Consider the following 115,343-nt stretch of genomic DNA (forward strand, 5'->3'; position numbering starts at 1 on the left):
AGCACCAATTACGAATGCAATAGCAATACTCCAGTGGGAATGTTCATTCCTGCTTGCCATATATCCTAAAAGGATACCAACAATAACAACAAAATAACCCAGAATTTTCCACTCCGCTTTCAGGAAAGCCATGGCACCTTCTGCGATGTATTGACTGATTTCTTTCATCCGGTCTGTACCGGCATCTTGTTTGGAAACCCAGGCAAATTTAATAAAGGTGTACAGCAAGCCGATAACACCAAACGCCGGGACCAGGTAAAACAATTTGTCCATAATGAAATGCTTGTTAACAAAATTTTTAGAGTGGGCAAAAATAGGGTAGAAAAGCCATAAAAGCCACCTGTAATTGTCTACAGGTGGCTTTTATGCTTAACCTTTTCGATGGATTATTGATTTTTCAGGGTACTGTCGGCTGGATTTTTCTTTTTTCGAAGGATATTGTTAAGTAATCCTTTGGCAGCTTCTTCGGCTTTTTTAGGGGTTGAAAGGCCGTTTACTCCTGTCCGGGAACTGTCTTTTTTACCGGAAATCTGTTCCTTTATAAGTTGTTCTGCATCTATCAGGGCTTGTTTTTTTACCATTTCAAGGGAATCACTGGCTGCTTTGCGGGTTTCAGCGACCAGGCTGTCGGCTTTTACTTTTTGCTCCGCTGCAAGGTTTTTCACTTTTTGTTCCATTTCATTAGCAAGGCTGGCAGAAGCTTGTTGTAAATTATAAGTGATGGTTGGTTTTGAAATACTCCCACCCATATTTACTTTAAGGCTAATAGTTTCCCCGAGTTGAACCGGTATTCCTTTTTTTGTAAGGTCAGCAGCAAGTGAATTAACCAGCTGGTTGACCTGGTTACCCAGTTTTGCCCGCGGTATTTTAAGGTTAATTACATAGTCCAGGGATTGGTCAAAACCATGCATTCCCCCGATCTCCATATCAATATCATCAACTTTTAGTTTAAACGGTTTCACCAATACTTTACCATTTACAAATTCAATGTATTGCTTTACATCTTTCACACTTATCTGTTTCAACTCTGGAATATTTAGTTTTACTGCCAATTCTTCCAGGGGTTTGAACTTACTAAGAAATCCTTCCACCAACAGTAACATCCCCTTGCCTTCCAGGGAGGAAAGGTCGGGTATCATAGATTCTCCCAACCTGCCATTTAGCTGTAAGGTAGAATTCAGCTTTCCCGCTATAAATTCCCCAACAGGCATCAGGTATTTTACTGTATTATAGGCTTTGAATGTTTGCTCTACATCAAGGTTCCTAAGGTCGTAATTCAGGCTGATGGCGGGTTTTGTTTTACTAACCTTAGTTGAATAAGACCCATTTAATAATATTGATCCGCCCAGAGCCTGCATAGTAAGGTTCTGGAGGGTAACCGTTTCATTATTAATATTCAGGGCACCCTCTACATTTTCATAATTTACATTATCATAAGTTACGAGGTCGGCAACACCATTTAGGTTAAAGTGGATATTAGCCGGAACTGCAAATGGCAGGGACTTTGAAGTGTCGGCTGTTTTCGGGGTTTCGGTTGTGCCCATCCATTTATTCAGGTTTATTTTATCTGATTTAACCTGGAGCGATCCGGTAAGCGGTTCGTCTTTTAGCACATACCCGATTGCGTTAGTAATCTTTCCGGTTGCAGAAAAAAGCGTTTGCTGGAAGCTCCCATCTGCTGCGGTAATATTGATTTCTTTTGGGTTAAAATCAAGGGTGGCTGATTTTAATTGAAAGCCTTGCGGGTAGGATTTGGTTATATAGTTTAGGTCAGCAATATTTAGCTTGCCTGATGTTTGCACTGATTCGTATTTTTTCTGGTCAACCATTGATTTTTTTCCCTTGATGTGCAGGTCTGCATTGATGTGACCGTTTATGCTTGTGCCAGGCTCAAAGCTGTACCATTGTTTAATCCTGTCGAGTCCTAAACTTCCGTTTACTGATCCGTCAAAATTTGGATCAGTGGCAGGGTGGGTAAGCAGCAGGTTAAAGTCAATTTTATCTGTTCCGAATTCTGTATGGCCATTAGTAATATTGATCTGTGTATTGTCTGCCAGCCCGTCTGGATTGGAAAATTGAATGGTGGCATTTGTATTATGTATCGGCTGTGGGAATTCTTCAGATGCATAAGAAAGGTTCAATACCTGTAAAAGTCCATTTGCCTGGAACAGCCCCGGCTTTTGTTGTAGCACTGCAACAAGGTTGCCCCTCGCCTGTAGGTCTGCATTTATTTGCCCGCTTAATTTTGTTCCTTCCGCCAATTTGATGAACTGCCCGACTGTACCCAGATCCAGTTTGCCTTTTACAGTTACATCAATATACCGTATCGTTTCAGGGTTTTTATATAGGATGCTCAGGTTAAAAGGTTCAGTTCCGAATTTAAGGCTGGCTTTATGAAGATCGATTACAGTATTATCCGGTTGTCCGTCTGCGTTAGATATTTTAAGGTCTAAGTTGATATTTTGCACTGGTTGCGGGAGGTCAGGATATTTAAAGTACCCATCGTTTATTGTAAGGTTTACAACATAAGCGGGCAGTTGCCGCGGGGAATAATTGCCTTTCACAAAACCATTGAAAGCTGCACTTCCTTTTGTAGCTAAAGATTTGAATTCGTTCTGGTAAACTGCCGGTACCAGCGAAAGTATATTCCTGAATTCATTGGAAGGCGTGTTAAACTGTATATCCATTCCATAAGTAGAATCATTCACCAACCGGATAAAACCACCTGCATTTATTTCTATATCATTTAAACGGGCAGTTGCTTTATTGAAAGTGTATTTGCTTTCCCGGGTGTTTATATCGATAATAGCAGCCAGGTCAATATTGGTATTCAATAAATAGGGTAAGCCATTGTATTTAAATGTACATCCCTTGCTGGTAGTACTGGTTGATAAGCTGAATTGTCCAGCACTGAAATTCCCGCTTCCTTCATGATTAAGTTGATTAACCCTGAGGTGCATATTGGATTCATCATCATCATAGGCCAGGAAAGCATCATTGATGGAATATTTATCAAGTTTTACCTTAAATCCGGAACTTTTCCCGGCATCCGTACTGTCATCAATACCAGGCTTTACAATATCCCAGTTTGGTTTGCCGGATTTATCAATTATTGCGTGGATGCGGGGAGAATTGAAGGTAACTGCTGATACCTCAATCGGGCCTTTCCCAAATAGACTGAATAAATTTATGGCCAAATCAATGCGGTCGGCAGATAGCAGTGTGTCACCTTTGAATTGGTCTGCCCCAACAATGGATAGCTGGTCAATTGTGAAGGAAACCCTGGGGAAATGCCTGAAAAAGGATAGGGATGCATCCCGGAATCCTGCTTTGGCATTTACGTGGCGGTTGAGTTCCTCTTTGGCCATGGATTTCAACTGATCACTGAAAATGAATGGGATGGCTATTGCAAAAACACCTAAAATAGCCAGTAAAAGGCCTATTGTAACAACGATTTTTTTCTTCATCAGATACTGGATTTTTATAACTCCTGAAATACAATGCCATTTTACGGTATGGGCTGGGAATAGAAACGTAAAACCTTTGGTACTGTTGCTTAAACTGCTGGTTTATCCTTTTCTTTTGATGGCGCAGCCTATGATCCTGCTTTCCTTTACTGTAATTTCCTTTCCTGCCAGCATTTCATTAATGGCTTCCTTTAAGTGTTGCCGTTTAATTTTTGTTTCGTCAGCCGGATTATCATCAATCGCACCATGGTAAACTAAAATACTTTTCCCATCAAACAGGAAGCATTCCGGGGCGCGTGTTGCGCCGAATGCATCAGCCAATTCACTATCACTATCCATTGCATAAGGCCATTTGTAAGATTGTGCAACAGCATATTTTTGCATTGCAGCATAAGAATCTTCACTATGCCGGTAACCTTCATTTGCGTTCAGGACAACTATGCCAATGCTTTTCTGTTGTGCATATTGTGCAATATCACTTGTCCTTGCCTGGTTTTTCAAGACATAGGGACAAGTATTTGCATTAAAAATAACCAGCAGTCCATTACTTGTTTTTACATCTTGTAATGACATCAGTTTTCCTGAAACATCTTTCATTTTTATACCACCCTTTGGCAATGCGGATCCGATTGGTAAGGGATTGACCTGCATCCAGAAACTCAGGCTGTAGCTGGTTGTTAGTAATAGGGCTAATATTAGTTTCATGTATTGAATTTCGATGATTTAATTAGATATAGCCGACCCTAAACTTTCTTTCCTTGCACGTTCAGCAGCCATCATCTTAAGCGAATGTATACTTACATTGAGTTCATATCCAATCAGTAACACCAGTGAACTAAAATAAATCAGCAGCATTAATATCAGAATTGTTCCAATTGATCCATATACTTTATTGAAATTATTGAACCTGTTTACCCAGGCTGAAAAAATCAGAACGGTCAAAATAATTAAACCTGTAGCCAAAATTGTACCCGGGGATGATAATTGCCACCGCTCATGGATCGCAGGTACATATTTATAAATAATAGCAATACTGTAGTAAACAAGGGCAACAATAAATAACCATCGCAGGTTTTTGACCATCCAGTTAACGATTGGTGTATTGATATGTAATTTATCAAGTGCCCAGTTCAGTGCCGATCCCTGTGCCAGCATCAAAATGATTGCACTAAGGATCAGTAATATTAATACAGTTGTTATCCTTACTGCAAGCCACCTGCTTTGTAAAAAATTCCTGTCGGTTGAAAACATCAGCGATTTATTAAAAGTCCTCATTATACCCAGAACAGCATTTGAAGCGTAATATATTGCAGCAAGGAATCCAAAGGAAAGTAATCCCGACCTTGGTGTTTCAATAAAGTCTTCCAGGAATTTTTTTACTAATAAATAAGTATTCAGGTTTGGTGTTACATCCCGGGTTAACAGTAAAAGCTCAGAAGTGATTTGCCTCGAAAATGGCATATAGGGGATTAGGGTACATAAGAAAATCGTTGAGGCCGGAATCGCCATCAGCAGGTTGAATGAAATAGCCGCGGCACGATCATTCAGGCCAACTTTGCGGACCTGTGAGATAAAAAACATCACAACGTCATATATTGGTAGTCCTTCGAAACCAGGCAGAATTATTTTCTTGCTTTTACTGATTACAAATCGAACGGGTAAAGTATTTAATATAATACGTTCAAGTTTGATCATGTTAGTTGCCTGTATCTTCCGGTGTATTTTTTGTTTTCATATAGTTATCAAGTGCCTGTTGGTAAGCTTTTGCATTTTCAAGGTGTTGCTGGTAAGTTTCTGCAAATACATGATACCCTGAAAAATCGGCTTTTGCAACAAAAAACAGGTAATTCGTTTGCGGTGCATCAAGTACAGCGTCTATGGTTACCCGTTGTGGTGTGCAGATGGGCCCTGGTGGCAATCCGGAATACCTGTATGTATTATAAGGTGATTCTACCGCAAGGTGTTTATTGTAGATTCTTTTCAATCCGAAATCGCGAAGTGCAAATTTAACGGTGGGGTCAGCAGCCAGCCGCATGCCTTTATTCAGGCGGTTCAAATACACGCTGGCAATATTTCCCTTATCCTCATTTTTATTGGTTTCTTCTTCTACAATTGAGGCAAGTACAATTACCTGTTGGGGCGTTAATCCTTTTAACCTGGCTTTTCGTATGCGTTCATCTGTCCAGAATTCCTTGTATGTTTTAATGATTTTCTCCAGCACCTTTGAAGGCGCCGTATTCCAAAAATATGTATAAGTGTCTGGCATGACACCACCCATTATTGTGTTTGAATCAAGTCCGTATTTGGCTAAGGAATCGTTATTGACCAGGTATTGGAGGAAAATGGCTGAGTCCGATTCGAATTTCTTCCCGGCAAGGCCTGCGAATTCTTCTTTTGTGCGAAGTTTTGTGATTATAAGGTTTACAGGATCTTGCTGACCGTTCCTTAGTTTCCTGATTATTGATACCAGGCTGCTTCCGTTGTGAAGGGTATACCGGCCTGCTTTCACTTTTTCCGGGTAGTTTAGTTGCTTTGCCAGCAGGTTAAACATTGCCGGGTGGTATACCAGGTTTTTATTCCTGATTTCCAGAATTACGTTTTCATAGGTGCTCCCCGTGTGTATTTCAAGCTGGAAAGTTTTTCCTTTGAAAGCTGTTGCTGGTCCAAGGAAAATCCACGCAACAGTACCAGCCAGAATTGCGCCAATTATGGCTAAAAGAAGAAGGATTCTTTTCATGGATCGTTGATTACTGCGTAAATTAAAACAAAAAACCCTGCTATAGGTGCAGGGTTTTAATAAAGGATCTTGCGTAAATTATTTTGCAGGACTAACCGGCTGGTTATTGGCTGGTGCGGGTGCAGGTGCCAGCGGTTGTGTTCCCTGGTTTGCAGGGGTTTGAGCCGGGGCCGTAGCAGCAGGTTTTGTATTTAACTGCTCCAGCAGGTTATTATTCTTGGATGTTACTTTTGGAATAAACATTGCAGAGAAAATGCAAAGCAAGGCAACTACGGTTGAAAAAATCCAGGTGCCTCTTTCCAATACGTCAGTGGTTTGCTTAACCCCCATGAACTGATTGCTCAATCCGCCAACATTTCCTGCCAATCCACCACCTTTTGGATTTTGAACCAGGATGATAAATCCCAGGATAGCACTGGACACTAATACTAATATCAAGAACAGGATGATCATCTTATCTATGTTTTAATTGTTCAATTCGTGCCGCAAAATAAACGGATTTGTCGGGATGGGCCAAACTTAATTTGTGGTACAAATCAATGGCTTTTCCAAAATTCCCCTGTTTTACCAGCACTTCAGCCATTGTTTCGGTTAAAATTTCGCTGTGTTGAACGGAACCAGCGGCCATGGCAACAATTTTTTCTCCCAGTCCCGCTTCGGCAATTTGCTGTTCCAGGTCTGTCTGGGGCAGCCTTTTCATGGTTTTGATCCAATCGGTAAAACTCCTTAGTTGCCGGCCAAGCTTATCATTAACAGGCAATTCATGACTTAGTTTAATGCCCTGGGAGGCAAAATAGTCGATGGTATGGTAGGGTTCAAAAATGGGTAATTCGTCGGTCTGTGGACTTATATCCTTCAGGGAAGGGATCGGAATTGGTGATTCTTTCATCAACAGGTCTGTACGAAGCGCCGGTTCGGGTCCGGATTCTACTTCCTGGGCCGGCGATTCATCCTCTTCGGCCTGAATTTCAGGTACCAGCAATTCAGGTGTTTCTGGAACAGGCTGCTCTGCAGGGGTAATTATTTCCGGAACAGGTGGTATATCGAAATGTTTGCTGGCGGCAGGCTCCTTCAATAAAGTATGTAACCGGTAATAATTGGGAAAATACAGGTAGGCCTTATCAAGCTGTTTACCAAAACCAGGGTCATTCTCCTGGAATTGCTTTTTTAATAAGAGGTATTGGAGTGAAGCGCAATATGGAAATTTTTCAACGGCCTTTTCCAATTCAGGAATACTCACGCTATCCAGTGAAGGCTGGCGGAAATAAAATTGTATGGTTTTGTTGAGCTCCATTTTATGCGGAAGGGCAATATACTGGCTTATTACCAGTTTGAAAAAATCCTGTTGAAAATTTCGTCGCTCAGGTTTTTAATAATGGCATCATTTAATTGGGTTTCTGCCTGCTGCAGGCTCAATGAAGCATTAAAATCGAAATTCCTGGTAATGTCGGCCTCGAAATTCTTTTTCTCATCCAGCCTGTTTTTAAAGACGATGTGCACGGAAACATTCAACCGGTTACTGGCTGCCTGCTTATTAGATATGCCTGTTGTACTTAAGGAATAATCGCTGATATATCCGCTGATATCATAATCAGCGTTATCGCCTTGTATTTGCGTCCGGCCAGTCTGACTGATCACTTTTTGCCGGAGTCTATCTGTAAGCTGTGGACTCAGCTGTGGATTAACATACCTTGCCTTATTCTCAATATAGGTTACACGGATGGTTTTCACTTCCGGAGGAATCGATACATCCTTAAAAGAGTAACAGCCACTAAAGGTAAGGATACATGCCAGCAGGGGAATGATTAAATACTTAGTCATTAATATCGTATTCTTTAAGTTTTCTGTATAGTGTTCTTTCACTGATGCCCAGGTCGGAGGCCGCATCTTTTCTTTTGCCTTTGTGCTTTTTCAGTGCCTTCACAATCAGTTCTTTTTCCTTGTCCATTATATTTAAAGACTCTTCCACTTCTTCATGTTCGTGAATATCATCATGAGGTAAAAGCACTGCTGGTTGCTGTACACCCTGGCTTTGCATATAGGATGCAGGTAATACCTGTGTGGCTTGCTGGAATTCTACTGCTGCAGGATATTCACGCATCAGGCTTTCTTTGGTATATGCTGCAGCAGCTGCAGCTTCACCTGGATTTTGTAAAATTTCAACAAACATTTTCTTCAGTTCGGTTACGTCTTTTTTCATATCGAAAAAGAGCTTGTAAAGCAGTTCCCGTTCATTACTGAATTCATGTGCCCCCGCACCGCCGCTGGCAACTACCATGGGCAAACGGTTATTGGCATGTACCGGAAGGAACTTCACTAATTCTGCAGCACCAATGGTTTTATCTGTGCTGAGTACAGAAACCTGTTCTGCAATATTTTTCAATTCCCGCACATTTCCGGGGAACGGATATTGGACCAGCAACTGCCTTGCTTCATCATCAAGTTGAACAGGGGAAGTTTTATACCTTTCTGCAAAATCAACAGCAAATTTGCGGAATAACAAGGGTATGTCTTCTTTTCGGTCACGAAGTGAAGGAACCCTTATTGGAACAGTGCTCAGCCGGTAATACAGGTCTTCCCGGAATTTCCCGTTTTGTGTAAATTCAAGCAGGTCCTTATTGGTTGCAGCGATAACCCTTACATCAGTTTTTTGCACTTTTGACGATCCGACACGTATAAATTCACCTGCTTCCAAAACCCTAAGCAAACGTGCCTGCGTTCCCAGTGGCATTTCACCGATTTCATCCAGGAATATTGTTCCCCCATTTACAGTTTCAAAATAACCTTTCCTGCTGTCTACAGCCCCCGTAAATGCACCTTTCTCATGCCCGAACAACTCTGAATCAATGGTGCCTTCGGGAATTGCACCGCAGTTTACAGCTATGAAGGGATTGTGTTTACGTGCTGAAAGTGCGTGGATAATTTGGGAAAATGCTTCTTTACCGACACCGCTTTCACCAACTATCAATACACTTAAATCGGTATTGGCCACCTGGGCCGCTACGTTTAGGGAATGGATCAGGGAAGGGGAGTTGCCAATTATGCCGAATCGGTTTTTTATGCTTTGGATGTCCATGGTTTAGTGGGAATAGTGATAAGTTCATTTGGTGATTGAGTGAACAGCAGGTTGAATTCATTCATCCTGGATAATCTCCCCAACCAGGGTAGTTCTGGTGCAATCTGTAACTTTTACAGTTATGTAATCACCTTTTTGTAAGGTATAATGCTGCTTGGGAAACACAATCACTTTATTCTGGCTGTTTCTTCCCATCCAGTCTGCTTTGCTTTTACGGCTATCTCCTTCAATAAGTACCTTGAAAGTCTTGCCCAGGTCGCGTTCATTGCTGGCATGGCTCAAGATACCCTGCAGGTTAACTATCTCCTGCAACCTTCTTTTCTTGGTTTCTTCCGGAATATCATCCGTATACCTTTTTGCCGCAAGTGTTCCGGGCCTTTCGCTATAAAAGAACATATAACTCATGTCATAACGGCTGTATTCCATTATACTCAGTGTATCCTGGTGCTCGGCTTCTGTTTCGGTACAAAATCCGGCAATTACATCGGCAGAGATGCCACATTCCGGCAATATTTGCCTGATGCGGTCAACTTTGGCCATGTACCATTCCCGGGTATATGTTCTGTTCATGAGTTGCAAAATCCGGCTATTGCCACTTTGGACCGGAAGATGGATATACTTGCAGATATTATCATACTTCGCCATTGTATACAAAACCTCATCGGTGATGTCTTTGGGATGGGAAGTGGAAAAACGGATTCTCAGGTCCGGAGAAATATTGGCCACTTTTTCAAGCAGCATGGCAAAGGTTATTGGCGATTTGTCATTATTTCCCTGGTAATAGTAGCTATCAACATTCTGCCCCAACAGGGTCACTTCTTTATACCCCTGCCGGAACAAATCGGTACACTCTGCTATGATACTTTCTGCATCGCGACTTCTTTCCCTTCCCCGGGTAAAAGGAACCACACAAAATGAACACATGTTATTACAGCCCCGCATAATGCTTACAAAGGCTGAAATGCCATTGGAATCAAGCCTGACCGGGGAAATGTCAGCATAAGTTTCATCGCGGCTCAACAATACGTTTACCGCTTTTTGCCCACTTTCTGCTTCTTCAATTAAATAGGGAAGGGTCCTGTATGCATCCGGACCAACAACGAGATCAACCAGTTTTTCTTCTTCCAGCAATTTTGCTTTAAGCCGCTCTGCCATGCAGCCCAGTACGCCAACCAGCATACCGGGTTTTGCTCTTTTTGCTTTTTTAAATTCTGTAAGCCGCTTACGTACCGTTTGTTCTGCTTTTTCGCGGATAGAACAGGTATTCAATAAAACCAGGTCGGCCATTTCTACATCCCTTGTTGCACCAAACCCACTGTCCTGCAAAATTGAAGCCACCACTTCGCTATCGGAAAAATTCATGGCGCAGCCATAACTTTCGATGTAAAAGAATTTTTTAAAAGGAGCATCCACCGGCACCGCAGGGGCAAATGCCTCACCCTGCCTCGCTTCATCATGTACTTTTTGGATAGACAAATCCAGCATCTCTTAGAAATTAAGAGTGCAAAAATAGCTAAAAATGGCTATTGGTGTCAAATTGGCAGGAGTTAAATCTTCCTAATGATTACCAAAGTGGCTTTCCCTGGTAATAATCAAGTATACGTGTCCTGAAAACGTATTCATATTTAGCCATTATCAGGTTGGTATTTGCCCTGTCGAGGTTGTTTTTAGCTACCAGGTAATCTACTGAATTGAGGACGCCTTCATTGAACCTTGCTTCTGTTGCGCGGAAGGATTCCTGGAAAGCATCTACCTGGTCCAGCAAGGCTTTATACCTGCTATAGGTGGCTGTCATATTCAGGTAAGCCTGTTCTACAGCCTGCTGGAGGCGGATTCGGGTACTTTGCTCTACATAGCTCGCATTCTGGAGTGCCAGGCGGGCCTTGCTGACCTGGTTCCGGGTTTGGAAACTGTTTAGGATCGGGATGCGGATGGCAAAATTTACATTGGTGCTATAGTTGTTTTTGAACTGGTCTGTATACGGGATTTTGACCTGTTCGTAATTATTTACAGTCGTGTAAACCGGTACTTTCCCGCCATTCACGAGTACATAATCACCCGAAGGAGCGTCGCTGGAACTTAGGAGGGACGCGGTGGCAGCAGCGCTGGAATAGTTACTGTAGATTCCGGCATTGAGCGAAAACGTGGGCCAGAGCTGCCCTTTCCAGGCTTTCACTCCCGATTCGGCACTTTGCCTGCGCAAAGTTGCCGCTTTTACGAGGGCTAATTGCTGCATGGCTGTCTGGTATATAGCTTCAGCAGTACCTTCATAGCCATTCAGGAATTGATCAGCGCTGATTCGCTCCAGCCTGATACCGGTCTTGTATGGCAGGTTCATCAATTGGGCCAGGGAAAGTTTTGCAGCCTCTAACTGGTTTTTTGTATTTATAAGGCTTATTTCATCGTTGGCCAATTGTCCTTTCAGGTCATATAATTGTGATGGGGTGATGGCTCCTTCCTGGTTAAGGATGCTCAACCTGTCAACCTGTTTTTTACTGAGGTCTGCCTGGTTCCTGATCTGCACGAGTAAGTCTTCGGCGCTGAGTACCTGCAGGTAGGCTACAATTATTTGAAGCGTTAGGTTGTCTTTATTCTGCTGCACATCCATGTTTGCAGCCTGGTAGGCCAGGTTTTGCTCTTTAACCGCATACTGGTAAGACAATCCCTTAAATAATACGAGGCCGGTATTCATGCCCCAGTTGGCGTAATTGATATTCTGGTTCAGGTACCTGTTCGTGAATGGATCTATACTACGGCCCTGGTTAAGGCCATGTTCTACCGAACCATTGAGGCCTGGTAACAGGTTGTCCTTTGCCTGTTTATAATCAATTTTATTACGCTCAGACTGAAGTTCCGATTGTTTAAGTTCAAGGTTATTCTTAAAGGCGATCTCCACGCATTGTTGCAGGGTAAGGATGCCGGTACTGTCTGATTGCGCTTTTGATTCTCCCGTACAGGCAACTGCCAGTATTATTATTGCGGATATCCGTAACAGGTGGTAAACTGAAATTTTCATGATTGTATTACTTTATCTGGGCTGTTCAATTCTTCCGTCTAACAGGTGAATTATCCGGTTTCCGTAACCGGCGTTTTTTTCAGAATGGGTTACCTGGATGATAGTTACCCCATCTTCTTCATTCAGCTTCCTGAAGAGGTCCATGATCTCTTCGCCCTGTTTTGAATTCAGGTTACCGGTTGGTTCGTCTGCCAGGATCAATTTCGGGCTGGAAATTAAAGCCCTGGCAATACCGACCAGTTGCTGTTGTCCGCCGGATAGCTGAGATGGGAAAAGGTCTTTCTTGCCCACAATATTAAATCGATCCAGTATATCCGCAACCATGGCCTTTCTTTCGGCAGACTTTGTATCCTGGTAAAGGAGCGGCGTTTCAATGTTTTCGTAAACGGTTAGTTCGTCTATCAGGTGATAGGCCTGGAACACAAAACCGATATATTGTTTATATAACTGTGAGCGCTGTTTTTCTTTGAGTGTATGGATTGGTTGACCGAGAAAGTTATATTCACCTTCATTGGCATCGTCCAGCATTCCAATTACATTCAATAAGGTCGATTTGCCGGAACCTGATGGCCCCATGATGGATAAAAACTCACCTTCATTGATGGTAAGGTTTATGTCTTTTAGCAGGAATGTCCTTAGTCCTGCAGTTGTCACCCATTTTGAAATATGCTCTAGTTTTATCATAACTTTTTCCCTTTATTCAAATCCTGCATTGGTTCCTATAATTGTGTGCCAACATTATTAAACATTGATATGCAGTGTATTGTGAAATGGTTTTAAATGTTGATTGTCCGGTATTGATACAATTATTGTCCTTTTTTGATGCATGGGTAAAATTGCTTTTTCCTTATTCTGACCGTAAACTATGGATTGGGTTTTCAGCAGCTGAATGAATAGTCCGGATACTTAGGGTTATTATCGCGATAAGCATCATAATAGCACCACTTGCTGCAAATATCCAACAGTTCATTTCAGTCCGGTAGGCAAAGTTTTGTAACCAGTTTTTCATTACCAGTCCTGCTATTGGCGTAACTATTATAAATGCCAGCAATACCAGTGAAATGAAGTCTTTTGATAAAAGGAAAACGATTTGTGTAATGGATGCCCCCAGAACTTTCCGCACGCCAATTTCCTTAGTGCGCGCATTGGTGGTAAAAATGACCAATCCTAATAAACCAAGGGAACTGATCAGCAGGCAAAGGCCTGATGCCCATTTGAGTAAGCCGGAAATTTTCTCCTCTGTTTTATAAAATGCAGCAATACTTTCGTCGAAAAAAGTATATTCAAAGTCTTTGTCGGGATATAATTCCTTAAAAGTCTGTTCTATTTTGGCAATACCTTTTTTCCAATGGTCGGCATTATTAATACCGTTTTTTAATGCAACATGAAAGACATAGCTATTTTTTGCTGCTGAAGAATAGGCCAGTGGTTTAATAGCTTCATGGGTGGATTTGGTGTGGAAATCCGCCAGTACTCCTGTGATCGGTATTTTGAAATTCCGATCAATAAAATGGCCAAGGGCCTGTTCAGGCCGGGTGAATCCCATCATTTTTGCATAGGTCTCATTAATCACAAATTCTTTGGTAGTATCACTTTGCTGCAGGTTTCGCCCCGCCAGTAATTTCATACCATATAAGCTGAAATAATTAGTGTCTGCATATTTCACTTCCACCATCGTTTCCAATTTTTTCTTTCCTTCATTAAATACCATGGTGGTTGTATTGGTACCTGATGATGCAGGCGGCGCCCCTCCCAAACTTGTTTTTTCAATTTCGGGTATGGATTGCAGTTTCTGGAGCAATACAAATTTTTTCTGGTCCTGTTTTTCCGGACTCCAATTCCAGGGTGTATTAAAAAATATGATTGCGTCTCTTTTATACCCCAGGTCTTTATTGAGCGAATAATGTATTTGTTTACTCACCACAAGGGTGGCCAGCAATAAAAACTGGGCGATCATGAATTGGGAAACAGTCAGAGTTTTTCTGATCCATGCTTTTTGGTTATTTGCTTTCCCGGAAACCACCTGGTTTTTCAGTATCGAGACAGGTTGCAACCTGCTTAGTATGATGCCTGGATAATACCCCGAGAAAACCGTAACTACCAGTATAAGGACAATTATGAATAACCATACATGCCATTGATTTATGGCGCCCTGGGTTATGGCTGGTGGTATGAAATTCCCAAACACGGCTATTATCCATGGCATAATCAGGATGGAAAGGATTGTCGCTAAAACAGTGAACAGGAATGTTTCCCCCATAAATTGCATCATCAACTGCTTTTTACTGGCACCAAGAGTCTTCCGGATACCAACTTCTTTTGACCTTGTAGTCGCCTGGGCGGTGGACAGGTTTATAAAATTGATACAACCCAGCAGCAGTAAAAAGAATGCAACGGCCAGCAATCCATACAAGGTGGATTTATTGGCCTGTCTTTCCTGGAAAGCACCGTAGTCTGTATTAAAATGAATGTCTGCCAGCGGTTGCAGGAAATGCCGGGTATCATCTTTGCCACTGGCCTCCCCATGATCTTTTTGCCGGAATTTATTACGCAGGTTGGCCAATTGTTTTTCTACCCGGCCGGGATTTATTCCCGTTGCCAATACAACCAGCATTTGCGAATTATCATTTATACTTCCCCATTGATCCCAGTTCCAGAATTGCTTTAACCCGGTTTGCTCTATGGTTGAGCGTGAAATGAATTCTTTGAATTGAAAATCTGTATTCCCGGGTAAGTCCTCTACTATGCCGGTTACAGTAGTTTTAATACTGTCGTTGTAGGTAATTGTATGGCCTAAAACCTGGTTATAATCAAGCCCGGGAAAATATTGGGTACACCTGCTTTTGGTCAAAACAACCTGGAATGGCTGCTGAAGTGATTGACTGGCTGTTCCTTTCAGCCAGGTATAGCCGATGATGTCGAAATAATAGGGATCAGTGTAAATGATATTCTTCTGGTTCCGGAAGTCTTTGGGATTTGCTGATTGAGGCTGCACAAGGGAAACCTTGGTTTCATTGGCAATGATATAATGGGTGACTGCTTTTAGCCCTGGAATTTCCTGTCGTGCTGCTGCAGCAGTAGGGACCGGGACGCCTGAATTATAGATTCTCAGGTCGGGAAAGTCTATTTGAGAAACAACCCGGTAAATATTTTCCTTGTTTTTATGGAAGGTATCAAAACTGAATTCGTATGATACCATCAGGTATATTACTAATGATGCACTGATTCCAATGGCTAATCCGCCAATATTGATAGCAGACAAAAACTTGTGCTTCCAGAAATTCCTAAGGGCCGGTACCCAAAAACTCCTTTGCATGCGCTGCGGTTTTTGCTTTTATTCTGTTTTTAAACTGTTCACCGGATTGGCCATGGCGGCCCTGATGGCCTGGTAACTGATGGTCAGCAGGGCAATGCCGGTTGCCAGTAAAATAGTAAGTCCAAATACCCACCAGGTGATCTGTATCCTGTAGGGATAATTGTCCAGCCATTTATTCATCACCCACCATGCCACCGGTGAAGCGATGAGGGTAGAGAGCAGCACCAGCTTCAGGAAATCGGTGGACAAGGTCCTTACAATTACGGGTATCGATGCGCCTAATACTTTCCTGATACCGATCTCCTTGGTCCTTTTTTCTGCTGCGAATGTGGCGAGCCCAAATAACCCGATACAGGAGATGAAAATGGTCAGGATGGCACTGAATGTGATCATCTGTTTCCATTTCAATTCACTTTCATACTGACTTGCAGTGTCCAGTTCTTTTGAATTAAACTGGTAGGGTTGCACCGGGAAGAAATTTTTGAATGTTGCAGCAATATAAGGTTGCACTGAAGCTATTGAGGCGGGTTTAAACTTAATGAAAACATCACCGTATTTGTATGCAGGATTGGTAATGAATAACTGAGGCTGAATCTTTTCAGCCAGGGATTGATAATGGTAATCTCTGATGACGCCAATGACCGTATATTTTTTTTTGTTGTAGAAGAAGTCCACCTTTTCTCCAATCGGATTTTTCCATCCGGCCTTTTCAACAAATGATTGGTTAACAATTGCACCTTCCGCAGTATCAGAAGCCAGGTCTGGTGAAAAATTCCTGCCCTGCACAATTGGGATTTCAAAAAGCGGGAAATAATTGTGGTCAATGATCTTGAAATCAAAACTGATATCAGTACCATTATTTACCTGTGCAATCGTTCCCCAACGACCACCCTGGTTGGCGGTTACTTTTTCAATAGCCGGATTTTTCATAAGTTCATTACCAAACAGGGCCAGTTTTTCTTTATCAATGTTCCCAACATTTACCCGCCCTACATTTTTAACATTATACCCAAGGTCAAATTTCATCAGGTAATTGAATTGTGAATAAATCACAATCGTTGCAATGATCAGGAGGCAGGCCAGGGAAAACTGGAAAACGACCATGCCTTTGCTGAGGTAATTCTTTCCGGTAAACCGTTGCCGGCCATACAGTGTTTGCACGGGGTTGAAACCAGATAATACCATGGCAGGGTAGAAGCCCGCCAGTAAACCTGTTATTAAAAAGAGCGCAATATATCCGATGATAAGGGGCGCATCTGCCAGGTAAGAAAAAGCCAGTGATTTGTTGGCCAGTGAATTGAATACCGGCAAGATGAGAAAGACCAGAACCAGTGCCAGTACAAATGAGATCAGGCTCAAAATCATCGACTCTCCCAGGAATTGCATCACCAGCTGTTTCCGCTGTCCACCTACCACTTTCCGGATCCCTATCTCCTTCGCCCTTTTCAGGGACCTCGATACTGTGAGGTTTATGAAATTAATACATGCGATCAGCAGGATAAAAATGGCGATACCGCTAAGTATATAGGAATAGACAGGGTTACTGGCTTTATCGAGCCCGTTCTGCGCAGTATATTCCGTACTGAGGTGGATATCCAGCAAGGGCTGCAATCCAAAACTTATTTTCTCCTTGAAATTATATTTCTCTGCCGCCTGTTTTATCTGGTCAGCTGCCTTCACCTCGAATACTTTGTCAAATTTTGCGGCTACTTTCTGCCAGTCAGTGCCAGGTTTCAAAACCACAAAAGTGTTCAGGAAAAAATTGATCCATTCTGTATCATTATTCTGCGATTGCACAAACTTCATGGGTACCAGCATCTCAAACTGGATCGATGAATTCTGCGGAATATTTTTAGCAACCGCTGATACAACAAAGGGCTCAAATTTATCGCCGTTCTTCAGGTTCAATACCTGGCCTACTGCTTTTTTATTACCGAAATATTTTTTAGCTGTTGCCTCTGTCAGCACTACATTATGCATATCACTGAATGCATTGGCTGCCGATCCTTCCACTAAAGGAAAACTAAATACTGAAAAGAAATTGTCATCCACAACCAGCACCGGCTGGTCGTAGATTTCACTATTATGTTTGATGGTATAACCATTGCCCTGCAGCCGCACAAAGGATTCTATTTCGGGGATGGAGGCCTTGAATTCCGGACCCGGCATCATGCCCGTAATCCCGTTCTTGTTGACTTTCCCATCCGGTGAACTAATTTGGGATATTATCCTGTAGATCTGCGCCTGGTTTTTATGGAACCTGTCGAAACTGACCTCATCTTTCAAATATAATAGGATGAGCATACAACAGGCCAGGCCTACACTTAAGCCTGCTATATTGATCCCCGAAAAGATTTTGTTCCGCCAGAGGTTTCTTAAAGCAACCCGGAAATAATTTTTTATCATGGTTGGGTATTATTCTGTTCTTAATGATTTTACCGGGTTGGTAATGGCAGCTTTAACAGCCTGGAAACATACCGTTAAAAAGGCAATCAGCAATACGGCTGCTGCTGCACCTATAAAGAGGCCTGCGTTGATGGAGATCCTGTAGGCAAATGCATTCAGCCATTCGTTACCTGCATACCACGCAAAGGGTATCGCGATGAGAATGGATATGCCTACCAGCACAAGGAAATTCTTTGAGATCAGCATGGCGATACTGCTGATATCTGCACCCAATATCCGCCTGATCCCAATTTCTTTTTTGCGCTGTACCGTGGTGAAAGTGGCCAGTCCAAACAGTCCCAGGCAGGCCAGCAAAATTGCCAGGCTTCCCGAAATAGTAAACAATGCCGAGCTTCTCTGCTCTGCGATATATAGCTTATTATAATCTTCATCCAGGAAATGATATTCAAAAGGCCGGTGCGGTACCCGCTCTTTCCAGACAGCTCCCACTCTTGCGATTACAGCCGAAATATTTGTCCCACTCAATCTTACCATAAATGTCCGGGCCAAATCCCTGTCCAGGAACATCACCAGGGGCTTTACCGGTTGGTGCAGGCTTTCAAAATGGAAATCTTTTACGACACCAACAACTGGTCCCGGAAAATTCTTCTCAATAGTTTTGCCAATGGCCTGCTCCGGGGTCCAGCCGATTTTTTTGGCCAGTGTTTCATTGATGATAAAGGGCTGCCTGAAATTCGCATACGCATTACTGGTATCCATGAGGGGGAAATCATTTTCCTGGAAATCCCTTCCGGCGATCATGGCCATGCCCAGCGTTTTTGTAAAGTCCAGGTCTACCGGCATGGCATTCAGCGATACATCATGTACGCCTTTCTCATCTGTGGCCCTGATCCCATCACCCCATTCTACGAACTCGGGCGTCTCATAAGCGGCTGTGATGCCCTCCACACCCGGAACCGCAGCAATGGCTGCTTTGATGGCCAGGTAATTGCTGCTCATTTTATTATCCACCGGCAATACCAGAACATGGTCTTTATCATAACCCAGTTTTTTATGCTGCATAAAATTCATCTGCTGTAAAATGATCAGCGTATAGATGATGAGGAATACCGAGATTCCGAATTGCAATACGATAAGTGATTTGCGCAATTTGGTATTGGTACCGGTAAAATTGAATCCTTTTTTCATCACGCCAATCACCGCATTCCCGGATAAAACCATAGCCGGATAAGCGCCTGCAAGGAAACTAACGATTATGGCCAGTACACTGATGATCAGCACTGGTTTAGGCTGCAGCAGGTCTTCTGCTGTAAATGATTTACCACTGATGGTATTGAAATAGGGCAGGAGCCAGATGCTTAATCCAAATGCCAGGATCGCGGCTATTGTAGTAATGGCGGCGGACTCTCCAATGAACTGGAAAAACAATTGTTTCCTTGATGCACCCATCACTTTCCTTATACCTATCTCGCCACTCCGGCCTACGGATTGTGCTGTGGCCAGGTTGGTATAGTTGGCACAGGCGATCAGTACGATCAAAAATGCAATGACACCGAAGATATAGATGTACTTAATATTCCCATTCGGCTCAAATCCTGCCAGCGGCGAATAGAGGTGCACGCGGGTCAGTGGTTCCAGTTTATACCGAAGGAAATCAGAACCTTCAAGGCGTGCTTCTGTGCGTACACCAGGTGTGTTCATAAAGTCTTCCACCTGCTTTTCCAATTGCGGTATGGCCACTGCATCTTTTACCTGCAGGTAAGTGATCCAGTTTGCAGTCCACCAGTTTTCTTCCGCCACGTCTTTGCCCAGGTTCAGGAACTGTGTTACAAAATCAAATTTGAGCTGCGAGTTTTGCGGTACATCTTTACTTATCCCCGAAATAGTATAATCCGCAGTACCAATGGTAAGTGTTTTATTGATCGCTGGCTCCTGGCCAAAATATTTCCTGGCCATCGATTGGGAGATCACTATTTTATCGGGTGCATCTAATGCTGTTGCAGGGTCGCCTTCCACTAAGGGAAAACTGAACATGGTAAAAAAGGGATCATCTGCATAGAGGAAACGATTTTCTTCAAATATCTTTTCCTCTTTTTTTACCACACGGCTGCGTATGAATGTGCGCACATAGGTTTCTACCGCCGGAAAAGTTCTTTTCAGCTGCGGGCCTACTTTAGTACCTGTTGTTGCTACCGTATTGATATTTCCGCTGCGGCCGTATTCCATAGTTACTCTTACAATACGGTCCTTATGGGTATGGAACTGGTCATAGCTGAGTTCATGGGTAATATACAGTCCAATCAGCAGGCAGGCTGACAATCCGGTCATCAATCCAGTAATATTGATGATGGAATACAACTTGTATTTGCGCAGGTTGCGCAGGGCGATCTTAATATAATTACCAAACATGTTAATCAGTTTATTCTGTTCTTAATGATGTTATCGGGTTGGCCAGTGCCGCCCTGATGGTTTGCAGGCTCACGGTTAAAAAGGCAACGATTAATATCAGCACTAGTGGCATTAAAAATAATAATGGAGACAGGTTGATGCGGAAGGCATAGCCCTGCAACCAGAGATGATTAGCATACCAGCCAATTGGTACAGCTAACAAAAAAGCAATGCCGATCAATACCACAAATTCTTTATACAACAAGTTCAGGATGGATACGACGGATGCTCCCAAGACTTTCCTGATCCCGATTTCCTTGGTACGCTGCAGGGTTGTAAAGGAAGCCAGGCCAAACAAGCCCAGGCAGGCTACAAAAATGGCCAGCCAGGTAAAGATGCCGAAAACAGTCCCGAACCTTTGGTCTGCTTTGTATTGCTCATTGAAATGCTCGTCGAGGAAAAAATATTCAAATGTGTTTCCCGGAAAGAAACTATTCCAGGATTGCTGGATGGTTTTTATGGCTGGCTCAATATTCCCCGCAGCCACTTTTACAGAGAAATATCCGCGCACATCTGGTGCTGAACGCAGGATAAGGGGTTCGAATGCATCCCTTAAAGATTGCTGGTGGAAATTGCTGACCACCCCGGCAATGGAAAGGGTATCACCCCAGAAAAAGATCTGCTTGCCAATGGCTTCTGCCGGTTTTTGGAAACCTAACTGTTGTATGCCCGACTGGTTAAAGATCACAGCCTTGCGGTCTGTTCCAAATTCTTTTGAGAAATTCCTGCCGGCGATCAGTTTCAGTCCATATAATGGCACATAATCATAATCAATGGCGATCACACGGTATTGTTTGGCTGCTTTATCATCCTGGCTCAATAACCTGATGCCGCCTGCATTCCACATTACGGGTTCACCGGGGATACTCGAGGAGGCAGTTATTGCACTGATACCCGGCTGGCTCACCAGCGATTGTTTGAAGGCTGTCATCTGGTTCATGAAAGTGGAATCCCTGGCCACGATCGGTGGTTTGATCACCAGCACCTGGTCTACCTGCATCCCCAGTTCCTGCTTTTTCATATAACTCACCTGCTTCGACACTGTAAGCGTTCCGATGAGTAAAAACAGTGAGGCTGCAAACTGGAATACGACCAGCGACTTGCGTAATATAATGCCCTGTGTTGTATTCACCAGCTTCCCTTTTAATACCGTGATGGGCTTGAACCCGCTTAATACCAGGGCCGGGTAAATACCCGACAGGAATGTGCCGGCCAGGAACAATAATAATAAGGAGCCCCAGAATGCGGGTTTTTGCAGGATGGAAAAATCCAGGTGATGCCCGGTTATCCTGTTAAATGAAGGAATACTTACTGCAATTATTAGCGCGGCCAATATAATGGCCATCGCATTCAATAGTCCCGATTCAAACAAAAACTGGCCGATGAGCTGCTTTCTTTGTGAGCCGATCACTTTCCTGATACCAACTTCTTTCGCCCTTGAAATGGCTTTCGCAGTAGCCAGGTTGATATAGTTGATCCAGGCAATCACAACAATGAACAGGGCAATCCCTAACATCAGGTAAGTGGTCTTCCCATCACCGTTGGCACGGGCTTCCATCATACGGTTACTGTACAGGTGGATATCTGTCAGGGGCTGGAGGTGATACGTTACACCAGCATTGAATCTTTTTAATTCCTCACCTGACTTGGCCTGAACCAGGGCCGGAAACTTTTTCTCCAGCTTCACCGGGTCTGTTCCTTTTTTCAATAAAAGGTAAGTAAGGCACCCATCCCATGACCAGGCGGTTTCAGGTGTATTATTAGGACCAACAAGATCCAGGAAACTGCTATAGGAGAATAACATCTCGGTTGAAAAATGGGTATTTTCGGGCATATCGGCCATGACCCCCGAAATCGTATAGAGCTTATCATTATTCACAAGCATGGTCTTTCCCAAAACCTGGTCTGTGCCAAAGATCTTTTTTGCCATCGTTGCAGAGATCACACTATGATAAGGCTCTTTTAATGCCGTGGCTGCGTCGCCATGCAGCAGGGGATAGGAGAATACCGTAAAGAAAGATGGCGTGGCAAAATAGGTTTGCTCAATTTTAAATAGGTTATTGTTCTCTTTCACCACAACACTGCCCGCCTGGGTCATTTTTACATAATCAGCTATTTCCGGAAAGGCATCCTTAAAGGAATTGCCCACAGCATACGCACCAGCTGCCCACTGGGTACTTAATACGCCATTATCATAACGATCCTGCGTTACCCGGTATATCCGGTCCTTCTGCACATGGAACTGGTCATAACTTAATTCATGGTTCACATATTGCAGTATCAGCAGGCAGGCTGCCATGCCGATCGCCAATCCAACAATATTGATGGCGGCATAAGCTTTATGCATGAAGATATTCCGGAAGGCAATTTTAAAATAGTTCTTAAGCATTATACTTTTTTATTCTGTCCGTAGATTTTTAACGGGATTTGACATGGCGGCTTTGATGGCTTGTATAGAAATGGTAGCAAAAGCAATGAGCATCGCAGCTGCGCCGGCTATTATAAATACCCACCATTCAATACTGACCCGATAGGCAAAATCCTGCAACCAGGATTGAATGCCGAACCAGGCCAGTGGAAATGCGATAACCGCGGCAATGATGACCAGTTTCAGGAAATCGCCTGATAAGAGTCTGGTGATATCCGTAATACTGGCGCCCAGCACTTTCCTGATCCCGATTTCCTTGGTGCGTGATTCTACTGAAAAAGTGGTTAGTCCAAATAAACCCAGGCAGGCAATAAAAATGGCCCATACAGCTGCGGCCGTAAATAGTTGCCCGTATTGCTGCTCTGTGGCATACTGCTTATTGAAATTCTCATCCATAAAAAAATATTCGAATGGATTCCCGCTAAAACTTAGCTTATACAAAGTTTCTAACCGGTCAATATCCTGTTTCATGTGCTGTGTTCCCAACCGCACAGCCATGTATGTACTATTATTCTGCGGATAAAAGATCATCGGATCAATAGCCCTTTGCAGGCTGGTATGGTGATAATCTTTTACCACACCTACAACTTCCAATGCCCGTTCATCCCATTTAATTTTTTTATTGACGGCTTCCTCTGCTGACATAAATCCCAATTCTGCAGCAGCTCTTTCATTAAGCATCACTTTGCTGTTGTCATTCCATTCTACTGCGCATTCTGCTTCCGTGAAATTTCTACCGGCCTTTAGTTTTATCTGGTAGGCATCCAGGTAACGGTTATCTATGATGGCAAATGCATAGGACTTTAATTCATCCCCGGATTTTGATCCGGGTTGCGTGAAGCCACTGGTATTGAAATTATACCAGCCACCAGGGTAGGTGCCACTGGCCGTAAAATCCTGCACAAAACTTTCCGACTGCACCTGGTTGAGAAAAGATGATTTGCGTTGCTTGTAAGTGCTGTCGCGACCGATCTCCGGCCCCCTGATGACCAGCATCTGGTTGGCATTCATGCCCAGGTTTTTGTTCTGCATATATTGCAGCTGCTGGTAGATTAGTATGGTGGCCAGTACAAGTGCTATGGAAATGGCAAATTGCGATACCACCAGTGTCTTCCTCAGGTAACCACCCTTTGTCGTTTTCGTAAGTTTATTTTTCAATGTCTCAACCGGATTGAAATTACTTAGCGTGTATGCTGTGTAAATACCTGATAACAGCGACCCGACAACCAATAAAGCAAATCCCCGGATCCAGTCCGATGTCCTGGTCAGTGTGGCCAGGGTAATCTCTTTTTTCATGACCTGGTTGAATACCGGCTGGATCAATGTCACCAACACGAGGGCTAATGAAAATCCAAGGATATTCACCAATATCGATTCGCCCAGGAACTGCATGACCAGTGATCCCTGTGTGGCGCCTACAATTTTTCTTACCCCTACTTCATTGGCGCGTTTTAATGAATTGGCTGTACTCAGGTTGATATAATTGAACCAGGCGATCAGCAAAATCAGGAAGGCGATTGTTGTTAAGATGTACACATACTTCAGGTTGCCGGTCGTCTGGTAAGTATCACTGAGCGATGCCGGTAAATGCACATTAGCAAAGGGTTGCAGGCGAAATACCACACCATCCTTATCTTGTTTTAATTGGTTCCTGAGATTAGTCAGTTTCTTTTCAAGAATTTTATAATCTGTATTTGGACTTAACTGGAAATAGGTATTGATATATTGCGAGCCCAGGTTATCCAGGGCTGCCCAATTATTGCCATTCAGGTTGGCCGGATTTTTCAAGGTCTCCAGCGAAAAGACCATCTCATACCTGATGTCTGAATTTTCCGGAATATTAAAAATGCCCTTCACACTGTATTTGGCTTCCCCGAACTGGTTGCTGAGGGTCATTACCTTATCAATGGGATCTGTGTTCCCAAAATACTTGGTGGCTGTTTTCTGCGAAATGAAAACGGTATTCGGTGCCTTCAATGCGGCTGCCTGTCCTTTCAGCAGGTTGAAATCAAAAAACTCAAAGAAGTTCCCTTCGGCATATCCGATATCTGATTCCCTGAAGGGCTCGGTATTTTCACCATCTGCCCTTACAATGCCTTTTGCCGTGCCTTCTTCAAACCGGCAATAGCTCGTGATCTCCGGCAGGCTCTCCTTGGCCTTCATCGCCCAGCCGGGCTCTACCTGCGGCCAGGTGACACCTTTTACATCTTCATTGATCAACCGGTAAATATTGCGCAGGTTCTTATGGAAATTGTTATAGCTTTTTTCAAAACTAACATATTCCAGTATCAGCAAAAAGGCTGTGATGCCTAATGCCAGCCCGGCTACATTGATCACGGAATAGATTTTATTCCGGACCAGGTTCCGCCACGCAATTTTGGTGTACAATCTGAACATGTTTGTTTTTTTAATGTCGGTTTATTCCGACCGCAAACTGTTTACAGGGTTTGAAATTGCTGCTTTAATTGCCTGGAAGCTAACCGTTACAAGTGCGATAAATAAAGCAAGTACACCCGTAATTAAAAACAGGTACCATTCAATAGCCGTCCTGTATGGATAGTTTTTTAACCAGCTGTCCATGGCCCACCAGGATATCGGACTGGCTATAACGAAAGCAATTAATACCAGCTTTATAAAATCTTTGGATAATAATCCGGTTATTGAACCAACTGAAGCGCCCAATACTTTCCTGACGCCAATTTCTTTAACGCGGGTAGCAGTCATATAGGTAGCCAGGCCAAATAATCCCAGGCAGGAGATAAATATGGTTAAGGCTGCAAATAAGCCAGAAAGCTTTGCGATTTTCTGTTCATTCTGGAACTTATGGGCATATTCCTCATCAATGAATTTGTATTCAAAAGGATAATTCGGATTATATTTTTTAAAGATCGATTCTGCCTTTTTAAGGTTAGCTGCTGTGTTGTTTTGGCCATTTAATTTAAAATGGATCACATTGAACCAGGCTTTTGCTCCTTCTACTACCATCGGTTTGGTAGGGTAAAAGGGTGACTGCAGTATAAAATCCTTGAATACTCCAACCACATGCCATTGCTCACCATTGTCGCCGATTTGCGCACCAATCGGGTCTTTTAGTCCCATTGCCTTAACGGCAGATTCATTTAATAAGATACCCAATGAATCCGTTGGGAATTTTTCCAGGTCAAAATCGCGACCCTGTACCAATTGCAATCCGGCGGTTGTTACCAGGTCTTCGTCTGCACAAAACCGGTCAAAAATGGTTTTATCGTCGGCTGGTTTGCCCGCCCATTGAAAACCCCAACTGTTACTCCAGCCCTGGGTAAGTGGGGCACTGGTCTTTGTGACAGATTTTGCAACACCGGATGACAGCAATTCCTGCTTAATGAGTTGATAATTTTTTTCGATGTCGCCGGTTGTAAAATGGTAAACCAGGTTGTCTTTTGCATAGCCGGAATGGCGGTCCTGTGCATATTTCAGTTGTTTACTCACAACAATAGTGCTTAGGATCAGCATTATTGCAAAACTGAATTGCACTACTACCAGCATTTTCCGGGGAGTAACAACTGCGTTTACTTTTTTGAAAGTCCCTTTTAATACACTGGTTGGTTTAAATGAAGAAAGATAAAATGCCGGGTAACTGCCTGCAATAATGCCTGTTACAAGAATGAAGCCTAAAAACATAGCCCAGAATACCGGATCTGTAAATTGAATGGCTAATGTTTTATTAGTTAGATTATTAAATGCCGGTAAGGAAAGTTGAACCAGGAAAAGGGCCAGGATTCCAGCAAGGAAAGAGATTAAAATGGATTCGCCTAAAAATTGTCCGATCAGGTTCGCTTTCATAGCGCCAATCACTTTCCTGATGCCGACTTCCTTTGCTCTTTTTTCGCTTCTTGCTGTACTGAGGTTCATGAAATTGATACATGCAATAAGCAGGATGAAAACCGCAATCAGGCTGAATATTTTTACGTATTCAATTAAGCCACCGGATTCTTTGCCATTTTCAAAATTGGAATACAGGCGCCACCGTTTTATCGGATAAAGGAAAAATTCCCCTTTTGGTTCATCCTTATCATATTTTTTGCGCAAGCCTTTCATCTTGGTTTGAACAGCTTCGAGGTTAGTATTGGGCTTTAATAAGGCATATGTTTGGGTTGAATTATTTCCCCAGTATTCATCATCTCCTCCCGTCTTGCGCAGGTAACTCCAGGGCACCAGGAATTCGAAATTGAATCTGGAGTTTGTTGGTAAATCTTTTAATATTGCCGAAACCGTGAAATTGTCCCTGGTATCTATTTTAATATTTTTACCGATAGCGTCTTCTGTTCCGAATAATTTCAGGGCCAGTTTCCGTGTAATTACAATGGAGGAATTATCATATAAAGCTGTAGCAGCATCACCTTTAAGTACCGGAAAACTAAATACCTGTAAGAAACCTGAATCAACAATATTGCCTGAAATCATTACACTTTTTTCACCCACTGTCATTAAAAAATTGCTTGGCCAGTTAACCCGTACTGTTTTTTCCAATTCCGGAAAATCCTGTTGCATGGTTTTAGCAAGCACCTTCGGTGTAGTATTCCAGGCCGATAGCTGGCCATCATAAGTGTTCCGGTTCCAGGCTTCATATATCCGGTCTTTCTTTTCATGGAACTGGTCATAGCTCACTTCATCATTAATCCAGAGCATGATCAATATGGCACTTGCCATTCCGATTGACAACCCGATAATATTGATCAATGAAAACCCTTTGCTTTTTAGCAGGTTCCTAAATGCTATTTTGAAATAATTCAGTAACATATTTTTCTATTATTCTGATCGTAAACTTTTTACCGGGTTGGTCAGGGCGGATTTTATAGCCTGGAAACTTATTGTGAATAGGGCAATGAGTATGGCCATAATACTGGCTACTGCAAAAAACCACCAGCTTAAATTTATCCTGTAGGCAAAATCCTGTAGCCAGAAATGCATGAGCCATGCGGCCAGGGGAATCGCAAAAACTGCTGCGATACCTACCAGCTTCATAAAGTCTTTCGACATCATGGTTACAATATTGCTTACTGTTGCACCCAGTACTTTCCTAACTCCGATTTCCTTAGTCCTTTGTTCTGCCATATATGATGCAAGTCCAAAGAGCCCAAGGCTGGCTATTACAATGGCCAGGATAGAAAAACTCAGCACAACCTTTCCTGCTCTCTGTTCTGCATTGTACATATTAGAAAATGCTTCATCGAGGAAATCGTACCGGAACGGCATGGCGGGTGCCATCGCCGTCCATTTTTTTTCTACTTCCCTGATAGTGGCAGGAATGTTATGGCTGTCTACCTTGAATGCAGTAACCCAATTGGCATTACCCAGTGTTAAGCAGAGTGGGGCAATCCTTTGTTTCATCGATTCGAAATTGAAATTTTTCACCACGCCAATAATGGTCTTTGGCACTGGTGCCTGCCCCTGATTGTCCCCGGAATAAATGATTTGCCCAACCGGGTTTTTATACCCCAATAACTGTACAGTACTCTCATTGATGATGATGGCATTTGAATCTGATCCAAAGGCTTTCGAGAAATTCCTTCCGGCCACAATCTCCATGCCCATGAGCGGAATATAATTTTCATCAACCCGCCAGTGCTGCATGTTGAACCCGCCTTTTACATCCATCACCGCTTCCTTGAAAAAAGTATTATCACTTCTTGAACTCGAACCCACCGGCAGGTAACCGGCCTGTGTACTGCCGCTTACGCCGGGAATCTTTTCGATCTCATTCCTGAAAGCCTGGTATTTATTACCCAATGTCCAGGTCCCTTCTACGGTCAACACCTGCTCTTTATTAAATCCGATTTTTTTGTTCTGGATATAATTGAGTTGTTTATACACCACAATAGTACCTGCCATTAAAATAATAGAGGTCGCAAACTGGAATACGACCAGGGCACTACGTAGCCTGCTTTTTTTCGCCCCTGCATTTAGTTTTCCTTTTAATACAGTAATGGGGTTGAAGGATGACAGGTAAAAAGCGGGATAGGTTCCTGCTAATAACCCAATAACAAATGGTAAACAAACCAGGAATACTAAAAAGCCGGGACTACCGATTTTCGATATGGATATCGTTTTGCCGGAAATACCATTGAAATAGGGGAGTGACAGGATTGTAATGCCCACTGCAAATAAAATGGCGATAAATGAAACCAGGGTCGATTCTGCCAGGAACTGCCTTACCAGGGTATTTTTTTCTGAACCCAATACTTTCCTTATGCCAACTTCCCTGGAACGGTTCGCGGAACGGGCTGTTGACAGGTTCATGAAGTTTACACAGGCTATTAACAGGATGAATATGGCCACCGCGGAAAAGATGTACACGTATTGTATATTCCCATTTACACTTAATTCAGCAGATCGGTCCGAACGCAGGTGTATATCTGTCAAAGGAATCAGGTGGTAGGCAAGTTTATTGCCCTGTTTTTCAAATTCTTCCATGCTCTTTATCTGCATCATGCCCTGCGCCTGTGGTAAAATATATTTGTTGACATACGCTGGGAATTTCTTCTCAAATGCTTTTATGTCAGTGCCTTTTTTAAACAGCAGGAAGGTGACAAAATTGTGGCTCAGGTAATTGCCGAAACCATAATCCACATTGTCCATGGAGAAAAGGAAATCATACCTGAAATGGGAATTTAACGGCATGTCTTTGATCACTGCCGTTACTTTGTATAAAGTATGTTTATCGTCATTTAATTCTACAAATTTGCCCATAGCATGGGTGGTGCCAAAATATTTATCAGCTGCTGATGCAGATATAACTACAGTATTGGGTTCATTTAATGCAGTATGTGTATCGCCTTCTACTGCTGGAAATGTAAATACATCAAAAAAAGTGGAGTCGGCATAAGCTACATTTTGTTCCTGGATGAAGGCATTGCTTTTCTTTATCATTTTTGAACCTTCTGAGGCGTAGATGCGCGCAAATTCTTCTACCTCAGGATAATCTTTCTTCAATGCTGCTCCCATGGGATCAGAAGCTACCGCCAGCTTTAATTCAGTTCCGCCGAAGATGATGTCTGAATTGATCCTGTAGATCCTGTCGGCTTTTTCATGGTAGCGGTCATAACTGAGTTCATCGGTTACATACAGGCAGATCAGCAGGAAACAGGCTACACCAACGGCAAGGCCGGCAATATTCAGCAATGTAAAGAACCTGTTTTTGACCAGGTTTCTCCAGGCGATTTTCAGGTAATTCAATTGCATATAATGTTTTTTATTCTGAACGCAGGGATTTGACCGGGTTGCTCAAAGCTGTTTTTGCTGCATTTAAACTCACAGTAATAATCGTTATGACCAGTGTAAGGATGCCCACCAGGATGAAGACGCCCAGGTTGATATTGGTGCGATAGCTGAAATTTTCCAGCCATTTATTCATGGCCATCCAGGAAATCGGGATTGCCACCAGGAAGGCAATTGCAACCAGCACAAGGAATTCTTTTGACATTATTATTAACAGGTGCCTTACAGATGCCCCCAAAACTTTCCGGATGCCAATTTCCTTGGTCCTTTTTTCAATGGAAAAAGAAACTAACCCGAAGAGGCCCAGGCAACATACAAAAATGGCCAGGCCTGAGAAGACAATAGATAAACTGCCAATCATTTTTTCATTGGAAAATTTCAGGTCGAATTCCTTATCCGAAAACTTCATTTCAAACGGATAGGCGGCACTGTATTTTTTATAGATGTCTTCAATACCTGAAATGGCTTTTTTTATTTCTGTACCCTTATTTAACCTGATCATAGTACTGCCTGACCAATCTTTTGTATAGCTTACCATAATTGGTGAGGCTGCTTCATAGGGTGAAGTGAAAATCATATTATCAATGACTCCGACAATAGTCCTTTCCTGTCCGGCCCATGTTATGGTTTTACCAACCGGAGATTCAATACCCATCAGTTTAATGGCTTCCTTATTAAATATAACTGCTGCACTGTCTCCATTCCTGAAATCACGGCCTTCAACCATCATGGCTTTCAGTGTTTTTGAAAAATCTTCATCAGCGAAAAGGAATCCAATCACCAGGTTGCCATTTTCCGGTGCTCCTTTCCATTGAATGCCGGATGTGTATCCAAGCAAAGTGGTAATGGGACTGGATGTTCGCGATACTGCAGCAACTGCCCCGGATTGCAGGAGTTCATTCTTAAAGGCGGAAAAATGCTTGTCTGTATCGGGCGAGGAATTGACCATCACCAGGTTATCCCGGTCGTAGCCAATCTCGCGATTCATAACATATTTTAACTGCTGATAAATAATCAGTGTCGCTGTGATGAGAATAATGGATGCGATGAACTGAAGGGTAACCAGCATTTTTCTTGGTAGTAATGCCTGCTTTCCTGGCTGTGCATTTCCCTTTAAAACCTTAATTGGGTTAAATCCTGATAAGTACATCGCTGGATAACTACCAGCCATCAAACCTGTTACCAGGACCAGGCTGGTAATTCCCAGCCACATAAATGGTTTTTGGTAAGGGATTAAGATGGTTTCATGCAGTACAGTACTGAAATAGGGAACAATCAGTATTACTAACAGCCCGGCAAATAAAAAAGCTATAATTGAGAGTAATAGGGATTCCACCAGGAATTGGGAAAGCAATTGTTTTCTTTCAGAGCCAAGGGTTTTCCTGATGCCAATTTCTTTGGCCCTTTTTTCAGACCTGGCAGTTGACAGGTTCATGAAATTTACGCAAGCTATTACAAGGATAATTATGGCAATCCAGGTGAATAGTTTAACATATTGAATCCTGCCACCGGTATTCCTGCCATCCCGGAACTCCTCATACAACCTCCATTTTTTCATTGGATGCAGGATGATACTTCCTTTTGTTGTCGGGTTGTCGCTTTTGCTCCTCGCCCTGACCAGCGCAAGAATGGAAGACTCCAGCTTGGGAATATCCGCACCTTTCCTTATGCTGAAGAAAACCCGGTTGCCGCAGTTTGTCCAATCGTTTTCAGATTCTTTAATTTGTGGGGAGGAAGTATTAAAGGGTATGATCGCTTCAAACTGGAGTGTGGAGTTTTGGGGTACATCTTTGATTACACCTTTTATAAAAGCGGTTCTTCCATTATTGATCAATATGGGCTGGTTATAAATATTTGTTTTGCCATACAGTGCTTTTGCCGTGCTTTCTGTAAGGATTATTGCACCAGGATCCTTAACCGCAGCAGCATTCCCTTCAATAAATTCATAATTGAAAATATCCAGGAATTCTGGTGATACAGTAATGGTGTTTTTGTTTAATCTTTTATCATCATGACTGAGTAAGGTTGTTTCGCCGAAACTGGCAATGGCTGCATGTTCAATTTCCGGAATGGCAGATTTAGCTGCTTCCGGAAGGGGATACATCATGTCCGGGCCAGTGGTCGTTTGGCCATTGAAATTCCGGTTGCACATTACGTGGTAAACCTGGTCATATTTTGCATATGACTTATCCCATGAATATTCATTGTATACCCACAGCAGGATTAGCATTGTAGCAGTCATGCCTATGGATAGTCCGGCTATATTTATTATAGAAAAACTTTTGTTTTTTGTAAGATTTCTAAATGATATGATAAGGTAATTCTTCCACATAGAAATTTAAATTGAAGATTTATCAGGCCATCAGGTTTTCCATAACTGTTTGCCCGTCGAGCATCCTGATCACACGATGACTGTACCTGGCGTCGTGTTCACTGTGTGTAACCATCACAATGGTAGTGCCCTGTTCATTCAGGTCAGTAAGGAGTTGCATTACTTCGTTGCCATTGCTTGAGTCGAGGTTTCCGGTAGGCTCATCAGCAAGGATCAATTTAGGGTTGTTTACCACTGCCCTGGCAACAGCCACCCGTTGTTGCTGGCCCCCTGAAAGCTGCTGTGGGTAGTGGTTGCGGCGATGCATTATTTGCATTTTATCGAGTGCTTCTTCCACAATCCTTTTGCGTTCCGCAGTTTTTACCCCGGTATAAATTAAGGGCAATTCAACATTTTCAAATACGGTCAGTTCATCAATCAGGTTGAAACTCTGGAACACAAAACCAATATTGTGTTTACGCAGGTCGGCCCTTTTCCTTTCATTGAATTTGGCTACTTCAATACCATTAAACAAAAAACTACCCGCATCAGGATCATCAAGAAGTCCGAGGATATTCAGCAAAGTTGATTTGCCGCAACCTGAGGGCCCCATTACTGCAACAAACTCACCTTCTTTAACTTCGAATGATAATTTGTTAAGTGCGACTGTTTCCACTTCTTCAGTGCGATAAATTTTTTCCAGGTTGGTGATCTTGATCATATTGTTTGATTTGTTAGATTATATAGATAATAAAAAAGTTAGTGCAGATTCAGGCGTTACCCGGACAGCCGGGTTTTCTTCAGCTGATATGACCGCTGATTTGGTCTGCAGGTATCCTGGCCCCGTTAAGGTGCAGAATTCTTTGCTTTGGCAGGAAGTTGAATATATAGCCAGCATGCAAAGCAGCATTGAAAATCTTAATAATTGTTGCTTCATAAAAAAAGGTTTAATGGTTAATGGCTATTGTTTTTTCAGGACCAACTCCTGCATGTTTCCATAATTTTCATAGCTGCTTGTCACAACTTTATCGCCAGGCTGCAACCCGCTTAAGACTTCATAATTATCCGGACTTTGCATTCCCAGCTGGATGTCTACTTTATAGGCCATGGTTCCTGCATCATTCAGTTTGAAGATCCAGTTACCACCGGTTTGCTGGTAAAATCCACCTTTGGCGAGCAATATTGCCTGCTTCTCATCACTTAATGCCAGCCTGATCTGCAGGGTCTGGCCCCGTCGTATACCTTTGGGTACTTCACCGGCAAATTCCATATCTACCTGGAAACGGCCATTTGTTACCTGGGTGTACACTTTTTTAATCGTAAGCAGGTAATCTTTGCCGGCATAATTAAAAGTACCCTTCAGTCCGGTGAAAATCCTTGAAATATAATGTTCATCTACATCTACGCGAACTTTATAACCACTTAGTACATCTATCTGCCCAAGGCGTTCCCCTTTGTTTTTTGACTGCCCGATTTCAGCATCCAATGAAGTCAGCTGGCCATCAACAGGCGCCCGGACAACCAGGTCGCCGACTTTCTTGCGCATCAGTTGCAATGCATTTTGCATTCTTTCATAAGACTGCTGCATCTGTGACAATTGCTGGCGATTGGAAATTGAATCCTTCCTAAGGATATCAACCGTTAATTTCTTGCGGGTAGCCTGGTATTCCATCAGGTTCTGGGAAGATTTGTATTCCTGCAAGCCAATAGCTTTCTGGTCGTATAATTTCTTGTTCACTGTATACACCCGTTCAGCTTCTTTAGCAGCGTTATCAACTTCAGCCATCTGGTTTAACCGGGTGATGGTATTCTGGTCAGCATTATTTTTGGAAATCTGCATCTGGGTTAAAACATTGAATACCTGGGTTTCCTGGTTGGAAAGGCTGAGTTCCAGGTCGGTATTGCTTAGGCGAAGGATCGGCTGGTCTTTTTTCATGATAGCACCGTCCTCCACAAATTTCTCTTCCACCCGGCCACCTTCGGTAGCATCCAGGTATATTGTCGATACAGGAAGGACAATGCCATTTACGGGGATGTTTTCCTGGAAAATGCCTTTTTTGATTTCAGTAATCGTAATCCTTTCGGTATCCACATTCAGCCGGCTGTTGCCAGAGGTGGCAAAGTAGCTCCCGCCGATCAATGCCACAAGCCCGGTAATTCCTGCAATGGTCAGAATTCTCTTGGCCGACCACTTCTTTTTTTCGATAACTCTATCCACGGTAATCTAATTTTTCGTTTCCTGCTTTTTTTATTCTGATTCTATTAAGATAAACCCCGTGCCATATTTTAAATTATTAAAAATCAATAAGTTGTAATCTTTTGAAAAAAACCACTGTACGATTTTGATACAATTACTGTCCGCTTTTGGTATCCCATATTAATCTTGCTGAAATGAAATAAAAAATGCTGTTCGGTTTTGTAATAATATTATCATTGTGCTGAAATATTATGACGTTAAAAAATGCCTCAATACTTGTTGTGGATGATGACACAGATGTGTTAACAGCCGTTCGCCTTCTGTTGAAAACAGAAGTTAAAGATGTTGTGACGGAAAAGAACCCACAATTGTTACAGCAATTGCTGAGCAGCCGGAAATTTGATGTTATCCTGCTGGATATGAATTTTACCAGTTCCATTAATACAGGTAATGAAGGGTTGTTCTGGTTACGAAAAGTAAAAGAACTGAAATCTGACGCTTCCGTTATTATGATCACTGCTTATGGGGATGTGGATCTTGCCGTAAGATCGCTTAAGGACGGAGCTTCAGACTTTGTGGTAAAACCCTGGCATAATGACCGGTTGATTGCCACTATTAAGGAAGTACTTAAAAAGCGGGACGGTGAACATTCTGGCGAAAGGAGTTCTGCGGCAGGTACCCTGATCGGGAATGAATTGCTGGGTAATTCAGAACAGATGCAGGCTATCTTTTATAAAATTGAAAAGATCGCCCCAACTGATGCTAATATTCTTGTCCTGGGAGAAAATGGCACAGGTAAAGACCTTATCGCAAAAGCCATTCACCAGCATTCCCTTAGGGCCGACAAACCTTTTGTAAAAGTGGATGTGGGGGCACTGACTGATTCGCTGTTTGAATCTGAATTATTCGGCCACCGTAAGGGTGCGTTTACGGATGCCCGTGAAGACAGGGCCGGCAGGTTTGAAGCAGCAAATGGGGGAACCGTCTTCCTGGATGAAATTGGTAATATCAGTTTACAGCAACAAGCCAAATTACTTTCCGTTTTACAGAATCGCCAGGTGACCAGGTTGGGGACGAATACACCCATTCCTATTGACGTTCGCCTGATATGCGCAACAAACCTTCCTATTTCTGAACTGGCCAATGAAAACCGGTTCCGGAAAGACCTTATTTACCGCATCAATACAGTGGAGATTATTATGCCGCCGCTGCGGAAAAGGGGTAAGGATATACTGTTACTGGCAAATTATTTTAATGCGATGTACAGTAAAAAGTATATGAAGCCGCAATTGAAATTCGACGAAACTGCTAATGATAAATTATTATCCTACGCATTCCCGGGTAATGTCAGGGAACTTCAGTATACCATCGAACGGGCTGTTATCATGGCTGAAGGCGATGAGCTGAAAGCCAGTGACCTTTTATTTTCTCCCATAGAATTTGCTACTGACCAGAATGAGGAACCTTCTGAATTGAAGCTTAGTGCTATCGAGAAAAATACTATTCTTAAAGTTATAGAAAAACATAATGGAAATATTACCAAAGCTGCTAAAGAGCTTGGTTTAACGCGTACTGCCTTGTACAGAAGACTCAGTAAATATGATATTTAAGAAAGGTGAAAACAGGTTGTTCCTGAAAGTGATGCTGATGTTTGCAGTGCTTTGTGTAGCTGCCTGGTTACTGGTTAACCAGCAATATAAATTCCTGTTAATTGTGGTGCCGGTTTTGATTTACCAATTATCTGACCTGTACCGTTACCAGCAAAAGGCCCAGGTTGAACTTGACCAGTTTGTAGAATCGGTCCATTACCGTGACTTCTCGCGTTATTTTGATGTAAAGCACGCCCCGGCTGAATTGCAGCCATTGCGGCATGGATTTAATGAGATCAACTCCACGTTTAAAGTAATCAGTAAGGAAAAGGAAACCCAATACCAATACCTGCAAAAAATACTGGAGTTGGTCGATACGGGAATTCTTTCATATGAAACAGAAGATGGACAGGTCGTTTGGATGAATGAATCCTTAAAGCGGATGTTGCACTTGCCTTATTTAAAAACAGTGCATTCCCTGGAAAAGCGCGATGCCGGCTTATATAAAGTGGTTACCAGCATCAGGCCGGGTGAAGCTAAGGTTGCAGCTGCCCAGCTGGATAAGGGTAGCTTTAAAGTACTTGTTTCCTGTACTGCATTCCAGACTGACGACAAGCAATATAAGCTGATTGCATTCCAGAATGTGAATGAAGCCCTCGATGAAACTGAATCAAAAGCCTGGCAGAAACTGCTGAACGTTATGACCCACGAAATCATGAATTCAGTAGCACCGATTTCATCCCTGGCCGACACCTTAAAGAACAGGCTGCATGCCGCTGCAAGGGAAGTTGAAGATAAGAACAGCACACTGGAAGACCTCGAACTGGGCATTGAAACAATTAAGCGCCGCAGTGAAGGCCTTTTGAGATTTGCTGAAACATACCGGAACCTTAATAAAATAAGTGAACTGCACCTCGAAAAAATTTATGTGCTGGAATTGTTCCGTAACCTCCAGCAGCTCATGCAGCCTACGTTTGAACAGAAAAACTTTGAACTGGAGATTATCCTTAAAGAGCCTGAATTATTTCTTGAAGCTGATATTAACCTTCTTGAGCAAGTGCTTATTAATTTAATGGTGAATGCCATGGATGCTGTGAGGGAAAGTGAACATCCGAAAATTATCCTTTCTGCTGCAACAGGACCCAACCGGAAAACCATAATTAAAGTCGCCGACAACGGGGCCGGTATGTCGCAGGAAGTGATGGAGAAAATTTTCATTCCGTTCTTCAGTACAAAGAAAACAGGCAGCGGTATCGGGCTTAGCCTTTGCAAACAAATTATGATGCTGCATAAGGGTAATATACAGGTTCAGTCTGTAATAGGCGAGGGGACCGTTTTCTCCCTCCAATTCGGGACCTGAAATATTAACCCGCCTTACTACCGGTTAGGTTTAACCGGTTTTTCAACCAGCTTTTGGATAAAGGGATAATCCAGTTTTCTTCAAGTTCTTTTTTGTTGGCTACCATATTATTAAAGTAAAGACTGTCCACGGGTAAAATCCCGCTTTCAACAGCTGGTTTCAATTGTGCCAATGGAATCAACTGGACTTTGTCTTTTACAACAAATGCAAGTAATTGCCTGTCGAAAAGGGTTACTTTAAATTGTTGCTCAATTTGCTTTATCACGCGGACACTGCTGTCCGTGCTGCAGCCACTGACACCTTCCCCGGTTTCGTCGGCCATTATAATAATGAACTGACCGAAAAATACAGTGGCGAATCCTTTTACCGGTGTTCCATGGGTTTGCCATTGTTTCACAAAAGATTGAAGGATATTGTCAACTTCGATTACTTCGCCCATACCAAAAAGCCGGTTGCACTGGTATATCCATACTCTTGATGAAGGGGCGAAATCCTGGGGTAATAATTCCTGGTATGCAAGGTTCATAGGGCAAAGTTACTATTTACAGGTGAATCAGGGTTTTTCGTATACGCATTGCCAGGATAACCAGGAATAAACCATAGATGAATGCATAAATACCCAGCAGTAATGTTAAGGTAATGGCTCCCTGGATTGGGTTTGCAAGTAATAATACCCCGAAAATTATTGACAAAACCCCTCCTGCGATCAGCCAGCCTTCCCCTTTAATTTCTTTCCTGATCCTGATAGCAAATACAATTTCTGCAATGCCCACAATTAATGACCAGATAGCCAGGTAAACGATAATAATGGCACCGGTTACAGTAGGGTTCATGAAGGTATAAATTCCTAAAAGCAGGCTTACAATTCCGGCCAACATCGCTATCCACCAGTTTTTGTCCTCCGCTTTATCCTGGAAAGAGCCAACCATCATCAATACCCCGTTAATGGCGAGCCAGGCGCCAAGCCATAAAATAATGGTGGAAAATGTAATTGCTGGTAAAAATACAGCCAGCAGCCCGAACAGGAGGGCCAGGATACCGCGTAATAACAGCAGTTTCCAGACTGAACTTCCAATGGATTTCATATTTGTAGTTGTTGATACCCTTTTCTGGCTCCAGCACTGCCATCATTCTAAATATCCTGAAGCACTGTGTTGTATAAAGTTAATGAAATGTGTATGAATTGATATTCTATTCAAACACTCCTTGGGCAGTAACCCGGAAAACAAAAATCAAACCAGAACCACTATTTCCCTTCATTTATGTGATGGTCTATATTCATTCCTGTGACGGTTTGTACTCATTCCTGTGATGAATGTCCATTTTACCTCGAAAACACCTCTTTGGGTCCTCTTTGGGTCCTCTTTGGGTCCTCTTTGGGTCCTCGGAAAGACCTCCGGGGCCGAGGAGCCAAAGAGGACCCAAAGAGGTAGTATCGGGGAGGCAAAGAGGACCGTTTCCGGAAAAACAGCTAACTTCTTCCGCATAACCGGACCCTCCCGGAAAAAACACTTAATAAAATAATCAGGTATCAGATGAACAGGTATTTAATGATTAAAAACCTTGCATTTTTATGTTTTGCCATAAATGCGTTAACAACCTTTGGACAAAATGCGGCTGTTGTCCAGGTTGGTAATAGAAGGGAAATATTTGTTGATAATTATTTAGTGGATAAACTGATCAATGCAAATATTAAACTTCAAATACCGCGCAATGAAGGCCCGGTGTTACAATTTGATAAACCCTGGGAAGGACGGTTCAGTGCTTATTGCACTATCATTAAAGATAGCAACATCTACCGGGCTTATTACAGGGGTATCCCTGTCTCTGGTAATGATGGAAACGATGCTGAAGTGACTTGTTATGCTGAATCCGTGGATGGTATCCATTGGGTTAAACCGGGCTTGAAAATCCATTCAATTAATGGCTCTTTGGAAAACAACATAATACTTGCCAATGACGCTCCGGTAACACATAATTTCAGCCCTTTCCTTGATTTAAATCCAAATGCAAAGCCGGAAGAAAAATATAAAGCGCTGGGTGGAATTGAAAAATCCGGCCTGGTTGCTTATGTTTCCGCGGATGGTATCCATTGGAAACGATTAAAGCAGGATGCTGTTTTTAAGAAAGGGGCATTTGACTCGCAAAACGTATCGTTCTGGTCAGAAACTGAAGGGCAATATGTCTGTTATTTCCGTACCTGGTCTGGTGGAGGTTACAGCGGGTTCAGGTCAGTCAGCAGGACAACATCCAAAGATTTTATTAACTGGACGGAGCCGGTCGCTATGACATTTGGTGATACACCCTTTGAGCATCTTTATACCCAGCAGACAAGTCCCTATTTCAGGGCTCAGCAAATTTATCTTGCAATAGGGGCGCGATTTATGCCCGGTCGCCAGGTTATATCTGATGCCGAAGCAAAGGCTTTGAATGTTGATCCCCAATATTATAAGGATTGTTCAGATGTTATTCTTATGTCAAGTCGCGGTGGCAGCCGGTACGACAGGTTATTTATGGAGTCTTTCATCCGTCCCGGGATCGGGTTGGCAAATTGGGTATCGCGATCAAATTATCCCGCATTGAATGTTGTACAAACAAGTCCTACTGAAATGTCTGTATATGTTAATGAAGACTATGCCCAGAATACAGCACACATTAAACGGTATTCCTTAAGGCTGGATGGATTTACAGCTGTTTCAGCGCCTTATAAGGGCGGAGAACTTATTACCAAACCTTTTGTATTTTCCGGGAAGGAGTTAGAGATCAATTACGCAACATCCGCTGCTGGTGAAATCCGTATTGAAATCCAGGACCAAAACGGTAAAGCAATTCCAGGGTTTACAATGGATGATTCCCGGGAAATAATTGGCAATGAAATAAAAAGGGTTGTTTCCTGGAAAGGAGGCCAGAGCCTGGAATCACTCGCTTCAAAACCTGTACGGTTACATTTTTTAATGAAGGATGCAGATTTGTATTCTTTCAAGTTTAATTAATCCTCATTGTACTTACATTTTTAATTAAAAGGCATGGTCAGTTTAGGGCAAATAATTAAGTCTGCCACAGTTTGTTGTATCGGGCTTTTGACTGCATTTGTACCGGCACCAGGTAGTATTCCTGGTGTCCGCAAATTGAAAGATGTTGTAATCTACAAGGATACTGCATTCTATGCGTCTTTTCCATCAGTTGTAAAACGACCCGACGGAGAATTGCTGGTAGCTTTTCGCAGGGCGCCGGACAGGAAAATTTTTGGTGAGAAGGGTACAAGCCATACAGATCCAAACAGCTACCTGGTAATGGTTCGTTCCAGGGATGCCCAAACCTGGACCAAAGAACCTGAACTGATCTATGCCCACCCTTATGGTGGTTCTCAGGATCCCTGTTTATTGCAATTACGTGACGGCACCTTGCTTTGTGCCAGCTATGGCTGGGCTTTTGTCCGCCCCGATGGAATACCTAATTTAAAGAAGCCCTATTTTCCGGCTGGTGAAGCCGTTTTTCTCGGTGGATACCTCATTCGGTCAAAGGATGGTGGAAATAGCTGGAAGGGCCCTGTTTATCCGCCTAATATTGCACCGGAAAAGATGTTAACTGCTTTAGGTAATCCGGTTCCGGCTTATAACAGGGGGGCGCTTTATGAAGCAAAGGATGGTCGCATATTGTGGGTGGTAGCGGCTATGGATACTGCCGGAAGGACTTCCAATCATCTCCTGGTATCAACCGATAAAGGATCTACCTGGAAATACTCAGGTATAGTTGCAGAAGATGCTACTGTAATGTTTAATGAAACTTCCGTTTATGAAACGCCCAAAGGTGATATCGTTGCTTTTTTACGGACTGCCAATTACGATGACAAAGCTTGCATTGCCCGTTCAAAGGATGGCGGAAAAACATTCAAGTGGGAATCCATGGGCTTCCAGGGGCATCCGCTGAACGCTTTGCGCCTTCCGGATAACAGGGTCCTGCTTACCTATGGATACAGGCATCAGCCATTTGGTATCCGTGCCCGCATCCTGAATGCAGAATGCACAGATTTTGCGACTTCCCTGGAAATTGTACTTCGCGACGATGGCGGTAATGGTGATATCGGTTATACCTGGCCGGTACAATTAGACAGGAACCGTGTTTTGGTGGTATATTATTTCAATAAGGACAACGGACCGCGGTATATTGCCGGTACTATCCTGGAGATAAAACTATAAGCTCGCGGCAATCATCTCGGCAATGTCCAGCACCTGGACACTTTCTTCCTTCTCTTTGGTCTTGATACCATCGGTCATCATCGTATTACAGAAAGGGCATGCTGAAGCAATAACAACTGCGCCCGTTTCAAGGGCATCATTAGTACGTTCCCAGTTTACACGGGTGCTGCCTTTTTCTTCTTCCTTGAACATCTGGGCACCGCCGGCGCCGCAACATAGTCCGTTACTGCGGCATCTTTTCATTTCAACCAATTCGGAATCCAGTGCTTCCAGGACTTTCCTGGGTGCCTCATAAATGCCATTTGCACGGCCCAGGTAACAACTGTCGTGGTAAGTGATCTTCTTCCCTTTAAAACTGCCGCCTTCTTTAAGGTTAATCCGGCCATCATCGATCAACTTTTGCAGGAAACTGGCATGATGCATTACTTCATAATGGCCGCCTAATTCTGCATATTCATTTTTAAGGGTATTGAAACAGTGCGGGCAGGTGGTTACGATTTTTTTAATGCCATAACCATTCAGGACCTGGATATTCTGGTAAGCCATCATCTGGAACATAAATTCATTGCCAGCCCTCCGGACAGGATCGCCGGTGCACATTTCTTCCTTACCTAAAATGGCAAATTTGATTCCTACCGTATTTAAAATAAGTGCAAATGCTTTTGTGATTTTTTGGGCACGTTGATCAAAACTTCCGGCGCAGCCAACCCAAAAAAGAACTTCGGGTGTTTCTCCTGACGCCATCAGCTGAGCCATAGTAGGAACCTGCATGCAGCAATATTTTTTTGTAAATCTATAGGAATTGGTTGAAATCAGGGATTTCAGAATTATTTTATAAAACAGGCCCCCTGTTGCAGGCTATAGAAACAATTAGCATAGGCGGTGTGTTAATTGTATATAATATTGCTTTCTGATTTTATGAAGTCAATTTGGTATATAATACTGGTATTTTTGGCCGGCTTTCTTCCCGGTAAGCTGCTATCCCAAATACTTCAGCCTGATGATAATGCATCTTCTGTAAGGTTTTCAATCCGCAATTTCGGGTTTACTACCACTGGCACTTTTAAAGGATTGGAAGGTCACATCAGTTTTGACCCTAAAAATATTATGCAGTCACATTTCGATGCCAGCATTGCTGCTTCCACCATAAATACAGGGATTAGTGCCCGCGACAGGCACCTGAAATCTGAAGATTATTTTGATGCAGGACATTTCCCCATGATTACCATAAAAAGTGAAACAGTACGATCCGGAAATACACCAGGTTCGTTTATCCTTCATGGTGAATTGGCTTTAAAAGGTGTTAGCCGTACAATTGATATTCCTTTTACCGCAAAACAAGTAAACGGCGGTGTCTTATTTGAAGGGGAATTTACCCTAAACCGGCTTGATTATAAAGTCGGAAGCAATAGTATTTCCCTTGCTGATAACGTAAATATTGAACTGAAAGTAATGGCCAGGTAAAAAGGCATTCTTTATATGACTTATAATGAAGATCGCCCGATGTTTGTAAGAACAGTAATTTTGAATGGAAGAGGGAATAATTAAATGAATTACGCCATTGAAATTTTTACTGTCGGGATGGTGATTAGTTTTCTGGGCAGTATACCACTTGGTATACTGAACATTACGGCAATGCAGATATCAGTGCAGGAATCAGTCCAAAAGGCAATGGCCTTTGCATTTGGTGTGTCCATAATAGAATTACTATTCGTCAGGGTTTCATTGAAGGGTATTGATTTTTTATTGGCAAACCAACGGGTGTTTTATTTCATGGAATGGTTATCTGTTATACTTTTTCTGGTACTGGCCATCAGTAATTTCAATGCGGCCAAAAAAGAAAAAGCCGGTCAAAAAAGCATTTTGCTCAGTAATACAGTTAACCGGTTTTGGCTGGGTATATCCATGAGCGCAATAAATCCGCTAAAAATTCCTTTTTGGTTCCTTTGGTCTGGCTATTTTTTAAGTATCCATTTGCTTCAATCCACTTCCCTTTCTTTTAACATCTATACTTTAGGGATCGGTACCGGAACTATTGCCGGAATGATTTTATTCATTTTTGGCGGTAAATGGCTGGTGAGGAGATTAAACACGGGGCAGCGTGCACTTAATTTAATAGTTGGACTGGTATTCCTGGTCTCAGCTATAATCCAGTTTGCCAGGGTTATGGTTAAACCCATGGAACAGCAACTTAAAGTACCCACGGAGCAGAAACGTTAAAACTGGACCCCTTCATTAGCGTTTTGCATATTCTGCATTTCCCCTTTAATATTTTTCTTCTTGAACAATGATGTGTCAAACTTACCGAAGCGGTAACTGAAACCCAGGCGAAGGAATTGCGGATCCCTTACACGGCTGGCATCCTGAACGAAAAAGCTTGATTCAGAATGTATATCTGAAATCCTGGTACGGAAAATATCATTCCAGCTTAAAGTAAATGCTGCTGCTTTATTCTTCAGAAACTCATACTTCAAGGACAGGTCAACGTAATAGTTCGGGCGTACATAACCCTGTGCAGTAGACGACGGTCCACCCATGAATCCACCCCCCCCAAATCCACCGCCACTGCTGCTTCCGCCAGGTGGCAGGATGGTTTTTGAGGTGTATTCGCCGCTCAGCTGCAAAGTGAAATTTTTAGGCAACCTGAATATATTGTTCACCTTGAAGAAATAACTCCACATATTATCCTGCTGCTGAACGCTTGAGTCCACAATATTTATTTTTGACGTGTACAGGTTGAGGTTGACATTTAATTCCCACCATTTTTTAAGGATGGTTTTAGTTGTAAGTTCCAACCCGCCGACATAACTGCTATTTGCATTAGTATATGTATTGATCAGGACAGTGTCACCTGAAATCGGGTTAAGTTCTTTTTGCTGTATCCTGGTTATCTGGTTGGTGGTATGCTTCATGTATACTGAAGCAAGGAATGTATTATTGTTTTCAAAATTCTTGGTATAAGACATTTCAAGAGACTTGGTAAATTCAGGTTGGAGGTCTGGGTTACCCCTGGTCAGGTTAAGCGAATCAGAATAGTTGGTAAAGGGAAACAACTGGAAAAAATTAGGGCGGTTTATCCTGCGGGTATAACTAAGTTGCAAACTCTGTTGTTTACCCAGGTCGTAGCTTAGGAATACACTGGGGAAAAGGCTTATCGGGAAATTATTGGAAAAGGTTTGTGAAGTATCCTTTTGTGAAGTTGTAGTTGAATGTACGGTGCCTTCATATTGTGAACTTTCTAACCGCAAACCTACCTGGTACCCCAGTTTTTTATACCTGTTGGTGAATGAAGTATAACCCGCTAATACCCGGTCGGAATTCACATATTGTGAAGACAATTCCTTTAATGGAATTAGCGTGCCATCGGGCAGGCGCTGGAAAATATCATTACGGCTATCCACTGTCCTGAACTGGGCCCGCAAGCCCATTTCCAGCTTCGCAGTTTCGGTGAGTGGGTTTACAAAATCTGTCTGAGCTGTAAAGAAGCGATTCTTTCCTTCACCATCCAGGACCTGGTTATACACGCGGGCATTGGTTTCACTTCCTGCCACAGGATAAATATTCGTCAGGATATCATTACTGTTTTCATTTTTGCTTTGGTTGAAATTGAGGTCGGCGGTTAATTCTTTACCCGGTTTGGAGTAATTGTGTTTGTATCCCAACGAGGAACCCAGGTTTTTGAAATTACCGGTGGTATTGGAATTCCGCTGGCTATAAGATTGTTTGGAACCAGATTCCAACAGTGTATCTACAAAAATATCACTAACCGTATTGGGGGTAAATTTGCCTTGTACAAGGTTCAGGGAACCTGTAAGTGTATTCCTGTTATTAATGAAATAATCTGCCCCAAATCGCCCGAAGGCAAATTGCCCCAGGTTTGTGGTTTTGTCATACTGGTGTAATTCGGTACTTGGTTTGTTGAAGGTTGAAAGCCTTTCGGTTACGCCATCAGAAATTGATTTCCGCTGGTTAAAATTGACATTGGCAAAAAGGTTTACTTTATTCTGCCGCAGGTTGATATCGCCCCCGGCATTGATTTTTCCCCTTTCGTCAACTCCACCTCTGACAGTTCCGCTATATCCCACCTTTTTATTCTTTTTCAATACAATGTTCAGTATGCCGGAAGTGCCTCCCGATGCATCATATTTCGCTGATGGGTTGGTAATTACTTCTACAGTGGCAATAGCATCCGCCGGAATCTGGTCAAGCGTGAGGGTAGTAGGGCGGCCATCAACAAAAATCTGCGGGCTTGCATTCCGCAGCGTAACATTCCCATCGAGGTCAACCTGCAAAGAGGGCACATTTTTCATTACATCTACAGCTGTTCCCCCTGCGGAATTGATGTTTTTTTCTACGTTAAATATTTTTCGGTCTATCCCGGAGCTTATAAGGGGTTTGGATGCGGAAACGGTAACATTTTCCAGGGTTTGGGCATCGTTTTTCATTTTCAGGTTGCCGAGGTCCTTGTCAACAGCTGATAGCGCTTTTGACATATCCCCACCCATTTTAAGTTCAAATGCAACCTTTTGTTCAATAATTTTATACCCAATGGCCGAAATTTTCAATTTATAACTTGCCGCTATTGCCAGGTTCTCAAAACTAAATTCCCCTCTTTTATCCGTGAGCATGCCAGCAATGATGGTATCTTTTCTTTTCCTGGAAAGCGTATCAAATTTGCTTTGTATCAATTGGACAGAGGCGGCTTCAATCCCTTTATTTGTGGAACTGTCTACAATCCGGCCATAAAAATGGCCAACATTCATGGACGCACCGGCAGCACCAGCACGATTCGCATTAACCCCGGCAGGTATCTGGGCAAAAACAATTGCTGAAGAAAATAAAAGAAAAATAGCTAAGAGCAGTTTGGTCATGTGTTAAATTTCTCTGGGTTCTGTAAAGTTCTGTCATTGCCCTGCACCCGGACTGTACAAATTGATGAATGGTAAAGAACAGCTGTATTAAACATAGGTTTTGAAGAACTGATAAATGGCAAAAGAATCGGATGAACGGTTTTTTGATCCATTTAATAGGTTATGGTGCTAATTAAAACGGTAAGAATGCCAATTATAAACCCCAGCACCAACCCTAGTATTTTGACAAACCGGAATTCTTTGACAAGTGCATCACGGACCATTTTTTCCAATTGTTCAGGTGATATAACTGCCATCCTGGTGGTGACAATTTTTTTGAGATCCAGCTGGGACTGGAGGTTGGTGGCATATTTTTCCATCAGCGGGGGAAATATCAGGATTAATTCTTCCATAAAAACCCCTTTCAGCTGTGCTATGGTCTTTTCCCCGATAAACATGCCAACCACAGGCATAGACTCCTTGAGCTTTACTTTAAGGAAATGATCAATCTGTTCCTCCACAAAAGGCAGTACCTGCCGGATGTTTTCAGGATCAGCAATTTTTTGGGTTAAACCGGGATTCGTAAGGAATTCAGTTTCGGCTATAGTTCCCAGTTTTTCCGCAATTGCTATTTTCCGGCCAGGTAAAATCCCCTGGAAATGAAAGCCGAAGAGCTTTTTAGGATAGCGGGGATGAAAAAGCAAATCAATTGCCATATGGAAGGAGAGCCATCCAAGAAAGGCTGATATTATAGGAATGAGTAATAACCAATAATTCATGTCCCCTTACAAAAGGTAAAAAAAACCCTCACCGAAGTGAGGGATTGATGGGAGGCTGAGGGGTCTCGAACCCCCGGCCTTCAGTGCCACAAACTGACGCTCTAACCAACTGAGCTACAACCTCCATGAGATAAAAACAGTCGCTTTTTTGAAGCGGGCACAAAAATAAGTAAAAAATCGGATCAGAAATTAAGGTTATTAAAAAAAGATACGCTGCCATTCATCATAATCACATGTTAATTGCAGGCATCAGCAACAAGCACTATGGTTTATTCGTTATTTTTGGAACAATGCAAAAACTGGTTGATTTTATGTTTAGTAAAAGAAGCTTACCCGTGCTGGTGATCATGTTGTCCTGTGCCCTTTTCATCGGCTTCCGCTCTATGGGAACTAATGGTACCCATCCCCCTGGCAAATATGAAAAAATTCTGCATAATGTCGGGGATATCCTTCTCCAGGTGCATTATAGCCCTAAGAAATTAGATGATGCTTTTTCTAAGGAAGTCTTTACGAAATTCCTTACTACGGTAGATGGTGAAAAAAACATCTTCCTGCAGTCTGATATACAATCACTCCGGAAATATGAAACAAAGCTTGATGATGAAATAAATGGCGGCGACGTGGAATTCGTACCCGCTGTTTCCTTAATCTTCAAAAACAGGGTCCTTGAAACCGAGCAATTGGCAAAAGAACTGCTGGAAAAACCATTCGAATTCAAAACTGAAGAGAATATCACATTAGATCCTGAAAACCTTGAATTCCCCAAAAATGAGGCGGAGAAAAAAGACAGGTGGCGGAAAAGACTGAAGTATATGGCGCTGGAAAGGTATTCCGACCTGCTTGATATCCAGGAAAAAAGCAAGGGCAAGCCCGACTATGTAGCCAAAACCAATACAGAATTGGAGAAGGATGCGCGAGATAAGGTGCAGAAAGTGGTAAACCGGATGTTTGACCGCCTGAAATTAAAATACAGCGATGACGACAGGTTCAACCAGTACGTGAATACCATTACCAGTACAATGGATCCGCATACAACCTTTTTTCCCCCGGTAGATAAACGGTATTTTGATGAACAAATGAGCGGACGGTTCTTTGGCATCGGCGCTTCCCTGCGTGAGGAAGATGGAAATATCAAAATTGCTTCCCTGTTAACCGGGAGCCCTGCATGGAAATCGGGTGAAGTTACAGTAGGTGATATTGTATTGAAAGTAGGCCAGGGAGCAGAAGAGCCGACAGACCTGGCTGGTTCTGCAACCGAAGATGCAGTGAAAATTATCAGGGGTAAAAAGGGGACTGAAGTAAGGTTGACATTGCGTAAAAATGATGGCAGCATTAAAGTGGTGTCACTGATACGTGATGAAATTGTCCAGGATGAAACCTTTGCCCGCAGTGCAATTGTAAACAATGGTAAATCTAAAATCGGGTTTATTTACCTTCCCGAGTTTTATGCAGATTTCGACAACCCTAAAGGAAACCGCTGTGCAATTGATGTAGCCAAGGAAATCATCAAACTGAAAGAACAAAAAATAGATGGCATAGTGATGGACCTCCGTAATAATGGTGGCGGCTCCTTATATGATGTGGTGCAAATGGTTGGATTATTTATCGAAGACGGTCCAATTGTGCAGGTCAGGGATCGTGATGGCAAACCAAGTGTATTGCGCGACCGCGATAAATCTGTATTGTACGACGGCCCCCTGGCAGTTATGGTAAATGAGTTCAGTGCATCGGCTTCAGAGATTTTTGCAGCAGCCATCCAGGATTATAAAAGAGGTGTCATTATCGGTAGTTCCACTACTTATGGAAAAGGAACAGTACAGCGAAATATTGGCCTGGATAAGGAATCCGGCATGTTTACATCAAACAGTGAATTGGGAACAATTAAGCTCACCCTCCAGAAGTTTTACCGGATAAACGGGGGATCAACCCAATTGAAAGGGGTAAGTTCTGATATTGTTATTCCTGACGTTCTTGAAAAATCAAAATTGCGGGAGAAAGATGATCCTGATGCATTGCCCTGGGATGAAATCCAGAAATCGCCCTATACAACCTGGAAAGCGCCTTATGACATTGATGTAGTAAGTAAGAACAGCCAGTTAAGGGTGAATAACAATCCGGCGTTCAACCTGATTAAAACCAATACAGACTGGCTTGCCGAACAGAATGACAAAACTTATTCCCTGAACCTTGAAAAGTACCGGGATAGCAAGAAGAAAATCAACGCTACAGTTAAACAACTGGAAAGCCTGAATAAATTGTCTAAGGAAATTGTTGTAGAAGATGTTCCCGGATCTGATACCCGTTTTTCTACGGATACAGATAAACTGGAAAGGTATAAAGCCTGGAAAAAAGGCCTCACCAATGATATTTACCTTGATGAGGCGCTGAATGCAGTGAATGATATGGTGTACCAGAAAAACCTCGCATTCTCAAAAGCTGGTGAACAAAAAGTGATTGCTGCTGAGAAGCAGTAATCACTTTTTCAAATACCGCTCCTTCAAAATATTCATGTGGTGCTTTACATGTCCTGCTAAAATATAGCAGAGTGCAGCTGTACTAACAGGCTGGTTGCTTGCAGTGCCTGTTGCATTCAATTGTTCTTTTGAAAAATCAGCAATCATCAGCAAATTGCTTTTCCTCAGGAATTTGAATTCCTTAACCATATCGGACCATTTCCTTTTGGCGGTATTTGCATTTTCCATCCATTTATTTTCATCAAATGAAGCCATTGGCGTGCCATCCAGCCTGGCGATACGGATTATCCGGTAAGAAAAAACCCGCTCGGCATCTATGATATGCTGCAGCACTTCTTTTACTGTCCATTTTCCTTCGCCATAGGCATGGTTGATCATACTGCCGGGTATATCATCCAATAAATCCAGGAACTCTTCTGTATTTTTTGACAAAGCTTTTTCGATAGGGGCTTCCTTAACAAGGGCAACATAATTTGTATAAAAATCAGCGTAAACTAAGTTGTATTTCATATAATGGTTTAAAGTTTTAGTGCATAAATGTATAATCCTTTATGCTGCTTTCAAATAGCTCCAAAGAAAAACCCCGCAGTTTGCGGGGTTTGAATGTTATCCTTTATTTCCTTTTTTCAAGGTCGATTTGGGTAGTTTCTTAGCCGGTGTATCTGCTTTAATGGTCTCTGCCAGTTTTGCTGCTTCGTAGGCATTCAGGAAGCCTCCTGAGTGGCTGATAGAGGAGAGGGGTACCATTTGCTCTGAACCTGGAAGCTTTACTTTTTCATCCGGTACCACTGCAGATTTTTCAATCACCATCTTAACCTGCTGGGGTGTCAGGTTAGGGTAGTAGCTTAAAAGAAAGGCTGCTACACCTACAACCACGGGACAAGCCATGCTGGTACCTTGCTGGTTACCATAGGTATTTCCACCAGGAAGGGTAGAATAGATTTTTGTACCTGGTGCAAATACATCCACTTCCTGTTTGCCATAATTGGAGAAAGAAGCGGTATAGCTATTAAACCCAGGTTCAGCCAAAGGATCGCTGCTCGCCCCAACGGTAATCCAGTTGGTAGCTCTTGATTTAATTGTCCTTAAATTTGGATTCGGGAAATTATCGGTAGAATCAACATTAGCGGCATCATTACCGGCTGCGTGAACCAATAATACGCCATTTGTTTCTGCATATTTAACGGCTTCATCCACCCATTTCTTTTCGGGGGAAAAGCTTTTGCCAAAACTCATGTTCACCACTTTAGCGCCATTATCAACCGCATAGCGAATGGCAAGGGCTATATCTTTATCGTGTTCATCGCCATCAGGAACTGCCCTGATCATCATGACTTTTACGTTATCTGCAATTCCATCCATACCAATGCCATTGTTTCTTTGTGCAGCTATAATTCCCGTTACGTGCGTGCCATGCATTGGCGTATTGGCCATTACGTCGTTGTTTCCGTAAAACCGGTCGGAGAAATCACTGTAATTGTCTTTTACCACATTGCCGCGGTAGTCTGTCGGGGCTTTTTCAGCACCTTCTTTTTTCTTCTCTTCCCCTCTAACAAATTCTTCAAAGCCTTCCAGGAATTCAGTATTGCTGGTTTCCATCATATTGAATGCCTTGAAAATATATAGCATACCTGATTTTGCTTTTTGTGCTTCCGTTGTTGATGGAACAAAAGTTTCCAGGTCTTTGCCGTTATAAGTTGTGGTATCCATGGCTTTGCGCAGGAGACTGTCATTTTTCTGGCTGGTTTCGAGGGCCCGTTTCAGGAAAAGCAGGTCAGCACCACCGCCACTAGCATCCCCTTCAACACGGTCCTTGGCTTTTTTCCACATATCATATTCTTCCTTCTCTTCACCTTTAAGGGCAACAGCGTTGAAACCCGGAGCCGTGAATTTCGCTTTCAGGTTATGGTAAACCCTTGCTCCTTCGTAGCTGTCTTCCTTAACACTGGAGCCGTCTTTGCCACCTAAAAAGTTCCAGCCATGTATGTCATCAACATAACCATTCTTGTCATCATCGATGCCATTTCCCGGAATTTCCCGCGGGTTGGTCCACAATATTGATTTGAGGTCTTCGTGAAGCGTATCTACTCCGGAATCGATTACCGCTACAATTACCGTTTTACTCGGTTTGCCTTTCACAAACTCATAAGCCTTATCCAGGCTGATTCCATAATAGCCATCTTTAGCTTTATCGCCAAGATGCCAGCCTTTGGGAAGATCTCTTTTCACAGGGAGAGCATTGCCCTGACCGGAAACGGATCCAAAGCTAAATGCTGCTAAAAGTATACCCGCAGGTAGGATTAAATGTAGCTTCATGCAATCTTTATTTATTTACAATACTAATAGACGTAAAATCCTTTAAAATAGTTTACCGTTTGCAGATTTTAACCATATTATAGGTCAAATTTAATTCCTTGTGCCAACGGAAGTTTAGTTGAGTAGTTGATGGTATTGGTTTGCCTCCGCATATATGCTTTCCAGGCATCACTGCCGCTTTCACGACCGCCACCGGTTTCTTTTTCCCCGCCAAAAGCCCCGCCGATTTCGGCCCCGCTGGTGCCGATGTTTACGTTGGCAATACCACAATCACTACCTGAGCAGGACAGGAACTGTTCAGCTTCGCGCAGGTTTAGGGTCATAATTGAAGAAGACAGCCCCTGGGGTACACCATTCTGGTAAGCAATTGCTTCATCAATGGTTTTGTACTTAATCAGGTATAAAATAGGGGCGAATGTTTCATGCTGTACAATGCTGAAATCATTGGAAACCTCTGCTATACAAGGTTTCACATAGCAGCCGCTTTCGAAACCGGCTCCTTCCATTACCCCGCCTTCCACTACAAAACGACCGCCTTCTGACTTGCATTTTTCAATGGAAGCCAGGTATTGGTTCACCGCATCTTTATCAATCAGCGGGCCGACATGGTTATTCTGGTCGAGCGGGTTGCCAATCCTTAACTGGCCATAGGCTTTAACCAGTTTGTCGCGGAAAGCATCATAAACAGATTCATGGATAATGAGCCTTCGGGTGGAGGTACATCTTTGTCCGGCTGTACCTACAGCGCCGAAAACACAACCAATGAGGCTCATGTCGAGGTCAGCATCTTTTGAAATAATGATGGCATTATTACCGCCCAGTTCCAGGATGCTTTTCCCTAGGCGGGCGCCTACTGCTGCCCCAACCGCTTTGCCCATACGGGTAGACCCTGTTGCAGAGATCAGCGGGATCCTGGTGTCGGCAGCAAGCCATTCACCCAGTTCCCTTCCGCCATTTACAAGGTTACATACCCCCTGCGGAACATCATTCCGGGTGAATACCTCATTAATAATGTTCTGGCAGGCTATAGAGCAAAGGGGGCATTTTTCGGATGGTTTCCAGATACAAACATCGCCGCAAACCCAGCCCAGCATGGTATTCCAGCTCCAAACCGCAACAGGGAAGTTAAAAGCGGAAATAATACCGACAATTCCCAGCGGGTGCCATTGTTCGTACATCCTGTGGCCGGGTCTTTCGCTGTGCATGGTCAGCCCGTGCAGCTGGCGGGATAAACCCACTGCAAAATCACAGATATCGATCATTTCCTGAACTTCACCAAGGCCTTCCTGGAGGCTTTTTCCCATTTCATAGGAAACCAGTTGCCCGAGCCATTGCTTTTTTTCACGCAGTGCTTCACCAACCTGGCGAACAACTTCACCACGTCGGGGGGCAGGCCAGTTCCGCCATTCTGCAAAAGCCCTGGCGGCAGTATGGAGCACCTGCTCATATCCATCTTTATCTGTTGCATAAACAGAACCGATAAGGGCTCCGTCAACGGGCGAGTAGGAGGGAATTGCGGCACCTTTTGTATTGATCCAAACCGAACCAGTACTGGTTCCACAATTGTCTTTGGCTATACCCAGGGCTTTTAAAAATTCCATGACAAGCTATTTTTAGCCGCCAAAGGTACAGTTTAGGAATCAGTATTGCTCCTGTTCATTAGGGAAATCCTGCGACTGGACATCCTTTACGTACTGTTCAACTGCTGCTGTTATTTCTTTGTTCAAATCAGCATATTTCCGTAGGAAGCGAGGTTTGAATTCGATATTGATACCCAGCATATCGTGCATTACCAAAACCTGGCCATCACAATACATTCCCGCACCAATACCTATGGTGGGGATGTCCAGGCTTTCAGAGACTTCTTTAGCAAGCAGGGCAGGAATTTTTTCCAGTACTATGGCATAACAGCCAGCATCCTGCAACAATAAAGCATCCCTTTTCAGCTTTTCAGCTTCCATTTCTTCTTTCGCCCTGACGGTGTAAGTACCGAATTTATAAATTGATTGCGGCGTTAAACCGAGGTGACCCATAACCGGGATTCCGGCTTTTACAATTCGTTTAATGCTTTCCACTGCTTCCTCACCCCCTTCCAGTTTAATGCTATGTCCGCCGGTTTCTTTCATCACCCTGATGGCGGAGGCAAGTGCAATGTCCGGATTTGACTGGTAGGTTCCAAAGGGGAGGTCCACTACAACCAGGGAACGGTCTACACCCCTTACCACGCACTGGGCATGGTAAATCATCTGGTCGAGTGTAATGGGTAAAGTGGTTTCATGTCCGGCCATAACATTGCTGGCAGAATCTCCCACCAAAAGCACATCAATTCCGGCTGCATCGAAGATCCTGGCAAATGAAAAATCATAGGCGGTTAACATGGCAATTTTCTGTCCCGCCGCTTTCATTTTCTGGAGGGTATTGGTAGTTACTTTTTTAACATCTGGCTGCGACATGATATGGTTGTATTAGGCGTTAAAATATTTCTGAAGGAAACAGGTGAAGCAGGTTATCCGGCTCCTTTAACCTTATTCCATAAGATATGGATGAGTCCGTCTGCCAACCCGATCTTAGGCACGTATATATCCCGCGAGTCGGTCCATCGCATAACGTTAATGTATATGCTAAGGGCAGGCACGATCACATCGGCGCGGTCTTCCCTGAGGCTGTACAGGCGCATGCGTTCTGGTACAGTAAAACTGCTCAGTTCTTTATAATAGTCTTTGAGGTGGTCCAGGGAAAGGGGTTTACCGTCTTTTTTCTTGGACATGGAAAATACTTTATTGATATTCCCGCCGGATCCGATACAGGTAATTTCTTTAAATCCCCTGGTTTTATTTCGGATGAAATCTTTCATTTCGTTCCACATTTTTTCCTCAACCTGGTTTTTGAGTAACCTGATGGTCCCGATATTGAAAGATTCCTTAAAAACAAGATGGTTGTCGTTAAAAAAAGTGAGTTCAGTGCTTCCGCCACCTACGTCAATATACATATATGAGTGGTCTTTATCCAGGTTTTCTGCGATATGGTTTTCGTAAATAAAAGAAGCTTCCTCATCGCCACTGATCACTTCAATTTCAACTCCTGTTTCACCTTTTATATGAGCAATAATTTCTTTTGCGTTGGTGGCATCGCGCATTGCTGAAGTGGCGCAGGCCAGGTAATGTTCAACGCCATAAACGTCCATGAGAGCACGATACGCTTTGATGGTTTTTAAAACGTGGATTTCTTTTTCCGGGGAAATTACCTGCGAATCGAAAACATCAAATCCGAGCCGGAGGGGAACCCTCACCAGGTTCAGTTTGTTGAATTGGGTTTGTCCGGATCCATCGGTTACCACCTCTGTTATCAGCAGGCGGGCAGCATTACTTCCTATATCGATGGCGGCTAGTTTCAAAGGCTGGTTGTGGTTTTAAGGGGAATGCTATCAGCGCTTGAATTCAAAGGCTGCGAAACTTCCCCGGGTTGTAATTTGTTTTTCTTGGATTGAAGGTAAATATACTGTTCAACCTGTGAGCGTACTTTTTTTCCGCCTGTCCGCACGTATTCATTACTAAGTGAATTATCCAGGATGCGGGCCTTTACGTTGTCTGACAATTGTATGGCCAGCATATTTTTCAAAACCTTCTGGATATTTTCATCGTAAACAGGGCAGGTAACTTCAATGCGGTGATCCAGGTTCCTGACCATCCAGTCTGCCGATGATATATACACTTTTTCTTTACTGCCGTTGTGAAAAATGAATACCCTGGCATGTTCCAGGTATTCATCAACGATACTGATAGCTTTCACAGGTTGTTTGTATTTACTGTTTTCACTGAACATGCAAAAAATTCCCCTGACAATCAGTTGGACAGGTACACCGGCCCTGGCGGCTTCATATAATTTATCGATCAGTATTTCATCTGAAAGGGAATTCATTTTTAAAAGGATGCCGCATTTCTTTTTCTTTTTAGCAGCCCTTATTTCCTGGTTGATCAGTTTTATGAGTTCACTTCGAAGGTTACCCGGGCAGGTAAGTAATGTTTTGCAGGATTTTAAAATATCAGGTTTGGTTTTATATTTTTCCAGGTATAAAAAAATACGGTTGATATCTGCCATTATCCCGCGGTGGGCAGTAAGCAGGCTATGGTCACTATAAATTTTTGCAGTCGATTCATTCAAGTTACCGGTGCTTACAAAACCATACTGGATGGTCCTGTTCCGGGTCCGTTTCCTGATGATACATAACTTGGCATGCACTTTTATATTTGGGATACCAATCAATACCTTAACCCCTTCTTCCTCCAGTTTTTCCTTCCATTCGAGGTTGGCCTCTTCTTCAAAACGGGCGCGGAGCTCCATCATTACGACCACTTCTTTGCCATTCCGAACAGCATTGATCAGTGCGTTGATGATTTTTGAATTTTGTGCAAGCCGGTAAGCCGTGATTTTTATGGAAATAACTTCAGGATCTATGGCTGCTTCGCGAAGTAATTCAATAACCGGATTGAAAGAATGGTAGGGGAAATTAAGCATGACGTCATTTTCCAGGATCACGTCGGTAACCCTGGAACTACCGGCCAGCAAGGGATGCAGGAATGGTTTTTTCCGTTGTGATTTTTTGGTAAAGATATCCGGGAATTCCATGAAATGCCGGAAGTTATGGATCCTGCCCCCGGGAATGAGGTTGTCTTTCCGGGTAAGGCTCATGCGCCGCATCAGGAACTCAAGAAGTCCTGCATCCATCTCTTTATCATATACAAAGCGTACAGGTTTTCCTTTCCTGCGGTTCTTAACACCTTTCTCAATTTTCTGGATGAGGGTTGTGGAAATGTCATTATCGATATCTATCTCTGCGTCCTTGGTTACCTTGAATACCCAGGAATCAAATTTTTCATAGCCGAAGTAGGAGAAAATGGCAGGCAGGTTAAAACGGATCACATCCTCCAGTAAAATGATATTGTTTTGCCCGGTTGGCGCGGGAAGTTGCACGAACCTGCCCAGTACTTTTGAAGGCACTTCAATGAGGGCGTATTTCTGTTCGAAGGTGCTGGTGCGTCTGCTCATTACCACACCGAGGTAAATGGATTTGTCGCGCAGGTAGGGCAGCTGTGGAATCTGCTCAATCATCAGCGGGATAGTATTTACCCTGACTTCTTCCTCAAAGTATTGTTTAACGAAAGCTTTCTGCTCTTTGCTTAACTGTTTTTCATTAAGCAGGAATATTTTTTCCTTTTCAAGTTCGCGCCTGATATCTTCCCAGATATGGTTGAATTCATTTTGTTGCCGCAAAACCAGGATCATGATTTCTTCCAGTATTTTTTCCGGGGAAAGTTCCAGGTGCATATTCACCTTAATTTTTTTACCACCGATTTCGATCATCCTTTTTAAGGTGGCCACCCTAACCCTGAAAAATTCGTCGAGGTTATTGGAAAATATGCCTAAAAATTTAATACGTTCTTTAAGGGGGACTGTCGGGTCTGCAGCTTCCTGAAGCACTCTGGCATTAAAGGAAAGCCAACTGATATCCCGGACTATTGTTTTTCTTTTTCCATCCATATCAATCATTATCAGCCATTTAAGTGTAAAGTTGGGATGATGGCCGGCAATTTGAAATTAAGTATTTGTTACGAATTAGCTGGTAATCAGTTCTGTAATCAGCGGACTAATCACGCTGTTTTTCCAATTAATTCTCTTTATCCTGTAAATGCCGGCAACTGGTAAGCAGAAAGGGATTACCTTTGCGGACTGGCGAAAATCGCTAAAGGATACATTTATTTTTAAAAAAGACTAAAAAAGTTGGAAATAGTTTTGCTGAATTGCTGAATTTTCCGACCTTCGCCGTCCTAAATTTTGACAGTCATGGCTAGAGTATGTCAGGTTACGGGTAAGACGCCGATCACCGGTCACAAAGTTTCTCACTCGAACATTAAGACAAAACGCAGGTTCCTTCCGAACTTGCTGACGAAGCGATTTTATATTGCAGAAGAAGATAAGTGGATTACTTTGAAGCTGTCTGCTGAAGGATTGCGTACCATCAATAAAAATGGTTTGCTTTCAGTAGTTAAGGATCTCAGAGCGAAAGGAGCTAAAATCTAAATTACTGTTCGGCCGGAAACGGCAGAATATATAAAACTGATTAACAATGGCAAAGAAAGGAAACAGAGTTCAGGTGATTTTGGAATGTACCGAGCACAAAACAAGTGGTAAGCCGGGTACAAGCCGTTATATCACTAACAAGAACAAAAAGAATACTCCGGAGCGCCTGGAGTTGAAAAAGTTCAACCCAATCCTGAAGAAAGTAACTGTTCATAAGGAAATTAAATAAGCGCGGTAACCTGATTTACTCAACATCTAATTCGTTATAAAATGGCAAAAGCAGCAAAAACGGCGATCAAGACTAAAGACCAGAAGGCAGCAGCAGAAGCTAAGAACTGGACTAAAGTGATCAAGGCTGTACGCAGTCCAAAGTCTGGTGCATATACCTTTAAAGAGGCGATTGTGCACAAAGACAAGATCAAGGATTTCATGAATGAAAAATAATTGAGGGGGTAGTTAAGTACTCTTGCGAGCTGTTCTGAATTAAACCGGGACAGCTTTTCTGTTTTGGGACTTTATGAAGGCAATGGGTTAATTTCGCTGATCGCTATAGTCTGACACAAATTTTTCGCAAACACCACAAGCAGCTTTCATGGGATTTTTTGATAAATTATTCGGGAAGAAAGAAAAGGAAACCCTTGACCAGGGATTGCAAAAGACCAAGGAAAGTTTCCTTAGCAAGATAACAAAGGCGGTTGCCGGGAAAAGCACGGTAGATGAAGAAGTGCTTGACAATCTTGAGGAGGCCCTGGTTGGCGCAGATGTTGGAATTGACACCACTGTGCAAATTATTGATCGCGTTGAAAAAAGGGTGTCGCGCGATAAATACCTTAATACTACCGACCTCAATCGCATTTTACAGGAAGAGATTACAAATGTACTGGTCGATGCGCCGGAGAGCAATACATATTCCTTTGAATCCCAACTGCCTGATAAGCCCTATGTTATTATGGTTGTAGGGGTTAATGGTGTTGGAAAAACAACTACAATCGGTAAGCTCGCCTATAATTTCAAAAAAGCAGGTAAGCAGGTTTTGTTGGGGGCTGCAGATACTTTCAGGGCTGCGGCCGTTGACCAGCTTACGATCTGGAGTGAGCGCGTTGGTGTACCTATTGTAAAGCAGGATATGGGATCAGATCCGGCTGCGGTGGCTTTTGATACTGTGCAAAGTGGTGTAGCCAGGGGTTCTGATGTAATTATCATTGATACAGCGGGTCGCCTTCATAACAAAGTCCACCTGATGGATGAACTTGGTAAGATTCGCCGTGTGGTACAAAAAGTGATACCCAATGCACCTCACGAAGTTTTGTTGGTTTTGGACGGTAGTACTGGCCAGAATGCATTAGAGCAAGCCAGGCATTTTACTGCAACAACTGAAGTTACTGCCCTGGCTATAACTAAACTGGATGGTACAGCCAAGGGTGGAGTTGTGTTAGCTATTGCCAACCAGTTTAAGATCCCGGTGAAGTTTATAGGTATGGGAGAGAAGATGGAAGACTTACTCGTATTTGATAAGCACGAATTTGTGGATAGCCTGTTTAGTTTAAGCAAATAAAAAAGGTGGTCTGTAATCAAACCACCTTAGAAAATATTAGAATGTGTACCTGACCGCAAGTCCACCCCATACATCCATATAAGTGTGATGCGGTATTTCTAAAAAGGGTTGAATGTCAAGGCTCATATTAATTGGGGCGCCTTTGAACTTATAATCAAGCCCGAATACACCATCAAGTCCCACCGAAAAATCACCACTGTTGTAATAATATTCGTCATGGTTATTGTGGTAATACCAGCCTTCGCTATAAGTACCCATATGGAAACCCGGTCCGGCATACCATTTTAGTCCGGGAGCCCCGTTGATATTACCATGGAACTCATATAAACCTGTAAAACGGAAACCATGGTCCCAAAAATACGCCAGGCCTTCCAGGGCTTTATTGTCGGCGATGAAATGTTTTACAGTAATTGCCCCGGGCCAGAATTTAACCCCTAAGGCAGTTTTATAGCTTGATCCCATTGACTGACCATAAGCGCCTTCCTTAAGCAGGCAAATCCCCATAAAGAGGGTAGCTGCCATTATCCATTTTTTCATTGCTATTAATTTAACTCCCAGTAATAAAAAATTATGCCAAAGTTAAGATTTACCCGCCGGGTATTACCCGGCGGGTAAATCTGCCGTTCTTTATATAATAGATACTTTAAAACATTGAAAATTAACCAGATGTTTAACTACCCGGCGGGTAATACCCGCCGGGTAAAATTGTTACCTTTGCGACTTATTTGAAACGAATGAAAGCAAGAACGCTGAAGAAAGATAAAGTGAATATTATTACCCTGGGGTGCAGCAAGAATATGGTGGATAGCGAGGTGCTGAGTGGTCAGCTTTTTGCAAATGACATTGAGGTGGTTCATGAAAATAGTAAACTTGACCACAATATTGTGGTAGTGAATACCTGCGGATTTATTGATAAAGCCAAAGAGGAATCGATCAATACGATTCTGGACCAGGTAGCCCTTAAAAAGAAAGGGAAACTCGATAAGGTGTTTGTAACAGGGTGTTTAAGCCATCGGTATCGTGAGGACCTGGAAAAAGAAATTCCGGAAGTTGATGCCTGGTTCGGTACAATGGAACTTCCCCTGATCCTGAAAGAACTGGAAGCAGATTATAAATCTGAACTCCTTGGTGAAAGGTTGCTGGCAACGCCTAAACATTATGCTTACCTGAAAATCTCTGAAGGCTGCAACCGTACCTGTTCTTTTTGCGCTATCCCTTTAATGCGTGGCGGCCATGTAAGCCGGCCCATTGAAGAACTGGTAAAAGAAGCCGAAGCCTTAGTGAAAAAAGGGGTGAAAGAAGTGATGCTGATTGCCCAGGAACTCACATACTACGGGCTGGATCTTTATAAAAAGCGCCAATTGGGTGAATTGCTGTACCGTCTTTCGGATGTGGAGGGATTGGAATGGATCAGGTTACATTATGCCTATCCTTCGAAATTCCCGATTGAAGTGCTGGATGCCATGCGGGACAGAAAAAATATTTGTAATTACCTCGATATGCCTTTACAACACGCTTCCAACAATATGCTGAAAGCGATGAAAAGGCAAATCACCCGCGAAGAAATGGAAGAGCTTATTGCGGCAATAAGGGAAAAAGTTCCCGGGATCTGCCTGCGTACAACTTTGATTGCTGGTTTTCCCGGGGAAACCCGCGAAGACGTGGAAGAACTAAAAGACTTTTTGCGCCGGATGCGTTTTGACCGGGTAGGAATATTCACCTATTCACATGAAGAGAATACCTCTGCTTATGATCTCGTGGATGATGTTCCTGCCGATGAAAAAGAGGCCAGGGCCCAGGAAATCATGGAAGTACAGCAGGAGATCAGCCTGGAGAAAAACCAGGAGAAAGTCGGGCAGGTTTTCAAGGTGCTGATTGATAAGCGTGAGGCAGGCCGCTATCTTGGCCGCACTGAATTTGACAGTGTTGAAGTAGATAATGAAGTAGTAATTAATACAAACAGGAAATTACCAATCGGCGAATTTGTACAGGTTAAAATCACAAAGGCTTTTGATTACGACCTGGAAGGGGAAGTTGTTTGATACACCCATAAAAAACATGAAATATGAAATATGCCTTTATCATTTCAGGGTTTATCCTTTTAGGAAATGCAGCAAACTCGTACCGCCAGGACCCCAAAGCTGAAAGCATTAAACGTGGCCAGGAGGTGTATATTAATAACTGCCAGAGTTGCCATATGGAAAAGGGTGAGGGAGTTGAAAATTCCTTCCCACCGCTTGCAAAAGCAGACTACCTGATGAAAGATCCTAAAAGGACAATAGGTATAATTTTAAAAGGGCAAAATGAGCCGATAATTGTAAACGGAAAGCCGTACAATATGCTGATGCCTGCACAGGATTACCTGACTGATGAACAAATTGCCGATGTTGTAAATTATATAGCCAACAGCTGGGGCAATACCTATAAACCTTTGATTGTTCCGGACCAGGTAAAAAAAGCACGGTAATAATACCGGCTGATTCATCCTTATACTTTTTTAAGGTCAAATGGAAGTTTTCGGATACGTTTTCCCGTCAGGTCAAAAATCGCATTGCAAAGGGCAGGTGCAAATGGTGGCAAACCTGGTTCACCTACACCGCCTGGTTTTTCATCGTTGTTCATAATATGTACAGCGATAGGCGGACTATCACTGATCCTTGGCATGTGGTATTGGTGGAAGTTCGTTTCAACTGCTTTCCCGTCAGCAAAATGGGTTCCATGAACTGCTGCAGCACCCAGGGCCATAATAACACTTCCTTCAACCTGTGCCCTTACAATATCCGGATTAACGTGCCATCCGCAATCCATAACAACAGTGACCTGGTCAATTTTTAAAGAGCCGTCAGTATTTTTAGATACTTTGACCACTTCGGCAACAGGACTCTCGAAACATTCGGAAATGGCAAATCCCCATCCTTCATTTTTTCCCCTTTTAGACCAGCCTGATTTTTCCTGGATTTCCGTCAGTAAAGCATGGTAACGTTCTTTATCAGGGGAAATATGCATACGCCTGAATTCCAGGGGATCTTTTCCTGCTGCTATGGCCAGTTCATCCCAGAAGCTTTCAAATGCAAATACATTCGTTGAAGCATAAACAGACCGCCACCACATTACAGGAATAGGTGATTCAGTTGGAATATCTGCAAACCTGAAATGGGGGATGCTATCAAAATAGGGTGGCAGGAATCCTTCATGGGTGCTGCGGTTATATTCAGCCTTATCCGGCATCGGCGATGACTGATGATCCATATTTTGTGCTGCCATTTTAACCTGCCAGGAATTTACCATCCCGCCATCGAGACTGGCACGGCAACCATAGACTGCACCCGGCCTGAAAGGCCCCTGGGTCATATCATCTTCACGGGTCCAGACTACCTGTACAGGCGCCTTTACCATCTTTGATATGGTCACAGCTTCAGCTGGATAATCAGTAAAAGCCTTCCTGCCAAAACCACCGCCAAGAAAAGTCATATGGACGTTCACTTTTTCCACTGGTATACTGAATCTTTCAGCAAGGTCTGACTGCACCCAGTCAGGACCCTGGATTGGTCCCCATACTTCAATTTTATCTTCACTGTACAATGCGGTACAATTCAGGGGCTCCAATGCGCTATGCGATTCATAAGGCAGTTCGTAAACTGCTTCAATTTTTTGGGTGGATTTAGCAAAAACCCGGTCCACATCACCTTGTGCATTTTGGGTAAGTCCGGGTTTATTGAGATCCTGCCGCATACGGTCGTATAACATATCGGTATTCACCAGTTCAATTCCGCTGTCATCCCATTCAACTTTCAGCAATTTCCTGGCTTGCATGGCTGCCCATACATTGTCGGCAACTACCGCAACGCCATGGCGGGTAAAGGCAAAAACAGGCATCTCTACTTCAATGACATCCTTAACCCCTTTAACCATCCTGGCTGCTTTGTCATCAATTGATTTTATTTTTCCATGGAACCTCGGACTTCTTTCCACTACTGCAAAAAGCAATCCCGGTACCCGGAAGTCTATACCAAAAACGGCGCTGCCATTGATTTTGGGTGGGTTATCGAGCCTGGGCAACGGTTTTCCAATGAGTTTATAATCTTTTCGTTCCTTGAGCTTTACGTCGGGAATTTTAAGCCTGGATGCAGCATCTACCAGTGATCCATATCCTATTTTTTTACCGGTTGGGCGGTGAATGATTTCCCCTTTTTCTGCATAGCATTCTGAGGCGGGAACTCCCCAGCTTTTTGCAGCTGCCGCCAATAACATTTCGCGTGCAGTTGCGCCAGCCTTTAATAAATTTTTATAGCCGCCACGAACTGTTGAACTTCCACCCGTTACCTGGCTGCCGTATTTGGCCTGGTTTCCCGGCGCAAAGACAACTTTTATTTTATTAAGGTCAACCTCCAGTTCTTCGGCAACAATTTGCGGAATAGTCTGGAAGGATCCCTGTCCCATTTCTGCCCGGTGGCTGGCTATGGTAACCAGCCCGTTTTTATCTATTGAGACCCATGCGGTCAATTCAATACCCTGCTCAAGTGCCTCCCCGGGAGTAAGCAATTTTGGTACTGCTTTTGCCATCACCGGCAGGTAAAAGCCTATCGTCAGTGATGCGCCTGTCATTCCGGTTAACTGCAAAAAGTTACGGCGGGAAATATTTTTTGTCTTATTGCTCATAGTTAGCTGGTATTGTTCCGGTTTTCATTTATAACCCCAAAATTTCCTTTATAATTAAATACATAAGTTAGTAAAAATTGGCCGATTACCCGGTTATGTATTATTCATCATGGGTTTTAATAAATACCTGTTTCACATTTTCTGAGCGCATGGTATAGGGAACCCAAATCATCCCATAAAACAGTATCCTGAAAATATCCCTGATTGTACTGTTTTCTGTTCCTGGAACATATTTTTCAATATTGACAAATTTGTAGGTTATAAGCAGCAAGAGGTTACCAACAACAATGCTGGCAATATAGTACATGAATATCCTGGGGAAAATATCCCTTTTTTTAAAAAACCAGTAAACAAGGGCAAGGTTTGCAGTAATCCAGGTTGCTGACAATACCAATTCTAAAAGGCTGGTATACATCAGGCCATTACCTGCCATTGATTGAAGTGTCTTATAATTGGATAGGTTGAAAAAATCGTTTTTGATAAAGTTGTATACCTGGAACAGGAGTGATATGACCAGGGTTATGCCGAGAAAGATAGTCCAGGCATTGAATTTGTCTTCATAATTGATCCTGCTATTCCCGGGAATGTAATACCTGTTATACCTATGAAAAAGCAGGTATCCCCCGCTGCCGATTATCATACACAATAAAACTGCCGGCCAGTATATGTTCTGGCCTGGTAATGTAATTTTAGGTTGGTTACCTGTATCCGTCGTGTTTTTATACAACTCAAACTGGAGGGTGTTGTCTATCTTTTTATAATCGGTTTTAAATGCAGTTACTTCATCAGCCGGAATATGGTCTTTTAAGGTTTTAAATGCGTAATTAAGTTCAATCCTGTTGCCTGAAAATGCCGGACTGAATTTATAGCTATAGGAATTTGTCGAAAGTTCAAGTGGTTCAATAGGGAAGGACCAATCCTGCGGCATCCTGATTTTTATGGAATACCGGAGATCTGCCGGATAATTCAGCGAAAGCGGAGCACCGCCATAATGGTTTTTCGGGGAAATTAGTTTTTCCATTATTGCTTTCGCAACAACAGGCATTTCTTTCTTGCCTTCTTCCGAGTAAGTCCAGATTTCAGGGATAATATAATTTTCTTCAATCAATATCTTGTTAGCGACACTATCATCCTTGAAATTAATATCGCCAACCATTTTTATACTATCATAAATACCTGCATAATAGTCTTCATATTGCTTTACAATATCAGCATGGCTGTTGGAAGAATAATATTCACGGATCATATCTGCAGCCCCGCCAAAATATTCCGTGTTCACTTTCAGGGTGCTGTTACCTTCACCGGGAAACTTCACATCTAAAGACTCTTCCACAATGGTATTGTTAACAGGACCTGGAGCCACATCAGAAAATTCAGCGACGCCTGGTTTTATTACCAATGCTTTTCCATAAGCGGGTATATATAAATTTATTAGGCTACCTCTCTGGCCACTGGAAGTAGGATCTATAAATAAGTAACCATCCGACCTTTGCAAGGCTACAATTGCATGATTGAAGACTCCGGGCGATGGCGCTTCTTTTTCAACGTTATTGCGTAAGCTGGTATTTAAAAGTGCTATATAGGCCGGAATTTTCGCATATTGTAAAATCCTTGCCAGTAAAAGGGATTTGTCTTTGCAATCGCCATAACCTTGCCGCAATACCTGGTTTGGATCATGCGGGCGATGGGAATAAACACCCACTTCAAATCCCAGGTATCGCACCTGGTCCTGTACAAAACGGATAGCCAGTTCAGTGAAAAGGTCGTTATCGCCTTGTGCCTTGCTTTGCAGTTCCTTTATTTTTTTTACCAGTTCATCTGAAAAGGGATAGTTATAGGAATTGAATACACCAAGCGCCCATTCACCAACTTCCTTCCAATTGTTGAATTCTGTAACTGTGATGTAAGGATAATCATCGAACCAGGATGGAACAGTTGCCTGGCTTTCCCATGCCCGCAATACCGGCTGTTTCCATTGGTGGAGCAGGAGTCCATTTACACTTCCAGCAACCGGGGCTGCGGCCTGGTTGAACAAATGAAGATTGAGTTTTTTTGCCGGATCGCTAAGAATACTGATAAAATAATTGGTAACGGGAGTGCTATAGCTGAAGTACTGCGACCAATGGAATTTATTTTTGAATACCGGATTGTATCCAACTATTGAATAGGCAAAATCAATCCTGTCTTCTTTGTGTGTATCCTCCAGTACAACAAATGCCCTTTTCTGGTTATTGTACTGGTAATTACCTGATTCAGTTTCTTCTTCGACGACTTTAATTTGCCCTGGGGTTAACCGGCTGATAATTTTTCCATTCCTTATCAGGTTAATATAATGGAAAATGACTTTTTCATATTCAGGTGAAAATTCAACCGATACTTCAGATGCACTTTGTACGCCTGATTCATTAATAATATGCCTGACTAAATGGTGGTATTCCGTTTTAGCGGGGACATTAACCTGTAAATCTGCCAGGTCCAAAAAATACCCGTCACTAATTTCTTTTTCAGCAGGTTTTTTAGAATAATCCGGGTCTATATTCAGTAACCAGGAAGGGGCCGGGGAAATTGCAGGTTTTTGGGCAAATGAAAATAAGGTGATCAGGCTTACTGATGCAATAAGGGTTAAGGTTTTCAGCATGCTTTGGCAGGTTTGCATGAGCCAATATAATTATTAAATTTTATCAGGCATGTTTAAGTGCTTCCCTTTTTGCCAAACCATTAATTGCTGCCTGTTCTACAAACAATTCAACTGCTGCAGGATCAGTACGGTGGTATTGCCGGAGGCTCCAGCCAATCGCTTTCTGGATAAAAAAATCTTTTTTATGCTTAACCCTATTGATGATTGCAAACAATAACCCGGAGTCGGTTGCTTTTTTATAGTTTAGCTGGAACAGGATTGCTGTCCGGTTCTGCCAAAGATCATTTGTAGCAGACCAGGCTATCATTTTTGGAGGTTTATGCTTACCTGCATAATAGGTTCCGATAAGTTTTGATGCAATGAAATCAACGGTATCCCACCATGGCTTCCTGTTCACCAGCGAACAAAAAAAAGGGAGGGATTTGTTATCCCATTTCTTACGGGCAGCATACAATAATTCCATCGCTATATACTGGAATTCTCGTTCAGGCTTGTTCCAGAGTGCATCTGCCAATGCGATAATTTCAGCATTATCAAGGTCTTTGGCTTCCTTCATAAATCGGGCTGAAAGTGTTTTGCGCAATGGCTGTTTAATGCCCAGGTAGGGGAAAAGGTTTTTCATGTATCTGGCCATAGGCAGCGCCAGCGCAGGATCACGGTGAAATTCCATGGCCGGAAGGAGTTCTTCCAGTAGTTGTTTTGTTTTCTTCTGCATATTCATCCTGCTATGTCTAACCACCAGGCTTTTGACGGATTGCTGCCATTTATGACCAGCGGTTCCCCGATTCTGGGGGTAGCAATCGGTACTCCTTTCTCAGCTGCTTTGGTGGTGACCCTTATGATGGGTTCATTCCAGGCATGATAGGCCAGCGCGAATTTTCCCCAATGTACGGGAAGCAGCATTTTAGCGCCCAGGTCGATATATGCCTGCACCACTTCTTCAGGCTGCATATGAATATAGGGCCAGTATGCATTGTATTGGCCACATTCCAGGATTGCGAGGTCAATTTCACCAGCGGCCTTTCCAATTTCAGCAAAGTGCAGGTCATAGCCAGAATCACCCCCGATATAAATTGTAAAACCAAAAATATTGAGCAGGTAGGAAGTCCAGAGTGAGCCACCCCTTTTAAATCCCCTTCCTGAAAAATGCCTGGCTGGTGTACTTGTTATGGAAATATATGGTGAGAGTTGATTTGACTCCCACCAATCCATTTCGATGATCCGCTCTTTACCAATTGACCAGTTTTTAAGATTTGCAGCCACACCTAATGGCACGATGTACTGTTTGGTCCGTTGGTTCAGTTCAACCATCGTTTTTTTATCCAGATGATCATAATGATTATGGGTTAGCACCATGTAGTCTATGGTGGCCGGCATATCTTTTGGGCCATATTCATTGGAGCCCGGAAATGCCTTTACCAATGAAGAAATTGGTGCAGCAGAACCACTAAAAACCGGATCTACCAGTACGTTGATGCCATTAATATTTATCAGGTAGGAGGAATGCCCGAACCAGATTACCGTTGGTTTGTCGGAACTTAATTCCTTAAGGTTGGTTTGCACAGAGGGCAGGGGCCCAGGCGGATTTACTGATTTCGGCTTATTTAAAAAATCCCGCAAAATTTTAAAAGTTGAAACTCCCTCTGCCATCATTGGAGTTGTGGAAAGGTTCTGGAAGGCACCATTGCGAAAATTGGGTGAATTTTTGATCTTGTCCATATAGAAAAAGAATTACAGCAGGAAACTACAAATGTTCTTTTTTTTCCAATAAAATGACCTTTCCTTCGTTATGCTATTTGGCAAATGTGCCTAATAATGAATAGATTATAATTTTTTGCAGGATAAAATGAACTACAGATGAAGCGTATCCGACTCCTTTTTTTCATGGCGACCATTTTGTTTTCGACGATAGCGGAGGCACAGAAAACATGGAAAAACGGCCGGCTGCGTGTGAGCGCCGACGGACATTTTCTGGAAACCACCAATGACCGGCCTTTTTTCTGGCTGGGTGACACTGGCTGGGAACTCTTTCACCGGCTTGATTTTGAAGAAATACAAACCTACCTGGATGACAGGTATGCCAAGGGTTTCAACGTAATACAGGCTGTAATCCTGGCGGAATTTGATGGCATTAAAAAGCCGAACCGCTATGGTGCAATTCCCCTTAACAATTTTAATATCGAAACCCCGAATCCGAGATATTTTCAATTAGTGGATACCGTTGTAAAAATGGCTGCCCAAAGGGATATGTTCTTGTGCTTATTGCCTACCTGGGGAGATAAAGTAACACCCAAATGGGGTACAGGGCCGGTTATTTTCAATGAAAAAAATGCTTATACCTACGGGAAATGGCTGGGCAACCGGTATAAAGATGATGAAAACATCATCTGGATGTTAGGTGGTGATCGCCCGCCACAGAAAGATACATCTGATTGGCGGCCTATTTGGCGCGCTATGGCACGGGGAATTCGTGAAGGTGCCGGTTATAAGGCTTTTATTACTTACCATACCTGGGGTGGTGAAAAAAGCACTTCACAATACTTACACAAGGAGGAGTGGCTTAATATGAATACCATGCAAAGTGGCCATGGCAGCGGCCATGATGTTCCGGTTTGGAAATGGATTGATCGCGACTTTAAATTGCCTAATCCAAAACCTACCCTGGATGCAGAACCGAATTATGAAGACCACCCGGTAAACCCATGGCCAAAGTGGAATCCCAAGGATGGTTTTTTTGATGATTATGATGTGCGCAAGCAATGTTATAGATCTGTTTTTGCCGGGGGCTGCGGTGTTACCTATGGGCACCACGGTGTCTGGCAGTTTTACAGTGAAAGGGAAGAGCCTATTACCTATGTTGATCGCAGCTGGACCAACGGGCTTGACCGACCGGGTGCTTTCAGTGTCAGTTACCTTCGTAAACTGATTGAATGCAGGCCTTATATTGGCCGTATCTATGATCCGTCGATGATTGTAGAAGGACAGGGTGAAAAAGGGGAATTCATCACCGCTTTTCGGGGTAAGGATAATGATTATGCCATGATCTATATCCCGGTGGGTAAAACAATCAAAGTGAAGACAAGTTTCATGAAAAGTTCAGATGTTAAGGCATGGTGGTTTGATCCCCGTATAGGCCTTATGGTTAGGGGTATATCTTCTTACCGCAAAGATATTATGAGTTTTACACCACCAACGAAAGGGGTGGGGCAAGACTGGGTTTTGGTACTTGATAACCCGGATTATCAGTACCGGCCCCCTGGCAAATAAGACAAGGGTTGCTGGTCTTCCTGTGCATGCTGGTAAACAAACCAGGCAACAACAATTGTCGAAACCAGGAAATAGGTGATGAGTATTGGTTGTATAAATGAAAATATCCGGCTTGCGCCAAACCAGTCTTTCTGGTAAAATAGAATGGCTATCCCGGTTATATTTTTTATCAGTTCCCAGATAATGGCAGATTTATTCCGGTCCATTAATTCAGTGAATGCATAGACCATCAGGAAAATAAAAAGTCCGTATAAAAATATTCCGGGAGATCCGATGCCGGCAATATTCCCAAAAAAATAACTAATGAAAAGAAGGCAGCAGGTTAGTTGTACCCAACTCCAGGCTTGCAGGGAATCTGATGCTTTAGGGTTGTACTTTTCGAAGTGATAGGGATCCTCTATTTTATAAACCGGGTATTTTTCTGCAACATCGGCCGGTCGCCAGCCTGTAGGCATTAACCAGATGCGGAATTTATCTTTCCAGTCTGCAGCTCTCCAGGCATCTTTTATTAAAAGCCAAAGATGCTGGAAATTTATTTTAACAGGATTCCAGGTTTGTGCAGGCCTGGTTATACCATAAACAGGCGGAATAGTTTCCAGTTCTTCCTGGAAGGTGCCAAAAAGCTTATCCCAGAAGATGAAAATCTGTGAATAGTTTTTATCGAGGTACTCCGGGTTTAATGCATGATGAACGCGGTGGTGTGAGGGCGTTACGATTATTTTCTCCAGGAATCCCATCCGCTTTATATGTTGTGTATGGTACCAGAACTGTGCAAAGAGGTGCAAGGGGGCTACAATAGCAATTACTGCTGAAGGAACACCTAACAAAGCCGCAGGCAGCAAAAGGATACCGAAAATCTGGACAAAGGAGGAGATGCTTTGGCGTAATGCACAGGCCAGGTTAAACTCTTCACTGCTATGGTGAATGATATGGTTGTTCCAGAAAAAATTGTATTCATGGGCAATACGGTGGGTCCAATAACCTGCAAAATCCAGCACCATGAATGCAATAAAATAGGTCAGCCATCCATCCGGAACATGTATAAGGGCGAAATGCTTTAAAAGCCATCCATAGCTGATTATGGCAATGCTCAGGCCCAGGACATCCTTGGTAACATTTGTTATGCCCGAACTTAGACTGGAAATCATATCCATATTGCGTACGGTATCAAAACCTTTTCTCCAGCCATACCATTTCTCCAGCAGAACAAGCAATAAAAATACTGGCATTGCAATGAGTAATATTTTTCCATAGGTTTCCATATAGCAAACTTCGTTTCTGCAAATTTAGCCAGAATTGCCCACTGAACCGATAATGTACTGTTTTTTTGATCCCGGTCATCTTTATGGGCCGGGTCCTTCTTTATCCTTGTCTATAACCCATTAAATTTGCAAATCTATGCAGGCAATAGTTATTGGGGGTGGAATAATTGGTTTAAGTTCTGCCCTTTATCTTCAGCAATCGGGGTGGCAGGTTACAGTTATCGACAAGGATGGTCTTTTGAATAACTGCAGCTATGGCAATGCAGGATATATCTGCCCCTCTCATTTTATACCACTTGCAACACCAGGTATCATCCGGCAAGGCCTGAAATGGATGTGGAACCCCCAAAGTCCGTTTTATATTCAGCCCCGGGCCAGCTGGCCCCTGATTGACTGGGGTTGGAAGTTTATGCGAAGTGCCACGCCCGAAAAGGTCCGGGCTGCAGCCATTCCATTGCGGGATATTGCGCTTTTCAGCCAGCGATGCTACATGGACTGGCAGGGCATTGCCGGATTTGATATGGCCTATGAGCACAAAGGGCTTTTGGAATATTTTCAAACACCAGAAAAAGAAGAACATGCGCACCATACCTGCCAGCAGGCTAATGACCTTGGGCTTGATGCAGTGGTGCTTTCCCGGGAAGAGGTGCAGGCCATGGAACCACAAACAAAATTAGCTATTAATGGGGCTTTATATTTTAAGTGTGACGCCCATGTATACCCGAATAAAGTAATGGGGTCACTGATCCGGCATTTAAAAGCCCTGGGTGTGCAATTCAGGACCCATGAAGAAGTCACAGGATTTGAAAAAAACAATGGCCGGATAAGCGGGGTCAAAACAAACAGGGCAATGTATTCACCCGATATCATTGTTTTAGCCTCAGGTTCCTGGAGCAGGGAACTTGCGGCAGGAGCCGGACTGAAAATTCCCATCATGCCGGGAAGGGGTTATTCGATAACCCTGGAAAATTCATCCAATAAACTGAATTATCCGGCTGTACTGATGGAAGGCAGGGTAGCCATCACCCCAATGGATGGCAATAAAATCAGGTTTGGCGGCACCATGGAAATTACAGCTACAAATCAACCACCCCGGATGGGCAGGGTGAAAGGCATAATCGATGCTGTTAAACGTTATTTGCCCGATTACCACATACCAATGCCCCAGGAAAAAGAGGTCTGGTTTGGTTTTCGCCCTTGTTCAGCAGACGGGATGCCTTATATCGGGAGAAGCAAATCCGTCACTAACCTGGTTGTTGCAACGGGCCATGCTATGGTGGGCATGAGCCTTGGAGCCGGGACCGGTAAACTGGTTGCAGAAATCGCCAATGAGTTGAAGCCATCGGTTGACCTGATGCCATTTTTACCTGAGCGGTTTCAATGATCCTGCACCTTATCGTATTTAACTAGATATTAGTGGGTTGGTTTGCTAACTTTACCATCAATAATCGCCAAATGGAATGTAACGCTACGCAATTCAGTTACCGGCAAACCGGGTTGTTCAACGAGATTGTTAATGATTATTTGAGCGGGGCATCAGCTTTGCGTTCATTTTATGAATACCCGGTAAACAGGGAAGGCATTTTTTCGGCTATCCAGGCCCGTCAGGCATTTGCGACAAACAGGGATTTGCTGGCGAACGTATTGCAGGAACAGTATGCTAAACTGCATGGTTATGAAACTGGGTCTTCACCGGCGAGCCTCGTTGCTAAAAATATCAGTCTGCTTCGGCTGGACAATACTTTTACGGTTTGTACTGCACACCAGCCCAATATTTTTACCGGCTACCTGTATTTTATTTACAAAATACTGCATGCCGTAAAGCTTGCAAATAACCTGTCACAGGATTTCCCTTCGTTTAATTTCGTTCCTGTTTTTTATATGGGAAGTGAAGATGCGGACCTTGATGAATTGGGAAAAGTTTTCCTTAATGGAGAAAAGCTGGTTTGGGATACTAAACAGGGTGGGGCTGTAGGAAGGATGACAACGAAGGGATTAGAAAAGCTGATCAACAGGATAGAAGGCGAACTCTCCGTGCAGCAATATGGTACCGAATTAGTTGCGATACTTAAAAAGGCCTATCTCAACAGCCCGGATATCCAAACCGCTACTTTTACTTTACTGCATGACCTTTTTGCAGAATTCGGGTTGGTAGTGCTGATTGCAGATCATCCTGAACTTAAAAGGGAAATGGAGGCTGTTTTCTCAGATGACCTTTTTAACAATACACCATCTGCCATTGTAACTGCGACAAATAACCGATTATCTGAACATTACAAAGTGCAGGCGAATCCACGGGACATTAACTTGTTTTACCTGAAAGATGAAGTCAGGAACCGCATTGAAAGGAATGGTGAAGGTTTTCATGTTGTTGATACTACCATAAGATTTACTGCAAACCAATTGAAGCAGGAACTTAATGAATACCCGGAAAGATTTAGTCCGAATGTTATACTACGCGGACTTTACCAGGAAACGATTTTACCCAATATCGCTTTTATTGGCGGTGGGGGTGAACTGGCCTACTGGCTTGAATTGAAAGACCTTTTTCATCATTATAAAGTGCCTTATCCCGTGCAGGTTTTGAGAAATTCCTTCCTGTTGCTCGAAGAAAAATGGTCTAAAAAAATAGCTGCGATGGAATTTGATACTGCTGAATTTTTTAAACCCGCCGCAGAAATATTGAATGACCTGGTGAAAAGGGAAACTGTTGTGCAAATCCAGCTGGACCAGGAAATCAGTGAAGCCAGAACATTTTATGCACACCTCAGGAGTATTGCTGTTAAAGTAGACAAAACACTGGAAACACATATACTTGCCCAGCAAAAAAAAGTATTGCAGCAATTGGAAAACCTTGAGAAGAAACTATTAAGGGCGGAGAAGAGAAAATTCAGTGACCATTCGCGGCAGATAAGCACTATTAAGGCAGCCTTGTTTCCAAATAATAATTTGCAGGAGAGGGTAGAGAATTTTATGCCATTTTACGCGAAATACGGACCCGAATTTATCAGGACTATTTATAACATTTCACCTTCTTTGGACCAACAGTTTATCGTATGTACTATTAACCAGGAGCAGGTCGCTGAAAAAAGCGTTAAGTTAACAGGTTCCGTCATTGATCCATTGAGGTAAACTCAGTCGAAACTATTTGGTTGCCCCCCGGCTTTGAGTTTATTTACTTTTGCCAGTACTTCCTCTTCCAGCGAAGCTTTATAGGCAGCAACCTTGTCGCCAGTAACTGGGTCAAATGCACCTATTATTGAAGCAGCAAGTATGCCCGCATTTTTAGCTGCATTAAGGGCAACGGTTGCTACCGGGATGCCATTAGGCATTTGCAGGATGGACAAAACTGAATCCCATCCGTCAATTGAATTAGAAGATTTAATAGGAACACCAATAACAGGTAAAGAGGTTAAGGAAGCAACCATTCCTGGTAAATGGGCGGCGCCACCTGCACCGGCAATAATTACTTTAAGCCCCCTTTCCCTTGCCCGGCTGGCATATTCCACCATTCTTTTTGGTGTCCTGTGGGCAGACACTACAGTCAGTTCATAGCCAATACCAAATTGACTGAGCATATCGGCGGCGGCCTGCATAATGGCAAGGTCTGAATCAGATCCCATAATTATGCCTACTTGCAAAGCTGATACTTGTTGGTTTATTCCGGATACTGACATAATGCTGTTTTTTAGTTTTACCCTACCTGATTATTTCTCCCTTTAATCTCATTAATTGAATTTCGGCAACTTTTGCGTTATACCTTGCAGCAATGAGGCGGTTATATGCTTCAACCAGGCTGATTTGCGCATCCCTCAATTCAATATAGGTGCTTACCCCTTGTTTGAACCGCTCCAATGCGATATTTACGTTTTCTTTTGCCAGTAAAATATTATCCTCTTCCAGCAACAGGTTTTGCTTTTGCAATTCATAATCCTTGAATGCATTTTTAACGGCTACGTCTACCTGCAGTATCTGGTTGTCATACTGGACTTCCTGTTGCAGGATGGAAAGCTTGGCTTGCTTTACCTGCCTTGTAACGTTAAATCCATTGAAGATGGGAACTGTAGCAGTAAGTCCGGCTGACAGACCTGAAACCTGCCTGTATGGCAACTGGAAGGGGTTTATATTCTGGGTATTATTAACCATGTTAAAATTATAATTACTAACGAGACTAATCTTTGGATAATACCCTGATTTCACTTCCCTTAAAACAATTTTAGAAATATCTATGTTCTTTTTAAAGATTTGAAGGTCCGGATTAGTCTGGTCAATATTTGTAAGGATATTGTCGAGGGTCAGATCCTGTTTTATCGGGATGGTATCTAATACATCATAGTTTATACCTTTTGATACGCCCATCAATTGATTCAACTGCTCTTTCAACTGGAGTATTACCGTATTTTGCCTGTGTTGTGATGAAATGAATGCGTTGAGGTCAACTTTGGCCTGCAGCAATTCCGGTTTAGCACCCAAACCCACAGATAATTTTTTATCAGCAAGTTTAACCCTTTCCTCGCTGATTGATTTCTGTTCTATAATGGCATTCAGTTGTTGTTTTTGCTGAACGATATCATAATAAGTGCGCACTACATCAGCTATGCTGTTGGCAATTTGGGTTTTAATGCCCAGTGAGCCCATCTTAACCAATTCTTTAACATGGTCGCGCGTTGCAAACATCAGGAATCCGTCAAACAGGACCCAGTTCATACCTACGCCGGCTACCCAGTTATTTGATTTTGAAATGCCGGAAGTATCAGTACGGCCCGGCATACCTTTAAACTTATTGGTTTCCGTGTTACGGTTGAAAGTCCTGGAAACATTACCGTTCAGGGTGGGCAGGAAAAAGGTATAGATATAAGATTCATCAATACCATATGAAGTTGAATCCAGTTTTGATAACCTGATATCGTAGTTGTTGGCAAGGGTTGTTGCAATAGCCTCTTCAACAGTTAATTTTTCCTGTGCACTGATTCCCGTAATACCTGTAATAAAAAGAAATAAAATAATTCCTATTCTGCGTTTCATATGGTTTTTTTATGCCGGTACCGGTATAGTTAAAATTTCATCCAGCTCACTATGTGCTTTCTTTTTAGAAGAAAGATAGGAGTAGATGGCCGGAATTATATACAGCGTAAGGATCAGGGAAAACATGATACCACCCACTATTACAATACCCAGCGGGATGCGGCTTGTAGACGCGGCACCCATTGAAAGTGCGAGCGGCAAAGCTCCCAGTGACATAGCGAGGCTGGTCATCAGGATAGGGCGGAGCCTGCTTACGGCTGCCTCAATAGCAGCGGGTGTTTTAGCCATGCCATCAATTCGTTTGTGGTTGGCAAATTCAACAATCAGGATGCCATTTTTTGTAACCAGTCCAATTAACATGATCATTCCGATCTGGGAGAAGATATTCAGTGTCTGGTCGAACAGCCAAAGCGATAGCAATGCACCAGCCATGGCCAGGGGCACTGTAATCATGATAATGAACGGATCTATAAAGCTTTCAAACTGGGCAGCAAGGATCAGGAAAATAAGTCCAAGTGCCAATAAAAATGCAAAGCTGGTATTGCTGGTACTTTCAGCGAAATCGCGGGATGTTCCGGCCAATGAAGTCGTGAAACTTTCATCCAGTAGTTTTTTAGCGATACCCTCCATTTCCTTAATACCGTCCCCGACAGTCTTACCCGGGGCAAGTCCGGCTGAAACGGTAGCTGACTTATACCTGTTAAAATGATAAATGGTTGGTGGGGTCGTTTCTTCCGTGAATGATACAATGTTATCAAGGGAAATCGCCTGACCGGTTTTGCTGCGGACATAAACCGATTTCAGGTCGGTTGGCTCATCGCGGTCGTTCCTGGCGAGCTGGCCAATTACCTGGTACTGTTTTCCTTCTTTTATAAAATATCCCAACCTGCGGTTACTCAGTGCAAGTTGCAGTGTTGAAGATACATCTTCAATGGAAACACCAAGCTGACTTGCTTTCAGGCGGTCAACATTTACCCTCAGTTCGGGCTTATTGAATTTCAGGTCAACGTCCACGCCCTGGAATACCGGGTTTTTATTCGCTTCTTCAATGAACTGGGGTAATACCTGCCGCAGTTTTTCAAAATCGATATTTTGTAAAACAAACTGAACAGGCAAGCCACCTCTACGGTTTACGGCAATGGTTTGTTCCTGGATAGCAAAAACCCTTCCTTCATTGAATCGCGATAAATTCCTGGTAACCATATCCACAATTTGCTGCTGGCTGCGTTCCCTTTTGTCCGGATCAACCAGTAACATCCTCAGGAAACCGGTATTAACCGAACCAGAGCCTGAAAAACCAGGTGCTGTTACGGTAAGCATAACCTGCTTTTCAGGCACAGAATCAACCACAAACTGGCCGATGCGGTCAACATAGGCATCCATATAATCAAAAGATGTGCCTTCCGGGGCGGTAATCGACAAACGGAACTGGCTTCTGTCTTCCATTGGAGCCAATTCTGACGGGATGTTTTTTCCGATACTATATATAATTCCAAAGCAAATAATGATGATCACAAAAGATATCCAGCGGACACGCATAAATGCCGTAAGTGTTCTACGGTAAAAATTTTCCAGCCCGGTAAAGAATGGTTCTGTTTTAATATAAAACCAGGAATGGTGATGTTTTTTCCTGGTGAGTTTAACGTTCAGCACAGGTGTCAGGGTAAGGGAAACAAATGCTGAAATAAGCACTGCACCAGCAACGATAATTCCGAATTCGCGGAACAGGCGACCTACAAATCCCTGTAAAAAAACGATGGGTAAAAATACAACAGCAAGCGTAATGGAGGTTGCAATAACTGCAAAATAGATTTCCTTGGAACCCTCTTTTGCAGCCTGCCATTTATCCATCCCCTTTTCCATCTTCTTAAAGATATTCTCTGTAACTACGATGCCGTCATCAACAACAAGCCCGGTTGCAAGCACAATGGCCAGCAAGGTTAATACATTGATGGTAAATCCCATCAGGTACATAATGAAGAATGCCCCGATCAGTGAAACCGGGATATCAATCAGCGGGCGAATGGCAATTATCCAGTCGCGGAAAAAGATGTAAATGATTAAGACTACCAGGACAAGTGAAATGAGTAATGTTTCCTTTACTTCCAGTATTGATCGTTTGATGAAAACGGTTTGGTCCAGTGCTATATCCAGGCTGATATCTGAGGGTACTTCTTTTTTTATCTGTTCGTAGCGCTTGTAAAACTCTTTACTGATCTCAACATAGTTTGATCCGGGTTGCGGGATAATGGCCAGTGCAATCATCGGGGTTCCGCTCGCCTTTAAAATAGTTTCTTCATTTTCCGGGCCAAGTACAGCCTCACCAATATCTTTTAATCGTATATCTGCGCCGGGGACATTTTTAACGATGATATTATTAAATTCTTCTTCTGTATTGAGCTGCCCAAAAGTACGCACTGATAATTCCGTGGCGTTTCCTGCTATTTTGCCGGAAGGAAGTTCCACATTCTGTGCTTTCAAAGCGGCCTGGACATCACCAGGTGTTAATCCATAGGCCGATAATTTGGAAGGGTCAAACCAGATACGCATGGCATATCTTTTTTCTCCCCAAATCTGGATCCCACTAACACCAGGAATAGTTTGCAACCTTTCCAGCAGGTTATTGGTGGCATATTCGGTAACCTGTAACTGGTTCCTGGTATTGCTTTGCACAGTCATCGACAATATAAAATCAGAACTGGCATCAGCTTTTGAAACAACAGGCGGCGCATCGAGGTCATCCGGAAGGGAACGCACGGCTTGTGATACTTTATCACGAACATCATTTGCAGCTGCCTCAAGGTCAATATTCAGATCAAATTCGACCGTGATATTACTGGTACCCTGGCTACTGCCCGAGGTAATATTCTTTACACCTGCTATCCCATTGATGGATTTCTCCAGTGGTTCAGTAATCTGTGATTCAATAATATCAGCATTTGCGCCGGGATAGGAGGTCCTTACGTTTACAATAGGGGGGTCAATAGCGGGGTAATCCCTTACACCAAGGAACTTATACCCGATAAGGCCGAATACTATGATAATAATATTCATTACGATCGCCAGTACCGGCCTCCTTAAACTCAGTTCAGAAATATTCATCTTTTACTTAGTTAAGTTTGGTGATTTCCAGTTTGGAATCAGGTTTGATAGAAAGTAATCCGGTAATAACAATGGTGTCACCTGCATGGATTCCCGAAATAATCTGTACGAAGCTGGAGTCACGAACCCCTGTAGTAACTGTTTCGAAAACAGCATTTCCATTCCTGCTGACAATTACTTTTTTATACCTCGCTTGTGGAATTACTGCCTGGGTTGGAACCATCAGTGCATTTTTATCCTGCCCAAAATCAAGGGTCACTTTAGCAAATGCACCGGGTATTAATTGCGGCGATTTTGTTGTTACCACAGCCCTGACCTTTAAACTCCTTGTTTCTTCCGTTACAGCCTCTTCTGTTGCAATAATTTTAGCCGGATTTAATTTCTCAGATCCTTCCACCATAAAATTCACAATGTCGCCAGTCTTGATTTTGCTACTGTATTTTTCGGGAACAGTGAATTCAAGTTTCAGCTGGTCTTCCTGCCGGATATTGGTAATGAGTGTTAATGGTGTTATATACGCCCCTAAGCTGATATTCCTCAATCCCAGTTTACCGGAAAAAGGTGCCCTTATTTCAGTTTTCTGGATGGAAGTTGCGATAAGTTCCATATCAGCCTTTATATTGTTCACCTGCAAAACACTCAGGTCATATTCCTGCTTACTGATACCTTCAATTTTTAAAAGTTCAGCCTGCCTAGCTGCTGTTTGTTGGTAGATTTCCAGCTGCACTTTTAGCTTATTTAATTGAGCCTGGAGGTCGGCATCATATAGTTTCACCAATAAAGTTCCTTTGCTTACGGATTGGCCTTCATGGATATTCAGTTGTGTAACCCGACCAGACACCTCAGTTCTTAATTCGGTGGCTTCAAAGGGGATGATGCTTCCCGGAACTTCCAGTTTTTCACTGACAGTTTTGGTTTTAACCAGGAATCCTTCAACTTTCATAGGCATCGATTGGCCCTTGCCTGAACCAGCTGGACCGGGTGCGGCAATCTTTTTGTCGGTTTTCGAGGTACAGGCAGATAAGGACAAAAGGCTTATCAAAAAAAACACTAATCCATTTCTGGAAATAAATAAACGCATGGGCTTGCTGCTTGGTTAAAGTTGGAACAACGGTAAAATTAACAGATTTAAAAAACAAATGGCTATTCGATCTTGTGGATACGACGGTAAAAATGCAAAAGGCCTGAATCTTTGTTCAGTGGTTCTCATAGATTATGAATGGAAAAAAATCAGGGTTTTAAGGCTTGCTGATAACCCTAAGGGATCTTTTTACCTGGTGGGCCTTTCTTACCAGGTCATGCCGGTCTTTGCCTACAATGGTAATATGCCCCATTTTCCTACCCGGCCTTGTTTCCTTTTTACCATAAAGGTGGATATAACAGTCTTCCAAAGCCAACACATCTTCAATTCCTTCATATACTGCCGGACCGCTATGGCCTTTTTCCCCAATCAGGTTTACCAGTGAGGAAGCCATAATGGCTGCAGGTGATCCAAGGGGATAATCAAGTAATATCCGCCAAAGCATATCGTATTGGGAGGAATAATGGGCTTCAATGGTATGGTGGCCGCTATTGTGGACCCTTGGCGCAGTTTCATTCACCAGCACGTCCCCGTTTGTATCAACAAATAATTCTACTGCGAATAATCCCGGTGATGCAAGGGCAATAGCAAGTTTCCTTGCAATAGCTTCCAGGCGCCATTTGGTTTTTTCGGGAATATCTGCCGGGGAAATCTGGTAATCCAGTAAATTCAGGTTGGGATCAAATACCATCTCTACCGGAGGGTACATCACAGCGCTTCCTTTACTATCAATAGCAACTATAACGGATATTTCCTTACTGATGTTGATTTTCTTTTCCAACACGCTTGGCGCATCAAAGCCAAGGGAAATTTCATCGGCTGTATTGATTAACTGAACCCCTTTGCCATCGTAACCGCCTTCTCCTAATTTATGTGCGGCAGGGAAGAAATTGCGGTGGTTATAAAGGTCTGTTTTATTCTGTGTTACAATAAATGGAGCAGTTGGTAATTCCAGTGCCTGGTAAAATTCTTTTTGCCTGATTTTATTTTTAATGGTGCGCAGGGCAGAAGGCTTTGGGATTACGGTTATTCCTTCTTTTTCCAGTTGTTCCAGTGCATCTACATTTACAGATTCTATTTCAATGGTCAGCGCTTCAACCTGTTTCCCGAAACGATATACGTCTTCAAAATTCCTGATATCACCTACTATGAATTTATGACACAAATGGGCTGCCGGACATTCGGCATCATTTTCCATAACCCAGGTCTCCACCGGGTAATTTGCTGCTTCTTGTAGTAACATCCTGCCTAATTGCCCGCCCCCGAGAATTCCAACTTTTTTCATTGCACAAAAATACGGGGAAGATTAATGTGGCCATATGCTATCTTTGAATCATGGTTCCCGACTATCCCCATAAGTTGTTTCCCGATCACCGCAGGCAATACTGTTTGCTGATGGAATCACTGGCCATGCAGGCTGGCAGGGCGCGATAGTCAACCACCGCTTACCGCTTACCATTTACCGCTCACCAAAATTCCCTGTATGTCCCACTCAATAGCAACCCGCTTGCAACAGCATGCCAATACAGATTTTCTTCCCCTGGAAGGCACCGATTATGTTGAATTTTATGTAGGCAACGCCAAACAGGCGGCGCATTTTTATAAAACCGCTTTTGGCTTTCAAAGCCTGGCATACGCCGGACCAGAAACGGGTATGAAAGAAATAGCCAGTTATGCCGTCCGGCAGAATAAACTAACATTTGTTTTTACCACCCCTTTGCGACCTGGCAATAGTATGGCAGACCATATTTATAAACATGGCGATGGCGTGAAAGTGCTGGCGCTTCGGGTTGATGATGCCCGGAAGGCCTGGACTGAAACCACTGCCAGGGGAGCCGTCAGTTGTAAAGACCCGGTTGTATTGAAAGATGACCATGGCGAAGTGGTGGTTAGTGGTATCCGGACTTATGGGGAAACTGATCACTATTTTATTGAAAGGAAAAATTACAAAGGTGATTTCCTGCCCGGGTACCAGACCTGGGAAAGCAATTATAACCCACCAGAAACCGGTTTACAATATGTTGACCATTGTGTGGGAAATGTTGGCTGGCACCAAATGGACAAATGGGTGAAGTTTTACGAGGATGTAATGGGTTTCAGGAATATCCTGAGTTTTGATGATAATGACATTTCTACAGAATACTCTGCCCTGATGAGCAAGGTAATGAGTACTGGAAATGGTTATGTAAAATTTCCGATCAATGAACCCGCTGAAGGAAAAAAGAAAAGCCAGGTAGAGGAATACCTTGAATTCTACAATGGGGAAGGATGCCAGCATGTGGCGCTTGCTACCAATAATATTATCGAAACAGTAACTGCCCTGCAAAGCCGGGGCGTTGAATTCCTGAAAGTACCACCGGCTTATTATGATGATTTGCTGGATCGCGTTGGTGAAATTGATGAAGCCCTTGAGCCATTGAAACAATTGGGGATTCTTGTCGACCGTGATGAGGAAGGTTATTTGCTGCAGATTTTTTCAAAACCCGTGGAAGACCGTCCAACCCTGTTTTTTGAAATCATTCAGCGGAAAGGGGCAAAAAGTTTTGGCAAGGGAAATTTCAAGGCACTCTTCGAAGCCATTGAAAGAGAGCAGGAAAAGCGCGGTAATTTGTAATCCACAGGGTGGGGAGAATTCTAACTTAGTATTACCGATTCTTTGTATTATTTTTAAGGCGCGGTATTGTTACTATGAATAAAATCCTGTTTACTCTTGGTTTGGTTTTGTCGGTTTTTTCTCTGAAATCACAAAACTCAATCCAGCCTAATTTTGCTGAATACCAGCGGAATTTCCCCCGTTTTAATGGTGCGTTAGCTAAAAGAGAAGATTCCCTAATCAGGCAATTCAGGGAAAAGGGTTTGGAATGGCCAGCCAAATACCTTTATATCAGGTCCTTTAAATACGATAGCCAGCTTGAGGTCTGGGTAAAAAATGAAAAGGATGAGCCATTTAAATTGTTCAAGACTTATAAGGTCTGTGCAATGGCAGGTACCCTCGGGCCTAAAAGAATGGAAGGGGATTACCAGGTGCCTGAAGGTTTTTATTATATCAATGAGTTCAATCCCCGCAGTATTTACCATTTGTCCCTTGGATTGAATTACCCGAATGCATCTGACCGGTTCCTGAGTGATGCCATCCAGCCGGGTGGTGATATCTATATTCATGGCAGCTGTGTAACTACGGGGTGTATCCCAATAACTGACACCCAAATTGAAGAACTATATTTAATGGCGAGCTATGCCAAGTCATTTGGGCAGGATTTTATCCCGGTGCATATTTTTCCTGTAAAATTTAATAACCGACGCAGTTCCGAATACCTTAACAGGTATGTAAGGGATTTTGCTGATTACGCTAACCTGGCAAGCAGCCTCAAGGAAGTGTTTTACTATTTTGAAAAATATAAGAAGTTGCCGGTTATTATGGTAAATGGCCGGGGTAGTTATGTACTGGATGAGGACGTGAAATCTGCACTGCCCAGTCTGGAGAAAAAAATAATTCCATCAGCTCCCGTCATTAAAAAACAGCGCATTACTGTTCCCTTTAATGAAAAGGATATTCCCAATACGGTACAGAAATTGCCTGAATTTCCAGGTGGTATAACAGCTTTCAAAAATTACCTGCGGCAATTAAACCTTGAACTTGCGCCATTCTTAAAGGAAGACCAGCATACTGCCTATATTTTAGTTGAATTCATTGTAGATAAAAACGGCAAGGTGCTGAATCCAAAAATCCTGAAAGGTGGAAATGACCAGTTGAATGAATACCTGTTAGATGCATTGGAGCAAATGCCCGACTGGAAGCCTGCGGTTCGTGATGAACGCAACACTCCAGTAAATGTTCCCATGAAATTGAAACAGACCATTCTCGTAGAGACAAAACCTGAGGCCTAACGCATCACAATTTGTGCTGTTTCCGGAGATTGTTGCCGAAGGACTACTTCATTATTCCCGATTAATTTTTGCATTACTTCATGGTGGTAATGCCGCACAGTTAAGAGGCGCAAACCCTTTTCAACAACCACATCAAAATATATTGCGGCTTCAAGGGCCAGTTGCTCAATTTTTTCGGGTTTGTCGTCGAGGCAACAAAGGAAGCTTATCGCCCCATTTTGCGTAAGGTTGGGTTTAATGGACAGTTGTTCAAAGAGATGGTATAAATGTCCCACAGATTTCTCACCAATAAAAGAAAAGTCTTTCGATTTCAAATGGATCAATGCCTGGTTCTCTTTCATGACAATAATCGGTGGCAAACCCTGAACAGTTTTATTATGGATCACAGTACCTGGCAAAGAAGGATCCAGGAAACATTTCACATATAACGGTATGCCTTTATTCTGAAGGGGCTTAATAGTTTTCGGATGAATTACCTGGGCACCATAGTAAGCCATCTCAATAACTTCAGTATAGTTTAGTTCGGGGATCAATTGGGCATCGGGATATTGCTTTGGGTCTGCATTCATTACGCCTTCAACATCTTTCCATATTGTTTGGCTTTCAGCATCCAGCATATTGGCAAAAACTGCTGCGGTATAATCACTTCCTTCCCTTCCAAGGGTTACACTTTCATTTTCATCAGTTGCGCCAATGAACCCCTGGGTAATAACCATCCTGTTTTTTTTGAACAAAGGTTTCACCTGCTGGTCAACCTGCTTCTGTGAAAATTCCCAGTCGATATTTGCATCCCTGAAATTATCGTCCGTGCGGATAATATCACGAACATCAATCCAGGTATTTGCTATCCCTTCTTCATTTAGAAAGGCACTCATAATAGCCGTGGATAAAAGTTCACCAACACAAACAATCTGGTCGTAATAATAATCGAATTTCCTTACCGGTTTATCATATAAAAGCCATTCCACTTCAGTGAAAAAGTTGGTCAGTGATTGTTCACAAGCCAGGTAATTCCTTACCAGCAGGTATTTCGCAGTTGTAAGGTGTTGCTGTTTTACCTGGCTGAATAATTGCAGCGATTCTTCCTTGTTTCCTGCGAAAAACTGTTCAGCTACTTTTTCCAGGGCGTTTGTTGTTTTGCCCATGGCAGAAATTACTATGAGTAATTCTTCCTTTTCAAAACTGTGTAAAATTTTCGCTACCTGTTTTATCCTTTCTATACTATTTACGCTTGCACCGCCAAACTTGAATACGCGCATATTTATCTGGATTGAAATTTAATTTTATTGGATCCGGGCCCCGAAACTACAATCAACCGGCTAGAATCTCCAATTTTTTGTTTCTTTGTTACTGTTCAAACGATTGCTTTATGACCACTATTAACAGGCAGGTCCTGACCCTGGATGAATTTACCATTCAGCAATTGCGCATATTTCCAAGGGCAACCGGTGAATTAAGCAACCTTCTCCGCGATATCGGCCTGGCAGCAAAAAGGATTAATGTTGAAGTGAATAAAGCCGGATTGGTAGATATACTTGGCGATTATGGCAGTATTAATGTCCAGGGTGAAGAAGTAAAGAAGCTGGATGTATTTGCCAATAACCAACTGGTTGGTGTATTGCGGCATGGTATAAGTTGTGCAGGTGTCGGCAGTGAGGAGTTGGATGAGATTGTGGTTTTTAATGATGTGGTCAGTAACCAATCCAAATACATTGTCTTGTTTGATCCACTTGATGGAAGTTCCAATATTGATGTAAATGTTTCCATTGGGACCATATTTTCTGTTTACCGGCGTAAAAGTGAATTGGGGGCACCTTGCAGGAAAGAAGATTTTATACAGGCCGGAATTAACCAGGTGGCCGCCGGTTATATCATTTATGGCAGCAGTACCATGATGGTGTATGCCACAAGGAGAGGGGTTAATGGTTTCACCCTTGATCCATCCATTGGTGAATTCTGCCTGAGCCATCCTGATATCAAATGCCCTGAATTGGGCAAAATTTATTCAGTAAACCATGGGAATTTCTTTCAATATGATGAAGGGGTCAGGAATTATATTACCAACTGCCAGAAGAAAACTTCAGAGACCGGTGGTCCATATACCCAGCGGTATATAGGCAGTATGGTCAGTGATGTACACCGGAATCTTATAAAAGGAGGGATTTTCATGTATCCGGGAATGTCTGATATGCCTGAAGGGAAATTGCGCCTGATGTATGAATGCAATCCATTTGCCTTTTTATTGGAAGTTGCCGGTGGGAAAGCTACCAACGGTAAAACCCGGATTCTTGATTTGGAACCTGCCGGCTTACATGAACGTTCACCATTTTTTGCCGGTAGTAAGGGCATGATGGAGGAACTTGAAAGTTTTCTCAAAAAATAGCTGTGGTACAATACTTGCTTATACCGGCTAAAGCATTTATGGTGGTTCGTAATCCGTTGATTTGTTTAGGTATTCTGTTAATGTTTTTTGTAGGCTGTAAAAGTCCTGCAAAGAGCACAGGCACCAACACAAAAACTTCCTCTTCGGCAATTAACCTGTCATCGCTGGAAAGCGATATCCTGGCAGAGGTTAACCGGCACCGTAAATCTATTGGGCTATATGCGTTGCAGGCAAACAGTGTTATTGGTTCTGAGGCAGCCCTGCACAGCCAGCATATGGCCAGCAAGCAGGTTCCGTTTGGTCACGATGGCTTTGAAGGCAGGATTTCCCGCATCAATAAAAGGCTCGGGGGAATTACCAGTTCTGCGGAAAATGTGGCCTACGGAAAAATGACTGCCCGTGAAGTAGTACAGGGATGGCTGAAAAGTCCGCCACACAAAAAAAATATGGAAGGGAAATATAACCTGACCGGAATCGGAGTTTCACGCAATAGCCAGGGGATTATTTATTATACACAGATCTTTTCACAAAAATCATAGTGTAAATTGTGGGCCTATGCAAGAACGCCCAATCATATCGGTTATCAACCTGGTTAAAAAATATGGCAATTTTGAAGCTGTAAAAGGCCTCAATTTCGAAGTTTATCCTGGTGAGATCTTCGGTTTATTAGGACCGAATGGTGCCGGAAAATCTACAACCCTTGAGATTATTGAAACTTTAAGGGAGAAGACAAGTGGTAAAGTGATCGTAGATGGCTTTGACCTGGACACAGCCCCGGAATCCATTAAAAAGATAATTGGTGTTCAGCTACAGGCTTCTGGTTATTACCCCGGATTGAACCTGACACAATTAATTGAATTGTTCGCTGGATTGTATAACCGAAATGTAGATCCTGGTAAATTACTTGGCCTTGTTAATTTGCAGGATAAGGCAAAAGCTAAATTTAAAAACCTGAGTGGCGGACAAAAGCAGCGGTTTTCAGTTGCTACAACCCTGATTAATGAACCCAGGATTATATTTCTTGATGAGCCAACCACCGGGCTGGATCCACAGGCGAGAAGAAGCCTGTGGGACCTGATTTCAGCCATTCGTAATAAAGGAACAACTGTTATCCTGACCACCCATTATATGGACGAGGCCGAGGTCTTGTGCGACCGGGTGGCAATTATAGACAATGGGAGGATCATAGCCCTGGATAGTCCCGATAAACTAATTGATCAACTTGTGGCAAGTGGTTTTGAGAGGCCGAAAGAAATGAAGCAGGCTAACCTGGAAGATGTATTTATTCAACTTACCGGTCATCATTTGAGAAATGGTGAATAGCAGATTTAATTTTATTTTCAGTTTATAAATTATGCCAATGAGTAATTCAGCCATTGACCCCAGTTATCCCATCGGAAAGTATGAACCCCAACCGTATTCAGCCACACTACACCAAACCTGGCTGAATGATATCCGGTACTTACCCCAATTGCTGGAGAATGCAGTATTAAACCTCGATGAGGCCCAATTGCTAACGCCTTACAGGAATGGTGGCTGGACTATTAAGCAGGTCATTCATCATGTTGCGGATAGTCATTCTAATGCCATGATCCGCTTCAAACTGGCTATGACAGAAGATAGTCCGACTATTAAACCCTACGATGAAAAAGCCTGGGCTGAACTGAATGATGTGCATGAATTGCCCGTCAATATATCATTTACATTATTGCATGCATTGCATGCGCGCTGGTATAGCTGCATTAAAGTGCTAACGGCAGATGAATTGCAATCAATGTCTGTTGTCCATCCCCAGCATAATAAAAAGATGACCCTCTGGCACTTATTAGGAATGTATGCCTGGCATGGCAAACACCATACTGCCCACATTACATCACTTAGGGAGCGCATGGGCTGGTAGTCCCCATTCCCCATTTAACATTCACGAATTACGATTCACCGCATGTTCTGGAAAACACTATCCTCCGAATACATCAGCAACCATATTTATTTTACTGCCCGCCGGGATCGCTGCCAGCGTGAGGACGGAACTATCGTGGATCCCTATTTTGTAGTGGAGTTGCCTACATCTGCTACAGCATTGGCCCTGACTGCAGAAAACAAAGTGCTGATGGTAAAGCAGTACAGGCATCCGATTGGGGAAGTGATCCTGGAAACTCCCGGCGGCTTTATTGACCCCGGCGAAGATTTTTCAACCGGTATGAAAAGGGAATTAATGGAAGAGACCGGTTATGATTTTGAGGAAATTGAATACCTGGGCAGGGTAGCAGCAAACCCTGGCGTGCTGAACAATTATACTGAATTGTACCTGGCAAAGGGAGGCGTAAAAGCCCGGGAACAACAACTGGACCACAATGAGGAAATTGAAGTTGTTGAGATTACCCTGGAAGAATTAACAGAGATGCTCATGCACCAGGAAATTAAGCAATCCCTGCATGTGAATTGCATTTTCTTCGCCTTGTTGAAAATGGGCAAACTGTCATTTACCGGTTAACTTCGCCCACTACAAAAACACTTCCGCAAACCAAAACCAGGTCTTTGTCACTGGCCGCATTTTTTGCGGCCTTTAATGCCGAGTTTACATCCTTGAAAATTTTACCGGTCAGTCCGGCTCCGGCCGCCATGGTCTGCAGCTGTTCAGCAGGAAGTGCCCGTGGGATCGAGGCTTGCGTAAAATAATAGGTTGCCCGTTGTGGTAATAAGGACAATACTTTACTGATGTCTTTATCTTTTACTATCCCCATAACGATATGCAAGTGGTTATAGTTTGTAAGTTCAAGTTGTTCACATATGGCTTTAATGCCATCTTCATTATGGCCAACATCAAGTATAACCCTTGGGTGGTCACTTATCTGCTCCCAGCGGCCATGCAGTCCCGTTAGTTTACGGGTATGTGCCAGTCCGGCGCTTATGGCAGTTTCCGGGATTATATAGCCCTTTTGTTGCAATAGCCTTATTGTTTGCAGGACAGCCCCAATATTTTTTGCCTGGTAAAAACCGTTGAGATCCAGAAGGTATTGGTGTGCATCCAGGTGCGCTGCTTCCTGTATAGTGACACTAAGCAGATGTTCCCTCTGTTCCCAGCTAATTACCTGCTGGAGTTCATTTGCATAATAGATCGGCGCATTTTTTTCAAGTGAAGCTTTCTGGAATACCTTTTTTGTTTCAGGGATTGTTTCTCCAATTACAACCGGGATACCTTCCTTGATAATCCCTGCTTTTTCTGTGGCAATTTTTTCCAGTGAATCGCCCAGGATATTCATATGGTCCCAACCTATGTTTGTAATTACGGAAATTTCGGGAGTGATTATATTGGTACTGTCAAGGCGCCCGCCAAGTCCAACTTCCACAACAGCAATATTAACTTCCTGCAAGGCAAACCACTCAAAAGCCATAGCCACGGTAATCTCGAAAAAAGAAGGTTCAATAACCGGGATAACTGTTTGCATTTTTTCTGTGAAAGCAACCACTACGTCGGGTGGTATCATTTCACCATTAATCCTGATCCTTTCCCGAAAATCTTTCAGGTGGGGGGAAGTATATAAACCGGTTTTATAGCCTGCTTCCTGCAGTATTGCCGCAAGCATGTGGCTGGTTGAACCTTTGCCATTTGTGCCGGCTATATGGATGGTTTTAAATTTCCTGTGGGGGTTATCATTTGCCTGTTCAAGTATCCTGATATTATGCAGGTCTTTTTTGTAAGCGCTGGTCCCGATTTTGGAAAACATGGGCAAGCGCGTGAACAGGTAATGGATGGTTTCTTGGTAATTCATCCCGGCAAAACTAATTGATGCGGGTAAATTAGCCTAACCAGCTATTTTGAATATGGTTAGTTCTTCAGCCTGAAGTTGAAGGTAATGGTGCCAATTTGTTCATCATCACCGCTGGCATTCAGTTTCAGCTGCATGGCTTTCCTGATGGCAATAGCTTTTAGGTTGGCATCAGAAGTTGTTGAGCCGCGGGGTTGGAAAACGGCGGAGAGAACTTTACCTGTTGCGTCTACCTTAATGTCAACGGCGACTTTTGCATTTTCGTTGAAATCATCTTCAAAAGAAGGGAATCGTACAATGTTGCGGCCGCTTAACCCGCGGGAAATACTAACGCCGGAACTTCCGGTTCCGCCATTGCCTTCATAATTTTTTGAATCAGGATTACCGCCTGGTTTGCCCTGGTCGCCTGATCCGCCGGCAATGCCCTGGTTGCCACCTTTTTTATAGCTGTCGGCTTCATTTCCTCCGGCGCCATTTCCACTGACTCCTTTAAATACGGCTTTCGGTTTGGGTGGGGCGGGAACTGGATTAACAACGGGCGTTGGAGGATTGGATTTGGGCTTAACAGCCTCTTCTTTCACGGGAATTTTAGTAGCATTTGGTTTAACAACTACCGGCTTCTTTACAGCCGGAGCATCATTATCGCGGTCATCAGTTTCAACATCACGGTTGTTTGCAGCCACCACTGCAGCTGCTTTAGGTGGCGAATATTTGGGCTGTTCAGCCGGCGCAGGTTTTTCAGGCGACATCGGTTGATCATCTCCAAAACCTTTATCACTGTTGCCAAGGTTTACCTCGATACCCTCCTCCATTGGCGGCGGTGGTACCACCGGCAAGGACCATTTCACCAAAAAAAGTATAAGTAACAGCATTCCAATTACACCGGCAGTGTAACTACCAGCGCGGATATTTTTCTGTACTTCAAAATCGGCGGTCATAATAAATAGGTTCTCTGATTACAAATAACGGGTTAACTGTTCAATTTCATGCCGCTAATTTGTTAAAATCATTTCCTTTTTGTGGATAGGTTTGCAATTGCTAATCCTGTAATTACCATCAAACCACTTATGATATGGAAAAAGGTGATTTTTTCCTGCAACAACCATACCGCTTCCAGGGTGCTGAAAACAGGGATCAGGTTGCCGAAGAGGGCTGTGCGGGCTGCGCCTAATTGCGCAATAGCTTCATTCCAGCACAAAAATGAAATGACGGAAGTACCCAAACCCAGGTACAATATCACGGCTACTAAATTGCCATTCCATGCAATAGGTGCGGAATACGAATTCTCCCATAACCAGGCGGGGAAAATCAGTAATGTGCCTAAACCAAATACAACAAAAAGAAAAGCTCTTGCGCTTATGCCTGTCGGTTTTTTCCGAACCAGGATATTATATATGGCAAATGCCAGTGCACCCAGCAATACCCAGACATCACCATGGGAAAACTGCAATCCCATGAGGTTTTCCAGGCTTCCCTTCGACAAAAGATAAAGTATACCGGTAACGCATATACTAAGTCCGGTTACCCGCAGCCAGGTTACTTTTTCTTTCAGGATAATACGCGCCAAAATAATGGCCATAATGGGTGAGGATGTCGTTCCAATCAGGGCCAGGTTGATGGCAGGGGAATAATGCCCTGCAATGTATACCAGCGTATTGAAAAGGCTTACACCCATTAAGCCTGTCAATAAAAAATAGGGGAATTGTTTTTTTACAACAGGCCATTCCCGCCGTAATTCATTCCAGGCCAGGGGTAATATACAAACAGTAGCAGTTAGCCACCTGAAAAATGCAAGGGCTATTGGCGGTATTTCGTGAATGACAGCCCTTGCAATAACGAAATTACCACTCCATATAATGGTTGCGAGGACGGCTAATGCAATGCCCGTCCAGGTTCCGGCATTTTTAGTTATACTGCTCAATGGGCAAAATCAAGTTCGAAGTTCCCTTTTATCCTTTCCATTGGCGGGTTGAAATACCCGAATTTCAGGTGCGGAAATTCTTCCCTGATCAATTCCATCAGTTGTTTTACACCCATGCATTCACCGGTATCTGCAGCACCGATTTTACCCAGGTACCAATCGGGATCAATATTGAAATTCCGCCACTGGATCATGCAAAGGTCCGTATCAATTATTAGCTTTCGCAATGCTTCATATTCTGCAATACTATCTGTCATCCCAGGAAAAACAAAATAATTGATGGAGGTCCACCCACCCATATTGCGCATTACTTTTAAGCTTTCGATGATATCGTCAAAATCATAATTATTCGGTCGGTAGTAAGGCATGTAAACTTCCCGCCTGGCAGAATTGGTGCTAACGCGTATACTATCCAAACCCGCTTCCCTCAATGCTTTTACGGCATCTGGTTTGGATCCGTTTGTATTGATATTAATGCTTCCCTTGCTGGTATGCTTCCTGATTTCCTTAATCGCTTCCCTTATGGTTTCCCACATCAGTAAAGGTTCCCCTTCACAACCCTGCCCAAAACTTATCAGGGGATATGGTGCTGTCTCCAGGTGCGGGACCGTATACTCTACAATTTCTTCCGGTGATGGCTTAAAGCTTAAGCGGTCTTGTGTAGACACGATGGGTTCTTCATCGGGCTGCAGGGAAATACAACCAACACAGTTGGCATTACAGGCAGGAGAGGCGGGTACCGGGCATTCCCAACGGCCCATGAAATAATTACGCGCAGCCGGACAATGATAAGTATTGCAACAATTCTCAGCCAGGTGTTTTACAAGTCGGTTATGCGGATAGGCTTTCAGCATCTTGCTTACACCGCTTTCGATGATCTTGTCGTCGTAGCCACTGCATTCCTGGCGGATATCAGATTCAATACGAACGGCAGGTACCACGAACTGGCCATCCACCCAGCCGGCGGCGGTATAACAAAACAAAGGGAGGGTAGGTGCGTTGGGTTCTGTTTCATAGGCAGCAATGAATAAGCCGGTATGTGCCGGCGGAATGAATGCGGCTACAGCCCAGCCTTTCTCACAGAGCCGCATTTCTCCTGTTTCTACATCTATGCCAATACCTTTCCTGCCAGGCAATTCATAGAGGTTGCCGCCGTCGGGCAATACGATCCAGTCTTCCTCGGGAACAGGATAAACATCCCAGCCACTCCTTCCGGTCGCGAACAGGGTTTCATCTTCGAAAATATTCCCTTTACCGTCTGAATAAAGGAGATAGGGGGTATGTGCTAACATCGGGCAAAGGTAGGAAATAGTGGCATTTGCATGTCAGAATGAAATCTCCCAGAATTCTTGATCAAATAGTTTGTTTTGCCAACTATAGTCCATGAATACATTTGGATATTCATTATATCCAACACCTATAATTCTTTGTTGGCCGGGAGGCCCAAAAATTGTCCCTATTCCACCAATAGTTTTACCGCTATTTGGAAAGCCACCTAATGTCCAACTGTTTTTTTCAGGAGCGTATTTGAATAATTCAATGTTTAAATAATTTGTGTTTTCATCATTAAACCTGGACATATTCCTGGAAACCAGGAGTTGCTGGTTGTATTTATACAGGTTGTTTAATCCATCTCCAAGGCAAATAAATTGCGAGTTTCCTGTATTTATGTCCCAAACCTCTATCGGGTTGTTTTTTGAATATTTATTTGCAGTATTCACCCAGTAGATTTGATTATCAAAAGCAACCCCTTTTGGATATATGCCGGTTGTCTTAAAAGTTGAAACACGCCAGGTATTTGTTTCCAGATTGTAGATATCAACGACTTTAGATTCCGGCAATTGTTCCTGGATGCCTCCAGCAAAAAATACTTCATTTCCAGCAGCAACGATATACTTAGTAACCCTGTCCTGGCTCATTTTTGTATGCGTCCAGGTTTTGGAATCCAGATCAAGGATTTCGACCATATTGCCTGTTTCACTGTATGCATTTTCGAATTTACTGCCTGAAAATATGATCTTATTATCGACAACTATAGAAGCCCTTACAAGAAAATAGGCAGGTAATTCGATGTAATTCCATTGGCCAGTGTTGATATCAAAAATATCTATTTTGTTATAGGCTCTACTATCTTGAAGTTGTGTATTAAAAATTGACCCGCCACTAAAAAATACCTTATTACCTGCGCTGACCATACTTAAATTCCGCCTTTCTGCGGACAAGGGTAAATCTGACCAGGTTTTCGAATCAAAATCAAATATCCTAATTCTATCTGTTGAAGCTACTTGCGAAGAAATACCTGGGACTTCCACCACGTATTGGATAAAAAGCTTATTTCCGGCAACAACCATATCCCTAACATTTGATTCTTTAATTGTACCCAGGTAAACAGGGTTCAATAATTGAACGGATGCATTAGATGGAAGGGAAGAAATTTTTACAGTATCTAAATCTGTCGCTCCTAAGTTATCGGTGATGGTAAGGCTAAACCAATAATCGCCAGGCTGGTTAAGGATAACAGTGGAGATTTCCTGGTTAGCGTTTAATAAAATTGGATCTATACCCGTATTGGCTGGAAAGTTGTTTAAAAAACGCCATTGAAAGGATACGATTGATCCATCGGGATCAGAAGAGGAAGAGGCATTCAATTGAACCGTGTCTTTGCCCCCTGTACAAAAAGACGGGGCTGACGAAATGGGCCCTGGATTGGCGTAGGTAGAAGTAAGGGTAATGTCTTCCCCGGCGTTTGCGTTGGGAACCTGGTTGTGTACAAGGTTTTCTATACTATATTCTTTTATGCAGGAAACCAGCAGTAAGGAAAATAATGCCAGTCTTAGAACCTGATTTTGCCTACTTCGGGACATAGAACAAATTGGGAAAATAAGTGTGTTAACCCCCCTTTATCACAAGTCGATTCTATTTGAATTTAAGAAATTATTTCCAATATGTGAAATATTACTATATCGGATTACCTGAATAGAAACAGCAAATTTGTGGTATAGTTTGCGCTAATTAATATAAAAAGGATTAATCCGCTTTATTGTTTTCCAGCCTCAGAAATTGTTGCCGGCAGTATTCATTAAACTCATCTTCATCGGCATCACCTTCCTCATCAATAGTTTCCCGTTGAAAAAGTTTGTTGTTGGAAAAATCGAGGGTGAGCAGGTTATCGCGCAAAACAATATTAGAAAAATCTGACCACTGGAATTGTTTCCTCGGGAAACTATTAAACACTATGCGATCATCAGAAAAACCTATTTCCAGGTTTTTCTTCGCCTGCCTTTCCAATAGGCCCATTACCAGGAATAAGCCACTCAGCCAGGGGTAAAATGGCATACTGGCCCAGATCAGTGCAGTGATGTATAAATGGTAATTGTAAAAAACAGGCAGTTTGAGCCAGAAGGATTTATAGGCATTGAACACGGTCAGAACCAGCAATAATAATGCCCCCATAAGGTGGATGAGTCGTTTATCTGAGGCAGTTAAATAGTGTACCAGGAAAATAAATGCTGAAGCGCTGCACAGTAAAAGGCTGAACCGGTCAACCAGGCGACGGGAATTATTTTGTAACGTAACTACATACTGGTATACCATTCAATGATCAGTTGTTGCTGGCAGTTAACATATTGCACATTTTGTAAAGGACGCGGGCTCCTACATTGGCATCCCAGTCATTATCGCCTACGCCAACTTCATTCAGGTCGAATGCAATGATGCGGCGGCCGCTTTCCATAACTTTTTTGAAAAGGTAAAATACCTGTTCTGCTTCAAATCCGCCTGCTACCGGAGTTCCGGTATTCGGGCAAAGTTTCGGATCCAGTCCATCGATATCAAAACTGATATAAACCTGCTGCGGCAATGTGCTGATTATTTCATCACAGATCTGTCTCCAGTTCTGGCCTTCATAGAGCTTTTCCTGGATGTCGTGATCGAAAAAAGTTACAACCTTACCATTACTGTTATTGATATAATCCATTTCCTCATCACAAAAATCGCGAACACCTACCTGCACAACTTTTTCAACAGCCGCAATTTCTTCCAGCACGTTGTAAATGATACTGGCATGGGAATATTTAAAGTCTTCATACGCTTTGCGGAGGTCACAATGTGCATCGATCTGTAAAATTCCAAAGCTTTCATATTTTTCACCGAGGGCTTTGATAAAACCGAACGGTGTGCTGTGGTCACCACCAAGTAAAGCCACCAGTTTTCCTTTTTCGATCAGTTCCTTTGTTTGGGTATGTACCCAGTTGTTCATGAAATTGCTGCCTTCATTAATCTCCTTCAGGGAGCGGCACATGAAATTATTTTTCTCAACCTGCTCACCTGAGGAAATATAATCGATGTACAATTCGGCCTCTTTGCGCAGGTAATCACTTTTTAACAAAATCTTTTTATCTACCTCCCTGAGGAAAAAACCCTTGCGCCAAAGGTCATGGTATTGCGTATCATAGAGGTCAACCTGGCGGCTGGCTTTCAGTATATTATCAGCGGCCCTTGCCGTTCCGGCGTTGTAACTTACAGTAACCTCCCAGGGTACGGGAACAATTACCAGGCGGGCTTCTTCTTCAGTTATGGGAAGTCCAAATAAGTTGAAATTCGGGTTACCAAGACTGTTGGCATCATATTGTGAGAGCTCCATATATATGAATTGAAAACGGACGCAAGTTAGGTTAGCCTGGGCTAGATGCAAAATAAATAGAAATTGGCCGCAGATTAAACAAATGGGGGGTGGATAATAAATTGGACTAACTTTGCGCGGGTATACTTTAAAATCATGAAGAAAACACATATTATCATACTGATATTCATCGCAATAGCTATTGCCGTGCTTATCAGTTTCATGGGCGACCTTACAACCTATGATACCGTAGCCTCAGCCAGGGAAAAAGAGGGAAAGTACGTGCACCTGATCGCCAAACTGGATAAAACCAGGCCATTGGAGTATGATGCCGTAAAAAACCCTAATTACCTGCGCTTTACCGCAGTTGATACTTTGGGTCAGACTACTGTTGTAGTGTACCATAATGCCAAGCCCACCGATTTTGAAAAAAGCGAAAGGCTGGTATTGAAAGGCAGTATGAAGGCTGGTGAGTTCGAGTGTAAGGAAATACTGATGAAATGCCCTTCGAAATACAAGGACGATGTTAATGCAAACAAGAAAAATCTCACCGCTAATTAATGTGCCTTACCTATGAAATATATTGGTGAACATTTATTGCCCGGGCAACTGGGTCATTTTTTTGTAGTACTGGCGCTTGTTTCCTCTTTGGTTGCGACAATTGCTTATGCCAAAGCGACCAATGCCATCGACCCCAATGATGAAAGGGCCTGGAAAAAACTTGCCCGTATTGCCTTTGGGTTAGACTTCTTCTCCGTTTTTGCTGTTTTCGGACTATTGTATTATATCATTTCTTCCCATTTGTTCGAATATTTCTACGCATGGAACCATAGCAACCTTTCACTGAATACAAAGTACCTGCTGAGCTGTATCTGGGAAGGACAGGAGGGTAGTTTCCTTTTGTGGACCTGCTGGCATGCTGTTTTAGGTGTTATTTTAATTTTCAGGGCGGGTAAATGGGAAGCGCCGGTACTAACGGTTATTTCTTTCGCCCAGTTTTGCCTTGCAACAATGATCCTGGGCTTGTATATAGGCTCAGTTAAAATAGGCAGCAACCCCTTTTTATTGGTGCGCGATATGTTCCAGGATGCACCGGTCTTTGCCCGGGCAGATTATTTAAGCCTGCCGCAAATGCGGGATGGCCAGGGCCTTAACCAATTATTGCAGAATTACTGGATGGTTATCCATCCACCCGTATTATTCATGGGATTTGCGTCTACCATAGTCCCGTTCGCCTATGCCATTGCCGGGTTATGGAAGAAGGATTTTGGTGGCTGGACAAAACAGGCGCTTCCCTATACCCTGTTTTCTGGTGGCGTACTTGGACTGGGCATCATGATGGGTGCAGCATGGGCTTATGAGTCACTGACCTTCGGCGGTTTCTGGGCCTGGGACCCTGTTGAAAATGCCTCGCTGGTACCCTGGCTGGTGCTGGTTGCCGGATTACATACCCAGGTAGTTTATAACGCTACCGGTCATTCCCTCAGGGCAACCAATGTGTTTTTTATCTTAAGTTTTTCCCTTGTTTTATATTCTACTTTTTTGACCCGCAGTGGTGTTTTGGGCGATAGTTCCGTACATGCTTTTACAGGCGAGGGAATGAATGCACAACTGCTCATTTTCCAATTCATCTTTTTACTACCCGCACTGGCATTATTCGGGGTTCGCTACAAGCAGATTCCACATATTTTGAAAGAAGAAGAAACTTCCTCCCGTGAATTCTGGATGTTTATTGGCGCCCTGGTTTTATTCCTTAGTGCTGCTGTGATCACCTGGCAAACCTCCTTTAACCCGATTTACAATAAGATCACAGGCAAAACAACTGCTGCCCCGGAAGATGTTGAATTTTCATACAATAAGATACAGGTATTCGTGGCTGTGGTCATCGCTTTTTTATCGGCTATTACCCAATACCTTAAATATAAAAAAACGAGCCGCGATTTTTGGGTGAAAAAGATTTTAATCCCAACTATCCTTGCCGCCGTCGTAACCCTTATTTTCTTTTGGGTGAGTGGCATTGAATACGATAAAAAAGGTCCGGGCTTCCTGGGTGCGCTATACCTTGCATTGTTTGCAAGCATTTATTCTGTGGTGGCGAATGCTGGTTATATCTGGTCTGGATTAAATGGCAAAATTAAATCCGCAGGGGCTTCTGTTGCGCACGTGGGATTTGGGCTGATGCTGATAGGCATTACTATATCTGCATCAAACCGCAAAGTGTTGTCGGTCAATTCAACGGGTATCAACTTAAGGTGGGATGAGCGTTCAAAGGAAAAACCGATGGAGAACCTGACCCTTATCAAAGGCGTGCCAACCGATATGGGCAAGTACACAACTACTTTTTTAAACAGTGATTCTGTTAATAAAACCGGGAATATTATTTATTACAAAATCCATATGGTAGCCAAAGACAGTTCTTCGGAATTTGACCTTTATCCTAACCTGATCCGCAATACCAAGGGGCAGGAAAACTTTTCGAATAACCCCGATTCAAAACATTACTGGGATAAGGATATTTTCAGCTATATCAGTTATGCAGATAATATGGACCGGAGGGAGGATACGGCGCAGTTTAAAAACCACCTGATGAGAGTAAATGACACCGTATTTTATTCCAATGGATTTATTGTGTTGAATAAAGTGGTGCCAAACCCTGTGAATGATAAATATCATTTCACACCTTCTGATACCGCTTTGATGGCTGACCTCACGGTATTTTCAAAAGAAGGTACAAGTTATAAGGCGCGTCCGGTATTTTATGTGGAAGACAACCTTGCCAGGTTCAGTCTGGATACTGTTTATGCACAAAACCTGGCGGTGGGTTTCAGTAAAGTGATGGAGAACCAGCAGATTGAAATCCAGGTTAAAGAAAGTAGCAGGATGGTCCCGTTTGTTGCCCTTAAAGTGTACGAATTTCCGCATATCAATATATTGTGGATCGGTATCCTTATAATGGTAGCGGGGTTTGTCATGAGCATTTTCTATCGTTCAAGGCAGGGTCGGTTAAAAGCTGTTGTTGCTGAAAATAAAAATTAGGATTCCGGTAACAGCTTTTTGGGTTACTCTTCTGTCTTAATTGGCATTAAATGCAGGACCTTTAATTAGTACATGACCAACCGACCCATTAAAATATTCCCCTTATTGGCTTTTTTGAGCCTGTTGCTGGCTGGATTATGTGCTACTGCACAAAGTCCTGCGCCTGTGCCCAATGATCCGCGCTATGGCCCTAATGACACCATTATTGTACCTATTTATGTTTTCCAGGGCGATACCCTGCCAGCCGGAACCATGCAGTATGTCTATGTAAATGCGCCAATGCCGCCTGCGATGCGGAAACGGTATGAAAAGTGGACCCGGTTGCGCAATGCGGTTTATGTAACCTATCCTTATGCAAAGAAAGCCGGATTAATTATAAATGATATCAGCCTGAAACTTGAAAGGATGCCGGAAAGCCAGCACAAATCCTATATCCAGAGCCGCGAAAAGGACCTGAAAAAGGAGTTTACCGAGCCTTTAACCAATTTATCTGTATACCAGGGGAAAGTCCTGATGAAACTAATCAACCGGCAAACAGGAAATAACTGTTACGACATTATCAAAGAATACAGGGGCGGTTTCTCTGCCCGTTTCTGGCAAACTGTTGCTTTTTTCTTTGGGAGCAGCCTGAAACAACCGTATGACCCCATTGATGAAGACCAGGAAATTGAAGTGATTGTGAAAGAAGTGGAGCGGATGTACAGGTAAGGAGATATTAATGTAAAAAAACAGGGTGGAATTTTCCACCCTGTTTTTTTACATTAATGATTATTTTCCGCCTTTAAGGCTTGCTTGCAGGGTTTTTAAATCTTCCCATTTGTCTGCGGCGGCCAGTTTTGCCTGTTTAGGCCATGTAGCAGGGTCATGAACTTTGAATTTGTTTCCCGCAGCTTCCAGGACCTCTTTAAGTTTCTTTGGGGTTGCCTTGGACAAGGCGGCAAAACTTGTAATATCTGCTGCTAACAAAAGTTCAGCGATCTTTTTGCCAATTCCCTCAATTTTGGTGAGGTCGTCTGCTTTAGAGGATTTTTCAGCTTTAGTTCCCTTTGCCGCTTTGGGTGCCTTCTCAGCTTTAGGCGCTTTTTCTGCCTTCACAGCTTTTCCTGCTTTAGGCGCTTCAACTGGCACCGTGATTACACAGTTATCAACCTGGAAGGCAGGATTGTGGGCATATTGATCAGCATTGGCGTCATTCACCCAGCGGCCATCGCTCAGGTAATAACGATATTGGTAAGTTTTACCCGGTTCAAGGGCAACTACGGCAGCAAGGGTGCCATCTTTCTGTACTTTCAGGCCAATTCCTTCACTGGGATCCCAATTATTGAAATCGCCCAACAGCAGGGCTTCAGTAGCATCACCAACGATTTCCGGGGTTAATATAAACTTAACTTTCATGTTCTTGTTTTTTGGTTTGGTTGTTTAGGTTAATAGGTTATCCTGCACTTAATACCGTGCCAGCCTATTGGTAACCCGTTTAGTTATTCCCGATTTTCCACAGTTGTGGATAAACAATAATTACATAATTAGTATATTCATCCTCCAAAATTAAAAAAGCAAGTAAATGAACCGAAAACTACGCATGGGCATGATCGGTGGGGGTAATGATGCCTTCATTGGAGCTATTCACCGGCATGCAGCATTTATTGACGGGAAAATTGAATTGGTTTGTGGTGCCCTGAGCATTAACAAAGACATTGCCCTTGAGAGTGGCCGTTCCTTGTTCCTACCCGCAGATAGAACATACACGACTTTTGAAGAGATGCTGGAGAAAGAATCGACACTGCCGGCCGAAGTAAGGATGGATTTCGTGACCATCGTTACCCCCAATTTCGCGCATTTTGCCCCGGCAATGATGGCCCTGGAAAAAGGCTTTCACGTAGTGATCGAAAAGCCAATCACCCTTAACCTGGATCAGGCCCTGGCGCTGGATAAAAAAGTTAAGGAAACCGGGCTGATCCTTTGCCTTACCCATACTTATACAGGTTACCCGATGGTTAAGGAAGCAAAGGAAATGATTAAGAAGGGCGCCCTTGGTAAGGTGCGCAAAGTTTACGTAGAGTACAAGCAAGGCTGGTTATCCAGGCTTACAGAAAGGGAAGGGAATGCGCAGGCTGCATGGCGCACAGATCCTTCCAAATCCGGAAAGAGCGGGGTAATGGGCGATATTGGTACCCACGCTTTTAACCTCTCAGAATATATAAGCGGATTACAGGTATCTGAACTTTGCGCCAGTCTTAATACCGTGGTAGATGGACGCGCTTTGGATGATGATGGGGCTGTTTTGCTCAGGTTCAACAATGGGGCAACAGGTGTACTGATGGCTACCCAGATAGCTGCCGGTGAAGAAAATAATTTATCGATCCGCATCTATGGAGAGAAAGGTGGTATCGAATGGCACCAGCAGGAACCCAATTCACTGGTAGTGAAATGGCTGGATAAACCGGCTGAAACTTATCGTGCAGGTTCTGGTTACCTTAGTGCCATCGCAAAGCAAAACCAGCGGACACCCGGTGGTCACCCTGAAGGTTACCTGGAAGCTTTTGCCAACCTGTACCGGAATTTCTCGGCAACACTGGCAGCAAGGCTGGATGGCGGTTCTGTAAACACAGATATCGTTGAATTCCCTTCTGTTACCGAAGGTATCAGGGGTATGGCCTTTATTGACAATGTAGTGAATAGCCATTTGAGCACAGATAAATGGGTGACTTATTCAATAGGATAGTATTCAATTTTTAATGCGTTTCGCGCATCCGGCTGATTATCCCCGTCGTGGAAAATCCTTCTACGATGGGGTTAATCACCACCTGTCCGCCGTTGGCAATTACTTCTTTATGTCCTACGACTTCTTCCACCCGGTAATCACCGCCTTTCACAAGCACGTCCGGTAAAATGGTTGTAATCAGGTTATAAGGCGTGTCTTCATCAAAAATAATTACGGCATCAACCATGATCATTGAAGCCAACAGTATTGCGCGGCTGTCCTGGTCATTGATTGGCCGCTCCGGCCCTTTATTCAGGCGCTTGACCGAAGCATCTGAATTAACCCCTACAACCAGGACATCTCCTTCCTGGGCTGCCTGGGAAAGGGAGTAAATATGTCCCTGGTGCAGTATATCAAAAACGCCATTCGTAAAAGAGATTTTCTTACCAAGGAACTTCCACACTTCAACAGCATGTTTTAAACTGTTCAGGGAATGTATTTTTTTTGGAATAATGGCTGCATTTCTCATGGTAAATAATTATGAAAAGTTAGGGGTAGTAGAGTCGGCTTTTGTTATTGGTGAAATTGCCTTTTTTCGGTTAACCACGGGAAGTAACAACATTGAAAGGCCGCCTGCAAACAACACAAGGAAGAATTGTGCCAGCCACAATATCCAGCCAAAAGCCTTACCAATATTTTCACCTAATCCATACAGCATCATTGTTTCCTGGACCAGTATCGGATATGCGCCGATACCTCCCTGTGTAACGATCATGCCCACACTGCCTAATGATAATACTGAAAAGGATGGGAGCCATCCAAAGATACTGGTGGCTTCCATAGCATAAAATCCCAGTTTGATGGCCGCCAGGTATAAGAACCAGATAAAAGCCGAATGAAAGAAAAACCAACCTTTTTTCCGGACATTCCTCACACTGGTTAATCCTTCCCAGATGCCTTTTGCCAGTTCTTTTATTTTATGGATAAATTTATTATGGGAGAATTTTTTGAGGATGTACCAGCCTGCATAAACCAGGATTAATAATATAAAACCAACTATTATAAGTTTGGTATAATTGGTTTCCCCACTATCTCCCTGCATAATTTTCCTGACCATATTGCCTGCGAATTGCCCGATGGTATCAATTTGTGAAAATATGGTGATCATAAAAATTAGGACCAGGCAAATAAGGTCAAAAGCCCTTTCGGCTACAATGGTTCCTATCAGTTTATCAGCGGGGATTTTTTCATACCGGGCTAGCAGGGTGCATTTCAATACTTCGCCAAGGCGGGGAACTGCAAGGTTGGCCAGGTATCCTATCAAAACTGCAAGATAAGTATTGGTAATGTTGGGTTTATAGCCCATTGGTTCCATTAAAATCCGCCACCTGATGGCCCTGCTGAAATGACTGACTAATAACGCAACAGTAACCGGAACCAGGAGCCAGTAGTTGGCACCTTTCATTGAGGCTTTCATTTCGAGCCAGTCATGGTGCTCAATTTTACCTATGCTCCACCAGACTAAAAAGATGCCCAGCCCCAGGAAGAATATATATTGTAAAAGGCTGCTGATCTTTTTGTTCATACAAAGCAATTATTTGCATGGTAAAGATAGCTTACCAGATTGCATTGTAGCTTATAATGTATTACCTTCTTTGGGAAAGACCACCGTGGGCTGGAATTTTTTTGCGGCTTCAAATTCCATACGGGCATATGAAATAATGATGACAATGTCACCAGTGGCACCCGAGCGTGCAGCTGGTCCGTTCAGGCAGCAAACGCCGGAGCCACGCCTCCCTTTAATCAGGTAGGTTTCAATACGGGAGCCATTATTGACATTAACTACCTGGATTTTTTCATATTCAATCATATTGGCTGCATCCATCAGGTTTTCGTCCAGGGTCAGGCTCCCGATATAATTAAGGTTTGCCTCTGTTATTGCCGCACGATGCACTTTTGATTTCAGGATTTCAATATCCATTGTACTGCATTTAAAACTATTTTATGGCCGGTATTATCATATTATCGATCAGCCTTACTTCATTCAGGTAAGCTGCAGCCAGGGCTACCATTGGTGTTTGGCCATCCCATTCTTCCGGTACTTCCAGCGTTCCTGCATCGGCTATCGCTACATAATCTACTTTAAACCCCTGTTCTGACAAGGCTTGTTCAGCAGCTGAAGAAATAGGTTGTAATGGTCCGGGCTGAGCCGATTGGCATATCCTTTTGAGGATAATAGAAATAGCCACAGCCTGCTTTCTTTCTGTCGGGTTAAGCCGCAAATTGCGACTGCTCATGGCTAATCCATCGGCTTCCCTTAGGGTTTCACAGATATGAAGACTTGTCGCCTTACCGGTTAATTTCAAAAGTTTCCCGATGACCAAACATTGCTGGTAGTCTTTCTGGCCCATATACAGGTTATCGGGTTTTATGATGTCCAGCAGCCGGTTCATTACCTGGCATACACCCTGGAAATGCCCGGGCCGGTAGCGGCCCTCAAGGACAGATTCCAGTACCCCAAGGTCGTATTGTTCCAGGTTGTTGGTCCCGTCGGGGTAAATTTCAGTAGCCAGGGGCAAAAAGAGGATGTCAACCCCAAGATTCTCTAATAATTCGATGTCTTTATCAATGGTTACCGGGTATTTTTCAAAGTCCTTTGGATCGTTAAACTGGGTTGGGTTAATAAATATGCTGCAAACGGTACAGTTGTTCCCTTTTTTTGAAGCTTCCAGCAGCGATAAATGGCCCTGGTGGAGGGCGCCCATAGTGGGCACAAACCCTATCGTTTTACCGGTTGCAGATGACTGTCGTAGATGCTGGACTAATGCTGAAGCAGATTTGATTAGGATCATGAAAAGCGTGTTTTGGCCGGTTTTGTCTTAAAATATACTAACTTCGCAAACTTATTGTTTGAAAATTCAGTTCCATTTTCACCAATTGTAACCGATAAAATGTCAACAAAGAAAAGAATTTTATTCATTGCCAACGAAATGTCGCCTTACCTGGAACTAACCGAGTTTTCGGAAATCGTTAACCGGCTGGCGATTAAATCAAATGACAATGGTTTTGAAGTGCGTTGCATTATGCCCCGTTTTGGCACTATCAACGAACGCCGTCATCGTTTGCATGAGGTAGTCCGCTTATCCGGTATCAATGTTTCAGTTGATAATGACGACTTCCCCCTGCAGATAAAAGTGGCTTCGCTTCCGAATGCGCGGTTACAGGTATATTTTCTCGATAATGAAGACCTCTTCAAGCGCAAGTTTGTTTTTCATGATGAAAAAGAGGAATGGTTTGAGGATAATAGTTTGCGTACCATATTCTTTTGCAAAGGAGCACTCGAAACGGTGAAAAAATTCGGTTGGCCACCAGACATCATTCATTGCAGTGGCTGGATGACGAGCCTGATACCCTTGTATTTGAAGACTGCTTATAAGAAAGAACCTGTATTTGGTCATAGCAAAGTGGTCTATACCCTTGGCCAGAATAGCTTTAAAGAAAAGATGGGTCCCGACTTCCTGAAACAGGCTGCAATACATGCCAACATTAAGGAAAAGGACCTCGAACCCTTTAAGGAAGGAACTAACCTGGCAATGTTCCGCGGTGGGGCAACCTATGCTGATGCGATTACATTTGGCGCAGAAAAAGTAGATAAAAAACTTACTGATGAATTTGCGAAAGTTAAAGGCAAGAAGATTTTGGCCTACAATGCAGAGTCTGATTTAACAGACTATTTACAACTGTATACCGACCTTGCGAAGTAGTGAATTTTTCCTGTCCAACTATTTTAGACTAATTAACCAGTTTGTTTGTGAAGAAACTTCTGTATAGCCTTTCTATTATATTTTCTATTGTACTGTATACTTCCTCCTGTACCAAGATAAGGACAACAGAATTGGCTGTCGACCTGATTCCCGCGGTAGATAACATGAGTGTTTTTGATACAACACTGGAAATCACTACCGAGCTGTATTCCCTTCCAGACAGTACCCGCATTCTTTATTCGGCAGACCATGCAATAGGTATAATGGAAGATCCTTCCTTCGGTACAACTAATGCTGAAGCTTACGTGCAAATGCAGCCCCAGTTATTTGGTAGTTACCCTTTTGGATCCTCCAGTGATAGTATTATAGGGCTTGATTCTCTTATATTATCACTCCATTACACCTCTCTATACGGTGATTCCAATGCTGTACAATCACTTAAGGTATATGAAATAGACCAGTCTTCTGATTTCAGGGATTCCTCTTTGGGTTACCTGATTAGCCATCCTCCTTTCCAGGTTTCAGGCCTGGTGGGACAAAAGGATAACCTGTTATTCAGTACACTCAATGACAGTATTGCATACCTGAAAGTAAAGGACACGGTTAAAACTGTAAATGAATTACGCATTCCCATTTCCAATAGTCTAGGTTTAAAACTCATGTACCTTGATACTTCCTATTATAAATCAGATACTTTATTCAATTCACAGTTTAAGGGTTTTGCTATAAGGCCCGATGCCGGGTCTGCCTTTAAAAGGGCACTCGCTTATGTTAACTTTTATAATGCAGGAACCCGTTTGCGTTTTCATTACCGCAAGATCAAAAACGGGGTTGCTGATACTACTACTACGGATTTCGTTTTCCGTAATTATGCTAATGCCAACCTGGTGAACCGCGATATTTCAGGAAGCCCATATGCTTCCAAACTGCAGAATGGATCATCCAACCAGGAAGAGCTTTACCTGCAGACTTCACCAGGGTCATACGCATTGCTTAAAATACCAGCACTGGCTAGCTTAAGTAACAGGTTGATTTATAAAGCAACCCTGATTGCAGACCGACTGCCAGGTGTGGAGGATAATTATTTCACTGAGCCTTCCCTGTTGTTCCTCGATGCAATTGATAGTGCCAACAACCGGTATTATACCATCCCTAATTCATTCATACGTGATGATAATTCCGGATTGGGTTATACCCCGTCTATTTTTGGAGGATACCTGAAGACAGATAAGTATGAATTTGACTTGGCCCGTTATGTACAGGGTATTGTAAGCAAAGGGCAAACTTCATATTCCCTAAGGCTTTATGCACCTTATATTACTATTCCAACTTTAGCCGGCACCACTGATATTACCCGGGTTTTAAGGTTGAATCCACCAATTGCCAGTGGAAGGGTAATAGTCGGAGGCGGGGCCCACGCAACGAAAAAATTGCGCCTGTATATTATTTATTCCAAAATTTAACGGGCCAACCTATATTTGCCCCGAAATTTAAACTGACTTACATGCCTTATTTGTTTACATCAGAAAGCGTTTCTGAAGGTCATCCAGACAAAGTTGCTGACCAGATTTCAGACGCATTGATTGATAACTTCCTTGCTTTTGACCCTAATTCAAAGGTGGCCTGTGAAACGCTGGTTACCACAGGACAGGTTGTTTTGGCCGGGGAAGTAAAGTCTAAAGCTTATCTCGATGTACAGGAAATAGCCCGTGGTGTAATCCGTAAAATAGGATATACCAAAAGTGAATACATGTTTGAAGCCAATTCCTGTGGTGTTTTATCGGCTATCCATGAGCAATCTGCTGATATCAACCAGGGTGTTGACCGTAAAACAAAAGAAGAACAGGGGGCTGGTGACCAGGGGATGATGTTTGGTTATGCAACCAATGAAACAGAAGATTACATGCCTTTGGCATTGGACCTGGCACATAAGCTGTTGCAGGAACTGGCCGCACTGAGAAGGGAAAATAAGCAAATTAAATACCTTAGGCCCGATGCGAAAAGCCAGGTAACACTGGAATACAATGACCATAATGTTCCGGTTCGTATTGATGCTATCGTTATTTCTACCCAGCACGATGATTTTGATACTGAATCAAAAATGCTGGCAAAGATTAAAAGCGATATCATCGAAATCCTGGTACCCCGAATTAAAACAAAATACAGGAAATACGCCAAGCTGTTTAGCGATAAGATCAAATACCATATCAACCCCACAGGGAAATTTGTTATCGGTGGTCCGCATGGCGATACCGGTTTAACCGGACGGAAGATCATTGTTGATACTTATGGTGGGAAAGGGGCACATGGCGGTGGCGCTTTTAGTGGGAAAGATCCTTCAAAAGTGGACAGGTCCGCTGCTTATGCAACACGCCATATCGCCAAAAACCTGGTAGCTGCCGGGGTTTGTGATGAGGTATTGGTACAGGTATCTTATGCTATCGGTGTAGCGCAACCGATGGGTATTTATGTTAATACTTATGGCACAGCCAAGGTTGACCTTTCAGACGGCGAAATTGCCAGGCTGGTTGAAGGGATTTTTGATATGCGCCCGTATTTTATTGAACAGCGCTTGAAACTGCGTACGCCTATTTATTCCGAAACTGCAGCCTATGGCCATATGGGCCGTAAACCGCAGATTGTGGAAAAGGAATTCAAATCACCTGATGGAAAAATCGTCAGGAAAAAAGTGGAATTGTTCACCTGGGAAAAGCTGGACTATGTTCCAAAGGTTAAAAAGGCCTTTGGTCTTAAATAATAAAAAGAGCTACCACACGGTAGCTTTTTTGTTTCTGGGATGGCGTTAAACTCTTTCATACTTTTGCGCAATGAAAAATTTCCGCCAGCAACCACAGTCAAGGCCCAGGAAAAATACCCTGGTCATTGGCCGTCAGAAAGTAATCAGCGCTTTAAAGGAAGGAAAACAGCTGGAAAGGATTTACCTCGTGCAAACCGTGCATGGTCCGGAAATTGACGAGGTCAGGAAGCTGGCTGATCAACTTAACGTCCCCATTAATAAGGTTCCTGTTGAAAAACTGAACGGATTCAATATTACCGACCATGAAGGATGTGTAGCTGTAATTGCAAAGATTCAGTACCAGGACCTGCAGAATGTTATTTCACAGGTTACAGATGAAGGAGCCTCCCCATTATTTCTGATCCTCGACGGTGTTACAGATATCCGGAATATCGGAGCAATTGCGCGGACAGCTTTCTGCTGTGGTGTTCATGCCATTATAATTCCTGATAAAGGAGTTGGGGCACTCAATGAAGATGCCATCCAGACATCAGCAGGAGCCCTGGAGAAAATAGCTGTTTGCAGGGTCAACAGCCTCATGAAAGCTGTAGATACCCTTCACCTGAATGGTATTAAGGTGTTCGCCAGCGAAATGACAGCCGAAATAAGCATTTTTGGTTGCAATTTTAAGGAACCTGTGGCCATTATAATGGGAAGCGAAGACAAGGGTATTTACCCTGCCTTATTGAAGATTGCTGATACGCCTTTTCATATACCGATGGCTGGGAAATTTGAATCTTTAAATGTGTCTGTTGCTGCAGGAATGATCCTCTATGAGGTGATGCGGCAGCGTGTTTAATGCCGGATCATTGCTTTCTCTACTATTTCCTGGTAATGCAACTGGTAGTTTTCCTTTTTACCATTGATAATGAACTTCTTTTTGGTAAGGGCTCCAATAATGGTACCCAATCCTGCGCCAGTTAACAGTCCTGTTATACCACCCATGGCTGCTTTTTCCCCGGCTGTATAGGTTACATCAAACAAGCAACCTTCGCAAGGCTTATCATCTCCGCTGGCGAAGCCAATGATTATGCCAATTGTTGCACCAGCTATTCCGCCAATTATTGCACCTCTCCCAACATTTCCTTTGCGTCTTAATTGTATTTTGTTTACCTGTTCCGGGGTAAGTGTGTAAAGGTTTGTGAGAATTTTTGAATCGGGAGTTATGGTCAGGCTATTTTCTGTGGCCTCATATAAAAAACCTTTTATGGTGGATCCGTCAGTTTTTTTAACATAAGCCGTGTGAACTTTGCCTTTATTCTGGGAACTGTCGGGACTTACCTGGGCAATTGTAATTGAACATAGCATGACAGCAAAGGAAAGGAGCTTAATCGATTTCATGTCTGTAGGTTTAAGTGTTTGCCTTTATAAATTTTACCTTATATTTAACATATTGGAAAATGGTAATATACAAATATTATTTTTTCAGCACCTGAAAATGAAGTTGCCATCGCATGTTTCCCTGGTTGAGGAAATATCCGATATACTCAATATCAGTACAGATAGTGCATACCGGCGCCTGCGCGGGGAAAAACCCATTTCTTTTGAAGAATTGCAAAAGCTCTGCCTTAAGTATAAAATTTCACTGGACCAGCTTTTCCACCTTGATTCGGATTCTTTCATTTTTTCGGGGTATACCGTAAAAAAGGCGGAATTCGGCTTCTTGGATTATTGGCGAAATGCTGCTGAAGAAGTGCAAAAGATGAACAGTTTTGAAAAAAGGGAAATGTTTTACCTGAATAAGGACATCCCGATTTTTCACCATTTTCAATTCCCGAAGCTTGCGGCATTCAAATGTTTTTTCTGGATGCGGACAATATTGAATGATCCTTTGCTGAATAACAAAAATTTCAGTTTTGAACTGGTAGACCCTGTTATCCTTCAATATGGGAAAAAACTTGTTGATGCTTACTCGCAACTCCCTTCCACTGAAATCTGGAATATCGAAAGTGTTAACAGCAGCCTTCGCCAGATCGAATATTACCGGGAGGCCCGGATTTTCAGTAATCCTGAAGATGTTGCAACTGTTTATGATGAGCTTTTGAAATGTTTAGAACTGATTGAACTGCAGGCAGAACTCGGCTACAAAATCAGTCCGGACCGGCAGGTGCATTACAAGCATATACCTTACCGGATTTTCGTCAACGAGTTTGTTTTGGGCGATAATACCATCCTGGTAAAGCTTAATGATACCAGTGTAACTTTCCTGGTTCATTCGGTATTCAATCACCTGCATACATTTGATAAAGCATTTAATGAACTTACTTATAACCACTTTCAAACCATTATCCGAAAATCTACCTTGATCAGTGAATCTGGGGAAAAAGACAGGGTCCGCTTTTTTACATTAATCCGCCAGAAGATTAATGAAAGCAAGAATGCAAATTTGTAGATTCGCTGAACCATATGCCCGATAATGACTTCCTTCAATTGGTGGAGTGTCCCAGAGATGCTATTCAGGGTTGGACTTCACCTATTTCCACTTCCGATAAAGTGAGGTATATAAATGCCCTTTTGAAGGCAGGTTTCCATACTATTGATTTCGGAAGTTTCGTATCTCCAAAAGCTATTCCGCAGATGGCTGATACGAGGCAGGTTTTGGCAGGACTTGACATGAAATCTTCCAATTCTGCACTGCTGGCAATTGTAGCCAATACAAGAGGGGCAGAAGAGGCTGCTTCGTATGAGGTTATCCGTTACCTCGGCTTCCCTTTTTCTGTTTCTGAAACATTCCAGCAGCGTAATACAAATAGTTCCATTGAACAATCATTAATAACAGTTGAACAGTGCCAGGCACTTTGTGTAAAACGGAATAAGGAACTGGTTGTTTATCTTTCTATGGGTTTTGGAAATCCATACGGTGACCCATGGTCTCAGGAAGTGGTTTTTAAATGGGCCGGGGAAATAGCCGCCATGGGTATCAAAACTTTATCCCTTGCAGATACTGTTGGATTAGCAAGTGCCGGACAGGTGGAACAAATGACCAGATTCCTGGTCAGGGAATTGCCGGCCGTTAAAATTGGTGTGCATCTCCATGCGGCCGCAAATAATTGGTACGAAAAGCTAAACGCCGCATTCAGTGCCGGATGCAGGCGATTTGACGGGGCTATAAAAGGCATTGGCGGTTGCCCGATGGCCGGTGATGAACTGGTGGGTAATATGGATACCGTAAACCTCCTCAGCTATTTTGCTGCACAAAAAATTGAAACCGGAATAAATAACAAAGCACTCGGGGAATGTCTTCAGATTGCGGAAGAAATATTCCGCCAACAACACTGATATGAAATTGATGACTGAAATATCGATCAAAGGTCCTGATCAGCCAATTACCTATACGGATACTCTGTTGCTGGTTGGATCCTGTTTTACGGAACATATCGGTGGAAAACTGGATAACCTTAAATTCAAGGTCCTTCAGAATCCGCATGGTATCCTTTTTGATCCGCTCAGTGTTTCCGATAGCCTGGTCAGTTACATGGAAAACAGGCAATACAAGGCCAGTGACCTGTTTTTCTACAATGAACTCTGGCAAAGCTGGAACCACCATTCCCGTTTTTCTGGTATTGAAGCCAATGCGGTACTGGAAAATATCAATAAGTCCCAGGGAACTGCACACCAGTTTCTCCAATCAGCAAAATGGCTTGTAATCACATTAGGGTCTTCCTATTCTTACCGCCTGAAAGAAGGTAATATTCCTGTAGCTAATTGTCACCGTGCCCCGGCACAATGGTTTCGCAAACATCTTTGTACTATTGATGAAACTGTTGCTGCCCTTGATAATATGTTGCACCGGCTTTTTATGTTTAATGCTGATATCAATATTATTTTTACCATAAGTCCGGTCAGGCATATTCGTGATGGCGTTATTGAAAACAACCGCAGTAAAGCGCGGTTACTGGAATCAGTGCATCAACTGGTGGATAAATTCAGCAGGTTGTACTATTTCCCTGCATATGAACTGATGATTGATGTTTTAAGGGATTACCGTTTTTATGATAGCGACCTGGTGCATCCGAACTACCAGGGCACAGAGTTTGTACTGGAAAAATTCAGGGAACATTATATTTCACATGATATGCATCCCGTAATTGACCTTGTCCAGCAAATATTAATAGCTCGGAAACACAAGGCCTTTCAGCCCTCAACCCAGGCCCATAAATCATTCCTGCAAAGTTTTGCCGCGAAAACCCGGGATTTGATGGAAAAATACCCATTCCTGGATTTGCAGGAAGAACTGGACTATTTCCTGCAGGCCTAGTGGATACGGTCGCCTCGAATTTGTAAGGTATTCATGATCCTTGCTTCTTCTACAAGCCATTCGGCCCAACGTTTCCTTACTTTTTCCGCATCTATATAATGTTCCGCCAGTTGAATAAATAAAACATAGTGCCCGGCTTCGCTTTCCATGAACCGCCGGTAAAAACGGCGCAGGTACTCATCATTCAATCCCTCGCTCAATCGCTTAAACCGTTCGCAACTCCGGGCCTCGATCATGGCCATGGTAAGCAACTGGTCTAAAAACCGCTCTTCCGGATTGCCTCCTTTGCGCTGGAATGCGAGTAACTGGTTTACATACTCATCTTTTCGCTGGCGACCAAGGGACAGGCCGCGTTTTTGCAATTCCTGCAAAACCAGCCGGAAATGTCCCCATTCTTCGGTAACCAGGGGGGCCAGTTCTTTGACTAAAAGAGTTTTATCATTGTGTTTCTGGATCAGGGAAATGCAGGTGGTTGCTGCTTTTTGCTCACAATACGCATGATCTGTAAGGATATCTTCCAGGGAAATGGCTGCGAGGTCAACCCAGCGTGGATCGGTCGGCAAATGAAGCCCCAGGATATTTTTTACCGCATTTATCTCATTCAATTCCATACCAGCAGGTTATATTGCCAAAGATCACCGACCCCGGGCTGCGGCAAAAATAGGGATAGGTTTCAATGGACCAGGAAAACCATTTAAATTATTCGGATGAAGGAAAGATTTTTAGAGCTGAAACTGAATGAACGCAAAGCGCAAATGGCTTACAGGCAGCTGAAGCAGGTAAACGGCATGGTGGATTTCTGTTCCAATGATTACCTGGGACTGAGTCGCGGCGGGCAACTTTTGCCGGACCTGCATTTGGCCCATGGCAGTACCGGTTCCAGGTTATTGTCGGGGAACAGCCTGGCTGCGGAAGAACTTGAGACTGAAATTGCCAGGTTTCATGAAGCTGAAGCAGCATTGATTTTTAATTCAGGATACGATGCTAACCTTGGCCTGCTTAGCGCTGTGCCGCAAAAAGGCGACCATATTTTTTATGACCAACTTTCCCATGCATCTATCCGGGATGGAATAAGGTTAAGCTTTGCCCAATCCTTTTCGTTCAGGCACAATGACCTGCAGGATCTTGAAAAAAAGCTACAACTGGTCGGTGGCGGGGAAAAGTTTATTGTTACAGAAGCGGTTTTTTCAATGGATGGTGATTTTTCGCCATTGGCTGAAATTTCGGATCTGTGTGACCGTTATAATGCCCATCTTATCGTTGATGAAGCGCATAGTATTGGCGTTATCGGCGACAGGGGCGAGGGTTTGG

General features: G+C 43.1%; 95 protein-coding genes and 1 tRNA gene (2 of these 96 cut by a window edge). 35 read left to right on the plus strand and 61 right to left on the minus strand.

Features of this window, described 5'->3' with window-relative positions:
• The 23 genes from LAQ65_RS01700 to LAQ65_RS01810 all read right to left on the minus strand — a co-directional run.
• On the minus strand, positions 1-273 hold the beginning of the coding sequence (locus tag LAQ65_RS01700) for a sodium-translocating pyrophosphatase (RefSeq protein WP_224115199.1). The gene continues 2,151 nt to the left of window position 1, outside the view; 273 of the gene's 2,424 nt are visible here — the first part of the coding sequence; the start codon lies at positions 271-273; its stop codon lies off the left edge, out of view.
• 113 nt (positions 274-386) lie between these two features.
• A complete protein-coding gene (locus LAQ65_RS01705; protein ID WP_224115200.1) occupies positions 387-3,467 on the minus strand; it encodes an AsmA-like C-terminal region-containing protein in 3,081 nt (1,026 codons plus the stop codon).
• A gap of 102 nt (positions 3,468-3,569) precedes the next feature.
• A complete protein-coding gene (locus tag LAQ65_RS01710) occupies positions 3,570-4,172 on the minus strand; it encodes a redoxin family protein (protein ID WP_224115201.1) in 603 nt (200 codons plus the stop codon).
• An 18-nt stretch (positions 4,173-4,190) separates the two neighbouring features.
• Positions 4,191-5,162 carry a YihY/virulence factor BrkB family protein gene (locus LAQ65_RS01715; RefSeq protein WP_224115202.1) on the minus strand — a complete coding sequence of 324 codons (972 nt, stop codon included), beginning with the start codon at positions 5,160-5,162 and terminating at the stop codon, positions 4,191-4,193.
• A gap of 1 nt (position 5,163) precedes the next feature.
• Positions 5,164-6,204, minus strand: coding sequence for an endolytic transglycosylase MltG (gene mltG, locus LAQ65_RS01720; RefSeq protein ID WP_224115203.1), 1,041 nt, complete (start codon positions 6,202-6,204; stop codon positions 5,164-5,166).
• Between the two features lie 78 nt (positions 6,205-6,282).
• Positions 6,283-6,657 (minus strand): preprotein translocase subunit SecG, encoded by a 375-nt coding sequence (gene secG, locus LAQ65_RS01725; RefSeq protein ID WP_224115204.1) that lies wholly within the window; start codon positions 6,655-6,657, stop codon positions 6,283-6,285.
• Position 6,658: 1 nt separating this feature from the next.
• Entirely contained in the window at positions 6,659-7,498 is an 840-nt protein-coding gene (locus LAQ65_RS01730; protein ID WP_224115205.1) for a hypothetical protein, read from the minus strand.
• A 29-nt stretch (positions 7,499-7,527) separates the two neighbouring features.
• Positions 7,528-8,025: an LPS assembly lipoprotein LptE gene (lptE, locus tag LAQ65_RS01735; RefSeq protein WP_224115206.1), complete on the minus strand. Its 498-nt coding sequence runs from the start codon at positions 8,023-8,025 to the stop codon at positions 7,528-7,530.
• A complete protein-coding gene (locus LAQ65_RS01740) occupies positions 8,018-9,280 on the minus strand; it encodes a sigma-54 interaction domain-containing protein (RefSeq protein WP_224115207.1) in 1,263 nt (420 codons plus the stop codon). Before LAQ65_RS01740 ends, lptE begins: the two co-directional genes overlap by 8 nt.
• A gap of 57 nt (positions 9,281-9,337) precedes the next feature.
• Positions 9,338-10,765 carry a tRNA (N6-isopentenyl adenosine(37)-C2)-methylthiotransferase MiaB gene (miaB, locus tag LAQ65_RS01745; protein ID WP_224115208.1) on the minus strand — a complete coding sequence of 476 codons (1,428 nt, stop codon included), beginning with the start codon at positions 10,763-10,765 and terminating at the stop codon, positions 9,338-9,340.
• Between the two features lie 79 nt (positions 10,766-10,844).
• Positions 10,845-12,296: a TolC family protein gene (locus LAQ65_RS01750; protein ID WP_224115209.1), complete on the minus strand. Its 1,452-nt coding sequence runs from the start codon at positions 12,294-12,296 to the stop codon at positions 10,845-10,847.
• Positions 12,297-12,308: 12 nt separating this feature from the next.
• A complete protein-coding gene (locus LAQ65_RS01755) occupies positions 12,309-12,980 on the minus strand; it encodes an ABC transporter ATP-binding protein (protein WP_224115210.1) in 672 nt (223 codons plus the stop codon).
• Positions 12,981-13,143: 163 nt separating this feature from the next.
• A complete protein-coding gene (locus LAQ65_RS01760; RefSeq protein ID WP_224115211.1) occupies positions 13,144-15,612 on the minus strand; it encodes an ABC transporter permease in 2,469 nt (822 codons plus the stop codon).
• 18 nt (positions 15,613-15,630) lie between these two features.
• Positions 15,631-18,018, minus strand: coding sequence for an ABC transporter permease (locus LAQ65_RS01765; RefSeq protein WP_224115212.1), 2,388 nt, complete (start codon positions 18,016-18,018; stop codon positions 15,631-15,633).
• A 9-nt stretch (positions 18,019-18,027) separates the two neighbouring features.
• Positions 18,028-20,427 (minus strand): ABC transporter permease, encoded by a 2,400-nt coding sequence (locus LAQ65_RS01770; RefSeq protein ID WP_224115213.1) that lies wholly within the window; start codon positions 20,425-20,427, stop codon positions 18,028-18,030.
• Positions 20,428-20,437: 10 nt separating this feature from the next.
• On the minus strand, positions 20,438-22,855 hold the full coding sequence (locus LAQ65_RS01775) for an ABC transporter permease (RefSeq protein ID WP_224115214.1): 2,418 nt from the start codon (positions 22,853-22,855) through the stop codon (positions 20,438-20,440).
• A 9-nt stretch (positions 22,856-22,864) separates the two neighbouring features.
• Positions 22,865-25,291: an ABC transporter permease gene (locus LAQ65_RS01780; protein ID WP_224115215.1), complete on the minus strand. Its 2,427-nt coding sequence runs from the start codon at positions 25,289-25,291 to the stop codon at positions 22,865-22,867.
• Between the two features lie 21 nt (positions 25,292-25,312).
• Positions 25,313-27,673: an ABC transporter permease gene (locus tag LAQ65_RS01785; protein WP_224115216.1), complete on the minus strand. Its 2,361-nt coding sequence runs from the start codon at positions 27,671-27,673 to the stop codon at positions 25,313-25,315.
• Between the two features lie 9 nt (positions 27,674-27,682).
• Positions 27,683-30,115: an ABC transporter permease gene (locus LAQ65_RS01790; protein WP_224115217.1), complete on the minus strand. Its 2,433-nt coding sequence runs from the start codon at positions 30,113-30,115 to the stop codon at positions 27,683-27,685.
• A 10-nt stretch (positions 30,116-30,125) separates the two neighbouring features.
• Positions 30,126-32,483 (minus strand): ABC transporter permease, encoded by a 2,358-nt coding sequence (locus tag LAQ65_RS01795; protein WP_224115218.1) that lies wholly within the window; start codon positions 32,481-32,483, stop codon positions 30,126-30,128.
• A gap of 22 nt (positions 32,484-32,505) precedes the next feature.
• Positions 32,506-33,183 carry an ABC transporter ATP-binding protein gene (locus LAQ65_RS01800; RefSeq protein WP_224115219.1) on the minus strand — a complete coding sequence of 226 codons (678 nt, stop codon included), beginning with the start codon at positions 33,181-33,183 and terminating at the stop codon, positions 32,506-32,508.
• A gap of 18 nt (positions 33,184-33,201) precedes the next feature.
• Positions 33,202-33,399, minus strand: coding sequence for a hypothetical protein (locus tag LAQ65_RS01805; protein ID WP_224115220.1), 198 nt, complete (start codon positions 33,397-33,399; stop codon positions 33,202-33,204).
• A 24-nt stretch (positions 33,400-33,423) separates the two neighbouring features.
• Entirely contained in the window at positions 33,424-34,680 is a 1,257-nt protein-coding gene (locus tag LAQ65_RS01810) for an efflux RND transporter periplasmic adaptor subunit (protein ID WP_224115221.1), read from the minus strand.
• A gap of 230 nt (positions 34,681-34,910) precedes the next feature.
• On the opposite strand from LAQ65_RS01810, the gene LAQ65_RS01815 reads away from it, so the two are divergent.
• Complete coding sequence (locus LAQ65_RS01815; protein WP_224115222.1) at positions 34,911-36,269, plus strand: sigma-54-dependent transcriptional regulator; 1,359 nt, start codon at positions 34,911-34,913, stop codon at positions 36,267-36,269.
• Positions 36,259-37,608 (plus strand): sensor histidine kinase, encoded by a 1,350-nt coding sequence (locus tag LAQ65_RS01820; protein WP_224115223.1) that lies wholly within the window; start codon positions 36,259-36,261, stop codon positions 37,606-37,608. Before LAQ65_RS01815 ends, LAQ65_RS01820 begins: the two co-directional genes overlap by 11 nt.
• 4 nt (positions 37,609-37,612) lie before the next feature.
• Here the strand turns inward: LAQ65_RS01820 and LAQ65_RS01825 are convergent, their stop codons facing one another.
• Positions 37,613-38,134: a hypothetical protein gene (locus tag LAQ65_RS01825; protein ID WP_224115224.1), complete on the minus strand. Its 522-nt coding sequence runs from the start codon at positions 38,132-38,134 to the stop codon at positions 37,613-37,615.
• A 16-nt stretch (positions 38,135-38,150) separates the two neighbouring features.
• A complete protein-coding gene (locus LAQ65_RS01830) occupies positions 38,151-38,693 on the minus strand; it encodes an HdeD family acid-resistance protein (RefSeq protein WP_224115225.1) in 543 nt (180 codons plus the stop codon).
• A gap of 450 nt (positions 38,694-39,143) precedes the next feature.
• On the opposite strand from LAQ65_RS01830, the gene LAQ65_RS01835 reads away from it, so the two are divergent.
• On the plus strand, positions 39,144-40,601 hold the full coding sequence (locus tag LAQ65_RS01835; protein WP_224115226.1) for a glycoside hydrolase family protein: 1,458 nt from the start codon (positions 39,144-39,146) through the stop codon (positions 40,599-40,601).
• 33 nt (positions 40,602-40,634) lie between these two features.
• Positions 40,635-41,807 carry a sialidase family protein gene (locus LAQ65_RS01840; protein ID WP_224115227.1) on the plus strand — a complete coding sequence of 391 codons (1,173 nt, stop codon included), beginning with the start codon at positions 40,635-40,637 and terminating at the stop codon, positions 41,805-41,807.
• Here the strand turns inward: LAQ65_RS01840 and LAQ65_RS01845 are convergent.
• Positions 41,802-42,578: a (Fe-S)-binding protein gene (locus LAQ65_RS01845; protein ID WP_224115228.1), complete on the minus strand. Its 777-nt coding sequence runs from the start codon at positions 42,576-42,578 to the stop codon at positions 41,802-41,804. The two genes, LAQ65_RS01840 and LAQ65_RS01845, sit on opposite strands and share 6 nt — an antisense overlap.
• A 147-nt stretch (positions 42,579-42,725) precedes the next feature.
• On the opposite strand from LAQ65_RS01845, the gene LAQ65_RS01850 reads away from it, so the two are divergent.
• Positions 42,726-43,271 carry a YceI family protein gene (locus LAQ65_RS01850; protein WP_224115229.1) on the plus strand — a complete coding sequence of 182 codons (546 nt, stop codon included), beginning with the start codon at positions 42,726-42,728 and terminating at the stop codon, positions 43,269-43,271.
• Between the two features lie 84 nt (positions 43,272-43,355).
• Positions 43,356-44,027 carry a LysE family translocator gene (locus tag LAQ65_RS01855; protein ID WP_224115230.1) on the plus strand — a complete coding sequence of 224 codons (672 nt, stop codon included), beginning with the start codon at positions 43,356-43,358 and terminating at the stop codon, positions 44,025-44,027.
• Here LAQ65_RS01855 and LAQ65_RS01860 read toward each other — a convergent pair.
• The 3 genes from LAQ65_RS01860 to LAQ65_RS01870 form a co-directional block, all read right to left on the minus strand.
• On the minus strand, positions 44,024-46,678 hold the full coding sequence (locus tag LAQ65_RS01860; protein ID WP_224115231.1) for an outer membrane beta-barrel family protein: 2,655 nt from the start codon (positions 46,676-46,678) through the stop codon (positions 44,024-44,026). The genes LAQ65_RS01855 and LAQ65_RS01860 overlap by 4 nt on opposite strands.
• 152 nt (positions 46,679-46,830) lie before the next feature.
• Positions 46,831-47,436: a DUF445 domain-containing protein gene (locus tag LAQ65_RS01865; RefSeq protein WP_224115232.1), complete on the minus strand. Its 606-nt coding sequence runs from the start codon at positions 47,434-47,436 to the stop codon at positions 46,831-46,833.
• A gap of 50 nt (positions 47,437-47,486) precedes the next feature.
• A tRNA-His gene (locus LAQ65_RS01870) sits at positions 47,487-47,560 on the minus strand.
• Positions 47,561-47,669: 109 nt separating this feature from the next.
• On the opposite strand from LAQ65_RS01870, the gene LAQ65_RS01875 reads away from it, so the two are divergent.
• Entirely contained in the window at positions 47,670-49,910 is a 2,241-nt protein-coding gene (locus LAQ65_RS01875) for a carboxy terminal-processing peptidase (protein ID WP_224115233.1), read from the plus strand.
• Here LAQ65_RS01875 and LAQ65_RS01880 read toward each other — a convergent pair whose 3' ends face one another.
• The 6 genes from LAQ65_RS01880 to ppk1 form a co-directional block, all read right to left on the minus strand.
• Positions 49,911-50,420 carry a DinB family protein gene (locus LAQ65_RS01880; protein WP_224115234.1) on the minus strand — a complete coding sequence of 170 codons (510 nt, stop codon included), beginning with the start codon at positions 50,418-50,420 and terminating at the stop codon, positions 49,911-49,913.
• 96 nt (positions 50,421-50,516) lie between these two features.
• Positions 50,517-52,226: a S8 family peptidase gene (locus LAQ65_RS01885; RefSeq protein WP_224115235.1), complete on the minus strand. Its 1,710-nt coding sequence runs from the start codon at positions 52,224-52,226 to the stop codon at positions 50,517-50,519.
• 77 nt (positions 52,227-52,303) lie between these two features.
• Complete coding sequence (gene amaB, locus LAQ65_RS01890) at positions 52,304-53,827, minus strand: L-piperidine-6-carboxylate dehydrogenase (RefSeq protein WP_224115236.1); 1,524 nt, start codon at positions 53,825-53,827, stop codon at positions 52,304-52,306.
• A 39-nt stretch (positions 53,828-53,866) separates the two neighbouring features.
• Positions 53,867-54,679 (minus strand): 3-methyl-2-oxobutanoate hydroxymethyltransferase, encoded by an 813-nt coding sequence (gene panB / locus LAQ65_RS01895; RefSeq protein ID WP_224115237.1) that lies wholly within the window; start codon positions 54,677-54,679, stop codon positions 53,867-53,869.
• Positions 54,680-54,732: 53 nt separating this feature from the next.
• Positions 54,733-55,620 carry a Ppx/GppA phosphatase family protein gene (locus tag LAQ65_RS01900; protein WP_224115238.1) on the minus strand — a complete coding sequence of 296 codons (888 nt, stop codon included), beginning with the start codon at positions 55,618-55,620 and terminating at the stop codon, positions 54,733-54,735.
• On the minus strand, positions 55,617-57,773 hold the full coding sequence (ppk1, locus tag LAQ65_RS01905) for a polyphosphate kinase 1 (protein WP_224115239.1): 2,157 nt from the start codon (positions 57,771-57,773) through the stop codon (positions 55,617-55,619). Before ppk1 ends, LAQ65_RS01900 begins: the two co-directional genes overlap by 4 nt.
• A gap of 294 nt (positions 57,774-58,067) precedes the next feature.
• On the opposite strand from ppk1, the gene rpmB reads away from it, so the two are divergent.
• The 4 genes from rpmB to ftsY all read left to right on the plus strand — a co-directional run bounded on the left by rpmB (position 58,068) and on the right by ftsY (position 59,859).
• Entirely contained in the window at positions 58,068-58,304 is a 237-nt protein-coding gene (rpmB, locus tag LAQ65_RS01910) for a 50S ribosomal protein L28 (protein ID WP_214457770.1), read from the plus strand.
• A 46-nt stretch (positions 58,305-58,350) separates the two neighbouring features.
• Entirely contained in the window at positions 58,351-58,533 is a 183-nt protein-coding gene (rpmG, locus tag LAQ65_RS01915; RefSeq protein WP_214457769.1) for a 50S ribosomal protein L33, read from the plus strand.
• A 41-nt stretch (positions 58,534-58,574) separates the two neighbouring features.
• The gene (locus LAQ65_RS01920) at positions 58,575-58,748 is read left to right on the plus strand and encodes a DUF4295 family protein (protein WP_224115240.1); all 174 of its coding nucleotides are present in this window, start codon (positions 58,575-58,577) and stop codon (positions 58,746-58,748) included.
• A 148-nt stretch (positions 58,749-58,896) separates the two neighbouring features.
• Positions 58,897-59,859 carry a signal recognition particle-docking protein FtsY gene (gene ftsY, locus LAQ65_RS01925; protein ID WP_224115241.1) on the plus strand — a complete coding sequence of 321 codons (963 nt, stop codon included), beginning with the start codon at positions 58,897-58,899 and terminating at the stop codon, positions 59,857-59,859.
• Positions 59,860-59,895: 36 nt separating this feature from the next.
• On the opposite strand, the gene LAQ65_RS01930 is transcribed toward ftsY, so the two are convergent.
• A complete protein-coding gene (locus LAQ65_RS01930) occupies positions 59,896-60,396 on the minus strand; it encodes a hypothetical protein (RefSeq protein WP_224115242.1) in 501 nt (166 codons plus the stop codon).
• 197 nt (positions 60,397-60,593) lie between these two features.
• On the opposite strand from LAQ65_RS01930, the gene rimO reads away from it, so the two are divergent.
• Both rimO and LAQ65_RS01940 read left to right on the plus strand, forming a co-directional pair.
• Positions 60,594-61,901, plus strand: coding sequence for a 30S ribosomal protein S12 methylthiotransferase RimO (gene rimO, locus LAQ65_RS01935; RefSeq protein ID WP_224115243.1), 1,308 nt, complete (start codon positions 60,594-60,596; stop codon positions 61,899-61,901).
• A gap of 23 nt (positions 61,902-61,924) precedes the next feature.
• Entirely contained in the window at positions 61,925-62,326 is a 402-nt protein-coding gene (locus LAQ65_RS01940) for a c-type cytochrome (protein WP_224115244.1), read from the plus strand.
• Positions 62,327-62,346: 20 nt separating this feature from the next.
• Here the strand turns inward: LAQ65_RS01940 and LAQ65_RS01945 are convergent, their stop codons facing one another.
• From LAQ65_RS01945 to LAQ65_RS01960, 4 genes are all read right to left on the minus strand, one after another.
• Entirely contained in the window at positions 62,347-64,518 is a 2,172-nt protein-coding gene (locus LAQ65_RS01945; protein ID WP_224115245.1) for a molybdopterin cofactor-binding domain-containing protein, read from the minus strand.
• 100 nt (positions 64,519-64,618) lie between these two features.
• Positions 64,619-67,156, minus strand: coding sequence for a DUF3857 domain-containing protein (locus tag LAQ65_RS01950; protein ID WP_224115246.1), 2,538 nt, complete (start codon positions 67,154-67,156; stop codon positions 64,619-64,621).
• 43 nt (positions 67,157-67,199) lie between these two features.
• Positions 67,200-67,871: a DNA alkylation repair protein gene (locus tag LAQ65_RS01955; protein WP_224115247.1), complete on the minus strand. Its 672-nt coding sequence runs from the start codon at positions 67,869-67,871 to the stop codon at positions 67,200-67,202.
• A gap of 2 nt (positions 67,872-67,873) precedes the next feature.
• Complete coding sequence (locus LAQ65_RS01960) at positions 67,874-68,875, minus strand: MBL fold metallo-hydrolase (RefSeq protein WP_224115248.1); 1,002 nt, start codon at positions 68,873-68,875, stop codon at positions 67,874-67,876.
• Between the two features lie 138 nt (positions 68,876-69,013).
• Between LAQ65_RS01960 and LAQ65_RS01965 the strand changes: the two genes are divergently transcribed.
• Positions 69,014-70,423, plus strand: a complete 1,410-nt coding sequence (locus LAQ65_RS01965; RefSeq protein WP_224115249.1) for a glycoside hydrolase family 140 protein — start codon at positions 69,014-69,016, stop codon at positions 70,421-70,423.
• Here LAQ65_RS01965 and LAQ65_RS01970 read toward each other — a convergent pair.
• Positions 70,399-71,652, minus strand: coding sequence for a sterol desaturase family protein (locus LAQ65_RS01970; RefSeq protein ID WP_224115250.1), 1,254 nt, complete (start codon positions 71,650-71,652; stop codon positions 70,399-70,401). The two genes, LAQ65_RS01965 and LAQ65_RS01970, sit on opposite strands and share 25 nt — an antisense overlap.
• 169 nt (positions 71,653-71,821) lie before the next feature.
• Here LAQ65_RS01970 and LAQ65_RS01975 point away from each other — a divergent pair, with 169 nt between their 5' ends.
• Both LAQ65_RS01975 and bshC read left to right on the plus strand, forming a co-directional pair.
• Positions 71,822-73,069 carry an NAD(P)/FAD-dependent oxidoreductase gene (locus LAQ65_RS01975; RefSeq protein WP_224115251.1) on the plus strand — a complete coding sequence of 416 codons (1,248 nt, stop codon included), beginning with the start codon at positions 71,822-71,824 and terminating at the stop codon, positions 73,067-73,069.
• Positions 73,070-73,140: 71 nt separating this feature from the next.
• Positions 73,141-74,817 (plus strand): bacillithiol biosynthesis cysteine-adding enzyme BshC, encoded by a 1,677-nt coding sequence (bshC, locus tag LAQ65_RS01980; RefSeq protein ID WP_224115252.1) that lies wholly within the window; start codon positions 73,141-73,143, stop codon positions 74,815-74,817.
• A 2-nt stretch (positions 74,818-74,819) separates the two neighbouring features.
• Here bshC and purE read toward each other — a convergent pair whose 3' ends face one another.
• The 5 genes from purE to LAQ65_RS02005 all read right to left on the minus strand — a co-directional run bounded on the left by purE (position 74,820) and on the right by LAQ65_RS02005 (position 82,178).
• A complete protein-coding gene (gene purE, locus LAQ65_RS01985) occupies positions 74,820-75,308 on the minus strand; it encodes a 5-(carboxyamino)imidazole ribonucleotide mutase (protein WP_394369713.1) in 489 nt (162 codons plus the stop codon).
• A gap of 76 nt (positions 75,309-75,384) precedes the next feature.
• Entirely contained in the window at positions 75,385-76,710 is a 1,326-nt protein-coding gene (locus LAQ65_RS01990; RefSeq protein ID WP_224115254.1) for a TolC family protein, read from the minus strand.
• A gap of 9 nt (positions 76,711-76,719) precedes the next feature.
• Positions 76,720-79,812, minus strand: coding sequence for an efflux RND transporter permease subunit (locus LAQ65_RS01995; RefSeq protein WP_224115255.1), 3,093 nt, complete (start codon positions 79,810-79,812; stop codon positions 76,720-76,722).
• A 7-nt stretch (positions 79,813-79,819) separates the two neighbouring features.
• Positions 79,820-80,755 (minus strand): efflux RND transporter periplasmic adaptor subunit, encoded by a 936-nt coding sequence (locus tag LAQ65_RS02000; protein WP_224115256.1) that lies wholly within the window; start codon positions 80,753-80,755, stop codon positions 79,820-79,822.
• Between the two features lie 295 nt (positions 80,756-81,050).
• Positions 81,051-82,178, minus strand: coding sequence for a 5-(carboxyamino)imidazole ribonucleotide synthase (locus LAQ65_RS02005; RefSeq protein ID WP_224115257.1), 1,128 nt, complete (start codon positions 82,176-82,178; stop codon positions 81,051-81,053).
• A 198-nt stretch (positions 82,179-82,376) separates the two neighbouring features.
• Between LAQ65_RS02005 and hppD the strand changes: the two genes are divergently transcribed.
• Positions 82,377-83,507 carry a 4-hydroxyphenylpyruvate dioxygenase gene (gene hppD / locus LAQ65_RS02010; RefSeq protein WP_224115258.1) on the plus strand — a complete coding sequence of 377 codons (1,131 nt, stop codon included), beginning with the start codon at positions 82,377-82,379 and terminating at the stop codon, positions 83,505-83,507.
• A 74-nt stretch (positions 83,508-83,581) separates the two neighbouring features.
• A complete protein-coding gene (locus LAQ65_RS02015; protein WP_224115259.1) occupies positions 83,582-84,781 on the plus strand; it encodes a L,D-transpeptidase family protein in 1,200 nt (399 codons plus the stop codon).
• On the opposite strand, the gene LAQ65_RS02020 is transcribed toward LAQ65_RS02015, so the two are convergent.
• Positions 84,778-86,040 (minus strand): aspartate kinase, encoded by a 1,263-nt coding sequence (locus LAQ65_RS02020; protein WP_224115260.1) that lies wholly within the window; start codon positions 86,038-86,040, stop codon positions 84,778-84,780. The genes LAQ65_RS02015 and LAQ65_RS02020 overlap by 4 nt on opposite strands.
• A gap of 110 nt (positions 86,041-86,150) precedes the next feature.
• On the opposite strand from LAQ65_RS02020, the gene fbp reads away from it, so the two are divergent.
• The 5 genes from fbp to LAQ65_RS02045 are packed head-to-tail and all read left to right on the plus strand — an operon-like array spanning position 86,151 to position 89,658.
• Positions 86,151-87,164, plus strand: a complete 1,014-nt coding sequence (fbp, locus tag LAQ65_RS02025) for a class 1 fructose-bisphosphatase (RefSeq protein WP_224115261.1) — start codon at positions 86,151-86,153, stop codon at positions 87,162-87,164.
• Positions 87,165-87,166: 2 nt separating this feature from the next.
• Entirely contained in the window at positions 87,167-87,703 is a 537-nt protein-coding gene (locus LAQ65_RS02030) for a CAP domain-containing protein (protein ID WP_224115262.1), read from the plus strand.
• A 16-nt stretch (positions 87,704-87,719) separates the two neighbouring features.
• Positions 87,720-88,487: an ABC transporter ATP-binding protein gene (locus LAQ65_RS02035; protein WP_224115263.1), complete on the plus strand. Its 768-nt coding sequence runs from the start codon at positions 87,720-87,722 to the stop codon at positions 88,485-88,487.
• A 37-nt stretch (positions 88,488-88,524) separates the two neighbouring features.
• The gene (locus LAQ65_RS02040; RefSeq protein WP_224115264.1) at positions 88,525-89,064 is read left to right on the plus strand and encodes a YfiT family bacillithiol transferase; all 540 of its coding nucleotides are present in this window, start codon (positions 88,525-88,527) and stop codon (positions 89,062-89,064) included.
• Positions 89,065-89,106: 42 nt separating this feature from the next.
• Complete coding sequence (locus tag LAQ65_RS02045; protein ID WP_224115265.1) at positions 89,107-89,658, plus strand: NUDIX hydrolase; 552 nt, start codon at positions 89,107-89,109, stop codon at positions 89,656-89,658.
• Here LAQ65_RS02045 and LAQ65_RS02050 read toward each other — a convergent pair.
• The 7 genes from LAQ65_RS02050 to LAQ65_RS02080 all read right to left on the minus strand — a co-directional run bounded on the left by LAQ65_RS02050 (position 89,648) and on the right by LAQ65_RS02080 (position 97,497).
• Positions 89,648-90,937: a bifunctional folylpolyglutamate synthase/dihydrofolate synthase gene (locus LAQ65_RS02050; protein ID WP_224115266.1), complete on the minus strand. Its 1,290-nt coding sequence runs from the start codon at positions 90,935-90,937 to the stop codon at positions 89,648-89,650. The two genes, LAQ65_RS02045 and LAQ65_RS02050, sit on opposite strands and share 11 nt — an antisense overlap.
• A gap of 56 nt (positions 90,938-90,993) precedes the next feature.
• Positions 90,994-91,872, minus strand: coding sequence for a hypothetical protein (locus LAQ65_RS02055; protein WP_224115267.1), 879 nt, complete (start codon positions 91,870-91,872; stop codon positions 90,994-90,996).
• A 68-nt stretch (positions 91,873-91,940) separates the two neighbouring features.
• On the minus strand, positions 91,941-92,855 hold the full coding sequence (locus tag LAQ65_RS02060) for a DMT family transporter (protein ID WP_224115268.1): 915 nt from the start codon (positions 92,853-92,855) through the stop codon (positions 91,941-91,943).
• A complete protein-coding gene (locus LAQ65_RS02065) occupies positions 92,852-94,147 on the minus strand; it encodes a radical SAM protein (protein WP_224115269.1) in 1,296 nt (431 codons plus the stop codon). Before LAQ65_RS02065 ends, LAQ65_RS02060 begins: the two co-directional genes overlap by 4 nt.
• 33 nt (positions 94,148-94,180) lie before the next feature.
• Positions 94,181-95,719 carry a PKD domain-containing protein gene (locus LAQ65_RS02070; protein WP_224115270.1) on the minus strand — a complete coding sequence of 513 codons (1,539 nt, stop codon included), beginning with the start codon at positions 95,717-95,719 and terminating at the stop codon, positions 94,181-94,183.
• Positions 95,720-95,882: 163 nt separating this feature from the next.
• On the minus strand, positions 95,883-96,449 hold the full coding sequence (locus LAQ65_RS02075; protein ID WP_224115271.1) for a hypothetical protein: 567 nt from the start codon (positions 96,447-96,449) through the stop codon (positions 95,883-95,885).
• A 7-nt stretch (positions 96,450-96,456) separates the two neighbouring features.
• Positions 96,457-97,497: an agmatinase family protein gene (locus LAQ65_RS02080; RefSeq protein ID WP_224115272.1), complete on the minus strand. Its 1,041-nt coding sequence runs from the start codon at positions 97,495-97,497 to the stop codon at positions 96,457-96,459.
• Between the two features lie 135 nt (positions 97,498-97,632).
• On the opposite strand from LAQ65_RS02080, the gene LAQ65_RS02085 reads away from it, so the two are divergent.
• The 3 genes from LAQ65_RS02085 to LAQ65_RS02095 all read left to right on the plus strand — a co-directional run bounded on the left by LAQ65_RS02085 (position 97,633) and on the right by LAQ65_RS02095 (position 101,220).
• Positions 97,633-98,037: a cytochrome c maturation protein CcmE domain-containing protein gene (locus LAQ65_RS02085; RefSeq protein ID WP_224115273.1), complete on the plus strand. Its 405-nt coding sequence runs from the start codon at positions 97,633-97,635 to the stop codon at positions 98,035-98,037.
• 12 nt (positions 98,038-98,049) lie between these two features.
• Positions 98,050-100,512, plus strand: coding sequence for a cytochrome c biogenesis protein CcsA (gene ccsA / locus LAQ65_RS02090; protein ID WP_224115274.1), 2,463 nt, complete (start codon positions 98,050-98,052; stop codon positions 100,510-100,512).
• Between the two features lie 72 nt (positions 100,513-100,584).
• Positions 100,585-101,220: a DUF4294 domain-containing protein gene (locus LAQ65_RS02095; RefSeq protein WP_224115275.1), complete on the plus strand. Its 636-nt coding sequence runs from the start codon at positions 100,585-100,587 to the stop codon at positions 101,218-101,220.
• Between the two features lie 60 nt (positions 101,221-101,280).
• Here the strand turns inward: LAQ65_RS02095 and LAQ65_RS02100 are convergent, their stop codons facing one another.
• Complete coding sequence (locus tag LAQ65_RS02100) at positions 101,281-101,907, minus strand: DUF4332 domain-containing protein (RefSeq protein WP_224115276.1); 627 nt, start codon at positions 101,905-101,907, stop codon at positions 101,281-101,283.
• A gap of 166 nt (positions 101,908-102,073) precedes the next feature.
• Between LAQ65_RS02100 and LAQ65_RS02105 the strand changes: the two genes are divergently transcribed.
• Entirely contained in the window at positions 102,074-103,234 is a 1,161-nt protein-coding gene (locus tag LAQ65_RS02105; RefSeq protein WP_224115277.1) for a Gfo/Idh/MocA family protein, read from the plus strand.
• Positions 103,235-103,244: 10 nt separating this feature from the next.
• On the opposite strand, the gene rfaE2 is transcribed toward LAQ65_RS02105, so the two are convergent.
• The 4 genes from rfaE2 to panC are packed head-to-tail and all read right to left on the minus strand — an operon-like array spanning position 103,245 to position 106,065.
• Entirely contained in the window at positions 103,245-103,742 is a 498-nt protein-coding gene (gene rfaE2 / locus LAQ65_RS02110; RefSeq protein WP_224115278.1) for a D-glycero-beta-D-manno-heptose 1-phosphate adenylyltransferase, read from the minus strand.
• Between the two features lie 9 nt (positions 103,743-103,751).
• Positions 103,752-104,798, minus strand: a complete 1,047-nt coding sequence (locus tag LAQ65_RS02115; RefSeq protein ID WP_224115279.1) for a lysylphosphatidylglycerol synthase transmembrane domain-containing protein — start codon at positions 104,796-104,798, stop codon at positions 103,752-103,754.
• 51 nt (positions 104,799-104,849) lie between these two features.
• Positions 104,850-105,194: an aspartate 1-decarboxylase gene (panD, locus tag LAQ65_RS02120; protein WP_224115280.1), complete on the minus strand. Its 345-nt coding sequence runs from the start codon at positions 105,192-105,194 to the stop codon at positions 104,850-104,852.
• 16 nt (positions 105,195-105,210) lie between these two features.
• Positions 105,211-106,065: a pantoate--beta-alanine ligase gene (gene panC / locus LAQ65_RS02125; protein WP_224115281.1), complete on the minus strand. Its 855-nt coding sequence runs from the start codon at positions 106,063-106,065 to the stop codon at positions 105,211-105,213.
• Between the two features lie 99 nt (positions 106,066-106,164).
• On the opposite strand from panC, the gene LAQ65_RS02130 reads away from it, so the two are divergent.
• The 4 genes from LAQ65_RS02130 to rlmB all read left to right on the plus strand — a co-directional run bounded on the left by LAQ65_RS02130 (position 106,165) and on the right by rlmB (position 110,573).
• Complete coding sequence (locus tag LAQ65_RS02130; RefSeq protein ID WP_224115282.1) at positions 106,165-106,977, plus strand: glycogen/starch synthase; 813 nt, start codon at positions 106,165-106,167, stop codon at positions 106,975-106,977.
• Positions 106,978-107,024: 47 nt separating this feature from the next.
• Entirely contained in the window at positions 107,025-108,440 is a 1,416-nt protein-coding gene (locus LAQ65_RS02135) for a DUF4270 family protein (RefSeq protein WP_224115283.1), read from the plus strand.
• Positions 108,441-108,481: 41 nt separating this feature from the next.
• Positions 108,482-109,735: a methionine adenosyltransferase gene (metK, locus tag LAQ65_RS02140; RefSeq protein WP_224115284.1), complete on the plus strand. Its 1,254-nt coding sequence runs from the start codon at positions 108,482-108,484 to the stop codon at positions 109,733-109,735.
• A gap of 70 nt (positions 109,736-109,805) precedes the next feature.
• Positions 109,806-110,573: a 23S rRNA (guanosine(2251)-2'-O)-methyltransferase RlmB gene (gene rlmB, locus LAQ65_RS02145; protein WP_224115285.1), complete on the plus strand. Its 768-nt coding sequence runs from the start codon at positions 109,806-109,808 to the stop codon at positions 110,571-110,573.
• Here rlmB and LAQ65_RS02150 read toward each other — a convergent pair.
• Positions 110,570-111,115 (minus strand): hypothetical protein, encoded by a 546-nt coding sequence (locus LAQ65_RS02150; protein ID WP_224115286.1) that lies wholly within the window; start codon positions 111,113-111,115, stop codon positions 110,570-110,572. The two genes, rlmB and LAQ65_RS02150, sit on opposite strands and share 4 nt — an antisense overlap.
• A 97-nt stretch (positions 111,116-111,212) precedes the next feature.
• Here LAQ65_RS02150 and LAQ65_RS02155 point away from each other — a divergent pair, with 97 nt between their 5' ends.
• From LAQ65_RS02155 to LAQ65_RS02165, 3 genes are read left to right on the plus strand one after another with little or no spacing between them, the layout of a single operon-like run.
• Complete coding sequence (locus LAQ65_RS02155) at positions 111,213-112,166, plus strand: helix-turn-helix domain-containing protein (protein WP_224115287.1); 954 nt, start codon at positions 111,213-111,215, stop codon at positions 112,164-112,166.
• Between the two features lie 14 nt (positions 112,167-112,180).
• Positions 112,181-113,053 (plus strand): hydroxymethylglutaryl-CoA lyase, encoded by an 873-nt coding sequence (locus LAQ65_RS02160; RefSeq protein ID WP_224115288.1) that lies wholly within the window; start codon positions 112,181-112,183, stop codon positions 113,051-113,053.
• Between the two features lies 1 nt (position 113,054).
• On the plus strand, positions 113,055-114,032 hold the full coding sequence (locus LAQ65_RS02165; RefSeq protein WP_224115289.1) for a GSCFA domain-containing protein: 978 nt from the start codon (positions 113,055-113,057) through the stop codon (positions 114,030-114,032).
• Here LAQ65_RS02165 and miaE read toward each other — a convergent pair.
• Positions 114,029-114,643 carry a tRNA-(ms[2]io[6]A)-hydroxylase gene (miaE, locus tag LAQ65_RS02170; RefSeq protein WP_224115290.1) on the minus strand — a complete coding sequence of 205 codons (615 nt, stop codon included), beginning with the start codon at positions 114,641-114,643 and terminating at the stop codon, positions 114,029-114,031. The two genes, LAQ65_RS02165 and miaE, sit on opposite strands and share 4 nt — an antisense overlap.
• A gap of 96 nt (positions 114,644-114,739) precedes the next feature.
• Between miaE and LAQ65_RS02175 the strand changes: the two genes are divergently transcribed.
• Positions 114,740-115,343: the 5' portion of an aminotransferase class I/II-fold pyridoxal phosphate-dependent enzyme gene (locus LAQ65_RS02175; RefSeq protein WP_224115291.1), read on the plus strand. Its footprint extends 482 nt past the window's final position; only the first 604 of its 1,086 coding nucleotides appear in the window; the start codon lies at positions 114,740-114,742; its stop codon lies off the right edge, out of view.

The organism is Flavihumibacter profundi (genome assembly GCF_020076305.1).
Classification (GTDB): Bacteria; Bacteroidota; Bacteroidia; order Chitinophagales; family Chitinophagaceae; genus Flavihumibacter; species Flavihumibacter profundi.

Excerpts from the sequence above, each read along its gene's own strand:
- LAQ65_RS02035 (WP_224115263.1), top strand. The coding sequence starts at position 87,720 with ATGCAAGAACGCCCAATCATATCGGTTATCAACCTGGTTAAAAAATAT.
- LAQ65_RS01710 (WP_224115201.1), bottom strand. The coding sequence starts at position 4,172 with ATGAAACTAATATTAGCCCTATTACTAACAACCAGCTACAGCCTGAGT.
- LAQ65_RS01880 (WP_224115234.1), bottom strand. The coding sequence starts at position 50,420 with ATGAAATACAACTTAGTTTACGCTGATTTTTATACAAATTATGTTGCC.
- LAQ65_RS01955 (WP_224115247.1), bottom strand. The coding sequence starts at position 67,871 with ATGCAGAAGAAAACAAAACAACTACTGGAAGAACTCCTTCCGGCCATG.
- LAQ65_RS01990 (WP_224115254.1), bottom strand. The coding sequence starts at position 76,710 with ATGAAACGCAGAATAGGAATTATTTTATTTCTTTTTATTACAGGTATT.
- LAQ65_RS01820 (WP_224115223.1), top strand. The coding sequence starts at position 36,259 with ATGATATTTAAGAAAGGTGAAAACAGGTTGTTCCTGAAAGTGATGCTG.
- LAQ65_RS01995 (WP_224115255.1), bottom strand. The coding sequence starts at position 79,812 with ATGAATATTTCTGAACTGAGTTTAAGGAGGCCGGTACTGGCGATCGTA.
- LAQ65_RS02160 (WP_224115288.1), top strand. The coding sequence starts at position 112,181 with ATGCCCGATAATGACTTCCTTCAATTGGTGGAGTGTCCCAGAGATGCT.
- LAQ65_RS01965 (WP_224115249.1), top strand. The coding sequence starts at position 69,014 with ATGAAGCGTATCCGACTCCTTTTTTTCATGGCGACCATTTTGTTTTCG.
- LAQ65_RS02085 (WP_224115273.1), top strand. The coding sequence starts at position 97,633 with ATGAAGAAAACACATATTATCATACTGATATTCATCGCAATAGCTATT.
- amaB (WP_224115236.1), bottom strand. The coding sequence starts at position 53,827 with ATGGAATTTTTAAAAGCCCTGGGTATAGCCAAAGACAATTGTGGAACC.
- LAQ65_RS01860 (WP_224115231.1), bottom strand. The coding sequence starts at position 46,678 with ATGACCAAACTGCTCTTAGCTATTTTTCTTTTATTTTCTTCAGCAATT.
- LAQ65_RS02065 (WP_224115269.1), bottom strand. The coding sequence starts at position 94,147 with ATGTTAGCACATACCCCCTATCTCCTTTATTCAGACGGTAAAGGGAAT.
- LAQ65_RS02075 (WP_224115271.1), bottom strand. The coding sequence starts at position 96,449 with ATGGTATACCAGTATGTAGTTACGTTACAAAATAATTCCCGTCGCCTG.
- LAQ65_RS01805 (WP_224115220.1), bottom strand. The coding sequence starts at position 33,399 with ATGAAGCAACAATTATTAAGATTTTCAATGCTGCTTTGCATGCTGGCT.
- rpmB (WP_214457770.1), top strand. The coding sequence starts at position 58,068 with ATGGCTAGAGTATGTCAGGTTACGGGTAAGACGCCGATCACCGGTCAC.
- panD (WP_224115280.1), bottom strand. The coding sequence starts at position 105,194 with ATGGATATTGAAATCCTGAAATCAAAAGTGCATCGTGCGGCAATAACA.
- LAQ65_RS01865 (WP_224115232.1), bottom strand. The coding sequence starts at position 47,436 with ATGAATTATTGGTTATTACTCATTCCTATAATATCAGCCTTTCTTGGA.
- LAQ65_RS01765 (WP_224115212.1), bottom strand. The coding sequence starts at position 18,018 with ATGATAAAAAATTATTTCCGGGTTGCTTTAAGAAACCTCTGGCGGAAC.
- rlmB (WP_224115285.1), top strand. The coding sequence starts at position 109,806 with ATGAAAAATTTCCGCCAGCAACCACAGTCAAGGCCCAGGAAAAATACC.
- LAQ65_RS02165 (WP_224115289.1), top strand. The coding sequence starts at position 113,055 with ATGAAATTGATGACTGAAATATCGATCAAAGGTCCTGATCAGCCAATT.
- fbp (WP_224115261.1), top strand. The coding sequence starts at position 86,151 with ATGACCACTATTAACAGGCAGGTCCTGACCCTGGATGAATTTACCATT.
- mltG (WP_224115203.1), bottom strand. The coding sequence starts at position 6,204 with ATGAAAAGAATCCTTCTTCTTTTAGCCATAATTGGCGCAATTCTGGCT.
- LAQ65_RS01835 (WP_224115226.1), top strand. The coding sequence starts at position 39,144 with ATGAACAGGTATTTAATGATTAAAAACCTTGCATTTTTATGTTTTGCC.
- LAQ65_RS02155 (WP_224115287.1), top strand. The coding sequence starts at position 111,213 with ATGAAGTTGCCATCGCATGTTTCCCTGGTTGAGGAAATATCCGATATA.
- LAQ65_RS01825 (WP_224115224.1), bottom strand. The coding sequence starts at position 38,134 with ATGAACCTTGCATACCAGGAATTATTACCCCAGGATTTCGCCCCTTCA.
- LAQ65_RS01800 (WP_224115219.1), bottom strand. The coding sequence starts at position 33,183 with ATGATCAAGATCACCAACCTGGAAAAAATTTATCGCACTGAAGAAGTG.
- LAQ65_RS02095 (WP_224115275.1), top strand. The coding sequence starts at position 100,585 with ATGACCAACCGACCCATTAAAATATTCCCCTTATTGGCTTTTTTGAGC.
- LAQ65_RS01850 (WP_224115229.1), top strand. The coding sequence starts at position 42,726 with ATGAAGTCAATTTGGTATATAATACTGGTATTTTTGGCCGGCTTTCTT.
- hppD (WP_224115258.1), top strand. The coding sequence starts at position 82,377 with ATGTCCCACTCAATAGCAACCCGCTTGCAACAGCATGCCAATACAGAT.
- LAQ65_RS02080 (WP_224115272.1), bottom strand. The coding sequence starts at position 97,497 with ATGGAGCTCTCACAATATGATGCCAACAGTCTTGGTAACCCGAATTTC.
- LAQ65_RS01960 (WP_224115248.1), bottom strand. The coding sequence starts at position 68,875 with ATGGACAAGATCAAAAATTCACCCAATTTTCGCAATGGTGCCTTCCAG.
- LAQ65_RS01840 (WP_224115227.1), top strand. The coding sequence starts at position 40,635 with ATGGTCAGTTTAGGGCAAATAATTAAGTCTGCCACAGTTTGTTGTATC.
- LAQ65_RS02150 (WP_224115286.1), bottom strand. The coding sequence starts at position 111,115 with ATGAAATCGATTAAGCTCCTTTCCTTTGCTGTCATGCTATGTTCAATT.
- LAQ65_RS01775 (WP_224115214.1), bottom strand. The coding sequence starts at position 22,855 with ATGCTTAAGAACTATTTTAAAATTGCCTTCCGGAATATCTTCATGCAT.
- purE (WP_394369713.1), bottom strand. The coding sequence starts at position 75,308 with ATGGGATCTGATTCAGACCTTGCCATTATGCAGGCCGCCGCCGATATG.
- rpmG (WP_214457769.1), top strand. The coding sequence starts at position 58,351 with ATGGCAAAGAAAGGAAACAGAGTTCAGGTGATTTTGGAATGTACCGAG.
- LAQ65_RS01715 (WP_224115202.1), bottom strand. The coding sequence starts at position 5,162 with ATGATCAAACTTGAACGTATTATATTAAATACTTTACCCGTTCGATTT.
- LAQ65_RS02045 (WP_224115265.1), top strand. The coding sequence starts at position 89,107 with ATGTTCTGGAAAACACTATCCTCCGAATACATCAGCAACCATATTTAT.
- panC (WP_224115281.1), bottom strand. The coding sequence starts at position 106,065 with ATGATCCTAATCAAATCTGCTTCAGCATTAGTCCAGCATCTACGACAG.
- rimO (WP_224115243.1), top strand. The coding sequence starts at position 60,594 with ATGAAAGCAAGAACGCTGAAGAAAGATAAAGTGAATATTATTACCCTG.
- LAQ65_RS02005 (WP_224115257.1), bottom strand. The coding sequence starts at position 82,178 with ATGAAAAAAGTTGGAATTCTCGGGGGCGGGCAATTAGGCAGGATGTTA.
- LAQ65_RS02070 (WP_224115270.1), bottom strand. The coding sequence starts at position 95,719 with ATGTCCCGAAGTAGGCAAAATCAGGTTCTAAGACTGGCATTATTTTCC.
- miaB (WP_224115208.1), bottom strand. The coding sequence starts at position 10,765 with ATGCTGGATTTGTCTATCCAAAAAGTACATGATGAAGCGAGGCAGGGT.
- LAQ65_RS01875 (WP_224115233.1), top strand. The coding sequence starts at position 47,670 with ATGTTAATTGCAGGCATCAGCAACAAGCACTATGGTTTATTCGTTATT.
- ftsY (WP_224115241.1), top strand. The coding sequence starts at position 58,897 with ATGGGATTTTTTGATAAATTATTCGGGAAGAAAGAAAAGGAAACCCTT.
- LAQ65_RS01740 (WP_224115207.1), bottom strand. The coding sequence starts at position 9,280 with ATGGACATCCAAAGCATAAAAAACCGATTCGGCATAATTGGCAACTCC.
- panB (WP_224115237.1), bottom strand. The coding sequence starts at position 54,679 with ATGTCGCAGCCAGATGTTAAAAAAGTAACTACCAATACCCTCCAGAAA.
- rfaE2 (WP_224115278.1), bottom strand. The coding sequence starts at position 103,742 with ATGAGAAATGCAGCCATTATTCCAAAAAAAATACATTCCCTGAACAGT.
- LAQ65_RS02055 (WP_224115267.1), bottom strand. The coding sequence starts at position 91,872 with ATGACCGCCGATTTTGAAGTACAGAAAAATATCCGCGCTGGTAGTTAC.
- LAQ65_RS01730 (WP_224115205.1), bottom strand. The coding sequence starts at position 7,498 with ATGGAGCTCAACAAAACCATACAATTTTATTTCCGCCAGCCTTCACTG.
- LAQ65_RS01950 (WP_224115246.1), bottom strand. The coding sequence starts at position 67,156 with ATGCTGAAAACCTTAACCCTTATTGCATCAGTAAGCCTGATCACCTTA.
- LAQ65_RS02115 (WP_224115279.1), bottom strand. The coding sequence starts at position 104,798 with ATGAACAAAAAGATCAGCAGCCTTTTACAATATATATTCTTCCTGGGG.
- LAQ65_RS01930 (WP_224115242.1), bottom strand. The coding sequence starts at position 60,396 with ATGAAAAAATGGATAATGGCAGCTACCCTCTTTATGGGGATTTGCCTG.
- ccsA (WP_224115274.1), top strand. The coding sequence starts at position 98,050 with ATGAAATATATTGGTGAACATTTATTGCCCGGGCAACTGGGTCATTTT.
- LAQ65_RS01785 (WP_224115216.1), bottom strand. The coding sequence starts at position 27,673 with ATGTTACTGAATTATTTCAAAATAGCATTTAGGAACCTGCTAAAAAGC.
- LAQ65_RS01830 (WP_224115225.1), bottom strand. The coding sequence starts at position 38,693 with ATGAAATCCATTGGAAGTTCAGTCTGGAAACTGCTGTTATTACGCGGT.
- LAQ65_RS02020 (WP_224115260.1), bottom strand. The coding sequence starts at position 86,040 with ATGCGCGTATTCAAGTTTGGCGGTGCAAGCGTAAATAGTATAGAAAGG.
- LAQ65_RS02130 (WP_224115282.1), top strand. The coding sequence starts at position 106,165 with ATGTCAACAAAGAAAAGAATTTTATTCATTGCCAACGAAATGTCGCCT.
- LAQ65_RS02050 (WP_224115266.1), bottom strand. The coding sequence starts at position 90,937 with ATGAATTACCAAGAAACCATCCATTACCTGTTCACGCGCTTGCCCATG.
- LAQ65_RS01940 (WP_224115244.1), top strand. The coding sequence starts at position 61,925 with ATGAAATATGCCTTTATCATTTCAGGGTTTATCCTTTTAGGAAATGCA.
- LAQ65_RS01920 (WP_224115240.1), top strand. The coding sequence starts at position 58,575 with ATGGCAAAAGCAGCAAAAACGGCGATCAAGACTAAAGACCAGAAGGCA.
- LAQ65_RS01750 (WP_224115209.1), bottom strand. The coding sequence starts at position 12,296 with ATGAAAATTTCAGTTTACCACCTGTTACGGATATCCGCAATAATAATA.
- LAQ65_RS02000 (WP_224115256.1), bottom strand. The coding sequence starts at position 80,755 with ATGAAAGTTGAAGGATTCCTGGTTAAAACCAAAACTGTCAGTGAAAAA.
- LAQ65_RS02100 (WP_224115276.1), bottom strand. The coding sequence starts at position 101,907 with ATGAAAGTTAAGTTTATATTAACCCCGGAAATCGTTGGTGATGCTACT.
- ppk1 (WP_224115239.1), bottom strand. The coding sequence starts at position 57,773 with ATGATTGATATGGATGGAAAAAGAAAAACAATAGTCCGGGATATCAGT.
- LAQ65_RS01780 (WP_224115215.1), bottom strand. The coding sequence starts at position 25,291 with ATGTTCAGATTGTACACCAAAATTGCGTGGCGGAACCTGGTCCGGAAT.
- bshC (WP_224115252.1), top strand. The coding sequence starts at position 73,141 with ATGGAATGTAACGCTACGCAATTCAGTTACCGGCAAACCGGGTTGTTC.
- LAQ65_RS01705 (WP_224115200.1), bottom strand. The coding sequence starts at position 3,467 with ATGAAGAAAAAAATCGTTGTTACAATAGGCCTTTTACTGGCTATTTTA.
- LAQ65_RS01770 (WP_224115213.1), bottom strand. The coding sequence starts at position 20,427 with ATGTTTGGTAATTATATTAAGATCGCCCTGCGCAACCTGCGCAAATAC.
- miaE (WP_224115290.1), bottom strand. The coding sequence starts at position 114,643 with ATGGAATTGAATGAGATAAATGCGGTAAAAAATATCCTGGGGCTTCAT.
- LAQ65_RS02015 (WP_224115259.1), top strand. The coding sequence starts at position 83,582 with ATGAATAAAATCCTGTTTACTCTTGGTTTGGTTTTGTCGGTTTTTTCT.
- LAQ65_RS01855 (WP_224115230.1), top strand. The coding sequence starts at position 43,356 with ATGAATTACGCCATTGAAATTTTTACTGTCGGGATGGTGATTAGTTTT.
- LAQ65_RS01755 (WP_224115210.1), bottom strand. The coding sequence starts at position 12,980 with ATGATAAAACTAGAGCATATTTCAAAATGGGTGACAACTGCAGGACTA.
- LAQ65_RS01795 (WP_224115218.1), bottom strand. The coding sequence starts at position 32,483 with ATGTGGAAGAATTACCTTATCATATCATTTAGAAATCTTACAAAAAAC.
- LAQ65_RS01945 (WP_224115245.1), bottom strand. The coding sequence starts at position 64,518 with ATGAGCAATAAGACAAAAAATATTTCCCGCCGTAACTTTTTGCAGTTA.
- LAQ65_RS02040 (WP_224115264.1), top strand. The coding sequence starts at position 88,525 with ATGAGTAATTCAGCCATTGACCCCAGTTATCCCATCGGAAAGTATGAA.
- LAQ65_RS01885 (WP_224115235.1), bottom strand. The coding sequence starts at position 52,226 with ATGAAGCTACATTTAATCCTACCTGCGGGTATACTTTTAGCAGCATTT.
- LAQ65_RS01975 (WP_224115251.1), top strand. The coding sequence starts at position 71,822 with ATGCAGGCAATAGTTATTGGGGGTGGAATAATTGGTTTAAGTTCTGCC.
- LAQ65_RS01845 (WP_224115228.1), bottom strand. The coding sequence starts at position 42,578 with ATGCAGGTTCCTACTATGGCTCAGCTGATGGCGTCAGGAGAAACACCC.
- secG (WP_224115204.1), bottom strand. The coding sequence starts at position 6,657 with ATGATCATCCTGTTCTTGATATTAGTATTAGTGTCCAGTGCTATCCTG.
- LAQ65_RS01815 (WP_224115222.1), top strand. The coding sequence starts at position 34,911 with ATGACGTTAAAAAATGCCTCAATACTTGTTGTGGATGATGACACAGAT.
- LAQ65_RS02105 (WP_224115277.1), top strand. The coding sequence starts at position 102,074 with ATGAACCGAAAACTACGCATGGGCATGATCGGTGGGGGTAATGATGCC.
- LAQ65_RS01790 (WP_224115217.1), bottom strand. The coding sequence starts at position 30,115 with ATGCAATTGAATTACCTGAAAATCGCCTGGAGAAACCTGGTCAAAAAC.
- LAQ65_RS01970 (WP_224115250.1), bottom strand. The coding sequence starts at position 71,652 with ATGCCAGTATTTTTATTGCTTGTTCTGCTGGAGAAATGGTATGGCTGG.
- lptE (WP_224115206.1), bottom strand. The coding sequence starts at position 8,025 with ATGACTAAGTATTTAATCATTCCCCTGCTGGCATGTATCCTTACCTTT.
- metK (WP_224115284.1), top strand. The coding sequence starts at position 108,482 with ATGCCTTATTTGTTTACATCAGAAAGCGTTTCTGAAGGTCATCCAGAC.
- LAQ65_RS01760 (WP_224115211.1), bottom strand. The coding sequence starts at position 15,612 with ATGCAAAGGAGTTTTTGGGTACCGGCCCTTAGGAATTTCTGGAAGCAC.